112 protein-coding genes and 3 pseudogenes (1 of these 115 only partly in view) are annotated in these 114087 nt (G+C 65.1%); 52 read left to right on the plus strand and 63 right to left on the minus strand.

What is annotated here, in order from left to right; all coding sequences use genetic code 11:
• Positions 1-197 precede the first annotated feature (197 nt).
• The 3 genes from AB0L63_RS23045 to AB0L63_RS23055 form a co-directional block, all read right to left on the minus strand.
• Positions 198-1592, minus strand: a complete 1395-nt coding sequence (locus AB0L63_RS23045; RefSeq protein WP_364504466.1) for an N-acetylmuramoyl-L-alanine amidase — start codon at positions 1590-1592, stop codon at positions 198-200.
• 231 nt (positions 1593-1823) lie between these two features.
• Positions 1824-3617 carry a serine/threonine-protein kinase PknD gene (locus AB0L63_RS23050; RefSeq protein WP_364504468.1) on the minus strand — a complete coding sequence of 598 codons (1794 nt, stop codon included), beginning with the start codon at positions 3615-3617 and terminating at the stop codon, positions 1824-1826.
• A 275-nt stretch (positions 3618-3892) separates the two neighbouring features.
• Positions 3893-4468, minus strand: a complete 576-nt coding sequence (locus AB0L63_RS23055; RefSeq protein WP_364504470.1) for a sigma-70 family RNA polymerase sigma factor — start codon at positions 4466-4468, stop codon at positions 3893-3895.
• 163 nt (positions 4469-4631) lie between these two features.
• On the opposite strand from AB0L63_RS23055, the gene AB0L63_RS23060 reads away from it, so the two are divergent.
• The 4 genes from AB0L63_RS23060 (at position 4632) to AB0L63_RS23075 (ending at position 7734) form a co-directional block, all read left to right on the plus strand.
• The gene (locus AB0L63_RS23060; protein ID WP_364504472.1) at positions 4632-4997 is read left to right on the plus strand and encodes a hypothetical protein; all 366 of its coding nucleotides are present in this window, start codon (positions 4632-4634) and stop codon (positions 4995-4997) included.
• A gap of 52 nt (positions 4998-5049) precedes the next feature.
• Positions 5050-5799 carry an SDR family oxidoreductase gene (locus AB0L63_RS23065; protein WP_364504474.1) on the plus strand — a complete coding sequence of 250 codons (750 nt, stop codon included), beginning with the start codon at positions 5050-5052 and terminating at the stop codon, positions 5797-5799.
• Between the two features lie 326 nt (positions 5800-6125).
• A complete protein-coding gene (locus AB0L63_RS23070) occupies positions 6126-7328 on the plus strand; it encodes an MFS transporter (RefSeq protein ID WP_364504476.1) in 1203 nt (400 codons plus the stop codon).
• Between the two features lie 4 nt (positions 7329-7332).
• Positions 7333-7734, plus strand: coding sequence for a PaaI family thioesterase (locus tag AB0L63_RS23075; RefSeq protein WP_364504478.1), 402 nt, complete (start codon positions 7333-7335; stop codon positions 7732-7734).
• Positions 7735-7759: 25 nt separating this feature from the next.
• Here AB0L63_RS23075 and AB0L63_RS23080 read toward each other — a convergent pair whose 3' ends face one another.
• Positions 7760-8617 carry a cyclopropane mycolic acid synthase family methyltransferase gene (locus tag AB0L63_RS23080; RefSeq protein WP_364504480.1) on the minus strand — a complete coding sequence of 286 codons (858 nt, stop codon included), beginning with the start codon at positions 8615-8617 and terminating at the stop codon, positions 7760-7762.
• A 410-nt stretch (positions 8618-9027) separates the two neighbouring features.
• Here AB0L63_RS23080 and AB0L63_RS23085 point away from each other — a divergent pair.
• Positions 9028-10137, plus strand: a pseudogene (locus AB0L63_RS23085) (transcription termination factor Rho, short form); the annotation flags it as partial.
• A gap of 221 nt (positions 10138-10358) precedes the next feature.
• On the opposite strand, the gene AB0L63_RS23090 reads toward AB0L63_RS23085, so the two are convergent.
• The 3 genes from AB0L63_RS23090 to AB0L63_RS23100 form a co-directional block, all read right to left on the minus strand.
• Positions 10359-11324, minus strand: coding sequence for a DUF1152 domain-containing protein (locus tag AB0L63_RS23090; RefSeq protein WP_364504482.1), 966 nt, complete (start codon positions 11322-11324; stop codon positions 10359-10361).
• Between the two features lie 84 nt (positions 11325-11408).
• Positions 11409-12515, minus strand: a complete 1107-nt coding sequence (locus AB0L63_RS23095) for an MAB_1171c family putative transporter (protein WP_364504484.1) — start codon at positions 12513-12515, stop codon at positions 11409-11411.
• Positions 12516-12659: 144 nt separating this feature from the next.
• Positions 12660-12938: a hypothetical protein gene (locus AB0L63_RS23100; RefSeq protein WP_364504486.1), complete on the minus strand. Its 279-nt coding sequence runs from the start codon at positions 12936-12938 to the stop codon at positions 12660-12662.
• A gap of 12 nt (positions 12939-12950) precedes the next feature.
• Here AB0L63_RS23100 and AB0L63_RS23105 point away from each other — a divergent pair.
• The 3 genes and pseudogenes from AB0L63_RS23105 to AB0L63_RS23115 form a co-directional block, all read left to right on the plus strand.
• Positions 12951-13082, plus strand: a pseudogene (locus tag AB0L63_RS23105) (TetR family transcriptional regulator); the annotation flags it as partial.
• 37 nt (positions 13083-13119) lie between these two features.
• Complete coding sequence (locus tag AB0L63_RS23110) at positions 13120-13485, plus strand: hypothetical protein (protein ID WP_364504488.1); 366 nt, start codon at positions 13120-13122, stop codon at positions 13483-13485.
• A gap of 149 nt (positions 13486-13634) precedes the next feature.
• Complete coding sequence (locus AB0L63_RS23115; RefSeq protein WP_364504490.1) at positions 13635-13874, plus strand: CYTH domain-containing protein; 240 nt, start codon at positions 13635-13637, stop codon at positions 13872-13874.
• Positions 13875-13945: 71 nt separating this feature from the next.
• On the opposite strand, the gene AB0L63_RS23120 is transcribed toward AB0L63_RS23115, so the two are convergent.
• The 5 genes from AB0L63_RS23120 to AB0L63_RS23140 all read right to left on the minus strand — a co-directional run bounded on the left by AB0L63_RS23120 (position 13946) and on the right by AB0L63_RS23140 (position 18897).
• On the minus strand, positions 13946-14296 hold the full coding sequence (locus AB0L63_RS23120; RefSeq protein WP_364504492.1) for an HPF/RaiA family ribosome-associated protein: 351 nt from the start codon (positions 14294-14296) through the stop codon (positions 13946-13948).
• A 132-nt stretch (positions 14297-14428) separates the two neighbouring features.
• The gene (locus tag AB0L63_RS23125; protein WP_364504494.1) at positions 14429-15886 is read right to left on the minus strand and encodes a nitrilase-related carbon-nitrogen hydrolase; all 1458 of its coding nucleotides are present in this window, start codon (positions 15884-15886) and stop codon (positions 14429-14431) included.
• A 369-nt stretch (positions 15887-16255) separates the two neighbouring features.
• Complete coding sequence (locus AB0L63_RS23130; RefSeq protein ID WP_364504496.1) at positions 16256-16912, minus strand: response regulator transcription factor; 657 nt, start codon at positions 16910-16912, stop codon at positions 16256-16258.
• Positions 16913-16914: 2 nt separating this feature from the next.
• Positions 16915-18090 (minus strand): histidine kinase, encoded by a 1176-nt coding sequence (locus AB0L63_RS23135; RefSeq protein ID WP_364504498.1) that lies wholly within the window; start codon positions 18088-18090, stop codon positions 16915-16917.
• 222 nt (positions 18091-18312) lie between these two features.
• Entirely contained in the window at positions 18313-18897 is a 585-nt protein-coding gene (locus tag AB0L63_RS23140) for a TetR/AcrR family transcriptional regulator (RefSeq protein ID WP_364504500.1), read from the minus strand.
• A 91-nt stretch (positions 18898-18988) separates the two neighbouring features.
• Here AB0L63_RS23140 and AB0L63_RS23145 point away from each other — a divergent pair, with 91 nt between their 5' ends.
• Positions 18989-19708 (plus strand): SDR family oxidoreductase, encoded by a 720-nt coding sequence (locus AB0L63_RS23145; protein WP_364504502.1) that lies wholly within the window; start codon positions 18989-18991, stop codon positions 19706-19708.
• A 75-nt stretch (positions 19709-19783) separates the two neighbouring features.
• Here AB0L63_RS23145 and AB0L63_RS23150 read toward each other — a convergent pair whose 3' ends face one another.
• The 7 genes from AB0L63_RS23150 to AB0L63_RS23180 form a co-directional block, all read right to left on the minus strand.
• Positions 19784-19930: a DUF1059 domain-containing protein gene (locus tag AB0L63_RS23150; protein WP_327101371.1), complete on the minus strand. Its 147-nt coding sequence runs from the start codon at positions 19928-19930 to the stop codon at positions 19784-19786.
• A gap of 407 nt (positions 19931-20337) precedes the next feature.
• A complete protein-coding gene (locus tag AB0L63_RS23155; RefSeq protein ID WP_364504505.1) occupies positions 20338-21105 on the minus strand; it encodes a 3-oxoacyl-ACP reductase in 768 nt (255 codons plus the stop codon).
• Positions 21106-21115: 10 nt separating this feature from the next.
• Positions 21116-22474, minus strand: coding sequence for an aldehyde dehydrogenase family protein (locus AB0L63_RS23160; RefSeq protein ID WP_364504507.1), 1359 nt, complete (start codon positions 22472-22474; stop codon positions 21116-21118).
• Entirely contained in the window at positions 22471-23211 is a 741-nt protein-coding gene (locus tag AB0L63_RS23165; RefSeq protein WP_364504509.1) for a gamma-glutamyl-gamma-aminobutyrate hydrolase family protein, read from the minus strand. Before AB0L63_RS23165 ends, AB0L63_RS23160 begins: the two co-directional genes overlap by 4 nt.
• Positions 23192-24556, minus strand: coding sequence for a glutamine synthetase family protein (locus AB0L63_RS23170; RefSeq protein WP_364504511.1), 1365 nt, complete (start codon positions 24554-24556; stop codon positions 23192-23194). The genes AB0L63_RS23165 and AB0L63_RS23170 overlap by 20 nt, the downstream gene beginning before the upstream one ends.
• Before the next feature lie 149 nt (positions 24557-24705).
• A complete protein-coding gene (locus tag AB0L63_RS23175) occupies positions 24706-26181 on the minus strand; it encodes a pyridoxal-dependent decarboxylase (protein WP_364504513.1) in 1476 nt (491 codons plus the stop codon).
• Complete coding sequence (locus AB0L63_RS23180) at positions 26175-27524, minus strand: ATP-grasp domain-containing protein (RefSeq protein ID WP_364504515.1); 1350 nt, start codon at positions 27522-27524, stop codon at positions 26175-26177. The genes AB0L63_RS23175 and AB0L63_RS23180 overlap by 7 nt, the downstream gene beginning before the upstream one ends.
• 94 nt (positions 27525-27618) lie before the next feature.
• Between AB0L63_RS23180 and AB0L63_RS23185 the strand changes: the two genes are divergently transcribed.
• On the plus strand, positions 27619-28467 hold the full coding sequence (locus AB0L63_RS23185) for a hypothetical protein (RefSeq protein WP_364504517.1): 849 nt from the start codon (positions 27619-27621) through the stop codon (positions 28465-28467).
• A 10-nt stretch (positions 28468-28477) separates the two neighbouring features.
• Here AB0L63_RS23185 and AB0L63_RS23190 read toward each other — a convergent pair whose 3' ends face one another.
• Positions 28478-29902 carry an aminotransferase class V-fold PLP-dependent enzyme gene (locus AB0L63_RS23190; RefSeq protein WP_364504519.1) on the minus strand — a complete coding sequence of 475 codons (1425 nt, stop codon included), beginning with the start codon at positions 29900-29902 and terminating at the stop codon, positions 28478-28480.
• Positions 29903-30286: 384 nt separating this feature from the next.
• Between AB0L63_RS23190 and AB0L63_RS23195 the strand changes: the two genes are divergently transcribed.
• From AB0L63_RS23195 to AB0L63_RS23205, 3 genes are all read left to right on the plus strand, one after another.
• Positions 30287-31123, plus strand: coding sequence for an SDR family NAD(P)-dependent oxidoreductase (locus tag AB0L63_RS23195; protein ID WP_364504521.1), 837 nt, complete (start codon positions 30287-30289; stop codon positions 31121-31123).
• 132 nt (positions 31124-31255) lie between these two features.
• Positions 31256-31384, plus strand: coding sequence for a hypothetical protein (locus AB0L63_RS23200; RefSeq protein WP_364504523.1), 129 nt, complete (start codon positions 31256-31258; stop codon positions 31382-31384).
• Positions 31385-31487: 103 nt separating this feature from the next.
• On the plus strand, positions 31488-32018 hold the full coding sequence (locus tag AB0L63_RS23205; protein ID WP_364504525.1) for a phenolic acid decarboxylase: 531 nt from the start codon (positions 31488-31490) through the stop codon (positions 32016-32018).
• 5 nt (positions 32019-32023) lie between these two features.
• Here the strand turns inward: AB0L63_RS23205 and AB0L63_RS23210 are convergent, their stop codons facing one another.
• Positions 32024-32983 carry a hypothetical protein gene (locus AB0L63_RS23210; RefSeq protein ID WP_364504527.1) on the minus strand — a complete coding sequence of 320 codons (960 nt, stop codon included), beginning with the start codon at positions 32981-32983 and terminating at the stop codon, positions 32024-32026.
• 78 nt (positions 32984-33061) lie between these two features.
• Positions 33062-33643, minus strand: coding sequence for an ElyC/SanA/YdcF family protein (locus AB0L63_RS23215; RefSeq protein WP_364504771.1), 582 nt, complete (start codon positions 33641-33643; stop codon positions 33062-33064).
• A 105-nt stretch (positions 33644-33748) separates the two neighbouring features.
• Here AB0L63_RS23215 and AB0L63_RS23220 point away from each other — a divergent pair, with 105 nt between their 5' ends.
• From AB0L63_RS23220 to AB0L63_RS23230, 3 genes are all read left to right on the plus strand, one after another.
• The gene (locus AB0L63_RS23220) at positions 33749-34075 is read left to right on the plus strand and encodes a TetR/AcrR family transcriptional regulator C-terminal domain-containing protein (protein ID WP_364504529.1); all 327 of its coding nucleotides are present in this window, start codon (positions 33749-33751) and stop codon (positions 34073-34075) included.
• Positions 34072-34482, plus strand: coding sequence for a cupredoxin domain-containing protein (locus AB0L63_RS23225; protein ID WP_364504531.1), 411 nt, complete (start codon positions 34072-34074; stop codon positions 34480-34482). The genes AB0L63_RS23220 and AB0L63_RS23225 overlap by 4 nt, the downstream gene beginning before the upstream one ends.
• A gap of 738 nt (positions 34483-35220) precedes the next feature.
• A complete protein-coding gene (locus AB0L63_RS23230; protein ID WP_364504533.1) occupies positions 35221-35664 on the plus strand; it encodes an LppP/LprE family lipoprotein in 444 nt (147 codons plus the stop codon).
• A 6-nt stretch (positions 35665-35670) separates the two neighbouring features.
• Here the strand turns inward: AB0L63_RS23230 and AB0L63_RS23235 are convergent, their stop codons facing one another.
• Positions 35671-36264, minus strand: coding sequence for a hypothetical protein (locus AB0L63_RS23235; protein ID WP_364504535.1), 594 nt, complete (start codon positions 36262-36264; stop codon positions 35671-35673).
• Between the two features lie 155 nt (positions 36265-36419).
• On the opposite strand from AB0L63_RS23235, the gene AB0L63_RS23240 reads away from it, so the two are divergent.
• Genes AB0L63_RS23240 through AB0L63_RS23250 form a run of 3 tightly spaced genes read left to right on the plus strand, consistent with a single transcriptional unit; the run spans position 36420 to position 37795 of the window.
• Positions 36420-36578 (plus strand): CopG family transcriptional regulator, encoded by a 159-nt coding sequence (locus AB0L63_RS23240; protein WP_364393553.1) that lies wholly within the window; start codon positions 36420-36422, stop codon positions 36576-36578.
• A 20-nt stretch (positions 36579-36598) separates the two neighbouring features.
• Positions 36599-36943, plus strand: a complete 345-nt coding sequence (locus tag AB0L63_RS23245; RefSeq protein ID WP_364504537.1) for a VOC family protein — start codon at positions 36599-36601, stop codon at positions 36941-36943.
• A gap of 3 nt (positions 36944-36946) precedes the next feature.
• On the plus strand, positions 36947-37795 hold the full coding sequence (locus AB0L63_RS23250; RefSeq protein ID WP_364504539.1) for a class I SAM-dependent methyltransferase: 849 nt from the start codon (positions 36947-36949) through the stop codon (positions 37793-37795).
• A 33-nt stretch (positions 37796-37828) separates the two neighbouring features.
• Here the strand turns inward: AB0L63_RS23250 and AB0L63_RS23255 are convergent, their stop codons facing one another.
• Positions 37829-39046 carry an MFS transporter gene (locus tag AB0L63_RS23255; protein WP_364504541.1) on the minus strand — a complete coding sequence of 406 codons (1218 nt, stop codon included), beginning with the start codon at positions 39044-39046 and terminating at the stop codon, positions 37829-37831.
• Between the two features lie 86 nt (positions 39047-39132).
• Here AB0L63_RS23255 and AB0L63_RS23260 point away from each other — a divergent pair, with 86 nt between their 5' ends.
• Complete coding sequence (locus tag AB0L63_RS23260) at positions 39133-39996, plus strand: LysR family transcriptional regulator (RefSeq protein WP_364504543.1); 864 nt, start codon at positions 39133-39135, stop codon at positions 39994-39996.
• Positions 39997-40153: 157 nt separating this feature from the next.
• On the opposite strand, the gene AB0L63_RS23265 is transcribed toward AB0L63_RS23260, so the two are convergent.
• Positions 40154-41095: an acyl-ACP desaturase gene (locus AB0L63_RS23265; RefSeq protein WP_364504773.1), complete on the minus strand. Its 942-nt coding sequence runs from the start codon at positions 41093-41095 to the stop codon at positions 40154-40156.
• Between the two features lie 224 nt (positions 41096-41319).
• Entirely contained in the window at positions 41320-41451 is a 132-nt protein-coding gene (locus AB0L63_RS23270; RefSeq protein ID WP_364504545.1) for a hypothetical protein, read from the minus strand.
• A 108-nt stretch (positions 41452-41559) separates the two neighbouring features.
• On the opposite strand from AB0L63_RS23270, the gene AB0L63_RS23275 reads away from it, so the two are divergent.
• Positions 41560-41682 carry a hypothetical protein gene (locus tag AB0L63_RS23275; RefSeq protein WP_364504547.1) on the plus strand — a complete coding sequence of 41 codons (123 nt, stop codon included), beginning with the start codon at positions 41560-41562 and terminating at the stop codon, positions 41680-41682.
• An 18-nt stretch (positions 41683-41700) separates the two neighbouring features.
• Here the strand turns inward: AB0L63_RS23275 and AB0L63_RS23280 are convergent, their stop codons facing one another.
• From AB0L63_RS23280 to AB0L63_RS23290, 3 genes are all read right to left on the minus strand, one after another.
• Entirely contained in the window at positions 41701-42486 is a 786-nt protein-coding gene (locus AB0L63_RS23280; protein WP_364504549.1) for an SDR family oxidoreductase, read from the minus strand.
• 76 nt (positions 42487-42562) lie between these two features.
• Complete coding sequence (locus AB0L63_RS23285; protein ID WP_364504551.1) at positions 42563-43576, minus strand: alcohol dehydrogenase catalytic domain-containing protein; 1014 nt, start codon at positions 43574-43576, stop codon at positions 42563-42565.
• Between the two features lie 766 nt (positions 43577-44342).
• On the minus strand, positions 44343-44942 hold the full coding sequence (locus AB0L63_RS23290; protein ID WP_364504553.1) for a TetR/AcrR family transcriptional regulator: 600 nt from the start codon (positions 44940-44942) through the stop codon (positions 44343-44345).
• Positions 44943-44972: 30 nt separating this feature from the next.
• Between AB0L63_RS23290 and AB0L63_RS23295 the strand changes: the two genes are divergently transcribed.
• The 4 genes from AB0L63_RS23295 (at position 44973) to AB0L63_RS23310 (ending at position 47822) form a co-directional block, all read left to right on the plus strand.
• The gene (locus tag AB0L63_RS23295) at positions 44973-45320 is read left to right on the plus strand and encodes a DUF6463 family protein (protein WP_364504555.1); all 348 of its coding nucleotides are present in this window, start codon (positions 44973-44975) and stop codon (positions 45318-45320) included.
• 447 nt (positions 45321-45767) lie between these two features.
• Positions 45768-46130, plus strand: a complete 363-nt coding sequence (locus AB0L63_RS23300; protein WP_364504557.1) for a hypothetical protein — start codon at positions 45768-45770, stop codon at positions 46128-46130.
• Entirely contained in the window at positions 46127-47053 is a 927-nt protein-coding gene (locus AB0L63_RS23305; RefSeq protein ID WP_364504559.1) for an NAD-dependent epimerase/dehydratase family protein, read from the plus strand. The genes AB0L63_RS23300 and AB0L63_RS23305 overlap by 4 nt, the downstream gene beginning before the upstream one ends.
• A gap of 61 nt (positions 47054-47114) precedes the next feature.
• The gene (locus tag AB0L63_RS23310) at positions 47115-47822 is read left to right on the plus strand and encodes a ubiquinone/menaquinone biosynthesis methyltransferase (RefSeq protein ID WP_364504561.1); all 708 of its coding nucleotides are present in this window, start codon (positions 47115-47117) and stop codon (positions 47820-47822) included.
• 21 nt (positions 47823-47843) lie between these two features.
• Here the strand turns inward: AB0L63_RS23310 and AB0L63_RS23315 are convergent, their stop codons facing one another.
• Positions 47844-48425, minus strand: a complete 582-nt coding sequence (locus AB0L63_RS23315; RefSeq protein WP_364504563.1) for a TetR/AcrR family transcriptional regulator — start codon at positions 48423-48425, stop codon at positions 47844-47846.
• A gap of 227 nt (positions 48426-48652) precedes the next feature.
• Between AB0L63_RS23315 and AB0L63_RS23320 the strand changes: the two genes are divergently transcribed.
• Complete coding sequence (locus AB0L63_RS23320) at positions 48653-48868, plus strand: heavy metal-associated domain-containing protein (RefSeq protein WP_364504565.1); 216 nt, start codon at positions 48653-48655, stop codon at positions 48866-48868.
• 144 nt (positions 48869-49012) lie between these two features.
• Here the strand turns inward: AB0L63_RS23320 and AB0L63_RS23325 are convergent, their stop codons facing one another.
• A complete protein-coding gene (locus AB0L63_RS23325) occupies positions 49013-49552 on the minus strand; it encodes a Fur family transcriptional regulator (protein ID WP_364504567.1) in 540 nt (179 codons plus the stop codon).
• A gap of 436 nt (positions 49553-49988) precedes the next feature.
• On the opposite strand from AB0L63_RS23325, the gene AB0L63_RS23330 reads away from it, so the two are divergent.
• Positions 49989-50189 carry a zinc transporter Slc39a7 gene (locus tag AB0L63_RS23330; protein ID WP_364504569.1) on the plus strand — a complete coding sequence of 67 codons (201 nt, stop codon included), beginning with the start codon at positions 49989-49991 and terminating at the stop codon, positions 50187-50189.
• A 15-nt stretch (positions 50190-50204) separates the two neighbouring features.
• Here the strand turns inward: AB0L63_RS23330 and AB0L63_RS23335 are convergent, their stop codons facing one another.
• The 3 genes from AB0L63_RS23335 to cbiM are packed head-to-tail and all read right to left on the minus strand — an operon-like array spanning position 50205 to position 53060.
• A complete protein-coding gene (locus AB0L63_RS23335; RefSeq protein WP_364504775.1) occupies positions 50205-51131 on the minus strand; it encodes an ABC transporter ATP-binding protein in 927 nt (308 codons plus the stop codon).
• Positions 51019-51966, minus strand: coding sequence for a cobalt ECF transporter T component CbiQ (cbiQ, locus tag AB0L63_RS23340; protein ID WP_364504571.1), 948 nt, complete (start codon positions 51964-51966; stop codon positions 51019-51021). Before cbiQ ends, AB0L63_RS23335 begins: the two co-directional genes overlap by 113 nt.
• On the minus strand, positions 51963-53060 hold the full coding sequence (gene cbiM, locus AB0L63_RS23345) for a cobalt transporter CbiM (protein WP_364504573.1): 1098 nt from the start codon (positions 53058-53060) through the stop codon (positions 51963-51965). Before cbiM ends, cbiQ begins: the two co-directional genes overlap by 4 nt.
• 554 nt (positions 53061-53614) lie before the next feature.
• Here cbiM and AB0L63_RS23350 point away from each other — a divergent pair.
• Together AB0L63_RS23350 and AB0L63_RS23355 are read left to right on the plus strand one after the other, a co-directional pair.
• Complete coding sequence (locus AB0L63_RS23350; protein WP_364504777.1) at positions 53615-54820, plus strand: MFS transporter; 1206 nt, start codon at positions 53615-53617, stop codon at positions 54818-54820.
• Positions 54817-55869 (plus strand): hypothetical protein, encoded by a 1053-nt coding sequence (locus AB0L63_RS23355; protein WP_364504575.1) that lies wholly within the window; start codon positions 54817-54819, stop codon positions 55867-55869. Before AB0L63_RS23350 ends, AB0L63_RS23355 begins: the two co-directional genes overlap by 4 nt.
• 7 nt (positions 55870-55876) lie before the next feature.
• On the opposite strand, the gene AB0L63_RS23360 is transcribed toward AB0L63_RS23355, so the two are convergent.
• Complete coding sequence (locus AB0L63_RS23360; RefSeq protein ID WP_364504577.1) at positions 55877-57079, minus strand: acyl-CoA dehydrogenase family protein; 1203 nt, start codon at positions 57077-57079, stop codon at positions 55877-55879.
• Positions 57080-57202: 123 nt separating this feature from the next.
• On the opposite strand from AB0L63_RS23360, the gene AB0L63_RS23365 reads away from it, so the two are divergent.
• Both AB0L63_RS23365 and AB0L63_RS23370 read left to right on the plus strand, forming a co-directional pair.
• Positions 57203-58984: a CoA transferase gene (locus AB0L63_RS23365; protein WP_364504579.1), complete on the plus strand. Its 1782-nt coding sequence runs from the start codon at positions 57203-57205 to the stop codon at positions 58982-58984.
• Positions 58981-60615: a class I adenylate-forming enzyme family protein gene (locus tag AB0L63_RS23370; protein ID WP_364504581.1), complete on the plus strand. Its 1635-nt coding sequence runs from the start codon at positions 58981-58983 to the stop codon at positions 60613-60615. The genes AB0L63_RS23365 and AB0L63_RS23370 overlap by 4 nt, the downstream gene beginning before the upstream one ends.
• Before the next feature lie 54 nt (positions 60616-60669).
• Here the strand turns inward: AB0L63_RS23370 and AB0L63_RS23375 are convergent, their stop codons facing one another.
• From AB0L63_RS23375 to AB0L63_RS23410, 8 genes are all read right to left on the minus strand, one after another.
• Positions 60670-61476: a zinc ABC transporter substrate-binding protein gene (locus AB0L63_RS23375; RefSeq protein ID WP_364504583.1), complete on the minus strand. Its 807-nt coding sequence runs from the start codon at positions 61474-61476 to the stop codon at positions 60670-60672.
• Positions 61455-62297 (minus strand): metal ABC transporter permease, encoded by an 843-nt coding sequence (locus tag AB0L63_RS23380; RefSeq protein WP_364504585.1) that lies wholly within the window; start codon positions 62295-62297, stop codon positions 61455-61457. The genes AB0L63_RS23375 and AB0L63_RS23380 overlap by 22 nt, the downstream gene beginning before the upstream one ends.
• Positions 62294-62929 carry an ABC transporter ATP-binding protein gene (locus AB0L63_RS23385; protein ID WP_364504587.1) on the minus strand — a complete coding sequence of 212 codons (636 nt, stop codon included), beginning with the start codon at positions 62927-62929 and terminating at the stop codon, positions 62294-62296. The genes AB0L63_RS23380 and AB0L63_RS23385 overlap by 4 nt, the downstream gene beginning before the upstream one ends.
• Positions 62929-63567 (minus strand): sigma-70 family RNA polymerase sigma factor, encoded by a 639-nt coding sequence (locus AB0L63_RS23390; RefSeq protein ID WP_364504589.1) that lies wholly within the window; start codon positions 63565-63567, stop codon positions 62929-62931. The genes AB0L63_RS23385 and AB0L63_RS23390 overlap by 1 nt, the downstream gene beginning before the upstream one ends.
• 297 nt (positions 63568-63864) lie before the next feature.
• A complete protein-coding gene (locus AB0L63_RS23395) occupies positions 63865-64425 on the minus strand; it encodes a hypothetical protein (protein WP_364504591.1) in 561 nt (186 codons plus the stop codon).
• A gap of 134 nt (positions 64426-64559) precedes the next feature.
• A complete protein-coding gene (locus AB0L63_RS23400) occupies positions 64560-65222 on the minus strand; it encodes a YcnI family protein (RefSeq protein WP_364504593.1) in 663 nt (220 codons plus the stop codon).
• Between the two features lie 285 nt (positions 65223-65507).
• Positions 65508-66110 carry an MspA family porin gene (locus AB0L63_RS23405; RefSeq protein ID WP_364504595.1) on the minus strand — a complete coding sequence of 201 codons (603 nt, stop codon included), beginning with the start codon at positions 66108-66110 and terminating at the stop codon, positions 65508-65510.
• Positions 66059-66316: a hypothetical protein gene (locus tag AB0L63_RS23410; protein WP_364504597.1), complete on the minus strand. Its 258-nt coding sequence runs from the start codon at positions 66314-66316 to the stop codon at positions 66059-66061. The genes AB0L63_RS23405 and AB0L63_RS23410 overlap by 52 nt, the downstream gene beginning before the upstream one ends.
• A 106-nt stretch (positions 66317-66422) precedes the next feature.
• Here AB0L63_RS23410 and AB0L63_RS23415 point away from each other — a divergent pair, with 106 nt between their 5' ends.
• The 5 genes from AB0L63_RS23415 to AB0L63_RS23435 all read left to right on the plus strand — a co-directional run bounded on the left by AB0L63_RS23415 (position 66423) and on the right by AB0L63_RS23435 (position 73753).
• Positions 66423-66932 carry a hypothetical protein gene (locus AB0L63_RS23415; RefSeq protein WP_364504599.1) on the plus strand — a complete coding sequence of 170 codons (510 nt, stop codon included), beginning with the start codon at positions 66423-66425 and terminating at the stop codon, positions 66930-66932.
• A complete protein-coding gene (locus tag AB0L63_RS23420; protein WP_364504601.1) occupies positions 66932-68308 on the plus strand; it encodes a hypothetical protein in 1377 nt (458 codons plus the stop codon). The genes AB0L63_RS23415 and AB0L63_RS23420 overlap by 1 nt, the downstream gene beginning before the upstream one ends.
• Before the next feature lie 189 nt (positions 68309-68497).
• The gene (locus AB0L63_RS23425) at positions 68498-69838 is read left to right on the plus strand and encodes a VWA domain-containing protein (RefSeq protein ID WP_364504603.1); all 1341 of its coding nucleotides are present in this window, start codon (positions 68498-68500) and stop codon (positions 69836-69838) included.
• Positions 69839-69851: 13 nt separating this feature from the next.
• The gene (locus tag AB0L63_RS23430; RefSeq protein WP_364504605.1) at positions 69852-70970 is read left to right on the plus strand and encodes an AAA family ATPase; all 1119 of its coding nucleotides are present in this window, start codon (positions 69852-69854) and stop codon (positions 70968-70970) included.
• Entirely contained in the window at positions 70967-73753 is a 2787-nt protein-coding gene (locus AB0L63_RS23435; RefSeq protein WP_364504607.1) for a DUF5682 family protein, read from the plus strand. The genes AB0L63_RS23430 and AB0L63_RS23435 overlap by 4 nt, the downstream gene beginning before the upstream one ends.
• A 111-nt stretch (positions 73754-73864) precedes the next feature.
• Here the strand turns inward: AB0L63_RS23435 and AB0L63_RS23440 are convergent, their stop codons facing one another.
• Positions 73865-75241, minus strand: a complete 1377-nt coding sequence (locus tag AB0L63_RS23440) for a serine hydrolase domain-containing protein (protein ID WP_364504609.1) — start codon at positions 75239-75241, stop codon at positions 73865-73867.
• Entirely contained in the window at positions 75238-75516 is a 279-nt protein-coding gene (locus tag AB0L63_RS23445) for a hypothetical protein (protein ID WP_364504611.1), read from the minus strand. Before AB0L63_RS23445 ends, AB0L63_RS23440 begins: the two co-directional genes overlap by 4 nt.
• A 171-nt stretch (positions 75517-75687) precedes the next feature.
• Here AB0L63_RS23445 and AB0L63_RS23450 point away from each other — a divergent pair, with 171 nt between their 5' ends.
• The 6 genes from AB0L63_RS23450 to AB0L63_RS23475 all read left to right on the plus strand — a co-directional run bounded on the left by AB0L63_RS23450 (position 75688) and on the right by AB0L63_RS23475 (position 82386).
• Positions 75688-76611: a helix-turn-helix domain-containing protein gene (locus AB0L63_RS23450; RefSeq protein ID WP_364504613.1), complete on the plus strand. Its 924-nt coding sequence runs from the start codon at positions 75688-75690 to the stop codon at positions 76609-76611.
• A gap of 137 nt (positions 76612-76748) precedes the next feature.
• Positions 76749-76874: a hypothetical protein gene (locus tag AB0L63_RS23455; RefSeq protein ID WP_364504615.1), complete on the plus strand. Its 126-nt coding sequence runs from the start codon at positions 76749-76751 to the stop codon at positions 76872-76874.
• 115 nt (positions 76875-76989) lie between these two features.
• Positions 76990-77517 (plus strand): SMI1/KNR4 family protein, encoded by a 528-nt coding sequence (locus tag AB0L63_RS23460; RefSeq protein ID WP_364504617.1) that lies wholly within the window; start codon positions 76990-76992, stop codon positions 77515-77517.
• 896 nt (positions 77518-78413) lie between these two features.
• Positions 78414-79778 (plus strand): hypothetical protein, encoded by a 1365-nt coding sequence (locus AB0L63_RS23465; RefSeq protein ID WP_364504619.1) that lies wholly within the window; start codon positions 78414-78416, stop codon positions 79776-79778.
• 131 nt (positions 79779-79909) lie between these two features.
• Positions 79910-81154: a MoxR family ATPase gene (locus AB0L63_RS23470; RefSeq protein ID WP_364504621.1), complete on the plus strand. Its 1245-nt coding sequence runs from the start codon at positions 79910-79912 to the stop codon at positions 81152-81154.
• Positions 81151-82386 carry a VWA-like domain-containing protein gene (locus AB0L63_RS23475; RefSeq protein ID WP_364504623.1) on the plus strand — a complete coding sequence of 412 codons (1236 nt, stop codon included), beginning with the start codon at positions 81151-81153 and terminating at the stop codon, positions 82384-82386. The genes AB0L63_RS23470 and AB0L63_RS23475 overlap by 4 nt, the downstream gene beginning before the upstream one ends.
• A gap of 852 nt (positions 82387-83238) precedes the next feature.
• Here AB0L63_RS23475 and AB0L63_RS23480 read toward each other — a convergent pair.
• From AB0L63_RS23480 to AB0L63_RS23490, 3 genes are all read right to left on the minus strand, one after another.
• Positions 83239-85227 carry a serine/threonine-protein kinase gene (locus AB0L63_RS23480; RefSeq protein WP_364504625.1) on the minus strand — a complete coding sequence of 663 codons (1989 nt, stop codon included), beginning with the start codon at positions 85225-85227 and terminating at the stop codon, positions 83239-83241.
• A gap of 1201 nt (positions 85228-86428) precedes the next feature.
• The gene (locus AB0L63_RS23485) at positions 86429-86983 is read right to left on the minus strand and encodes a nuclear transport factor 2 family protein (RefSeq protein ID WP_364504779.1); all 555 of its coding nucleotides are present in this window, start codon (positions 86981-86983) and stop codon (positions 86429-86431) included.
• Complete coding sequence (locus AB0L63_RS23490) at positions 86886-87692, minus strand: NAD(P)-binding domain-containing protein (protein WP_364504627.1); 807 nt, start codon at positions 87690-87692, stop codon at positions 86886-86888. The genes AB0L63_RS23485 and AB0L63_RS23490 overlap by 98 nt, the downstream gene beginning before the upstream one ends.
• A 49-nt stretch (positions 87693-87741) precedes the next feature.
• Here AB0L63_RS23490 and AB0L63_RS23495 point away from each other — a divergent pair, with 49 nt between their 5' ends.
• Positions 87742-88248, plus strand: a complete 507-nt coding sequence (locus tag AB0L63_RS23495; RefSeq protein ID WP_364504629.1) for a MerR family transcriptional regulator — start codon at positions 87742-87744, stop codon at positions 88246-88248.
• Positions 88249-88414: 166 nt separating this feature from the next.
• Here AB0L63_RS23495 and AB0L63_RS23500 read toward each other — a convergent pair whose 3' ends face one another.
• The 5 genes from AB0L63_RS23500 to AB0L63_RS23520 form a co-directional block, all read right to left on the minus strand.
• Positions 88415-88681 carry a hypothetical protein gene (locus AB0L63_RS23500; RefSeq protein ID WP_364504631.1) on the minus strand — a complete coding sequence of 89 codons (267 nt, stop codon included), beginning with the start codon at positions 88679-88681 and terminating at the stop codon, positions 88415-88417.
• Between the two features lie 204 nt (positions 88682-88885).
• The gene (locus tag AB0L63_RS23505) at positions 88886-89281 is read right to left on the minus strand and encodes a hypothetical protein (RefSeq protein WP_364504633.1); all 396 of its coding nucleotides are present in this window, start codon (positions 89279-89281) and stop codon (positions 88886-88888) included.
• Between the two features lie 15 nt (positions 89282-89296).
• Positions 89297-89950 (minus strand): hypothetical protein, encoded by a 654-nt coding sequence (locus AB0L63_RS23510; protein WP_364504798.1) that lies wholly within the window; start codon positions 89948-89950, stop codon positions 89297-89299.
• A gap of 86 nt (positions 89951-90036) precedes the next feature.
• Positions 90037-90384, minus strand: coding sequence for an SDR family NAD(P)-dependent oxidoreductase (locus tag AB0L63_RS23515; RefSeq protein ID WP_364504635.1), 348 nt, complete (start codon positions 90382-90384; stop codon positions 90037-90039).
• A 145-nt stretch (positions 90385-90529) separates the two neighbouring features.
• On the minus strand, positions 90530-91402 hold the full coding sequence (locus tag AB0L63_RS23520; protein ID WP_364504637.1) for an aldo/keto reductase family oxidoreductase: 873 nt from the start codon (positions 91400-91402) through the stop codon (positions 90530-90532).
• Between the two features lie 132 nt (positions 91403-91534).
• Between AB0L63_RS23520 and AB0L63_RS23525 the strand changes: the two genes are divergently transcribed.
• The gene (locus AB0L63_RS23525) at positions 91535-91972 is read left to right on the plus strand and encodes a helix-turn-helix domain-containing protein (RefSeq protein WP_364504781.1); all 438 of its coding nucleotides are present in this window, start codon (positions 91535-91537) and stop codon (positions 91970-91972) included.
• A 382-nt stretch (positions 91973-92354) separates the two neighbouring features.
• Here the strand turns inward: AB0L63_RS23525 and AB0L63_RS23530 are convergent, their stop codons facing one another.
• From AB0L63_RS23530 to AB0L63_RS23545, 4 genes are all read right to left on the minus strand, one after another.
• Complete coding sequence (locus AB0L63_RS23530) at positions 92355-92714, minus strand: DoxX family protein (RefSeq protein WP_364504639.1); 360 nt, start codon at positions 92712-92714, stop codon at positions 92355-92357.
• 366 nt (positions 92715-93080) lie between these two features.
• Complete coding sequence (locus tag AB0L63_RS23535; protein WP_364504641.1) at positions 93081-95384, minus strand: excinuclease ABC subunit UvrA; 2304 nt, start codon at positions 95382-95384, stop codon at positions 93081-93083.
• Positions 95384-96310: an SDR family oxidoreductase gene (locus AB0L63_RS23540; protein ID WP_364504643.1), complete on the minus strand. Its 927-nt coding sequence runs from the start codon at positions 96308-96310 to the stop codon at positions 95384-95386. The genes AB0L63_RS23535 and AB0L63_RS23540 overlap by 1 nt, the downstream gene beginning before the upstream one ends.
• On the minus strand, positions 96307-96891 hold the full coding sequence (locus AB0L63_RS23545; RefSeq protein WP_364504645.1) for a TetR/AcrR family transcriptional regulator: 585 nt from the start codon (positions 96889-96891) through the stop codon (positions 96307-96309). Before AB0L63_RS23545 ends, AB0L63_RS23540 begins: the two co-directional genes overlap by 4 nt.
• Before the next feature lie 1301 nt (positions 96892-98192).
• Here AB0L63_RS23545 and AB0L63_RS23550 point away from each other — a divergent pair.
• A complete protein-coding gene (locus AB0L63_RS23550; RefSeq protein WP_364504647.1) occupies positions 98193-99401 on the plus strand; it encodes a family 1 glycosylhydrolase in 1209 nt (402 codons plus the stop codon).
• A gap of 50 nt (positions 99402-99451) precedes the next feature.
• Positions 99452-100003, plus strand: coding sequence for a GDSL-type esterase/lipase family protein (locus tag AB0L63_RS23555; protein ID WP_364504650.1), 552 nt, complete (start codon positions 99452-99454; stop codon positions 100001-100003).
• 60 nt (positions 100004-100063) lie between these two features.
• On the opposite strand, the gene AB0L63_RS23560 is transcribed toward AB0L63_RS23555, so the two are convergent.
• The 6 genes from AB0L63_RS23560 to AB0L63_RS23585 form a co-directional block, all read right to left on the minus strand.
• Positions 100064-101560, minus strand: coding sequence for an MFS transporter (locus AB0L63_RS23560; RefSeq protein WP_364504652.1), 1497 nt, complete (start codon positions 101558-101560; stop codon positions 100064-100066).
• A gap of 215 nt (positions 101561-101775) precedes the next feature.
• The gene (locus AB0L63_RS23565; RefSeq protein WP_364504654.1) at positions 101776-102531 is read right to left on the minus strand and encodes a hypothetical protein; all 756 of its coding nucleotides are present in this window, start codon (positions 102529-102531) and stop codon (positions 101776-101778) included.
• Positions 102528-103214, minus strand: a complete 687-nt coding sequence (locus AB0L63_RS23570) for a hypothetical protein (protein ID WP_364504656.1) — start codon at positions 103212-103214, stop codon at positions 102528-102530. The genes AB0L63_RS23565 and AB0L63_RS23570 overlap by 4 nt, the downstream gene beginning before the upstream one ends.
• A gap of 408 nt (positions 103215-103622) precedes the next feature.
• On the minus strand, positions 103623-104843 hold the full coding sequence (locus AB0L63_RS23575; RefSeq protein ID WP_364504658.1) for a lipase family protein: 1221 nt from the start codon (positions 104841-104843) through the stop codon (positions 103623-103625).
• Positions 104844-104880: 37 nt separating this feature from the next.
• Positions 104881-106221, minus strand: a complete 1341-nt coding sequence (locus tag AB0L63_RS23580) for an MFS transporter (protein ID WP_364504660.1) — start codon at positions 106219-106221, stop codon at positions 104881-104883.
• Between the two features lie 9 nt (positions 106222-106230).
• Positions 106231-107103: an SDR family NAD(P)-dependent oxidoreductase gene (locus tag AB0L63_RS23585; protein ID WP_364504662.1), complete on the minus strand. Its 873-nt coding sequence runs from the start codon at positions 107101-107103 to the stop codon at positions 106231-106233.
• A 222-nt stretch (positions 107104-107325) separates the two neighbouring features.
• On the opposite strand from AB0L63_RS23585, the gene AB0L63_RS23590 reads away from it, so the two are divergent.
• The 6 genes and pseudogenes from AB0L63_RS23590 to AB0L63_RS23615 all read left to right on the plus strand — a co-directional run.
• A complete protein-coding gene (locus tag AB0L63_RS23590; RefSeq protein WP_364504664.1) occupies positions 107326-107955 on the plus strand; it encodes a TetR/AcrR family transcriptional regulator in 630 nt (209 codons plus the stop codon).
• A gap of 833 nt (positions 107956-108788) precedes the next feature.
• Positions 108789-109187 carry a hypothetical protein gene (locus AB0L63_RS23595; RefSeq protein WP_364504666.1) on the plus strand — a complete coding sequence of 133 codons (399 nt, stop codon included), beginning with the start codon at positions 108789-108791 and terminating at the stop codon, positions 109185-109187.
• Between the two features lie 5 nt (positions 109188-109192).
• Entirely contained in the window at positions 109193-109864 is a 672-nt protein-coding gene (locus AB0L63_RS23600; protein ID WP_364504668.1) for a TetR family transcriptional regulator, read from the plus strand.
• 241 nt (positions 109865-110105) lie between these two features.
• Positions 110106-111035 (plus strand): ADP-ribosylglycohydrolase family protein, encoded by a 930-nt coding sequence (locus tag AB0L63_RS23605; RefSeq protein ID WP_364504670.1) that lies wholly within the window; start codon positions 110106-110108, stop codon positions 111033-111035.
• A 1077-nt stretch (positions 111036-112112) separates the two neighbouring features.
• Positions 112113-112727 (plus strand): annotated as a pseudogene (locus AB0L63_RS23610) (zinc-ribbon domain-containing protein); the annotation flags it as partial.
• 30 nt (positions 112728-112757) lie between these two features.
• Positions 112758-114087, plus strand: partial view of a zinc-ribbon domain-containing protein gene (locus AB0L63_RS23615; protein WP_364504783.1) — the start only. The gene runs 2909 nt beyond the window's last position; only the first 1330 of its 4239 coding nucleotides appear in the window; it begins with the start codon at positions 112758-112760; its stop codon lies off the right edge, out of view.

Here is a 114087-nt window from a genome sequence, read left to right on the forward strand (position 1 = left end):
CCGGCTTTTTCGGCGGCGGTCCGGTCGGCCAGATCATCGGCGTCCTGCTCGTCCGAGTCATCGAGACTCGCGACTTCGTCGCATGCGCTTCGACGACTCGGACGCGAGACGGGCCGCGAACTCCTCGCTCGTAAGACTCGCTCCGTGGCGGTTTCGAATGCGCGCTACTCACGACTATGTCCGCGGTCGGCCAACTATTACTTGGTCGGGCCAAGCAGGGTGCTGGCCAGGGTATATGCCAGGTTGATCAGCTCGGAGGTGAGCACGTTGTTGTCCATGCCGAGGGACCTGGCCAGCGGCAGCATCATCTGCATGATCGTGCCGACCAGAATTGGCAGGGAACTGGTTGTACTCGGCGCGGTCTGGCCCGGCAATATTTGGGAACCGGGCGTTTGGGCCGTACCGGGTGATTGCGGGGTGTTGGGCGAGAGTGCGTAGCCCGGTGACTGCGATGTACCCGCTTGCGGCGAGCTGGGCGACTGCGCCGACCACGGTGACTGCGTGTCCGGGGAGCTGGGCGCCGGCGTGTATCCCGGTGCCGGTGCGTACCCCTGTGGAGGATTCGATGCTGCGGGCGCGGTCGGGGCTGTCCCCGTCGATGGTGCGGAATTCGGGACTGTCGTCGGTTCGGGCACGGCCTGTGGCAGCGGGACGACCGAAGTCTGCGTTCCGCCGGGAGCCTGCTGTGTGCCGGGAACATGCGGAACCGCTTGTGCCTGCGAGGTATTCGAGAGCGGAGCCGAGGCGGGCTGGTCTGTCGCCGAACCGGTCGGCGCCGGAACCGTCCCTGCCGTCGCCTGCTGCGGGGCGCCGAGCAGGAAGCCGACCAGGCCGGTGGTAATGGCCAGGGCGTGCTTGACCTGCCCTTCCGGACTCTCCAGTAGAGCGGCGTCCTCGGCATTAGCACCATTGCCCATCTCGAGGAAGACATCGGGCACGGTGGTCATTGCCGGACCGGCCACATCCGCGCGCGTCTGCAGTCCGTCCTGTGCGCCTGCATAGTTCGCGGCCGGGAATCCGGCCTCCAGATACGCGTCGCGCACCGCCTTCGTGGCCGCGAGGCCGGGCCCGGACTGGACCTGATCGGCCTTCGGATCCGGGATCGGCAGCTGCGGCACGATCAGATGAAAGCCTCGGTCCTGCGCCGGTGCGCCATCGGCGTGGATGCTCACCGCGACATCGGCGCCGGAGGCATTGGCAGCCTGCGCGCGTTCATCGACGCAGCCGCCCCATCCTGAGTCGTCCTGACGACTGAGCACCACCTTGGCGCCCAGATCCTGCATGGCGGCCCGAACCAACTCGGCCACCTTCCAGTTGATGGTGTGCTCCGGCACGCCGTTGACCGTGGTCATGCCGGTGGTCTGGCAGTCCTTGGTGCCGCCGCGACCGTTGCTGACTTGCTGCGCCATGTTCTCGGCGTGGTTGGGACCCTGATGACCCGGGTCGAGGAATACGGTCTTGCCGACGAGTTTCGTGGACATATCCGGCGTTGTCGGATCGGCGACCGCGGCCGGGGTCAGCCCCGACAGCGTCACCACCACGGCAGCCGTGACGGCGCAGCAGATACCGGTACCGATGATGCTTGGCTTCACGCGAAATGCCTGGTAGATAGACAAAGCAGCTCCCTAGTCCCGTGATGGTCCCGTGAGCGCTTCCAGCGAATCGACCTAGGCGGTAGCGCTCCCGGTGTTACTGCTGGTGCTGTTGTTACGGGAGAGCATAGCGTCTACAGCCTCGCGAGTTCTAGACTCGTGGCCCTCGAACAGATGCACGTACACCCCGATCGCGGCAACGCTGGGATCGGGTAGGCCGGTTCGGGTGGTTCAGCCGACCGGGAGTTTCACCACCGGATTGGGGCCCAAATCGGTGACGTATACGTTGCCCGCCGTGTCGACTGCCACACCCTGCGGCTCTTTGAGCCCGGTGAACGGCAGCGGGGTCGGCACCGACGCGCCCACCGCCAACCTCGCCACCCATTGGTTACCCCAGTCGACGACGTACACGTCGCCCGCCGTGTCGACCGCCACACCCTGGGGATCATTGAGCCCGGTGAACGGCAGCGGGGTCGGCACCGACGCGCCCACCGCCAACCTGATCACCCGATCGGTACCCAATTCGGTGACGTACACGTTGCCTGCCTTGTCGACCGCCACACCCTGGGGATCTTTTAGCCCGGTAAACGGCAGCGGGGTCGGCGCCGACGCGTCCACCGCCAATCTCATCACCCGATCGTTACCCCGGTCGGTGACATATACGTTGCCTGCCGTGTCGACCGCTACACCCTGGGGATTCCTCAGGCCGGTGAACGGCAGCGGGGCCGACGCGCCTGCCGCCAACCTCATCACCCGATTGTTACTCGTGTCGGTGACGTATACGTTGCCTGCCGTGTCGACCGCTACACCCTGGGGATTCTTCAGGCCCGTGAACGGCAGCGGGGTCGGAGCCGACGCGCCCGGCTCCAACCTCACCACCCGATCGTTGCCTATGTCGGCGACGTATACATTGCCCGCCGTGTCGACCGCCACACCGGTGGGTAGGTCGACGCCGGTAAACGGCAGAGCGGTCTGTGACGAGTAGGCCGGGGCGATAGGTGTGGGCGAGATGCCACCGCCGCCTGATTCCCGTTGGACGCCGATAATCACCGCTACGGTGGCGACCACCGCAACCGCGGCCGCGGCGGCGAGCAGCCCGGCGGTCTTGGGCGACAACCTGATTCGCCATCCACGGCGCGCAGCCAGGCCCCCACTGATGCTGACCGTGGAATCGCCCACCGCGGCGCGTGCCGCCGCGGCCAGTTCGCGCGCGGTCTGGTAGCGATCGTCAGGTTTTTTGGCCATTCCTTTGGCGATGACCGCATCGAAGGCAGTCGGTACATCGGGTGTAGTGGTACTGGGTTGCGGCGGCGGGGTGTGCAGGTGATGGGCGATCACACCCTCTATGCCCAATGGGCTCGCAAACGGTGGCCGGCCGGTCAGGCACTCATACAGCACGCACGCCAACGCATAGACGTCCGTTCGGGCGTCGGTCTTGGCCGACGCGCTTATCGCCTCCGGCGCCATGTAGGCGACGGTGCCGATGGTCTCGCCTGCCCTGGTCAGCGTACGGTCGTCGGCGGCGTGGGCGATACCGAAGTCGATCAGGTAGGCGAAATCATCGGCGCATAGCAAGACGTTGGCGGGTTTGACATCGCGGTGCGCCAGCCCGGCGTCATGGGCCGCCTGCAGCGCGCCGGCCACCTGAGTGATGATCGCCACTGCCCGCCGCGGCGACAAGGCCCCTTCTCGCGTGATCACCGTGCGCAGGTCGGTGCCCTCGATCAAACGCATATTCAGATAGAGCCGACCGTCGATGTCGCCGAAGTCGTGGATGGGGATCACATGCGGCTCGGTCAGCTGCGCCACCGTCCGGCACTCCCGGCGGAACCGCTCGCGCAGCTGTTCGTCATTGGCGAAGCTCTCGGGCAACACCTTTAGCGCCACGACCCGGTCGGTCAGCGAATCATGCGCCCGCCATACCTGGCCCATGCCGCCCTGCCCCAGCAGCGACAACAGCCGATAGCGCCCGAACGCCTTCGCTGGCCCCGACCCCTGGGCGGTGCCGCCGCCACCCACTGACATGTCATTCATTGTGCCGTCCCGTGACCACCTGTCTGGCTAACGGCGTACTCGCTTGCATTCCAACCGTGCCGCGAGCGTGTAGCCCCACACTAGTTGATTCAGCCAGGCCAGATGCTCAATGGTCAGGCGCTGACGTCGGTGTACCACCAGTATGGTTCCGACCACCGACACTGCCTGAACACCGACCGGAACTCGTGGGACTGTCGACTCAACGGGTCCGTCTCACTATCGGCACTGTCCCAACTCAACGGTGTAACTGGATGCGGGAGGGGGACTCAGGCTCCCATCGGCAAGCGGCGCAACGACCGCAGTGCGTAGTGCACCCGAGTCTTGACCGTGCCGACCGGAACGCCGAAGTCATCGGCCACCTCCTGATAGGCGCGGTCCCGCAGAATCACCTCCACCACCGCGACGCGCTGCGATTCGGGTAGCCGGGCCAGTAGATCGGCGACGAGTAGACCGTCGATGAGGCGCTCGGTGAAGTCCGGATCGGCGAAGCGGACATCGCTGAGCTCGGTGATCTCGTCCCATCCGGTATCCGCGGGCCGGATTGCGCGGGCACGGGCGATATCGATCATGATGTTGCGTTCGATGGCGAGCAGCCAGGTGCGCACCGTGCCCTTGCGTTCGTCGAACGCCGCACAGGAGCGCCAGGCCCGGAGCAACGTCTCCTGCACCGCCTCTTCGGCGAGGCCCGAATCGCCGAGGCGGCGCATGGCGCGCCAATGTAGCAGCCCCCAGTCCGCGGCGAGCACGGCGGCGAGCCCATCCTCGGTACACAGCCCAGCACATGCCGTCCCGCAGGTCGACCGCCTACCCGCGACGTCGACCACCAGACGAATACCACTCATACAACGGATATCGCGAGAATCCGCGCGAGTGGAATCACGCGGGCGGGAATCCGGTGGTTCCACCGAAATCGATCACCGAGTCTGGTAGAGCTGGAGATTCGGGGAGCTGCGCAATTCAGCCGCCGGTGACGGCAAGAGCACAACAACTCGAGGAGACAGCGGTATGCGTGCAGGCACGCTCGTGATCGCGGGGGCGATGGCAGCTACCGTGACACTGCTGGGCACCGGAACCGCGGCCGCCCAGCCCCGCACCACCATCACCGAGGATGGCGTTTATCTGGTCGGCGTCGATATCTTCCCCGGTGTCTGGGAGGCCCCGGGCACCCCCGATCCGGCCGTTGGTTGCGACTGGCGGCGGCTGCGCAAGGTCGAAGGCGATAACACCGATCAGCACTACATCATCAATAACGAATTCACCAGGAACAGCCCGGTCCGCGCCGAGATCGCGCCAACCGATGTGGCCTTCAAGACCGTGAACTGCGGCGCCTGGCACATGTTGCCACCGAGCACGGGCCCATTCGGCGGCTGAGTCGAACCCACGGATATCGACTCGCGTTCGGTAGCCGTTATGGTTCGCAACCATGACGCGGAGCAAGATCCTGATCACCGGCGCGAGCGCCGGACTCGGCGCGGCCATGGCGCGGGAGTTCGCCGCCAGAGGCCGTGAGCTGGCCCTGTGCGCCCGCCGCCTGGACGCGCTCACGGCCCTACGCGACGAACTCACCGCCGCGCACCCAAGCATTACCGTCGCTGTCCGCGCGCTCGACGTCGATGACCATTCGGCCGTCCCCCGGGTATTCGCGGAACTGCGCGATGAACTCGGCGGACTGGATCGGGTGATCATCAATGCCGGTATCGGCAAGGGCGCGCTGCTCGGCACCGGACGTGCGGAGGCCAATCTCGCCACGGCCACCACCAATTTCGTCAGCGCCATCGCCCAGACCGAGGCGGCATTGGAGATCTTCCGCGCTCAGGAGTCGGGCCACCTGGTGCTGGTGTCCTCGATGAGCGCGGTGCGCGGCTTGCCAGGGAAGAAGGCCGCCTACTCCGCGAGCAAGGCCGGACTTGCCGCGCTCGGTGAGGCGCTCACGGTCGAATTCGCGAACTCACCGATCGCGGTGACCACGCTACTTCCCGGATTCATCGCCACCGATATGGCGGCGAAGGCCGGTGACGCCCGCATGGTCGCGCCCTTAGCGAAGGGCGTCGCGTCGATGGTGCGGGCGATCGAACGGGAGCGGATTCGCGCCTGCGTGCCCGGTTGGCCGTGGCGGCTCATCGATGTGGTGCTGCCACATCTGCCCCGTGCGGTCGTCGCCCGGATGAGCTGAGCCCGTGCACCCTGGTCGGCACCAGCATCGGTGCGATGCTCGGCTGTGTCGCGCGCGGCATGCTCACGCTTTCGGTGGACCGATCGGTGGTGCCGCGCCGGGGCCGCCGCGGGTATCGCGACGCGCGGCGACGCTGCGGCCATGATCGTCGTCGGTGTGCCGGTGGGCGTCGCCAGCGCGATCCAGTTCGTCAGCTCGTAGGACACCGATACCCGTACTGCGACGTCTTCCCGTTCGTGCTCATGTCGAATAATCCAGCACGGCACCGACATTCGCGGCCCAAACCCGCCAGCACTCGGAGTGCCGGAATTGCTGGACTGGAGCGCATGTCCACAGCTCTTGCGCCCTCCCCTGCCGCCGTCGCCCGGCCACCGCTGATCCGGTGGCTCGCGGTCATCGCGGTAATGCTCGGCATCTTCTTGATCGTGACCGCCGAGATACTGCCGATCGGCCTGCTGACCTCGATCGGAGCCGATTTCACGATCTCCGACGGCATGGCGGGGCTGATGCTGACCCTGCCCGGTCTGCTGGCCGCGATCGCCGCGCCCTTGGTGACGGTCGCCGCCGCGCGGATCGATCGCCGACTGCTGCTGTGCGGCTGCACGGTGTTGCTGGTGATCGCCGATGTGGTGGCCGCGAGCGCGCCGCAGTTCTGGGTGGTGCTGGCCTCCCGCGTGCTGATCGGAGTCACCATCGGCGGCTACTGGTCGATCGCGGCCGGACTGGCCCGACGATTGGTACCGCCGGAGTCGGTGCACCGGGCGACGGCGGTAATCTTCTCCGCCGTTCCGCTCGGTTCGGTGCTCGGCGTGCCCGCGGGCACCTTCGTCGGACATGTCGCCGGCTGGCGCGCCGCCTTCGTGGTTTTGGGCGTCCTGTCCGCGGTGGTGCTGACGCTGCTCGCGGTTACGCTGCCGCCCCTGCCCGCCGGACCGGCCCTTCGCCTTACTGCGCTGCGTCTCGGTCTTCGCGGCAGTGTCGTCCGAATCGCCTTGCTGGCGACATTTTTCGTGGTGATCGCGCAGTTCGGCACCTACACCTACGTCACGCCGTTCCTGGAACAGGTCACCGAGGTGAGCGCGGGCACGATCACCGTGTTGCTGCTGATCTACGGTGTGGCGGGCATTGCCGGGAACTTCCTCGGCGGCACCCTGCTCAGCTGTCCCCGGCTCGCGCTCGGCTTCGCGGCGAGTGCGATGGCGGTCGCGATGCTGCTGCTGCCGATGCTCGGCCACTGGGAGATCGGCGCGATCGCACTGCTCATCGTCTGGGGTATCGGATACGGCGGTGTGCCGGTGGTACTGCAGACCTGGTTCGCCGATGCGCTACCCGATGCGCCCGAGGTGGCTTCGGTACTGTTCACCGCCTCGTTCCAGGCCACCTTCTGCATCGGTGCGCTGGTCGGCGGGATGATCGTGGATCGGACCGCGCCCGGGACGGTGCTGCTCTGCGGCGGCGCGACCGCGCTGCTCGTACTCCTGATTACCTCAGGAGTAATCGACGCGCAGCGAATCCATCGGGCAGGCTGACTTCATGATCGATGAGGTGGGCACCAAGCTCTTTCACCAGTCCATGCCGTTCACCGAGCACCTCGGGGTCGAGGTGCTCGAACACGGCGCCGCATTGGTGCGCAGTCGGATAGCCTGGGACGAATCGCTGTGCACGCTGGGCGGGGTGCTACACGGTGGGGTGCTGATGTCGCTGGCCGATGGGACCGCCGCGGTGTGTGCGTTCCTGAATCTGCCCGAGGGCAAGCAGGGCACGACGACGGTCGAGTCCAAGACGAATTTTCTGCGGGCCGTGCGTTCCGGCTATGCGATCGCGACGGCGCGAACGCTGCACGCGGGACGGTCGTTCATCGTGGTGGAGACCGAAATCCATGATGACGCGGACAAACTCGTCGCAAAGGTGACACAGACCCAGGCCGTACTCTGACCTCGAGCCCGGCGTCACGCCGGGCTCACCTCACCATCGTGAACTGCATGACATCGATGTGCCCGCTACGAAAGTACTTGGCACATCCGGTGAGGTATTTCAGATACCTGGCGTAGACCTCCTCCGAAGCGATCCGCACCGCCTCGTTGTGATTGTCGACCAGCGCATCGGCCCAGTGGTCCAGCGTGCGCGCGTAGTGCAGGCGCAGCGGCTGAATCTGCTCGGTGCCTAATCCGGCCTGCCCGGCCAAGCGGGTGATCTCGGCGGGCTGGGGCAGCTGTCCGCCGGGGAAGATCTCGCGCTTGATGAAGATGTGGAAAAGCGCGGCCTCCCTGGTCACTGGAATATTCATGCGACGCAGGTCGTTGAGGCTGTGACCGATGATCGTATGCAACAACATCCGGCCCTCGGGCGGGAGCATGTGGTGGCAGCGCGCGAAGAATGCCGGGTACCGCTCGCGGCGGAAATGTTCGAACGCACCGATGCTGACGATCCGGTCCACACCCCCGTCGAACTCCTCCCAGCCCTGCAGCCGAATCTCAACGCCTGCCACACCGCGCCGATCGATCTCCGAGCGGACATGCTCGGACTGATTGCGGCTCAAGGTGAGACCGACGGCCTTCACGCCATAGCGCTCGACCGCGCGGAACATCGTTGCGCCCCAACCGCATCCGATATCGAGCAGGGTCATCCCGGGCCGCAGATCCAATTTGCCGAGCGCGAGATCGATCTTGGCGAGCTGGGCCTGTTCCAGGGTCATATCGTCGCGCTCGAAGTAGGCGCAGCTGTAGGTCATCGACGGGTCGAGAAACAACCGGTAGAAGTCGTCGGAGATGTCGTAGTGCGATTGAACTTGCTGGTAGAACGGTTCGAGTTCGGCCATTGCAGCTCCTGCCGTCGGTCGGTCTTGGCCGGATACCCACTGATATGAGACTCACCGCCGCGCCGTTTCGCATGATCGGTTACCGATACGGAACTGTGGCCTGCCCCGATCGCCGTGGCTGGGCTGTGACCGTTGCGCGACAGCTGTTCGACGATGTACCCTCGGGCCTGTCCTTGTGGATGTCGATATCCCGGCCGATCAGAGCCTGGGCTTCCCACAAGATCTCCGCTCTCCCATCACCATGATGGTCCGCCTCGTTCCCGGAGCCCACAGGGACATTCACCGCAGCGCGCCCTTCGCCGCTGCCTCACACGGCCGTTCGCCGTACCCCACGCAAAGGAAAAGCCATGAAAGACAACACATTTCCCGTATCACAAGACGGGGATGCGGCGGCCGAGGCCGCTGCGCACCTCGTACGATCCGTCGGTGGCATCCTCGATATCGCCGACAACCGTGCCGCCACCCTCCGTGTCGACGGCTACCTCCCCGGCCCGCTGGACGTGCACGTACCGCCTCGAATCATCCGTGAATTCGGTTTGCGCCGTGGCGATTTCATCATCGGTACCGCCGAACCGGCACGCAGCGGCAAGCTCGACCCGCTGGTCCGCATCGAATCGGTCAACGGACAGGATCCCCGACGCTCCGCCGCCCGTCCCCATTTCGAGGACCTGGTCCCCATCTACCCCAATCAGCGGCTGCGCCTGGAGACCGAACCGCATGCCATGACGACCCGCGTCACCGACCTGGTCATGCCCATCGGCAAGGGGCAGCGCGCACTCGTTGTCGCACCGCCCAAGGCAGGCAAAACCTCTGTGCTGCAAGCGATCGCACACGGCATCGCGAAGAACCACCCGGAATGCGAACTGATGCTCGTACTGGTCGGCGAACGTCCTGAAGAGGTGACCGATCTGGCCAGGTCGGTGCCCGCCGATGTCGCCGCCGCCACCTTCGACCAAACCCCGCGCGAGCAGATCGCACTGGCCGAACTCGCCATCGAGCATGCCAAGCGCCTCGCCGAAATGGGGCGAGACGTCGTCGTACTGCTCGACTCGCTGACCCGCCTCGCCCGCGCCTACAACAATGCGGCCCCATCCTCCGGGCGCGTACTCTCCGGCGGCGTCGATGCCGCCGCGCTCGCGCCGCCCAAGAAATTCCTCGGCGCCGCACGCAATTTCGAGAACGGCGGCTCGCTCACCATTGTCGCCACCGCCCTGGTGGAGACCGGCTCGCTGGCCGATACCGTGATCTTCGAGGAGCACAAGGGCACCGGCAATGCCGAGCTGAAGCTGGATCGCGCGACCGCGAGCCGCCGGATCTTCCCGGCCGTTGATATCGCTCAATCCAGCACCCGCAAGGACGAATTGCTGCTCACCCAGGACGAATTGGCGGCCACCCACCTGCTGCGCCGCACCCTGGCCGCGGTGGACAGTCAACAGACCATCGACCTGCTGCTGGAGGGCCTGCGCCAGGCCCCGACCAATGCCGAGTTCCTGGCCCAACTCGGCGCCAAGCGGCACTGACCCGCTTGACACGTCTCCATTAAGGCGCCTTTAAGGCCCTGTCTAGTCCTCCGAGGCATATTTATTACAGCCCGATCGGGCCTGTCTTCGGAGGGGGAGACAGGGCTGGTCGGGCTATTGGTTATGCCGGTGAATTCGGGTGTCGGTTGTTGACGCGGTCGCTGGTTTGTGACGGTGAAATTTGACGTCGCTTGCTGGGTGTGTCGCGGGCGTCGGTGTTGTCAGACGGGGATGGTTCGCCGGGGACGCAGGGGGGTGTGGTCGCGGAAGGCTTCGATCGCGGCGGCGACTTCGAAGGGTGTGGTGGCATGTGCGATGTCGTGTCGGTAGAGGACTCGGTTGGCGACCGCGTCGAGGTCGAATCCCCAGACCATCGACATGAGAGGGTTGATGAACAGTTCGGCGCCTTTGGCGCGGGTGCGTGCCAGGGAGTGGTGGTCGCCGAACTCGCCGCGGGCGGCGTCAGTGGTGGAGGCGCAGAGGATGCTCTCCCGGCCCGGGGTGTGTCGTTGGACCCAGTCGACGGCGTCCAGCCAGGCATCGACGGCTGTGACGCCGGGGGTGAGCGCGAACACGCCGTGGTAGGCACCGAGTTTGGTGAGGGCGGCGACGTTTTCCAAAAAGTGGGCGTGACACACACCGTGGTAGGTGTCGTTGCCGAACCCGACGCAGGTGGCGAGTTTGACCGGCAGATCGAGGGCGTGGGCAGCCAGCAGGCTGGTGACGTCTTCGACCGGGGTTCCGAGGCCGGCTTCGTCACCGGTCATCAGCAGGTCGGTGCCTCCGTCGACCAGCACCACCGCGTCCAGGCGTAGTTCACGGGCCAGCCACCCGTAGGCTGCCCGGACATCGGCAGGTCCTCCTTTGCGGATGAGGAACACGCGGTCGGGATAGCCGTGTTCTCGTAACCAGACCGCGAGGTGTTTCTCCGGGAAGTAGCCGGTTGGGCCACTGGTGTCGGCGTAGGTTTCGAACAGTCCCGGCGCGACCGGCTGCGCGGTGGTGCGGTGGACCGGGGTGAAGGTGAGGTTTGCCAGGAACACCGTTTTGTGTCGCTCCTGCAACGCGAAGGCGATGGGTAGACCGCTGAGCAGGTCATGCCCACCACCGGCACCAGCGATCAGGATCCGCTCGCAGTCGTGCAGACGGTGCAGTATCGGTGTGTCGAACAGCGTGGGTGCAGACATCTGTCGCAGTATTCAGCACCTCTCGTCTCCGGTGGGGTGCTCGACTTCCCGGGGCTGACGAAGTCTCCGCAACCGGTGCGAACTTCATCCCACCGCGGTCTTCGGCCAGACACGGGCGAGGCCGAGCAGATGCCGGAGTTCGGTGTCGAAATCGTGTGCGGTTACCGGCAACCGCGGAACGGATCCGACCACGGCGGGCAGTTGCCCTGCCTTTCTAGCACGTGCGGCGCGTGCCAGATGGTGCGCGTAATCGGTTATCTCCCAATCTAATTCACCCTTACGTTGCGGTTGCGTGGTCTCGGCGGTGAGGTAGGGGCCGAGGTGCAGCAGTGCGTCGCGGATCTCCACGGTCATGCGGAACAGTCGGGTGACCGGATCCGCACCGTGGCGCGCATCGGCGGGTAGCACGATCTCCGGTACCGCCGCGGTGAGGTCGCGCCACAGCGGTCGCAGTCGGCGATAGATTCGGCCCTCGCGGTCCCAACCAGACAGCGTGAGCAAAGTGCTGAACAAAGGGATGGCGAGCAGGGTCACGTCGAGAGTCAGGCAGAGCACGAAATCGAGTTCGCCACGCGGCAGATGCGGACCGAGGTAGGGGCGCCCAGTCAGCAGCTGGGCGACGGACAGTGTCTGACTGGTCAAGACGAAGCCGCCGCTGATGCCGAGAGTCCAACAGACCGCCTGCATCTTGGCGCTGAGATCGCCGCGGCGAAGCTCGTGGATGCCCGCGAGCAGGAAAACGACCATATCGACCGCCAGCGGTGCGGCATAAGCGATCCCGAAGATCACCGCGGGCCCGTGCGCGCTCAGATCGACCGGCCGTCCGTTGTCCCGCGCCGCCATTCCGGCGAGCAGCATGACGACGGTGGCAACCGCCGCGACGAAACCGCACCGACGCAGCCGCTGCCACACCGCCATCGGCCCGGTCTCGGCGAGAACATATCGCGCCATGACATAGAGGTGCATGGTCGTCATGACCACGCATCCCAATGCGAGGACGTAGACCGGATTGGTAATGCTCGGCGTCGAGGTGCATCGGTAGCAGACCAGGGCGGCGATGCTCCATAGCAGCATCCGGTTGACGAGTTGATCAATGAGCGTGTCCCGCAGCAAGATCAGTCGCCCCGCCGTGATGACGCCGACGTAGCCGAGTACCAACCAGCCGAGTGCTGCGGGAATCAGTGATGACATCTCTATCCCTCTCGGCCCCAGAACTAGAACTCGTTCCATCGGAGGATACCGCCCGCCAACAGCCACGCCTCGGCGCTGCGACACCGACCGAGGACAGCACAGTGTCGGCACACCGATTTGGTGTGCGGGCACTGGTTTCGCGGATCAGCCGAGCAGCACGAGCGTGGCCGCGCCGAGGAAGATGAACTGCACGACGGTGCGCCGCGGCAACGGCATGGTCTTGATGCCGATGTCCGCCCTTGCCGCACGGATATTCGCGGGGAGCATCACGATCAGCAGCAGGATCAGGCCCGCGGCGGCCAGCCTGGTGAACTCCTGCGCGCCGACGACGAGCGCCTGGTCGCCGCCCGTACCGCGCCGAGCGCGGCGCTGCGCTCCGGGGTCTCGGCCATGCAGCCCGACAGTGCCGGTGAGCAGCAACAAGCCACCCGGCTCGCCGCCTGGTCACTGGTCCACGGTTTCGCGGCGCTCTGGCGGGAAGGGGCACTACAGGATTCGATGCTCGGCGACAGCTCGGACCCGGAAACCCTGGCCCGCCGGATGATCGCCACCGTTCACTTCGAATGACCACGGGCCGTCCGCCGTTGGCCGTAAGTTCTCAAACATGGACATCCACGCCTATCCCACCGAGGCGAATACTCCGGTGGATCTCACCGAGGCACAACGCATCGCCGACCACTATCTGTCCACCGATGACAGCATCAGCAACCTGCTCACCGAATTCGACGCGGGCTTCACGGTCGTCGCCATCTTCCCGCCGCCACCTGGTATCGACCCGCACATACCCCCGCTCCCCCCGACCATCGGCGGCTCGGTCTGCGTCATCGACAAACCCACCGGCGCCATCTCCTACTGGCCCACCTACCCCACCGCAGTCGTCGCCGAACAGTACACGCAGGCAATGCAATCCGGCCGCCTGATCATCGAAGACACCTGGCCGGACGAGGACGACGCCCCTGAAGGCGACTGAGATGTAGCCCCGGGCCTGGTCAGGTACTGCACTTTTCCGAAGACCCGACGATCGAGCGGTTCGGCGACCTCGGCCGCTCGCACCATGCAGCCGGACAAGACATCAACGGCCATCCACCGTTGCCGGCGCCGCCTCATCGGGCGGGACAGTTGGCTACTTGGTGTGAACGTAGGTGGTCAAGCCACGAGGCCGGACACCTCACCGAGGTCGACACCTATTACAGCCGTCCCGATGTCGACTACATGAAAACCGTTGAGCGCCTTCGCATTCGACATCGAGACGGGTTCGCCGAAATAACTTACAAGCCACCGCCGAATGCCAGCGGCATAACCGATTACCTGGTCGTCGGCCTGCCCTACCGCGATCTGGTCATGGCCGCAGCTCACTGATAACAATCTCGAGAGATCTTCCCTGCTCCAGCGATTGCGGGAAGGCTGGCTCAGCAATCGACGTGCGCAACTTAATCGACGAGCATGCGCCTGATGGATTCGCCACCCTTCGTCTGATGCAGGCGGCCGAAGCGGCTGTCGAGGAGGCTGACCATAGCGTCGGCAGCGCCGGTGTAAGCGTCTTCGACCGTAGCCGCGCGATGGGTTACGGCAACCGGAGGCTGACCGGATATGCGGGCTTCCAATACGCATTGCTTATCGTCCGGACCGCCTTTTTGGGCGTTCAGATCGGTCAGATGGACTTCCAGCCGGGTGACCTGCTCGGCGAAGCGGTCGAGCATCGAGGAAAGCGTCGATTCCACACGCTCGGCCAGCGATGCGCCGCCGTGGATATTGCTGCCGGTGTTGACCTGAATCTGCATGAGCATCTCCAATCTGATAACTGCGGACAGCACTGTCCGCGTACGGCTACCGACTCATTGAGTGCAAACTCAGCAATCCGTCGGCAATGCCGACCTTACCCGCGCGGATGTGTGCTCAGCAGATTCCCAGGTTCAGGCCGCGGGCTGTTCCGCGCTCGTTGTCAGCCGACGCCGGGGGCCGAAAACTGGGTGTGATCGCCACGGGAACGCACCGACGGCCACCACCGCGAACAGGGCCACGGTCAGCCAGCCGAACCAGTCGCCGAATCGGGTATAGACCGTTTTGCCCGATTCCAGCGGGATGGTGGCGAGCACCGATCGGGTCACCGTGATATCGGTCCGCGCCGATGCCAGGATATGGCCGCGGGAATCGCTGGCCACGAGTTCGCCGAGTTGGGGTGCGCGTGCGATGCCGACACCGGATTCGATGCCGCGCAGGACGGCCATGCGGCTGTGCAGCCAATGGTCGTCGGTGAAGTCGAGGGCCGGGACCAGTAGCAGTAGCGCCCCACGGTTCCGGTTCTCGCGCACCAGATCCGGACCATCCAGGTCGAAACACACTGCCAGCGCCCAGGGTTCGCCCGGAATGCGCTGCCAGCCGGTGCCCGGTTCGAGGTCGTCCTCCAGGCCGGGGACCAAGCGGTGCTTGGCGTATTCGAGTCCCGACGGATAGTCGATGGCGGCGTTGACACTGGTTCCGCCCGCGGTTTTCACTAATCCCGCGACGACGTGGATACCGCGCCGGGTCGCGACCTCGGTGAGCGGCGCGGCCAGCACCGGCAACGTCGATTCATCTGCCGTCCAAGCCTTTTCGGGCAAGACGACCACCTGCGCACCCTGATCGGCCAGCCTGTCGATCTCGCGCACCGCACGGGCGACCATATCGCGACCGTCCACCGAGTCCACCGGAACATATTCCGGCGGTTGGGAAACCGCGAGCAGACCGACGCGCACCGTATCCCGCTCCGGCGCACCGGCAAGGTGCCACCATCCGAACGCACCAACCGCGACGAATAGTAGGGTGGTCGCGCTCGCGATCCTAAACCGTTGTGCGCCAGTAACTTCGGGAGCCACTAATACGGCTACAGTCGCCGGCACCAGCATGATGAGGAATGCGATTCCCCACGGACCGGTCACTGCCGCAGTCTGCATCAGCGGCAGCAGGTCGAATTGGCTGTAAGCGATGCTCCACCACGCACCGAACTGCCCGGCCAGCGATACCGCGAACTCGAACGTCACCCACCCGGTCGGCAGGGCGAGCACCGCAAGCCCGAGACGCCCACGCAGCATCAATGCACGCGTCATCGTCACCAATCCGCCGAATACCGCGGCGGTTGCGCCCAACAGCAGCAGCGTGACGAGTACCGGTTGCTCGATCGTGTCTATGAAGTAAGGCCAATACCGCAATCCGCTCCCACACCATGCCAGCAATCCCGCAAGGAACGATGTGCCCGCACCAACCCGTGGGGCTATCAATAGCACTGGCAGCGGTGCGAGAAATAGCAGGCCGGGCAGCGGATGTAGGCCCGTGCCGAGATACCACAGCAGTGCCGACACCAGAGCCGCGGCCAGGATCAGATAACGCTTCATCGAGAGCTCCACATTCGATCGGATGCTCTGATGGTCCCCGCGCTGACTTCTCCCGCACATCGCCTGCACGAGCGAATCCCACCTCGCCCCTAGGCGCGAGTCGGCCCGGCTTCCACGGCCATGACGAAGTTCGGATGTGCGGACACGATCAGCGGACCCGTCGTACCCGCCGACCAGACATCCGCGAAATAGTGGGATCGCTGTCATACAACCACGGTCAGCTGAAGCCCGATCGGAAAGCTTCCGGGCAGAATGGCGAAGGCCAGCAGCAGAAGTAACGCGGTGCGCTGGTACCGACGGACATCGTGCAGACAGTATTCGCACGCCGGGCAATCGAGGGCGGCGGCGGCGTGATTTGCGCGGGCGGATTCAGGCTGAGCGGCCGGGGATTACGAGGCCCGCTTCGTAGGCGAATACCACGGCCTGAACGCGGTCGCGCAGCCCCAACTTGGTAAGCACCGAGCTGACATGGGATTTCACCGTGTGCTCGCTGACGACGAGAGTGGCGGCGAGTTCGGCGTTGGAGAGGCCGCGGGCCAGGTTGCGGAGGATATCGCGTTCACGTTCGGTCAGTTCGTCGAGTTGGCGCATCAGGTCGGGGCGGGGCTGACCGCGGTGGGCCAGGTCGGCGATGAGGCGGCGCGTCACGGCGGGCGCGAGCAGTGCGTCGCCCGCGGCGATTACGCGCACGGCCTCGATCAGTTGTTCGCGGCGCACGTCCTTCAGCAGGAAGCCGCTGGCCCCGGCGCGCAGCGCGGCGTAGACGTATTCGTCCAGGTCGAACATGGTCAGAACCAACACCTTCGCACTGGTCTGGGCGCAGATGCGGGCGGTCGCGGCGACACCGTCCAGGCGCGGCATCCGCACATCCATGACCACGACGTCGGGTGCCAGTTCCAGCGCCCGCTCGACGGCTTCGAGCCCATCGACAGCCTCACCGACCACAGTGATATCGGGCTGGGTGTCCAGGATCAGCCGGAAGCCGGCGCGGAACAGGTCCTGGTCGTCGACGACGAGCACACGCATGCTCAATTCTCCTGTGCGATAGGAAGTTCGGCAATCACGTCAAAGCCTCGGGTCCGGCCTGCCGACGATGTATGCCCGTACTGCAACCGCCCGCCCGCGCTGGTGACGCGCTCGCGCATCCCGATCAGTCCATGCCCCAGCGCGGATCCGATCCCACCACCGCCACCCGCGGGTCGCCCGTTGATCGAGGCTCTCGGGCCGAGCATAGGTGCCAGACCATCATCGGATACCCGCACCGTCAGCCGATCCTCGGACCATTGCAACGACACGCGCACATCAGTGACCCCGGCATGCTTGCTGGTGTTCGTCAGCGCCTCCTGCACCACCCGATAGGCCGTGACCCCGATATCACCGGAAACCACACGGCGCTCACCGAATTCGTCGAACGATACGACCGCCCCACTGCGCCGCGACATCGCCACCAGATCGGGAATCGCCTCAATCCCGGGCTGATGTGGCAAATCGTCGGTACCGCGCAGAGCCCCGAGACTGCGCCGAAGCTGTTGCACCGCATCGCGCCCCGTATCGGCGATGCCCGCGAAGGCCGCATCCGCGCGATCCGGATCGGTGCGGGTCAGCAGCGGGCCGGTCTCGGCCTGGACGATCATCAGCCCGACCGAATGGCCGACGATATCGTGCATATCCCGAGCAATGCGCAGCCGTTCCCGATCGACGGCGGCGGCCCGCTCTTCCTCGAGCCGCCGCGCCCGCTCCTCCAACATCTCGATCTGCAACCGCCGCGCCCGGACGCCGGTGCCGAGCGCCCACGCGGTCACGAACGACATGGCGGCATACCCATAGGAATCCGGACTCTCGTTCGGAACGATCAGGGAGATCAGGATTCCGATACTCACGGTGATCAGCGTCAGCCGCCGCAATCGTGGCGGACTGTAAGCCGCGATCGTATAGACGCAGACGATGGTTCCGTACGGCAACGCGGGCATGGCGTGCACACAGGCCAGCACCGTGATCGCCGGCCCAACCACGAGCAATACGAGAATCGGCGCGCGCCGCCGCCACCGCACCGGCGCGGATGCGAGCACGCAGCAGCCGACCACCCACCACGGCGCCCGCGTCACGATCGCGGGTCCCACGCTGGCCACCGTAACGGCAACGGCCAGCACGATATCTATCGCACTCGATGGCAACGCGCGCAGCCACTTCGATGCCCGGGACACGGCAGTATCCGTGGTCCGCGCATGCACACTCGGAGAACTCATAGCGAATCCAGTGTCTCCCGCGCCTGGACCACCCCGCCTCCCCCACCCGGATGACGTGGCCCTCATCCGCGCGAGCGAGGTCCTGCACAACGCAGGGTGCACCGATCGTCCGGATCCGGATTCCGGACGGCCCGGCGTTCGCACCGATCCGATCTATGAGCCGGACCAGATGCGTTCCTCTCACGGCGCGAGCATGGTCACGATGCTGCTCGTGACATCCTTCGCCAGCGCGGCGTTCACCGGCGCGTGCTGGCTGAGCAGTCGGTACCACATAGCACCGAAGACGAAATCCACGACGAGATCCAGCGGGACCTCCGGAGTCAGTTTTCCGGCGTCGACACCGCGCTGGAGCAGTGCGCGCAGTGTCGCTCGCCGCGGGCCGATCACGGTGTCCTGCAATCGTTCGGACAGGTCTCGATCGCGCTGCGCATCCCCCATCAGGCCGACCAAGGCCTGACCCGTCACCTGCTGCGCGAGTTCGAAAGTGGTCGTGAGCAGCCGCTCCACCGCGACGAGCACATCCACGGTGTCATCCGGAACTCGCAGTGCCGCATGCTCTTCGGCCAAGCCGATCAGCGCCTCGATCAGGATCGACGCCTTATCCGGCCACCAGCGGTAGACCGTCTGCCGCCCGACGCCCGCCCCCTCCGCGATCGCCTTGATGGTCAGGTCTTGGTAGCCGTCCCGCTCGCAGAGTTCCAGCGCCGTATGCAGGATCGCGCGCCTGGCGTCCTCGCTGCGGGGGCGACCCCGGGTTCCTGTCATGCAACTCACTTTACAAGACACCGTGCCTCGAATATATTAACGAGGCACGGTGATTCGTAAATCGCCGTGATTCGAAGCTCAGGAGGATCTTGTGATCAACAAAGTCGTCATCGTCGGTGGAACCTCCGGCATCGGCCTGGCGACCGCTCGCCGACTCGCCGAGAACGGCGCGGAGGTCGTCATCGCCGGACGCAACGAAGAACGACTCACCGCCGCACTGGCCGAGCTGGGCCCGCAGGTATCCGGCAAGGTCGTCGACGCACGCGTCGAAAATGAACTGGCACAGCTTTTTTCAGAGGTAGGCCCGGTCGACCACGTGGTGGTGACCGTGACCGGGCCATCGGGCACCACGCCGTTCCGCGAACTCGGTTCGGATCAGTTGCAGGCCCACGTCTCGGGCAAACTGCTACCGCACATCGCCACCATTCAGGCGGCGCTGCCCCACCTCGCGCACGACGGATCCATCACACTGATCTCCGCCGCATCCGCAGGCGGCGCCATGCCGACAACCGCCGCACTGGCCGCCGTCAATGCCGGTGTCGAGGCCATCGTCCCGGTGCTCGCGGTCGAACTGGCACCCGTGCGCGTGAACGCCGTATCCCCGGGTGTGATCGACACCGAATGGTGGAACTTCCTCCCCGCGGACGCCCGCGCCGAGGTATTCGCCGGAATCGCGGCGCAGACCCCGGTCGGCCGGGTCGGCAGCGCCGACGATATCGCCAAGGCCATCGAATTCCTCACCGACAACACCTTCACCACCGGCGTGGTGATCCGTGTGGACGGCGGCGCTCGCCTCGGCTCCCCCCAATAACCCCCACCCCACACGGCTTTTCGTCGCAGCACCCGGACAGTCCGGGTACCGGTGACGAAAAGCCGGGGTGGTGAATCAGTAAGCGATGAAAAGAATTTCGTCCCGGGAATAGTCGTGCCCCGGGTGGTTCTCGGCCAGATGCGCCTTGGTCTTCGCGACCAGATCATCCTCATCCGTCCCGACGATCTGTTCGCCGCACGGGCAGTTCAGATTTCGCTTCATCAGAAGAAGGTACCCCGTCCTTCGAGGCGGGAGGAAGTGCGTCGAGTGCGCGCTCGAGGTGACCACACCGCCCCCGCGATCTGGTCTGGCGTTGCAGACGCCTGCTGTGAGCATGCGTAGCGCCGCACCGAATGCGGCGCTACCCGCTCATTTTCCTTGATCCAGCTGCGGATACGATCCCGGTGCGCTGCCGTCACCGCGGCTGAACACGGGGCGGAAATCCGGGCCGCCGCCATTTCCCGCCGATGAAGCAGTGGTCGGGAACGACGGCTCCGTCGACAAGGCATCACTGAACAGCCCGGGCGATCGCCCATCTTCCGTACTCATCTCACGAGCCTCCCTCTGATCGGCGACGTATGGCGAATCCTGGCTTGCCGCTCAGCAATCCGCCCGAACCAACCGTACCTTCACATCGGCGTGACGTACGCGCCGGAGATGCCACCGTCCACCAGGAACTGTGATGCGGTGATGAACGAGGAGTCGTCGCTGGCGAGAAATGCGACGGCCGCGGCGATCTCCTCCGGCTCGGCGAAGCGTCCGATGGGGATGTGTACCAGACGGCGCGCGGCACGTTCCGGATCCTTCGCGAACAGCTCTTGCAGCAGCGGCGTGTTCACCGGTCCCGGACACAGCGCGTTGACCCGAATGCCGTTGCGCGCGAACTGCACTCCGAGCTCGCGGCTCATCGCGAGCACACCGCCCTTGGATGCGGTATAGGAGATCTGCGAGGTCGCCGCACCCATGACCGCGACAAACGACGCGGTATTGATCACCGAACCCTTTCCCCGCTCCAACATATGGTTGATGGCGTACTTGCTGCACAGATACACCGAGGTCAGATTGACCTCCTGCACCCGACGCCAGGCCTCGATGCCGGTGGTGAGAATCGAATCATCTTCCGGCGGTGAGATCCCGGCATTGTTGAAGGCGATATCGAGTCCACCGTAGGTGTCGACGGCGGTCTGGAACATGGCCTCGACCTGCGCCTCGTCGGTGACGTCCACCTTCACGAAGAGGCCACCCACCGCGCTGGCCGCGGCCTCGCCCGCGGCGGCATCGATTTCGGCGACGACGACCTTTGCGCCTTCCGCCGCGAACCGGCGAACGGTGGCGAGGCCGATACCGCTCCCGCCACCGGTGACGACCGCGACTCGATCCTGTAAGCGCTGCAACACATCTCCTTAACTAGGTGGCGATGAAGACGTTCTTGGCCTCGGTAAAGGCAAGTGCCGCATCGGGTCCGAGTTCGCGCCCGAGCCCGGACTGCTTGAATCCACCGAACGGGGTCCAATACCGCACCGAGGAATGCGAATTCACCGACAGATTCCCGGCTTCCACACCGCGCGATACCCGCAGCGCGCGACCGACATCATTGGTCCAGATGGAGCCGGACAGACCGTATTCGGTGTCATTGGCAATGCGGACGGCGTCGGCCTCGTCATCGAACGGAACCACCGCGACCACCGGCCCGAACACTTCCTCGGTAAGCACCCGATCCGAAGGCGTGTCGGGCAGCACAACCGTTGGCGGATACCAGAATCCGGGCCCGTCGGGCTGTGTGCCGGTGAACGCGACCTTGGTCGACGGCTCGACGAACGAGGCCACCCGCGCCCGATGCGCGGCCGAAATCAGCGGCCCCATTTCGGTGGACTCTTCCGCAGGATCGCCGACTCGCACACCGCGCACGGCGGGTTCCAGCAATTCCAGGAATCGGTCGAAAACACTGCGCTGCACCAGAATCCGCGACCTCGCACAGCAATCCTGCCCGGCATTGTCGAAAACTCCGTAGGGCGCGGTCGCCGCCGCACGCTCCAGATCGGCGTCGGCGAAAACGATATTCGCGCTCTTACCACCCAATTCGAGCGTCACCCGCTTCACCTGGCGCGCGCAACCGGCCATGATCTCCTTGCCCACCTCGGTGGACCCGGTGAAGACCACCTTTCGAACGGCGGGATGGGTCACGAACCGCTGCCCCACCACCGAACCCTTGCCGGGCAGCACCTGGAAAACCCCGTCCGGCACGCCGGCTTCGAGCGCGAGCTCACCCAACCGGATCGCGGTGAGCGGTGTCAGCTCGGCGGGCTTGAGCACCACCGTATTCCCGGCGGCCAGTGCGGGCCCGAACCCCCACGCCGCGATCGGCATCGGGAAATTCCACGGCACGATCACCCCGACCACGCCGAGCGGTTCATGGAAGGTGATATCCACCCCGCCCGCGACCGGAATCTGGTTGCCCAGCAGGCGTTCCGGAATCCCTGCGGCGAAATGCAGCACATCGCGGACATTGCCCGCCTCCCAGCGCGCATTGCCGATGGTGTGTCCGGCATTGGCGACCTCGAGCTGGGCCAGCTGCTCGAGATTCGCATCGACGGCCTCGGCAAACCGACGCAAGAGCCGAGCCCGGTCCCCCGGCGCGACCGCGCGCCAATCGGCGGCGGCCCGCTGCGCCCGCTCGATGGCCACATCGGTCTCGGCCGCGCCGACCAGTTCGAGTGTCGTGACGACCTGCTCGGTCGCCGGGTTGACCACCTGCGTTGTTGTCACGAATTCCGTTCCTTTCGATAGGTGCCCGCCGCCTCGACCAGTGCTCGCATCAGCCGCGTGTCGGTCGCTTCAGCCTCAGGGTGCCATTGCACACCCACCAGGAACGGACCGTCCGTCGCCTCTGCCGCCTCGATCGTGCCGTCCGCCGCATGCGCGGTCGCGACCAGGCCCTCCGCCAGGATGGCGACGGCCTGGTGATGGTGGCAATTCACCGGAAACTCCGATCCGGTGATGGTGGCGACCCGGCTGTCCGGGACGGTCGTAACCCGGTTCGGGTGGAAGCCGCCCGGCGTACCGGAATGGTCCTCGTGGCCGAGTAGATCCGGCAGATGCTGGATCAAGGTGCCGCCGAACGCGACATTGACCAGCTGCAACCCGCGACAGATCGCGAGGATCGGCAAACCGGCAGCGCGTGCCAAGGCCAATAGCTCAAATTCGGAATCGTCGCGGTCGGCTCGCAGTGGTCCGAGGGCCGCATCCGGCGGCGCACCGTAACGCGCCGGATCGACATCGGCGCCGCCGGTCAGCACCAGTCCGTCGAGCCGATCCACCAGTTCCGCACGGGCCACGCCGATGGGCGGCAGCAGCACCGGAATGCCGCCCGCGCGCTCCACCATCCGCACGTAATTGTGCGGCAGCACCGCACTCGGTACATCCCAGGCGCCGAATCGGGCCTGTTCCAGGTAGGTCGGCAGGCCGATGACCGGACGGATCTCCTCAGAGCCGTTCGAAACCACGGATTCGCTCCCAATCGGTGACCGCGGCGTCGAAGGCGTCCAGCTCGACCTGTGCCGCATTCCGATAATGGTCCACCACGTCATCGCCGAACGCTGTCCGTGCCACCTTGCTCTCGCCGAACAATTGCGCCGCTTCCCGCAGCGTACGCGGCACCCGCGGACGCTGTGACCGGTAGGCATTGCCGTGGAACTCCGGCTCGAGCGGGAGCCCGTGCTCGATACCGTGCAATCCGGCGGCAATGGTCGCGGCGACGGCCAGATAGGGATTCACATCGCCGCCCGGGATCCGGTTCTCCATGCGCAGGGACATACCCTCGCCCACCACGCGCAGCGCGCAGGTCCGGTTGTCGCGTCCCCAAGCCAGTGCGGTGGGCGCGAAACTGCCTGAGATGAATCGCTTGTAGGAGTTGATATTCGGCGCGAGCAGATAGGTGAACTCGCGCAGGCAGTCCAGTTGCCCGGCGAGAAAGTGCCGCATGAATGCGGAGGTGCCGTCCGGGCCGTCACCCGCGAATACCGCCGCACCCGAGTCGGCGCGGAGACTGATATGAATATGACACGAATTGCCTTCGCGCTCATTGTATTTCGCCATGAAACTAATACTGCGGCCCTCCTGGGCGGCGATCTCCTTGGCACCGTTCTTGTATATGCTGTGGTTGTCGCAGGTCACCAGCGCCTCGTCATAGCGGAACGCGATTTCGTGCTGCCCCGGATTGCATTCACCCTTGGCCGATTCGACATACATTCCCGCACCGGCCATTTCATTGCGAATGCGACGCAGCAGTGGCTCGATGCGCGCGGTCCCCAGCATCGAATAGTCCACGTTGTACTGGTTCGCGGGCCGCAGATCGCGATAGCCGGAGTTCCACGCATCCTCGTAGCTGTCGTCGAAGACCAGGAACTCGAGTTCGGTCCCGACATAGGCGCGCAGTCCACGCTCGGCCAGCCGCGCCAATTGCGCCCGCAGTATCTGCCGCGGCGATACCGTGACCGGCTGACGCGCCGATTCCACATGCTCGACATCACACAGCACCAGCGCGGTTCCCGGCTGCCACGGCACCAGCCGCAGGGTGCTCAGATCCGGCCGCAGGACGAAATCTCCGTAGCCGGTCTCCCAGGACGAGATCGCATACCCGTCGACCGTCGTCATATCGACATCCACCGCGAGCAGATAGTTGCACGCCTCCGTCGCGTGCCCGACCACCTCGTCCAGGAAAAACCTGGCCGCACAACGCTTTCCTTGCAAACGGCCCTGCATATCGGTCATTGCCACCAGCACCGTATCGATCTCCCCCGCCTCGACGAGCGCCCGCAACTGCGCCAGTTCCAGCATCCCCGTACGCATCAACGACCCCTCTCGGCAGCAACGTTGCCAACGCTAGAGCAAAAGGGGCGAGCGTGTGACCCGACACACAAAACCAGATGGCCGTTCGGCGTTGAATGGATGCTGATGCGCGAGATCGAAGGTCTGGTTTCCACATCGAAGGTGTGATGTCAATGCGGCACGTTGTCCGCTGCCGAACGGTCGGTGCGAGCGGCGAGGACTCGGCCGCACTCCACCACGTGATCGAGGGTGTTGTCGATGTGCCGGACGCTCGTTCGTGGGTTGATGGTGCACATGCGCAGGACGGTCTCGTCGTGCACTGCTGTGGTGGTGATCATGGCGAACCCGGCCTCCAACACGGTGCGGGCCAGCTCGGCTTGGAAGGAGTCGAGTCCTTTGCCCGGCGGTATGCCGGGCGGGCGATATCGGAAGGTGACGACCCCCAGCCCCGGCTCGCTGGCCGGTTCGAGTTCGGGATGGTTGCCGATGAATGCGGCCGCGTGCTCGGCCAAGGTGATTCCTTGGTCGACGGCATCCCGGAAGACGTTCGCGCCAAAGGTTTTCAGCGACAACCACAGTTTGAGCGCACGCAGACCGCGCGACTGTTGCGGGCCGTAGTCGGATAGATTCGGTTCTCTGCCATCGGATTCGGCGACCGCGAGGTAGCCACTATCGAGAAAGTGCCGGGCGATCGCGAAAGTTTCCCTCAGCTGCTCGGGTCGTCGAAGCAGGACACATCCGAGTTCGTAGGGCTGGAAAAGCCACTTGTGTGGGTCCAGGGTCAGCGAATCGACACGATCGAGGCCCGCCAGGGTGCGGCGGCCGCGGGCGGTGGCTGCGGCCGCCGCACCCAACGCGCCGTCGGCGTGCAGCCACATCCCTTCTCGACTGCATACGTCGGCGAGGTCCTCGATCGGGTCCACCGCGCCGGTACTGGTGGTGCCGATTGTGGCGACGACCAGGAACGGACGCCATCCACCGTCGCGGTCGGCACGAATACGCTCGGCCAATCGCGTCGGGTCCAGTCGGAGCCGCTCGTCGGGCGGCAGGACCACGAGTTGGTCACGTTTCAGGCCGATGATGTGGAGGGCGCGTGCGATCGAGGGATGGGCCTGGGTCGAGCAGTAGGCACGCGCTGTGCTGAGCTCGCCGCCGAGCAAGCTGTCACGCGCCGCGGTCAATGCCGTGAGGTTGGCGATCGAGCCGCCGGAGACGAACAGTCCGCCGAAACACGTGTCGAGACCGAGGAGTTCGCGCAGCCAGCGAAGCGTGACCAACTCCAGTTGGGTGGGTCCGGAGCCGACCAGCCACGCCCCGGGAACCGACAGAAAGGCTGCCGCCAGCGCGTCCGCGAGTACCGCCGGATAGTTGCCGGAGGTCGGCACGAAGGCGAAGCACCGCGGATGGTCGGAGTGCATACCGGAAGGCAGAGCGTCGCCGGCCAGCCGCTCCAAGAGCCCCACCAGGTCCTGGCCATGTTCGGGGATCGGCTCATCCCAATTCTGTTCGAGGTCATCGCGAGACCGGCGGACGAGCACCGGCCCGAGCTCACCTTCACTCATGCGCTCGATGATCAGCTCGATCGCACGTTGGCCCGCCGCACGCATCTGGTCGGCCGGCAACGTCAGCGGCGGCCGGGTCAGCATGACGCTTCCTCGACGCAGGCAGACACGGCGGTCACCCAGTCGGACCCGGCCGCGGTCAGTCGCGGATGTGCCTGCAGGCCGGCGACAGCTTCGGCGAGTTGCAGCAGGATGAGCTCGTCTCCCTCCGCCACCTCCGCTCCGGGTCGGGCTTGCGCCCACAGCAGTGCGTGACCGGCCGGAAGATCTGTCAGGCAACGGTTTTCCCCGGGGACTGGGGCACCGCGTTCCAGTCGGTAGGTTCCAGATTCCGGCAGTGCGCCCAGCTGCCTGTCTCGGACGGCATGCACAACCAGCTGGCCGAGCGTCGGCACCGGCGCGACAACGGTCTGGACCGGCAGTTCGGGCAGCAAACACGCGAGCACATGCAGACCGAGGCACGGCAACAGGTCTGCGCGCTGTTCAGCTGCCTGCACCAACGACACGACCGTCTGGAACCGGGGATTGATTTCGATGGCCAATGGCCGATTCCGTTCCAGCACCAAGTCCAAGCCGAAGACCCCGCGGTATCCGCGCAGGCGCAGCTGATCGCCCACGCGAGCCGCAGCCGTGCGGATGGCTTCGTAGGCGCCGTCGGGTAGATCGGTGGGTGCGATGAGCTGATTGCCGCAGTGGGCGCCCCAGACGCTGGTCAAGCCAGGGATGCCGACCAGCTGATGCGACACCGCCGTTACGATCGTCGCGTTTCCGGCGACGCACCCGGTGACGGTTACCGAGGGGCCGTCCACGTACCGGCCCACTCGCAATTCCCTTCCGGCCCAGGCATCGAGACACTCCTGCAACTCATCGTGATTCCGTGCGAAACGAGTGCCCCTGCCGATCAGATTGTTCTCGCGGCGTTGGACTACCACCGCCTCCCAGGCATCGGGCCAGTACCGTCTCGCGGTGGCACGGCCGTCCGCCGGCACTCGCACGAATTCCGGTGTTTCGATGCCGGCTTCCAGGAACACGGCCAATGCGTCGAGCTTGTCCGCCGCGAAGGCGGACGCCACCTGGTCGGGCGCAAGCAACGGCAAGGCCCTGGCCGCAGCCCACTCACTGGCCGTCGGACCATGTTCGGGGGCGAATGCCACACACACCGCACGCCTGGCAGTCCCGAGATCATCCTTATCGGTGTTCGAAAATGGTGAAAAGGCATGCAGCTCAGGCCCGCGTCCCGCACGGAAAGAAGGGCGAGCGGACGCGGCCAGAAAGGGCGAGCGGTCCAGCCAATGAATCTCGTCGACGACTGCTTCCAACATGCCAATGCCAGCGTCCAGGCCTACCCCGTCGATCTTCGCGAATCGTTGTGGGGCAAGGCCGGATTCGGCCATCCCCCGCCCACCGGTTGCCTGGCTGATCGTCATGGCCGGTGACTCTATCCGAGCCGTTTGCCGGCTTTGGATCAGCGACGCAAGATGTCACTGAGCGGACATGGTCGCGGCGGCAATTACTGCGACGATGGACGACGAGGATCTGCCGCTACCCGACCTCCGGGATATCCGGCCACCGATCATGGCGAACAGCGACGCCCGTGCCGTACGGCTGGACACCGCACAGGCTCGTTACGACGCATACTTCGGAGTCCGCAGAACACGAGACCGCGACACCCTGGCCTATGGCGTCCTCATCGGCTTCCACGGCGTGCTCGACAATCTACGGTCGGCCCGATCGAATCTCGCACCGGTGCAATGGCATCCATTGGCGGCCGGAATACACAACACGCTGAACTTCCTGCTGCCTGCCGATAGGCGCACCTGTTACCGATATTCTCCGCTGCCACACGCGCACCGCGTTGCTGATCCTGCCCGGCGCTGGCGAGTGGGACACCGAGCGTTTTTCGTCCTCACCCAATGCGTCATCATCGGATTACGCGGTTTTCTGGACGCCACGGAACGTGCAGCGTGGCGTGACGCGGTCACCGCGCTGAACTATGGCACCACGATGCTGGCCGCATCCGAAGCGTGCCTGCGATTCACCGCCGACTTCCCCTCCGACGACTACCGCCGGACGGTGCGTCCCGCCATGCCGGCAGAATTCACCGGCCTCGCGTCCGCTGACCACGCCTACCTTGTCGCACTGCTGCGAGCGGTAGGACCGGCGCTGCAAGCCATGCCGGTGGAGTTCTCCGAACACCGCGAGGCGCTGCATGCCACATTGCGCTCCGTTTACCTTGCCCACCAAGGTATCTGCGCTCGATTCGACGGTGACCATAGCCCGAGTCTGCGGATGGCTGCACACAGCACTACACCCGCGACGACGGTACTGTCCCGCCTTGCCCGTTCGCGATGTCGCCTTCTCGAACTATAGGCAGGGTTGTTCATTCCGTCTGGAGGCGAGTGGCTTCGCGGCAGAGCAGATCCCAGGCGCCGGCTACATGCCGGTCGCGAGTGGAGATCGCGCCGATGGCCATTCGTAACGTATATGCTCCCCGAACTCTGGTGTGGGACAGGTAGATCCGTCCGGTTGCGTTGACGGCTTCGAGGAGTTGCCGGTTCATTTCGTCCGGCCCGCGCAACCGGAAACACACCAGCGATAACGGATGTGGTGCCATCAACTCGAATCGGCTGTCACCGGAAACCCATTCGGCGAACTGCTGCGCGAGCGCGACATGGTGCCGGATGTGCGCGCGAAGCCCTTCCCCGCCATACCAGCGGATGACCGACCAGAGCTTCAGGGCGCGGAACCGGCGGCCCAGCGGCACCCCCCAATCTCGATAATCCACCACCGCGTGCGACTCGCTGGCCTGGTTGCGCAGATATTCCGGCAGAACGGACAAGGCGCCGATCAGCGCGTCACGATCGGCTACATAGCAGGCGTCACAGTCGAACGTGGTGAGCAGCCATTTGTGCGGGTTGGTGGCGTAGGAGTCCGCATAGTCGTTGACGCCGTGATGAATCCAGCGCAGTTCGGGGCAGATGGCCGCCACCCCGGCGTGTGCTGCGTCTACGTGCAGCCAGGCACCGAATTCCTTGCAGGCAGCCCCGATTCCTGGGACGGGATCGATAGCGCCGGTCGAGGTCGTACCGATTGTCGCCATCACCATTGCGGGGATATACCCCGCAGCGATATCGCTATTCATCGCGTTCCGAAGTGCGTCCGGGTCCATCGAGAAGTCTGCGCGGGTGTCGATCGTTCGCAGCGCTGTGGCGCCGAGCCCGGCAACGCGGGCGGCTTTCTCGCATGCCGAATGTCCTTCGGCGGATGTGTAGACGGTGAACCGACCGCTTGCCACACCGTCGCGTGTGACCCGTCCGCTCGAAGCCCGGTGCAGCGCGGCGAGCAGGGCCACCAGTATTGCGCTGGAGGCGGTGTCCTGAATGACGCCACCTCCGCTGCCGGTGGAGAGAAACCGATCGGACAACCCCAACAGTCCGGCCAGCCAATCGAGGACGTGCTGCTCCAGTTCCGTGCATGCCGGGCTGGTCTGCCACATCATCCCCTGCACATTCAGTCCGGCAGTGAGCAATTCGGCCAGCACCGCCGGTCCCGAGGTATTGCTCGGGTAGTAGGCGAAGAAACTTGGATGTTGCCAGTGTGTGAGACCGGGCACCACGATCGTGTCCATGTCCTCGAGCACCGCACGGAAATCTTCACCGAGCTCCGGCGCCCGGGCCGGGAGCTGCTCTCGCACCTGTCCCGGTTCGACCTTTGCGAGGACGGGTAAGGACTCCACTCGGTCCCAGTAGTCCGCAAGCCAATCCACTACCGCACGACCGTATTCCCGAAATTCATCCGCGGTCATATGCCTGGGCGCAGGATCGACGGCTTCCGGAGCCGGCGACCGCTGAGCATCTCGCATATATCGGCCCTTCCTCGGTGTTCCAGATGATGGTCACTGTACGTCCGGTGGTGCACCGAGCGTCACCGAGCTGCGCTTTCCCGACCGCGCCGTGGGTGGCGGCGATGTACGTATCGGGATCGGGGATTGCCGCTCGGATGGAACGACCTACCCCCTATCGCCCCTCATTACGGCGCAGCATCACTGGACCGAATTCGGCACGCGCGCTGAGCTGCGTAATCAATCGATCGCGCGTGACCACCTGGTCGTCCGCACATATCGGGCAACTCGCCGAAACCACCAAGAGAGCCGATTTCGGCAGTGCCATCGATGGCAAGGTGATCGGACATGAAGACGATCCTGATTACCGGGGCCACCTCCGGCATCGGTCTCGAAGCCGCGCAACAACTCGCCGCAAGGGGCGATCGGCTGGTGTTGGTCGGCCGGAATCCGCAGAAGCTCACCGACAGTGCGGAATTGGTGCGGGCCGCGGGGGCAGGGGCGGTCGATACGCTGGAATGCGATATCGGATCGCAGTCGTCGGTGCGCCAGCTCGCCAAGGCGGTCGAAGCCGCCTATGACCGCATTGATGTACTTGCCAATAACGCGGGCGGATATCACCAGATGCGCGCCGAAACCGAGGACGGTATCGAGGCGACCTTCGCCACCAACCACCTCGGCGGATTTCTGCTCACCGAACTGCTCATCGATCTACTGGTCCAGAGCGCTCCGGCGCGCATTCTGTTCACCGCCTCGGTGATGCACTACGGCGCGACCCTGGATTTCGACGATCTCGGGTTCCGCACCGGCTATACCGGCGAAAAGGCATACAGCCGATCCAAATTGGCCAATGTGCTATACGCCCGTGCACTGGCCGATCGGCTGACCGGTACCGGCGTGACGGTCAATGCCTTCCATCCCGGCGCGGTCTCGACCGGCATCTGGAATTCGTTGCCGTGGTTCGGGCAACCGGTCGTCGCACTCGCCAAGCGCCTGTTCTTCATCACCGCGGCCGAGGGCGCCGCCGCGCTCACCTTCCTCGCGACGGATCCGAGCGTCGCCGAGGTGACCGGAGCCTATTTCCGCAAGACCCGCGAGCGCGAACCGTCACGACTGGCCCGCGACGATGCGCGGGCCCGTCAATTGTGCGAAGTGAGCGCGAGTTTGGTCGGCCTGCCCGGATAGGGCGATTATCGCGCTCTCGGCCACCGGCTGGCGGCTCACAATGCCGCCACGAGTGCGTACCGGTCCCACCGGGATTTCGCGTTCGCGACGATTACCGGCGCGAGCAGACCGGCGGCCAGCAGGATCAGCCCCGTGATATATCAACCCGCGACACCGATCCCGATGCACAGCCAGGTGAGCAAGGCCGGGCCGAGCGCATCGGCCAATCAGGAGGCACTACCCGGGCAACGCGAGGTCCTGTACGCGGCCGCGCGGCCATGACCGCACCGTTCCCGGCAAACCGACCGCAATGCTCGGTCAAGTGATTAGGCTGACCATATAGACGCAGGTCCCGACCGTGTTGGTCGACCGAGAGGAGTTACCGATGAGCGCGCGGCAGTCTGCGATCACGGTCTCGGCACTAACCGGCGATCTCTCCGGAATTGTCGGCAAGCACCTCATCTACGCCTACGAGAACGGCTGGAAATTCGAGTTGTATGTGCGGGGTCCGCAGCGGATCGAATCGCGATGTCTGATGGGACCGATGTTCGGGCGATGGTCCAAGAATCAGGCGGCGAAGCTGGTCCAACTCAACGATGATCTGTACAAAATCGCCTGGGTGGAGCCGACCGGAACGACGACGGTGCTCATCATCTGGCTCGGCGATCGCCGGGTGCACACCACGATCTCCTACCCACAATGGATGCTCGACTATCCCGAAAGCACCCTCACCCGATACGAGGACAATCTCGAGGCGGTTATCGCCGACCGGGAGAAGGGACCGACCTACCCGCTGACCCTGGTCGCCTCATCCGGGCGCATCACCTTCCTGGAATCCCGGGATCTCGACGACGACACAGTGATCAACTGCCCACCGGACAAGCTGCCGCTGGGGTACGCCGCGCGAACCAACTGAGCGCGTCAGGCCAGGTGAACCGGGAAGAGGCCAGGTCGTTCTGCGTGCGTACCGGGATTGCGGATCTCCTCGACCGGCACCGTGAATCGTGGCTTCGGCCGAGAGCCGGTGAGCAACCGCCTGGCGGTGGTGTACTCGGTGACGGTCCCGGCGGGCACGCCGAGTATGTCGATTCGCGCGAGTGGACCGACCACGCGCGGCCGACTGGTCTCGCCCGCGAGATCGCCGACCGTGGGTCGATAACGATCGGCAACGCGCTGTGCGGACGAACTTGCTGCACGGGTACCCCTTTCCAGCCCCGTTGGGCCGCGTCGAACCCACAGCCCGTCAACCGGTTTCGATCCTCCGATCGAACGGAGCCGCCAGATTCGGAAGGGCACAGCTCGATATTCGTCGGGCGCGGGGTTGGTCACCGCAGCGCGGATCGAACGCTGTCGGACGTCCCGCTGATTCACCCGCGGTCGAATGGGTACCGCTGCCCTGAGGAGGTACGCGCATGACTCGTCCCGTGCCACCGAATCCGAGCCCCATCCCGCCGATGCCGATTCCAGACCCGGTGCCACCGACACCGATCCCGGATCCGGTGCCACCGAAACCTGGTCCGGAACCGATGCCGCGGCCCGAGCCGCATCCGGAGCCGGAACCGTATCCACCGATACCTGGTCCGGAGCCGCAGCCGATTCCGCCGCAGCCCGGTCCGGAGCCGGTGCCAGGTCCTGACCCGGATCCGATACCGCCGGTGCCCGGTCCCCACCCCGGACCGGCACCACCGCCGTAGCCCGGCCCGAAACCGGAGCCACCGATCCCCGGTACGCGGCCGAGTCCGGATCCGATGCGACCGCCGCCGATTCCGAATCCCGGCGGTCCGGTCGATCCGATGGATCCAGCGCTGCCCCCGGTAGGGCTCGGATCAACGCGGCGACCGCAGCGGGCGCGGCCAACCACTCACGAATAGTGTTGCACACCAGTATCGTTCGCTTTTCGCAATCCGGATGACGCAGCCATGACTCCAGCACTGCCGGGCCTTCGGTACGAAAGGTGGATCAGCGCCAGGTCAGCGCGGCGACCGCCTTGGGCGCGGCCAACCATTCACGAATAGTGTTGCGAACCAAAGTTATTCGCTTGCATTCACAGTATGCGATGACGCCGTAGCCATCGATGCCCGCGCCGCGGCACAATGCGACCGCCCGTGGCAGATGCCGGTGTTGGGTGACGATGACCGCACGGTCGATACCGAACAGATTCTTGGCTCGTTCGCATGTCGCTCGGGTCGACAACCCTTCGCCGTCGGAGCGCACCACTGCCGGATCGATGCCGTGGTCCGCGAGATACTTTGTCATCGAGGCGATTTCGTCGCCAGATGTGCCCGCAGCGTCACCGGACACCAGAATCTCGCGCACCTTTCCGGCCCGCAGCAGTTCGATCGCGACATCGAGTCGTCCACGCATGTAGGCCATCGGCGCACCATCGGGCCCGACTTTCGCGCCCGGTACGATCACCACCGGAACCGTCGGCGCGGCCGCGGCTCCGAACCGATACCCGGCCGATACCAGCCACAATCGGATATTGGCACCCGCGACGACCACCGCCACTCCGGCGACCAGACCGACACCCACCCGGAGCATTACCACGCCGAACTCTTCCCGTCGGTTATGAGCTGCACCTGCCCGACGATACTGGCGCGGCACCAAGCCTCGATCCACCGACGGGCTTGCGCCCGTCAGTGGGGTTTGCACGACTGGCGCATCCGCGCGGTCGACGACCTCGGACTCGACTTCCCCACCATGGTCCGGATCGCGATCATGGTGGGGACCCACGCGCAGAGTTCGGCGTATACGCTTGCCCGAGAACAGTTCGCGAAGCACACCCGTGCGGAGTGGCTAGGCGCGCGCGACGCGCAGATCCGGCAGGCGCTGGCCGTCGGAACCATGCCGATGATCGCCCGCTTCGGTGCGGACGCATTCGAAGCCTCGCAACCGGAGAGCATTTTCGAATTCGGACTGCGGTGCTTGCTCGACGGTGTAGACAAAATGATTGTGGGCAGCCGGTGTAGGTGAACAGCACTCGAACCTCTCGGTGGTGGCATCGGATCGCGATCGGATTGCTCACCGCCGCATGGGCGGCAGGGTGCGGCACCTCGGAGGACAGCGCCACGCCCGCGTGGTCCGGCCCCGCGCCGATACCCTCCGTCACCATCACCATCGAACACCAGAACTACACCGGCACGCCCCCGATCACACCGGGCGCGGTGCTGACAGTGGTCAACCTCGATTCAGTGAAACACAGCATCACCAGCAAGCGCCCCGGCCTCTTCGATCACGAGATCGGCCCGGGCCAGACCATCACCTTCACCGCACCCGACGAGGTCGGCTCGCACCCCTTCTACTGCCGGTATCACGCGAACATGGAGGGTGCGTTGAGTGTCCGGCGTCGAATTCCCGGATTCCGCGCGCCGAGCCGCTAGCGTCGAGACTTCGGCCCAAACGAGAGGGCGTCGACTTCCACCACTCTGATTCGGTCTGTACCTCGAACTGCATCGACCAACCGGGCATTGTGTCCTTCACGGTCAACCCGAGCATCAGCATCCGGAGCTACGACACGCATCCGACCCGCACTTGGAACACCGCCGCCGGCACGCTCACCGGTAACGGTCACATGGATCTCGGCGACCCATCGGCGTCTACTGCAGCAACGTGCCCCGGGCCCCGGCCCGATCCGCCTCGACCTCTCGGTCCCCTGTGCCGGCCCCTGCCTCCGTCCACCTGCTCAGGTGTCGTCGACGTGGGACGATTCCACCGTGGTGGGTCAGCGACCTCATCGACCCACCCGTCGCCGCCCCGACATTTGGGGGCACGTTCCGCGTCCGATTCTCCGTAACGCCGGCCGCGAATCATCCGATGCTCACTATGTCTGCAATTTGTTGCGGCACAGGGAGTTTCGTATTGTCAACCGGTATCGAGGGGAAGCCATGAATATCAAGTCATGCGCGTTTACCGTACTCGCGGCGAGCATTATGGTCGGCACTGTCGGGTGTGGCACGAGTTCGTCGCCATCCGGTGCCACCAGGACGTCCGTTTCGGCACCGGCCGGTGCGTCCGCTCCGGACAACGCGGTGGATCCGAAATCAGCTGCTACGCCGGGTACTTCGGCGTCGAGTCCGAAAGCTACAGCAAGACAGGAGCCCGCAGTCGACCCGCATCCGGTGACCGCGCCCGCGGAATCCGCACCGTATGGCAGCGGACACGGTCTGTGCTTCGATGTGAACTCGGCACTGGCCGCCGAGGCACTCACCAAGTTGGGGCCGCCCCCGGTCGGAGACGCATGGGTTGTTCAAGGCGGCAGCGACGATCTGATCCAGGCAGGCTGCTCGGGTGTTTTGTCGTGGATGCAGGTGGAGTGGCGGGGTATTCACCCCGGCACCCACATCCTGTTCTTCACCAACGGCACCTACCTCGGCACCGCGACATCGAAGCCGTACGGCTACACCGAAATACTCGACAAGACTCGGGACACCGTCTCGGTGCGATACCGCTGGGCAAAGCCCAACGATGCGCTGTGCTGCCCGCAGGGCGGACCGAGCGTGGTGACCTTCACCCTCGACGGATACTTGGTCCACGCGAACGGACAATTCCCGCCGGACAACTGAGCCGCGCTACACGCAGTAATGGCAGGTTCCGCTGGCAGGTAACTCGATGAAGCACTCGACGCACACCGCCGCGCGGGCAGGCTCGGTCTGGGGCTTGGTTGCCTGCTGCGTCGTGCTCGTCGAGCGGCTGCCCGCCACCTTGGGCGTGAGCGGCGGGGCGGTCGGCTCGGCGGGCATGGCGGCGCCATGCTGCTCATAGCACTGCCACCGGGCGTAGGCGGCATGTAACTCGAGGTCCTTCGGAATCGGCAGCCTGGCGAGTTCCAGCACGTACTTGTAGATATCGCCGACGGTGTGGTCCTCCTGCACACAGAGCGAGGTCAGCGGCGGTTCGCCCGCATTGTGGCAGCGCCGCGCGACCTTGCGCAGAATGGCATCCATCCACATCCGCGTCGGCGCACCGGTATGCACCCCGGACGCTTCCTGCACCCGCTCGGCCAGCTCCGCCACAGTGACGAAGTTCCCGTATCCCGTGGCGATCTCGGACAGCTGCGCATGTGCCGCGAAGGCCCATGCCACCGTCGCCTCCCGCAACGTCACCGGGACGTCGTCACCTGCCCGCCATGCCCCCGCTGTTGCGGATACCGAACTCTCGATCACCCGATCAAGTTATCGCGCCGCCCCGCGACCCGCCGAACGCCCCCACACTCCGGCGGCCGATCAGATCACCGTGCACTTGGTTCCGCACGCGATGTTTGCCGCCAGCAGCGCACGGTGATCTTGTTCCTAGCTTACTAGGATGCTAGCATCGACGTGTGGGCGACGAGGACGTGAAGCAGTTCAACGTGTATTTGCCGGTGGGATTGATCAAGCAGGTCAAGTTCCGAGCAATCGAGTCCGGTATGTCGCTGTCGGCATTGGTCGCGGAAGCGCTGCGCGGATACCTCGACGACGCCCACGATCAGCAACCGTGAGCACGAGAAGGAGAGACGAGATGACGACGCAGGGCATCGAAGGCGTATTCGTCGAGACGCACAATTGGGGCAAATCGGCGCGGTTCTTTCAGGCGCTCGGTTTCGAACCCGAATTCACCACCGACCACAACTCCGGACTGTTCCGCAATGGCGATGGTCCGTATGTTTTCATCGCCGAGATCCCGCGCAGCCAGACCCCACAGACCCAGCTCGTGCTGACGGTGACCGAGCCGGATGCGTTCCGGCCGAGCAGTGATGTCGAGGTGGTGACACCGTTCGAGGAAACCCATTACGGGACACAGGAAATGACGGTCCGTGACCCGGACGGCCGGAATTGGAGTCTGCAAGTCGGAAAGGTCGGCTGAACCATGCAACAGGTCATCGGCCCGGAGAGCACGGCGGAGCGCGTTGCGCTGTGGCGCGCCTTGCATGTCGAGATCGATCCGGCACCGCATGTGCTCGAAGACGAGATCGGGTTGCGACTGATCGATCCCGACGACGCATGGCGCGCCCGAGGGGATATGAATCCCGAGACGACCGGCCTCTCGCGTGCATGCGTCGTGGCGCGCGCCCGTTTCGTCGAGGATCTGGTGGTCGAACAGGCGAGGCGTGGCGTCGATCAGTACGTCATCCTCGGCGCCGGGCTCGACACCTTCGCCCAGCGTCGACCCGAAATCGCTTCCGGAATTACGGTATTCGAGGTCGACCAGCCCGACCCGCAGAGATGGAAGCGGCAACGGTTGGTGGAACTCGGCTTCGGAATTCCGCCTTGGCTGCGGCTGGTCCCGGTCGATTTCGAGGCCGAATCCTGGTGGGACCGGCTCGTCTCCGGGGGCTTCGACCCGTCGCGTCCCGCGGTGGTCGCCGAAACCGGCGTCTCCATGTACCTCACTCGCGAAGCGAATATTCAGACCCTGCAACGGATCTCGACCCTCGCACCCGGCTCTACCCTGGCCATGACATTCCAACTGCCGCTGGACTTATTGGATGCCGAGGAACGCCCGATACGCCAGGCCGTCGAGAATGCCGCCCGAGCAAGTGGCGTGCCATTCCTCAGCCTGTTCGGCCCCGACGAACTGATCGAACTGGCCGAGGCAGCGGGTTTCGCATCGACACAACATATTTCGACATCCATCCTGACCCAGCGCTACTTCGCCGACAGACCTGACGGTTTGCGACCTCCGAGCGCGGAACAGTTCCTGGTGGCGACGACTTGACGACGTCGGTGGCGTCTGACCGTCCCGCCTTTTCTAGCTCGGCAAGCCGATGCGGTTCCCGCGCGCGAATGCGCCCCACAGCAGCAGGCCCAGAACTGTTGCGCTGATCCCGATTCCGCATACCAGCGACCAGCCGCCGGTCTGGTATGCGGCTCCGGCAACGACCGAGCCAGCGACGCCACCGAGGAAGAAGCTCACCATGTATGCGGTGGTCAGTCTGCTGCGGGCGGCCGGATCGAGAGCGTAGATCGTGCTCTGATTCGACAGCTGGATGCCCTGGACACCGAGGTCGAATACCAGCAGCGCGGCAATCAAGGCCGCCGCATTGTGCCCACCCCATGCCAACAGGGCCCAGCTCGCAAGTACCGTCACCCAAACCGCCGTGGTGACCTCACGCTGGTATCCGCGGTCGGCCAATCGGCCGACCACCGGCGCGCCCAGCGCACCGGCCACCCCGGCGAGACCGAACAGCCCGATGGTGAACTCCGAGTAGTGGTACGGACTGGAATGCGTGCCAGCGAGCAGAAAGACGATCGCGGTCCACACCAGCGAAAAACAGGCCATTCCGAGGAAACCCAGCACCATCCGCTGCCGAAGCACGGGGTGGATGCGAATGAGCGCGAAGATCGAGGCGAGCACCTCGGGGTAGCGCTGCTCCGCGGCGGCGCGCCCCGTATCGCGCACGACGACAAACACGCTCACCGACATCGCCAGCTGCAGAGCGGCCGCGGCCAGCAGCACCGTACGCCAGCCACCCAATTCCGCTATGACGCCGGACAATACGCGCGACAACAGGATACCGAGCAGCAACCCGCTCATCACCGTGCCCACGATTTCGCCGCGCCGATCCGGATCGGCGAGCGCCGATGCCCACGGCACCACGATCTGCGCAGCCGACGCGGTGACCCCGGTGACGAACACCGCGGTGAGCAGTACCGCGAAGTTCGGTGCCGCCGCCGAAACCGCCAGGGCCACAAAGGAAGCCACCAGCAGGGCTGGAACCATGCGCCTGCGGTCCAGGAAGTCACCCAGTGGCACGAGCAGTGCGATCCCGGATAGATAGCCGACCTGCGCCGCACTCACCAACAGCGCCGCCGTCGCCGTCGAGACGTCCAACTCCCCTGCGACCTGGTGCAGCAGTGGCTGCAGATAGTAGAGGCAGCCCGCGGAAGACCCGGCGGTCAACGCGAAGAGCAGCACTACCAGCCGAGTCAGCTTCACACCGGCGGTATTCGCGATCGAGATAGTCACGCCTCGTATCGTGGGCCAACAAGACATTCAATAAAAGCGATGAATTTTGATAGAGCCATCTATAGATTAGATATAACCTCGTGCACATGGAGATGCGCCAGATCGAATGCTTCCTCGCCTGCCTGGAACACGGTTCCTTCACCGCAGCCGCCCGGTCGCTCAATCTCGTGCAGTCCGCGGTGTCGACGAGTGTGGCGAAGTTGGAGCACGAACTCGGTGCCCGCCTGTTCGACCGGACGCCGCGGGCACTCGAGCTCACCGAGGCCGGGCGCGCGATGGTCGAACCGGCCAGGGCGATGCTGCGGGCCCGCCGCGAGGTCGTCGACGCGATCGATGGGGCACGTGGACAGGTTCGCGGCGAGGTCGTCATAGGCAACCTCATGAACGTCCACACCATCGACCTCGCCGCCATGATCGCCGATATACACCGGCAATTTCCATCGATTACGCTGCAGATGCGTCAGAGCACCTCGGGTGTCGCAGGCAATATCGCCGGACTGCGCGACGGCAGTCTCGATATCGCCCTGCTGGCGGGCATGTTCGCCGATCTATCCGGGATCACCCTGCACCCGGTCCACTCGGAAACCCTCGTGCTGTGCACCGCACCGGGGCATCCCCTCGCGGGCCGCCGATTCCGCGTCGCCGATCTCGACGAAGTCCGATTCATCGACTTCTCGCCGGGCTGGGGCATCCGCGGTATTGCCGACACTCTGTTTCCCGAGCGCCAACCCGTCATCGAGGTCGCCGACCAAATTTTCGCATTGGAGTTGGCCGCCAACGACTTCGGCGTCGCACTCCTGCCGAAGTCGGTAGCAACACGAGCTACCGGAATCGTGTATTCCGAAGCAGCCGAACCGATTCCGTGGAAACTCGCCATCGCCTACAACGCCCGGCGTACCCCGTCCAACGCAGCGCGCACCATCATCGAGGCCCTGCGCCGTCGCGCCTGAACGCGGTCGTTTTTCGGATTTCGGCCGCCGCGCCGTAGAAGTCGGGCATGGATGGATCGCGGCGGTCGAACTGCCTCCGTCGAAGAGCGTTGACGCGCGAGCCTGCACCCCACGGTCGTCTGAAGTTCACGAACGACTGTGCCGCATAGGGTACGCGCTACCCGACGCGCGCCGCCTCGCGCGCGAGAATGCGGGCGCGTTGTTCTTCGAACCGGACGACGTCGCGGCCGAGTTTGTCGAGGTACTCGGCGAGTTCTTCGCGACTGAGTTCACCGCGCGCGGTGAAGTCGGTGCGCTTGAAGACATTCCAGATTCGCAGGACCGGCGTCAACACCTCGTCCAGGTGCTGACGCAGGTCGTAGATCCCGTGCTTGACCATCAATACGCCATTGCGACGCCAGTTCGGCATGCCGTTGCCCGGCATGGCGAACGTCTTCACGATTTTGGTCACCGACTCCATGGTCTGGTCCGGAGCGATATCGAACGCGGCACCGGTGACGTTGCGATAGAACATCATGTGCAGATTCTCATCGGCCGCGATGCGCTGCAGCATCTGGTCGGCGATCGGGTCGTCGCAGACCCGTCCGGTGGCGCGATGGCTGACCCGGGTGGCCAACTCCTGGAACGTCACGTACGCGACCTGATCGAGCACACCGCCGAAGTTCTTCGGCGCGTGTACACCACGGGTCAAATGCACCATGCGGTCGCTCTCCAACGCGACAGGATCGACAGCGCGGGTGCATATGAGGTAGTCGCGCATGGCGATGGAGTGGCGGTTTTCCTCGGCGGTCCAGCGGCCGACCCAGGTGCCCCAAGCACCGTCCTGCGAGAAATTCTCGGAGATCACGCGATGGTAAGAGGGCAGGTTGTCCTCGGTCAGCAGATTCGTGATCATCGCGACCTTGGCGACCTCCGAGAGCTGCGACTGCTCAGGATCCCAGTCAACGCCACCCATTGCCAGGAAGTTGCGGCCCTCGTCCCATGGCACATAATCATGCGGGCACCAGTCCTTGGCGGTTGCCAGATGCCGGTCGATATTGGCCGCGACCACCGGCTCTAGCTCGGTCAGTAGCTCGATTTGCGTCAAATCCATTGCTATGCAGCGCCTTTCGATTCGGTGGAAGCAACCACGGAACGTACCGCTGTTCACGCATTTCTTGACTACGCAGCCCTGCCGTACCCACACCCTAATCGAGCGCGACCGGTTCGGCGCATATCAGGGCAGGCCTGTTTGCTGGCGGCCGACCGGCGAGGGCATGCCTGGCAACGGCAGCTGGCCGCGGCGCTGAGCCGCTGATTCGAATCCCGCGGCAGGACGCTGACCTATCGCCGCGCGAGGATCTCGTCGGGGTCGAGGCCGCGGTCGATAGCGTGCGCCACGACCGCTTGGCCCGGTGCGAGTTCGAGCCGGTTCCCGTCGAGGTAGACCTCGATCTTGTCGGGCTCGAACGACACCAAACCGCAAGTAGGCCACCGGATAGTAACCCGGCTCGTGGAGCAGGACCACATCGTCGCTTTCGGCGATCCATCCGTCACCGAACCGCACCCGCATGCGCCGACGCAGTGGCTCAGCGCTGCTGGCTGGAGCCGACCACCTATCTACCGGACCCGCTGGAAGCCCCCGACAACGGTCAGGTACTGATCTGTTGCGCCCGCCCGGACAGCGACATCGTGCTGGATCTGTGAGAGCGACCGGTCGCTACCTCACATGGTGCCGACGAAGCCGCCGTCGATCCGCAGATCGGATCCGGTGATGTTGGCGGACCGGTCGCTGGCCAGGAACACGACCAGGTCGGCAACCTGCTCCGGCGTGGTGAATCGGCCCATCGAGGCAGCACCGGCGGTCGCGGACCTGACCTCGTCGGGGGTCTGACCGCTGGCGTCGGCGATCGTGTCGGCCACTGCGCCTTCGTCCAGCCACAGCCCGGTCGTCACGGGTCCGGGGCTGATGGAGTTGACGCGAATGTTCTTCGGCCCCAATTCCTTTGACAAGGCCTTACCGAAGTTTGTGACGGCGGCCTTGGTGGCGCAGTAGTCGTAGATCCCGGGGTCCGGGTAGTACGCGTTGACCGATCCGATGATGACGATCGATCCACCGCCACGGCGATACATCTGTGCCAGAGCGGCCCGGGTCGGCCGCACCGTCCCCATCACATTCAGGTCCCAGGATGCCTGCCACTGGTCGTCGGTGACGTGCGCGATTCCGCCCGGTTGCACGGTGACCGCGCCGGCGTTGTTCACCAGTACATCGATGCCACCGCGGTCCGCCGCAGCCGCAACCAGGTCATCCGCACCGCCGGGCTGCGACAGATCGGCGGATACAAAGGTCACCGTCCCGGCCTCCTCTAGCGTCTCGAGACCGGGCCCTCTGCTGCGCGATCCGGCCACGACGTGGGCACCAGCGTGCACCAGTGCCTGCGTGATCGCGAGCCCGATACCTTTGCTGGCGCCGGTCACCACGGCGGTCTTGCCCGACAGATGTAGATCCATGCTGTTGCTCCCGTCGCCAGCTGGTTCCGTTCCATAGCTGTCGGATCAGGATTGCGTTGCAGCCAACCCTGATCGGTCAGACCGTGAGGACCATGCGGTATCGGGCCCGTCCCTGCTCCATAGCGGCATATGCCTCGGCGGCTTGGTCCAGCGGCCGTTCTTGGATTCGCGTGCGCACGCCGGATTGGACCGCGAATTGCATCGTTTCCTCGATATCCCGCGCGGTGCCGGCGGCATGGCCGGTGACGCTCACCCCGAGATTGATCAACTGCATCGGGCTGATCGGCAGTGGGTCGGTGGTGACGCCAATGGCGATGAGCTCACCGCGAGGTAGCAGACCACCGACCGTTTCGGCCATGGCTGTCGCGCTGCCCACAGCACCCAGAACAGCCGACACACCGCCGAGCCGCCGTAGCGCTTCGCTGACGTCGCCAGCGGTCGAGTCGATGTAGTGGTGGGCGCCGAGCGCCCGAGCGTCCTCCGCTTTGCCCGCGCCGCGTGCGATCGAAATCGTTTCAAAGCCCATCGCGCGGGCGAACTGCACGCCGAGGTGGCCCAATCCGCCGACCCCCAGAATGGCGACGCGGTCGCCGGGTACCGCCTTGGTTTCGCGAAGCGCGTGGTAGGTGGTGACTCCGGCACAACCCATCGGCGCGGCCTCGGCCAGGGAAAGCGCGTCCGGGATGCGCGCCAGCGCATTGGCCGGCACGGTTACCGACTCGGCATATCCGCCGGGGTACTGCCAGCTGGGGATCTGCAGGTTCTGGCAGTAGATGAAGTCGCCTTTCCGGCATGGGACGCACCTGTTGCAGTGCCCACCGAACCAGCCGACAGCAACGCGGTCACCGACCGCGTAGTTGTCGACGCCGGCGCCGAGTTCGGCGATGGTGCCGGCGATCTCGTGCCCGGGTGTCAACGGCCACGACATGTCCGGAAATGCTCCGCTGACGAAGGCACGGTCGGTGCCGCAGATCCCGCACGCCGAGACCGCCAGCCGCACATGGTCGCGAGGCGGTGAGGCTGTTTCAACATCGACCAGCTTCAGTGCCGCACCGGCGGACTGCACGTGCACAGCCTGATGAGTAGACATCGGTATCCTCGCTTTCCTGGGGAGCGGCGGCGGCGCGGACCTCAGCGCAGCGGACCGAGGCTGCGGCGCCGGCAATGCTCGAACGGTAATCGGGCACCAGATGAAACATCGGTTCTCACGGTTTATCTTTGTTGCCTTCAGCAACCCCGGATCCCATCGACGCTGTTCTCGCCTGCAACGATGGCACCAGCGGAACCCTGGTCAGCACTACCTGCTCAGGCCACTGTGCAATGGCCAGCCGACGAGTCGTCATTCCATCCCGCGGCGTCGCACGCCCCACTGCAAAGGCACCGACCGAAACGATGCTGCGGGAATCATACGTCCGCCGGTCTCGCCAAAGGTGACAATCGTCGATGCCGCGGCTCACATGAACGCGGGCGTCCCGATCGAAGTACTCGCCGCCGAAGCAACCGCTCCCGACCGGCTGATCCCAGTCAGCCGCATTCCCAGCCGGAGGCGATGGCCCACCGGACTCCGAAAACGGAGAAACCGCCTCGCGGCGGACACATTCCGACTGCTTGGCGGCTCGCCTCGGGTATCGAAGGATTGTTGTTCAACCCCGATACCCAGCATCCGAAGGTCATCGCGGCATGGAAGGACATCGAGGCGCCACGCGTCTGGCCTGGTCGTTCTGGGCCGTCTGCGCATTCGCCGATGCTGTGTGATCGCGTTCGTCCTCGAGCGGCCACTCGCCCCCAGACACCCACGGCAACAACGGAATTCGGCTGAGACTCACGCTGTTCGCCCCACGGTCCGCGGTCCCCGTCTAGCAGCCGGCGCGGGTCGGGCGTAAGGTGCCGACGACGGCGGCCGTCGCGGTGGCGGTGACGTCGTCGACCCAGTGCGGAATGGGCTCCGCACTCGCGATGTATTGGCGTACAAGTCCGTAGGCGATGGCCTTGACCGCAGCCATCGCGATCGACGCATGGTGCTCGTCGGCGGTGCCGAACTCCGCGACGATGGCGCCGCGCAGCGCGTCGTTCATTCCGTCGTTGACCGCGGCGATATCGGCGCGCAGCTCATCAGGGCCGACTCCGAGAAGCTCCTCGCGCCGGAACATCTGCATCGCACGAGCTTCGGTGGGATGTTCGCGGCAGTACTGCGGCAGGTACACCGCCGCAGCGAGCAGTGGGTCGGCTCCGGACAGGGCGGCGATGAACCCGATATGGAAGCGCCGGATCGAACGCAGCCACAGTCGAGCGAGCAGCTCCTCGCGGGAGGCGAAGCGCACGTAGATCGACCCGGTGTGCACACCGGAGGCAGCGCTGATCGCGCCGATGGTCGGCCGGGCGATCGCCGGGTCGGCGAGCAGATCGCGCGCCGCGTCGAGGATCTGGTCATCGGTGAATCGCCGGGGTCTTGCCACACGGGACAGCTTAGGGCAAGGTTTCGGAATGTGGATTCAAAAACTAGATTCCCGTTGGCGGGCAGCCTGTTCACCTTCATCGGATCGGCGCACACCGTGCTCGGCGGTGTCATGTGGGCGATCGGCGACGAGAAGGCCGAGCTCTACTTCTGGTTCACCGCGTTCGGCGTCGCCGCCGTCTGCCTCGGTATCGCCGTGATCGAGGCAGAGCGAACCCGAGGCTATGTGCCGGCGCCGGTCCTCGCCGCAACCGCCACTCTCACCGTGTTCGGCCTCGTCTGCGAGCCCGTGTCAGGGTTTCTCACCGTCCTGGCACCGCTGGCCGTCGGCGTCCGCGGATGGATGCGCCATCGCCGCAACGCCGCAGTCCCAGCCTGATAACCGAGCGCAGCCCGATCCGACACCGCCCGACAGGCCTAGTCGTGGCGCCACCAAGCTCCATACGACCACCGACCGGTGTGCCGCAGCGCCACCGAACACCGAGCTACCAAGATCGCCCGCATAGTTCAGTCGTCCCAAGGGATCTGATCGGCCATAGCCCGACACCAATCGGCACCGGCACATCATCAGACCCGCGCACCGCGATCCGTCCAACCACGGTCGCACAAAGGCGTTCGAGAGGCATCGAACGCGGTGTCGCAAATCATATTTCGCCGCTCTCCACACTTATTGGAGGAAGTGCTCTAATTGGTTTTAGAGAACGATGACTAAAACGGAAGGGTGAGCAACGATGTCGGTAGCCGTCATTCAGGTGCCAATAGGTCCGAGGTCACCGGAGGCGGCGCGATGACAAGTGCTCGGCACGTTCCCACGAACACTCTCGTTGTGACCGCGACGGTGTTGGCATCGACGATGATGATGGGGTTCGGGGTCTGGATGCGGGTTGATCCCGCTGGATTCGCCGACTGGGCGAACTGGCCCAACCATGTGCACTTTCTGCACGACGCGGGCGTCTTTCAGCTCGGCATCGGACTGATGCTGCTGTGCGCGCTGTGGTGGCGCGACGCACTCGCGGTCACGCTGGCGGGGTTTGTGTTCGCCAATTCCTTCCACGCGATCAACCATGCGCTGGACCACGATCTCGGTGGCAACGACTCCGACTTCTGGACGCTCGGGCTGGTGTCGGTAATCGCCGCTGCCGCACTCGTCGTCCGGCTGCGGGCACAACGGATGGAGGCCGCCCGATGAAAATTTTGCTAGCAGGCGCTACCGGAACGCTGGGCAGTGAACTGGTGTCGCAACTGATCGACGCCGGGCACACCGTAATCGGATTGTGCCGGACCGAGGCCGGAGCCGGACGGCTGGCCGCGGCCGGAGCCGAATCAGTGCTCGCCGACATCATGGACCAGCGTGGACTGCTGACGGCTCTCGAAGGCCGTGTGGCCGACGCGGTGATTCACGAAGCCACCGCGCTCACCCAGACCCCGACGGCGCATCGCCATCTCTATGCAACCAACGCCTTGCGCGATGTGGGCACCACGCATCTACTGCGGGCGGCTGAAGCCGTCGGTGCGCACCGTTTCATCACCCAGTCCTTCTTTCTCGGCTACGGCTACCGCGACCACGGTGACGATCCGGTCACCGAAGACGCGCCCTTCGGCGTACCCGCGGGCGACTCGTTCGACCGCCACCTGCGTTCGATGCTGTCCAACGAGAACCAGGTGCTCTCCGCGCCGGGGATGGATGGCATAGCCCTACGCTACGGCCTGTTCTACGGTCCAGAGGTCAGCACCTACACCCTCGCGGACATGGCGCGCAAGCGTCGACTGCCGGTCTCGCGACCAGCGGGCGTCACCTCACCCATCCATATCGTCGATGCCGCGGCGGCGACCGTCGCGGCCCTCGAGAGGGGGCGCGGCGGAGAGCCGTACAACATTGCCGATGACCACCCGGTCGGCTTCGACGAATACGTCCGAGCCATCGCCCGAGCGGCCGCAGCCCCAGAACCGCGCCGAATACCGTCGTGGCTGTTGCGAGCCACCCCGTATATGCATGCGCTGATGGTGCGCACCCGTATTCGCCTGTCCAATGAAAAGGCCAAACGCGAGCTGAATTGGTCGCCTCGATTCCCGTCCTGTCACGAGGGGCTTTCTGCTATCGACTGGGGCTGAACGCCGAGTCGGAAAGTATCGATGATCCAGGCGAAATTCGCCGAGCAGAGAGGTTCGCAAGATGACTGCTGACGACATACGTCGGGACAGCGGCTCCGACGTACGCAGGATATTCGAGAAGATCGCCGGATACTACGATCGGATGAACTTCGTCATGACCCTCGGCCGCCATGAACAATGGTGCCGAGAGGTGGCCGCACGAGTCGCACCGCCGGTGGGTGGGAAACTCTTGGATTTGGCCACAGGGACAGGTGTGATCGCCTTGGCAGCGGCACGCAAGTACCCTGCCGCGACTGTGACAGGCATCGACTTCTCGGAGGAAATGCTGAGTCGGGCCAGGACCAAGCCCGGGGCGGGCGCGGTTCGATGGCAGGTTGCCGATGCGGCACGGCTACCGTTCGAGGACGAATCTTTCGACGGGATTACCGAAGGCTATCTACTCCGAAATGTCGATGACCTCGGCGAAGTTCTTCGCGAACAGCATCGAGTTCTCAAACCCGGCGGCCGACTCGCAGTACTCGAAACCTGCCCACCGAGTGGCCCGGTGAAATCGGCTGTGGAATGGGCGCTTCGAAAAATGGTTCCGCTTTTGGGGCAGATCGTGGCGCGCGACCGAGCATCCTACGCCTATCTCGGATCCACCACGCTCGCCTTCGTGTCACCACAACAGATAGCCGACATTCTGCACGAACTCAATTTTCGGGAAATCGGGTGGCACAAGAAATTCTTCGGTACGAACGTCATATTGTGGGCCACCAAATCGAGGTGATCAGCCTCCGGATTGCCCTACTCAGCTCATCAACAGCGCGGCTGCCGCCCGTTCGGCCAGGTCGGCCGCATCACTCGGAATCGGGCGACCCGACCGTAGATAGCGCCGGATCATCGCGGCGGGCACGTCCACCACTGCCAGTATCACCCGATCGGCGACGCGGTCATCGCCCCCGCCGAGTCGACGGGTGACATCGGCGATCGCCTCCTGCACGGCGGCATTGCCCCGTCGGGTCGATTCCCGTGCCGCGTCGTCCCATTCGCGCGCTCCGAGCTCCTCCGCCCCGGCCGCTACGACGGCCGCATCCCCTGGATGCCGGCGCGCCCAGTCGACGGCATGCCGGGCGGTCCGCCGCACAGCCAACTCCGGCGGATCGATGGCGAGGGTCGTGAGAACTCCTTCTTGGAAACGGGTCAGGGTGCGCAACCACAGCGCGGACAGCAGGGCGGACCGGTCCGGAAACCGGTGGTACACCGACCCGCTGGGCGCGCCGGCCGCCCGCGCTACCGCAGACATGGTGACCGCCGCCGGACCCGACTCGGCCAGCAGGGTCGCGGCGGCGTCGAGCAAGCGGTCCGTACTGTGCTTGGCCGGTCTTCCCATGGCGTGGAGACTATGCTCGAATTCGTTTTAGAGACAATTCTCTAAAAGTGAGGTGCGTCGGGCCGTGGCCGTCCTGAATGTGCAGTCACGGCGCCTATCAGCACCGGCCAGCTCCATGTCCTGGTATACGCCTGGCAACCGCAGTACCATCGCCCTCAGATCCCGTCTGCTGAATCACTGCCGCCCATGCGCCGGAATTACCCATCATCGCAGATGACAGGAGTGCCATGTCTCGAGTCACGTTCTCGGTGGATGGTCTGCACTGTCAGGGATGCGTCGGAACGGTCGAGAAGGCGATCTCGGCGATTCCCGATGTCCATCGTGTCAGTGTCGACCTCGATATCGAAGGACTGTCAACGGTGACAGTCGATGCCGATCACAAACTGCGCGCCGACGAAATCCAGCGCGCACTTCGCAGCGGCGGAAACTTCACGTTGGTCTGAGTCGCAGCTGTGCGCAGCAGGCCACGATCAAAGACTTTGTATCCCAAGCGATCTGCGAATACTTCACCGATCAGGAACATGGTCTGCTGCGAGATGTTTCGCTCGACGAAAGGTTTGCGCTGGGATGAGCGCGGGGCAGTTCGGCTAACACGCCACCTTTTGGCAGGCAGGACACAGCCCATGCAGGGTCAGACCTGCGGTGTCGGCGAGTTCGAACCGGCTGCCGCGGCTGGCGTGGTCCAGCGCGGTTGTCAACTGTTCGGCGGGGACTTCGATCACCACCGAGCAGCGAGTGCAGACGGCATGGTGGTGGGGACGCACGGTCAGACCGTAGCTCGCGGCCCGTTCCCCAACGGTGAGCACGTGCAGGGCACCCATCTCGACCATCCGTGCGAGGGTGCGATAAACCGTGGTCAAGTCGACGGGTTCCCGACGTTCGGTGAGTCGCGCAACGATCTCCTGCACCGTGAGGTGTCCCGCTGCCGGGTTGCTGGTCAGCACCGACATCACCGCCAAACGCGGTGCGGTGCAACGTAACCCGCAACTGCGCAGGATCGATCGTGCGCGCTCGACCGCTGGGTCGCCGGATGCACCCGCAGTAGGCTTCGGCCTGGTGTCGTTGTCGATCACGGTCTGGCCCACGAACGGTGAAGCGGTTGTCGCCGAATCGTCGACCTCGTTCATGGTGTACCTCGTTCGCCACGGAACCGCTTTCCTCTTCTAACGCTACTATCTGCGTATGAATGCAGATTATCTGGTAATGCGGTTACCACATGATCAGCTGCGTTGGTCGTCGACCTGTTGAGGATGTTCGCTGATTCGACCCGTGTTCACACACTGCGGGCTCCGATCGATGCCGTACTGTCTGTGAACGATCTGGCTGGCCATGTCGGTAACCAAAACACCGCAGGTGCCCCCTAACACCTGACGAAACTGCGGATGGCGCGATCAGTGCGCACCCGCGATGAAGGCAATTGGTGCTCTATCGGCTCACAACAACCATGTGCGTCAACTGTTTCTCGGCACAGCCCATATCGCCGCACAGGGGTCCAGGCAGCACCGCGGCGGTGTCGATATCAGTGCCCGGCGAACCCGCTCGAGACGGAAAGGAAATCCAGAGATGACCGACCAACACACCCATCACGAGCCGCATTCTCACGCGCACAGTCACGGCACACTGACCCATACCCACGCCCACACCACACACGAGCATGACCACGTCGAACACGAACACACCCATACCCATGACGGCGTGGAACATTCGCATCGCCATGTGCATCAAAGCGATCTGCTCGACGATCACTCGCACACCCACGACTGAGCTGTACCGGGTGGGTCATTCGGGCTGCTGGACCGGCAATCGAGTGCGCGCATGGATGAGGTTGGCTGCAAGCAGTAGTTCGCGGTCGGCAAGGACGGCGGCCGGTGTTGCCTCAGCGAGGATCGTGTGGTCCTCGCCGAAGACGATGCAGCGGTCCGCGAATCGATCCAGGCTGTCGAGGTCGTGGGTGGCCAGCACGATCGTTTTGCCCGCGTCGGCGAGATCCTCGATCAGTTCGGTCAGCCACTCGCTGGTGCGTGGATCGAGTGCGGCGGTCGGTTCGTCGAACAGCAGTACTTCCGGGTTCATCACCAAGACGGTGCCGATCGCGACGCGCTTCTTCTGCCCACCCGAGAGCTGAAACGGCGCACGGTCGGCGATATCGGCGATGCCGAGCAGGGCAAGGATGTCCTCGATCCGGGCCGCAACGCGGTGGCGGTCCAGGCCGAGTTGCAGTGGGCCGAAAGCGAGTTCGTCGCGCACCGTCGGCGAGAACACCTGCGCATCGCTGTTCTGGAACACGAAGCCGATCCGTGATCGGAAGCCCATGTTCATCTGCTCGTCTTCCAGGGCGTCCTCGGTGACCTTTTCGCCGAACGCGGCGTAGGTCCCGCTGTCGGGAAACATCAAGCCGTCCAATATTTTCAGCAGCGTGGATTTGCCACAGCCGTTCGCCCCGATCAGCGCGACCTTCTCCCCCGCTGACACCTCGAGCGATACCCCGCAGAGGGCATCGAACCTTCCGAGATACTGGTATCGGAGGTCTGCACACTTCAGGATCAGCTCGTCGTTCGAAGGCAGAAGACAGCTCTGACCGGATGTGGACTCCTCATCCGGCGATGGCATGCTCACCCACCAACAGTGCTGCCCCGAATACCGCAACAGCGAAGGCGAAATGCAGGTCACTGCTCGACGGTCGCGGCTGGGCAAGGACTTTCGCATCACCACGATATCCACGCGCGACCATCGCTTGATGCACCTCCTCCGACATCGCCATCGCTTTCCCGAACATCGCGCCAGCGGTGGCGAACACGAACCGACGCGCGTACTTGTCCTGCTTCTCGGCGCCGACCGTGCGGGCTTTGCGCGCCTGGTACATATCGGTGACTGTCGCCAGCAGTAAGAACAAGTAGCGATAGGCCATCCCGATGATCAGGATGAACATGCGCGGTACGCCGAGAGTGCGCAGTGCCGCCAGCAGCCGCGTCCAAGGCGTGGTCAGCGTCAGTAGCACGACCACACTGATCGAGGACGCGACGCGGGCCACGACCAGCAATGCCGCCATGAGACCTTGCCGGGTGATCCCCTCGGCTCGACCGTGCCAATGCCACAGAGTCACGATCACGTCGCCGTCGGTGACCACACTCAATGTCGCGGGGATCAGCACGATCCCGGTGAAAATCGGGACGAACAGCCACACCCGCTTGACGAAGAATCCGACCGGCAGCGCACTACCCGCTGCCAGGACCAGCGTCGCGGCATACAGCACAATCAGTGCTGCGATGGTGTGCAGGAACGCCCCGACCAGCAATAGCCCGAACAGGGTGACGATCTTGACGCGGGGGTCGATTCGTTGCAGCAACCCATGGTGGACGGAGGTGTCGTCGCTGAACATCACCCGCCGCATTAGGTCCGCACCGCCGGCCAGCGTCTTCTCGACATAGGACCCCTTGCGGCGCTTGCCGATACACCCACACGGGCACAATGCGACATCACGAGTGAGCAACCAGTTCGGGGCCGACACCGGACGCGGATCGGTGGCCGCTGGGGTGGTCATGCGCCGGTATCGGCCGGGCTGCGGGTGGGTTCGGTCCGGGCCCCGGTCGAACGGCGCGAGCCGAGCATGCGCAAGCCGATGGCGACGAGGTAGACCGCCGCGCCGACCACGACGATCCCAACCGCCGCCGACACCAGGTAGCCGATATTGGGATGGGAACCATCGGAGAATCCGTAGTCGCCGAGCAATGTGTGGTTCCAGAACCCGGCATACTTCGCAAGCCCCGTCGGTACCGTGCTGAGCCCGAGATCGCTGAGATCAAGCTCCGCTGGCGAATCTTCACCGAAGGCACCGCCCGGCGCCAACAAACCCAGCGGCGTCAACAGCACCAGCGCCGCCATCACCGACAGTGCGACCACGACCGGGCGCGGTTTCGGTTTCGGCGCCGCGTTGTCCGCCGCATCGACGGGCACTCCCGCATTGTTGACCTGCAGCAGCGGAACATTGGCTCGCTGCAGGTACGCGACGACACCACCGGTAAGCGCGGCTTCGGCGATCCCCGCGATGAGCAGGTGGGCAAACAGCATCGCTGGCAACGCTTGCGACAGATGGTAGGGCGAATACAGCGGCGTGCCCGAGGCATCGTGGAACAGATCAGGCTGGATGCCGAGCTCTATGCCCACACAGACGGCGGCGGCATTGAGGCCGACGTAGCCACCGACCGCGGCAGCCGCGCCCCGGCGCCATGAGGTCAGGGTGCTCCCGCTGGCAAGCAGTCGATAGATCCCATAGGCGCAGAACGGCAGCGCGACGCCCATGTTGAACATGTTGACACCGAACGCTAGTACGCCGCCGTCACCGAACAACAGTGCTTGGAAGGCCAACGCGACGGCCACGGCTATCAGCGCCGCCCACGGCCCCAAGAGCACCGCGATCAACGCGCCACCCACCGCGTGCGCCGTCGTACCGTCCGGGATCGGAATGTTGAACATCATCACCAGAAACGACGCCGCTGACAGCATCGCCAGCGTGGGGACCTGTCTGGTCTTGACGACATTCTCGACCCGACGCGCCGCCACCGCGACCATCGGAACAGCCACTGCGTAACCCACCGCGCAGGTCGCCGGCGATAGATACCCGTCCGGAATGTGCATCGAAACTCCTCGGGATCTATCTGCAAGTTACTGGCATCAACGGTAACCCTCGGTCACGGCACAGACCAGCGCATCGCACGAATCGTCGCCGAGCAGAGATGGCCGTCGGACGCAGCGAAGTCGACATCGTCGGCCCCGGCAACCAACTCGAAAACCCCTCAGCCCCGGCCTGATCGACAGTTCACCTCGACCGCCAGCCACCGCCTGTCCACGCCGCAATGCCTCGGCAAGCGCGGAGTGCTGTTCTCCTTTGCCAGTACCGACCGCGCAGGAAACATCTCGAAATGCCAGTCCTTCAACACATTTCGAAAAGTTGAGGCTGATGAAGTGCAGGCAGGAACGCACCTTTGTCGATGAGCCGCTGGTCATCTCGACACCGACTTGACGCACCGCGAAGACGCAAGGCGCGGTCGCCGGTCCGAGGAGGGGCGTAGCCGTTCCAGAACCACCGCGGGTAGTGCGTGGATGTCTGGAACCGGGAAGGTGCTTGGTCCGACTATTTCAGCTCGGGGCTGTCTACGCGGCGATGCGGTTGGAAGGAGTGGGGCGTGCAGATGGGTCCGCAGGTCCGTTCGGATCCGGTGGCGATGGCGTCGGTGACCGGGATGCTCACTGCGGCAATGGGGTTTTCGATGTTGCAGTTGTTCCTGCTCGGTGCGCTGGGTCCGCGGATCGTGCCGGATCTCGGTTTGTCACCGGCGATGCTGGGCCTTACGACAACCGTCGGGTTCGGGATGGCGGCGTTGCTGTCACCGATGGCCGGGCGGATGGTGGATGTGCTCGGCCCGCGCCGATGTCTAGCTGCGCTGTTGGGGCTGGTTACTGTGGCGCTGACGCTGATCGCTGCCGCGCCGGAGTATTGGGTGCTGTTGTTGGCGGTGGGGCTCGGTGGTGCGCCACAGGCGTTGGCGAATCCTGCGACGAACAAGGCGATTTTGGCGGTGGTCCCTGCCGTGCGTCGGGCCGGTGTGACCGGCACCAAGCAGTCCGGTGTCCAGTTCGGTGCGATCGCGGCTGGACTGCCGCTGACCGCACTCGCTTCGGTGGCGGGGTGGCGGGCATCGGTGTGGGTCGCGGCGGGAACCGCGGCCATGGCGGCGCTGTGGGTGTGGCGGACATTGCCCGCTGATCCGAACCGAGACGAACAAGCCAGCGCCGCTTCGCGATTCGCAGCCAGGCCGACCGGGACGGTGACCGTGGGTGTGGTGCCGTGGCTGACCGTGTTTTCGGTGTTCCTTGGTGCTGGGATGGCGTCGATCAATACGTATCTCGCGTTGTTCGGGGAGCGTCGGTTGGGGTTGAGCGCTGCTGCGGCCGGCATGTTGGTCGCGGTGCTCGGCGTTGCCGGTATCGCGGGTCGGATCGGCTGGGCGCGGGTCGCGGGGCGGGCGGGTGTGGCGGTGGTGTTGCCTGCGGGGCTGGGGTTCGGGTCGGCGGTGTCGGCGCTGTTGTTGGCTGTGGCTCCGATGGTGAGCGGCCTGGTGTGGGTTGCGGTGGTTTCGGTGGGTGTGTTCGGGATGGCGGGCAATGCGGTGTCGATGGTGCTGGTGATCCAGCGGGCCGCACCGGGGCGGGCCGGACGGGACTCCGCGCTGGTCTCGGCGGGCTTCTTCGCGGGATTCGCTGTGGGGCCACCGCTTTTCGGTTCTCTGGTGCCAAGGATCGGTTACAGCTCCAGTTGGCTGATGGTTGCCGCGGAATTCGCCACCGCGGCCGGCGTGGCGGCGATGTGGGCGATGCGCGATCGAGTGCACGCGTGAGCGCAAGGACCGCAGCCGCGTTGGACACCGTGCTTGGCCGTGTCGCTGACACCCACGAGCAGGTCGGCGACCGGTTTCCGCTGTACGCCGACAGCAGGTCCGGTGAATGGGTGAGCACGGCGCGGGGGGCATGGACCGGTGGCTTCTGGGCGGGACTGCTGTGGCTGCGGGCGCTGCGCAGCGGCTCGGAGATCGACAGGGCCACAGCGGCGGAGGTCTCCAGTCGACTGGCCTCGTGGGTTGCGGCCGATACCTCGACGCGAGGGTTGATCTTCTGGTATGCAACGGCTCTGGCGGCTGGTCGCGGAGCTGACGCAGCCGCCGCCGAACTGCGTGACGCAGCCGCGCGCGCCTGCGCTGCCGACTTCGACCACGAATTGGGCGTACTGCCTTGGGGTTCGGCATTCGGTGGCCCCAGATTGCTGGCGCGAATGGACGGGGTTGCGGGTCTGCTACCGCTACTGGCCGCATCGAAGGCCCCCTCCGGCCTCGCGGCGGCGCGTAGGCATATCGATACCCACCTCGCCCGATGGCGTGCTGAGCCCATGGGTACACCGGCCTGGGAATGGACCAACAGCTCCTGGGTGCCGTGTCCGCAGCCGCGGCCGGGATGGAGTCGGGGCCGGGCATGGCTGCTGCTCGGACTCGCCGACGCCACCTGGCATGTCGATCCCGATTACCGTTACGTCGCCGAGGAATTGATCGATTACGAGTCGCCCCTGATCCCGGCCGCCGAGACGGTGCGGTCCGCGCCGCCGGACACCTCCGCGGCCGCGATCGAGGCCGTAGCATTACTGAAACTTGCTGCTGTGCAACGTGATTCGTACAGCACCGCGCGGTTGCGGAGTCGAGCGACAGACATGATCGAAAATCTGGTGACGATCCACCTGAGCGACGTAACCAGCGCGCGGCCCGCAGGAATGTTGCTGGATGGCTGCTACGATCTCGATCGCGGATCGGCCACCGAACACGAACTCGTCTGGGGCGACTACTTTCTCGCGCTGGCCTTGGCAATCCACATCGGTCTCGTTGGGCCATTCGATACCTGAACCGCCCTCACCGCAGCACACGGCGGGCCACCGCCTCGATGTGCAGTTCGTCCGGTCCGTCGAGGATGCGTGCCATCCGACCCGTCCTGAGCAGTCCGGGCAATGCGGTGTCGGGGCCCAGCCCGGCGGCTCCGTAGACCTGGACCGCGGAGTCGGCGACTCGCTGCAGTGTTCGGGCCGCCGCGACCTTTGCCAGTCCGGCTTCGATCCGGGCATCGTGACCAGCGTCGATGAGCGCGACGGCCTTGTGTACCAGGGGACGAGTACTGCTGATGGCGAGCAGCGACTCGAAGACGTGCTGCTGCACCAGTTGTCGATCGGCTAGTCGGCCCGTCGCCTGGGTCCTGATGCGGGCACGGTCGCACATCAGTCGGAAGGCTCGCTCTGCTTGGCCGAGCCAGCGCAGGCAGCGCAGGGTGCGACCGAGTTGCAGGCGTTCGCCCGCGATGCGCAGAGCGCCGCCGCGTTCGCCGATCAGGTGGGTGCCGGGCACGTGGACTTCGTCCAGGGCGATCTCCCACTGTCCGCCGACGCCCAGTATCGGCACTTCCCGGACGATACGGACGCCAGGAGCGTCGGTGGGAATCAGCAGCAGGGACAGTCCGGCACGGTTCGGCACGATGCCGTCGGTGCGGACCAGCACCGTGATCAGGTCGGCGTCCGCGCCGCCGCTGACGAACCATTTGCGGCCGGTCACAGTCCATGAGCCGTCGGGTCCGGTGGTCGCGCGGGTGGTTGTCATGGCGGGATCGGTGCCCGGGGCGTCGGGTTCGGTCATCGCGTAGGCGGCGCGCAGTTCTCCGGATACCAGCCGTGTCAGGTAGGTCTCGCGGATCGGGTCGGTGGCGTGTTGTTGCAGCATCCGCACATCCAGCAGCGACGCCGACCCGAGCACCGCGGGCCCGTGGTCGCTCGCGCCCTCTGCCTCGGCCAGTCGCGCATAGTCGGCGAAAGGCAGCCCTTGCCCGCCCAGCGCAGCGGGCAGTGGCAATGCCCACAGTCCCGCTGCCCGTGCGGCCGCCTTCAGCTCGGCCGATACCGCGGCGGCCGCGGACCCGCCCGCGTCGAGCTGTGTCTCTCTCGGCACCACCTGGTGGTCGATGAAGGTCGTGACCCTTTCACGCAGTGCCTCTGGATCTGAATTCGGCTGTACCGCAGGGGTTGGGACGCCCATGGTCGGCACCGAACTCCCAGATGTGAACGACTCCATGATTTCTCCTCCGCACTGGCCGGGAACCCGGGGACTCGACGGTCCGACTCCTGTGTTCGTGGAACTGGTCGGTGGCGACCGCCGCCGAGTTCCCGACGGCGCACGTCGTTCAAGAGGAGAGCCATGACACCCGGCACCATGCGAACATCGGATATAAGCCCACCTTCGATACCGCTGCGCGGCATGCGATTTCACGCGGGTAGCGGGCCTGCGACGGCTCTCGAGCATCTGCGCCTGCTCGGCGCCGAACCGGTCACCGGACGCGGTAATGCGGTACTGCTGACCGCCCCGGATGATGCGGTGGTCGAGGCGCGAGTGACCTGGGGCAGTGCGGACAATCAGGTATATGACGAAGCGACCGCGCAGGCCGCCGCGGGACTGATGCTGGTGCACGGCCGCCGCGACGGGTCACCGCGCGGTCTCGCGGTCGACTACATCGCTACCGCCACCGGAATCAGCACCATGCAGGGGCTGCTCGCTGCCCTCATCGGCAGGGTGCGCGGCGGATCCGCGACCGCCGTGGACATTTCGGCCGATCGCGTCGCGCTGCTGACCATCTCCCAGTATCTGGCCGCCGCGTGTGCCGATGACGACGAAGCCATCGCGCTCGCACCCGGCGGGCCGCCGTTTACCACGGCCGATGGTGTCCGATTCGAGGTGGAAGCGCTCGATGTCAGCGTGTGGGCCGAGTTCTGGCGGGCCATGGACGCACCGCAGGCCGCGTTGCGAAAGGGTTGGCGGCCGTTCCAATTCCGTTATGCAACGGCCTGCGCACCTTTCCCCGAAGACCTGCATCACACTGCCTCGGCGCGCACCTGGATCCAGGTGCGGGCGGCGGCGAATGCGTCCGGAGCGGACGTGTGCCGACTACACACCTTGACCGAGCGGGCCACGGAGATTCAGACCGAGCCGGTGCTGCCGTGGGAATTGATTGCGGGAGCCGAAAGGCGCACCGCTGGCAGCGGTTCCACCGGATCGACCGATCTTCCGCTGACGGGTTTCACCGTACTCGAGGCGGGTCGCCGCGTGCAGGCGCCGCTTGCGGCGCACCTACTCGGGCTGCTCGGCGCGAATGTCGTGCGGATCGAACCCCCGGGCGGTGACCCGCTGCGCGGTATGCCGCCCGCCTGTTCGGATATCTCGGCCCGCTGGCTGGCACTGAACCGCGGCAAAGACGCAGTGGAGATCGACATCAAATCGCCCACTGATCGAAAGCGACTGTCCGAGTTGGCCGCTGACGCCGATGTGTTCTTACACAACTGGGCGCCCGGCAAGGCCGAGCAGCTCGGACTCGGCGCCGAGGACTTGTCGGCCGTCAACCCCGGCCTGGTCTACGCCTACACCAGCGGCTGGGCGGATCGGCTGGCCGACGCCCCGATGGGCACCGATTTCATGGTGCAGGCCCGCACCGGAGTCGGCGAGGCTGCTCGACCGGCCGACGAACCACCGATGCCGTCGCTGATGACGCTGCTGGATGTGCTCGGCGGCATGCTCGGCACCGAGGCGATCCTGGCCGGTCTACTCGCCCGCGAGCACACCGGCCGAGGTATGCGGGTCGAATCCTCGCTGCTGGCCGCGGCAAACCTGCTGACCGCACCTGCGCTGGACCGGATCAGGGCCGGAGGTCAACCGCGCCGCCCGGCCGGATTCCGCCGCCCGCTGCCCACCGGCGACGGTCTGGTGGCCGCAACCGATGAGCACGCGAACGCGGCCGCCGATTATACAAACAGGATTCGCGAGCTGTCCACCGATGACGCCATTGCGCTATTGCGCGACAACGGCATTCAAGCCACGGCCGTAACCACCGACCTGGCCGACCTGCCCGCCGATCCCCGCTTCGCCGACGCCCTGACCACCGACGGGCACGGAGCTGTCGCTGTTTCGTCTGCTTGGAGGTTCCGATGACCGTCCTGATGCGCGACCTGGTCCCGCACCGGCTACGCCGTTCTTGGGCCGCCGATGGCGCCTGCCCCGACCTCGATCTGTATTCGCTGTTCCGCGCGCACCGGTGCCTGGACCCACACCGCACCGCCGTCCTCGATGCCAAGGGCAAACTCTGCTACACCCGGCTCGACGTACTGGTACGGCGGCTGGCGACCGGGCTCGCCGCCGAAGGCATCGGCCCCGGCGACGTCGTTGGCGTGCAACTGCCGAATTGCCGCGAGGCCGTCATCATCGACCTCGCGCTCGCCGCACTCGGAGCCGTGGCATTGCCGTTCCCCGCAGGACGGGGCATACGCGAGGCCGAATCGCTGCTGCGCCGTGCCGAAGCCGTCGCCGTCGTGGCCACCTCCGAGTTCCGTGGCCGCGACCACGCCACCGAGCTGTCCGAACTGCGCACCCGGCTGCCCACGCTGCGGTTCGTCGTCTCCGTTGGAACCGACACCCCAGACCGATGTCTCGCCTTCGCCAGGCTGCTGCGCGCCGATGACGAGGCGTTCATCCCGAATCGCCCCGATCCGGACGCCGCGGTCCGGATCCTGGTCTCCTCGGGGTCGGAAACGGAACCGAAAATGGTGGCCTACACCCACAATGCGCTCATGGGCGGGCGCGGGAACTTCATGGCTTCCCTGCTGCGCGACGGCGCACCGCCGCGCAGTCTGTTCTTGGTCCCGCTGGCCTCGGCGTTCGGCAGCAACGGCACCGCGGTCACCCTGGCCCGCCACGGCGGCGCACTGATCCTGCTCGACCACTTCACCCCGCAAGCCGCGATCGCCGCGATCGAACGCCATCGGCCGACACATGTGTTCGGCGTCCCCACGATGGTGCGAATGATGCTCGACCACAATGCTGCCGCCGCCGACACTTCCGCGCTGACAGCGCTGGTGCTCGGCGGGTCGCCACTGGATCGGGCAACTGCCGAGGAGGCACAGCGGGCTTTCGGATGCCCGGTCGTCAACCTCTACGGTTCGGCAGACGGTGTGAACTGTCATACCGGACTGGTCGAGGACGCAGCGGCTACCGCGAGTCCCGGTGTCCTGGTGGGGCGGCCCGATCCGCGCGTCGCCGATATCCGGATCACCCGGACCGAGACCGGCGAGATGGCAGCGGTCGGCGAGACCGGGGAGATTGTGGCGCGCGGCCCCATGACACCGCTGTGCTACGTCGGTGCTCCCGAACTCGACGCCCGTTACCGCACCGACGACGGCTGGGTCCGCACCGGCGATCTCGGCGTCCTCGACCCCGAGGGACGGCTGCACGTCGTCGGGAGGCTCAAAGACGTTGTCATCCGGGGCGGGGCGAATATCAGCACCGCCGAAGTAGAGCAGCTGCTGGCCGCCCATCCGGACGTGCGCGATGTCGTGTGTGTCGGTGTGCCACACCGGGTTCTGGGCGAACAACTGGCCGCGGTGGTGGTCGCGCGCGCGAATCGCCGCCCCGACCTCGCCGGATTGTGCGCTCACCTGCGGTCCCAAGGACTCGAACGCGGAAAACACCCCGAGTCCCTGCTGCTGCTCGACGCTCTACCACTGACCCCGGCGGGCAAACCGGACCGCGCCGCGCTGCAGTCCCGACTCATCGCAGCGACAGGCTGAAACCAGCTGCGGGGCAGGCACTTTCAACACCTGCTTGGCAACTGATCGCCACGATCAGGAGCCCGACATGGCCTTCTTCAGCGTGGTCGCGGCGTCGCGGTAGACGGTCAACAGATCCAGGTCCTGACCCGGGTAGTTGACGATCGAGACCTGCTTGGCGCCCGAATCCGGCAACACCGCTCCGGTGGACATGTGCGCATTGTCGAACACGAAGTCCGGCTTCTCGGCCGCCAAACCGGCCAACTGCCCGGGAGTGACGGCTTCGGGTCCATAGGTGCCGACGATATCCGCACCGGCCAGCTGCGCGGCCCAGGTCGAAAAGACCTGTGCGACAACGGTCGGCTGCTTGCTGCCGGGCCATGCCGCCCGAATGTCCTTGCCCAGCTTGTCGTATTCGGCGGCGAACGCGGTCACCCACGGATCAGCATGGTCGGAGGTGCCGAATTCGGTGCCGAGCGACTTCACCTGTGCGGTCACCTTATCGGCGGAATTATCGAGATTCACCTCGATCAGCTTCGCCTTCGAACCCGCCGCCTCCTTGATCTTTCCCGCGAACGGTTCGAACGACGCGTACAGCACGAAGTCGGCCTCGGCGACCGCGGTCAGATCCGACGGTTTGGGGTCGTAGTCCGGCGCGTGGTGCACCGACGCGGGCACGATGACCTTGACGCTCTCGACACCCGCCGCCTTGGCGAACGCCGCCTCCCACGCGGTGGTGGCGACGACCTTCGGTTGGTGCTGCCCATCGTGGTGATCATGCTCGTCATCGGTGCTCGAACAGCCGCCGAGCAGCACACCCGCAGCGACCGCGAGGCCGGTTGTCCAGGACAGGCCCGCGATCAATGAGCGGAAACGTGCCATGACTGTGTTCTCCGTTCAGGAATGAAGTGAGCCGCGAGGGCGACCGCCCCAGCGGTGAGCACCAGGACCGGCCCCGGAGGCAGGTCGAAGGTGAGGGCAAGGAGGAATCCGATGAGGTTGACGGTGACACCGATGCCCATGGCCCAGAAGATGATCGAGGCCAGCGAATGCCCGAGCCGACGCGCGGCCAGGGCTGGCAGCAAGGTGAGCGCGTCGACGAGCAACGCCCCGGTGAGCCGGATCGCACCGGCAACCGCGACGGCCACCAACACCAGCAGCACCAGAGTGAGCCACCCCACCGCAACGCCGGATACCAGCGCCAATTCCCGATCGTGCAGCAGCAGCGCCAGATCGCGGCGCCGCCACCACAACAGCGCGGGCACCAGCACGGCCAGTACCGCGAGCACCACCACGTCCTGGGTCCGCACCGAGAGAATGGAACCCCACAGCAGCGCGAATGCCGCTGAGGCGTTCACCCCGGCCACCGAAAGCACCAGCAGCGCCGCCGCGATCGCCAGGCTCATCAGCAAACCCATTGCCCCGGACAGACTTTCCGGTGTGCGAGCCAGCGGGCTGATCCCGGCTCCGGCGACCGCGCAAGCCACCAGTCCACACAGCGCCGGATCGAGACCGGTCAGCATTCCGACCGCGGCGCCGAGCAGGGCGACGTGCATCATCGCGAACCGCACCGGAATGATGTCGAGCCCGACGATAACCACCCCGATGACCGGTAGCCCGATCGAACCGAGTACCAGCGCCACCCCGGCCCGCCGCACCGGCATCAGCCCGAGCAAATCGCCCAGCTGAGCAGGTCCGTTCACGCCACCTCCCGCAACCGGCCCGCCGCCATTTCCAGCACCCGGTCGCAGCGTCGTGCCACGGCCCGGTCGTGGGTGACGACGACGAGGGTGACCGGCAACTCCGTGAGCACGTCGGCCGCCTCCTCCTGGCCCGCGAAATCCAGTGCCGCCGTTGGTTCGTCGGCCAGCACGATGCCCGCACCGGCCGCGACACAGCCGACCGCGCGCGACAGGTGCATCCGCTGCAACTGCCCACCCGAGAGCGTGTCGAGCGGCCGGTTGACCAGCGCGCCGACGCCGAGCCGGTGCGCCATCGCCGCCGCCTGCTCGCGGTTGCCGCTGCTGGCCAGCAGTTCACCGGCCAGCAATGGAAACCGGCCTGCGGCAGGGCGTTGCGGAATCCACGCGCACACGCGACGGCGGCGGGAAATCTCGGCGGCCCCGCGCCCGGTGCGGCCACCGACAACGATCTCACCCCGCACCGCGGTATGCAGGCCGAGCACCGCACGCAGCAGGGTCGTCTTGCCGGATCCGTTGGTGCCCGTCAACGCGACCCGCTGCCCGGCGCGCACGTCCAGGTCGATATCACTGACCACCTCGACGCCACCGTGGCGACACGACACCCCCACCAGGCGTAGATCCAACCCGCCCATCACACCACCTCCGCGAAACCCGCCGCGGCCGAACCGCGCGCACCTGGCAGTAATCGCACCGAAGCGACTATCGGTTCCGCGTCCGCCTGCCGGTGTCCATCGGCCGCCCGCAACTCGATGATCAGGGTTTCGCGTGCCCGCGCGACCCTGGAGCGGATCGTGCCGACCGGGCACCCGACCGTTTGCGCGGCCTCGGCGTAGGACAGGCCGAGGACCTGGGTGAGCACAAATGCCTCGCGCCGATCATCGGGCAGGGCGCGCAGCAGCTCGGCGATGGCCACCTCCTCCGGGAAATCCGGCACGTCGTGATCGCGGCGGTGCTGCTCCAGGGTTTGCTGCCAGTCCTCCACGTTCGCCTTCTTCGGTCGCGCCGCCGCGCTGCGGAACCGGTCGACAACCACCCGGCGGGCGATCGACAGCAGCCAGGTCCGCGCGGTGGATCGGCCGGCGAAGCGCGGCAGGCTACCCATCGCCCGCAAGAACGTCTCCTGGGTGAGATCGTCGGCGGACTGGACATCGGTCAGATGCGCGACGAACCGCCAGACGTCACGTTGAGTCGACCTGATGAATTCCGCCAGCGCAGCCCGGTCGCCATCCCCAGCGGCGATCGCGAGCGCGGTCAGTTGTTCGTCGGACATGATCTATTTCCGGATAGACAAACCCGATCGTCGGCGGAGCAGGAACCGCGCGAAAGAGCTCGCGGGATCAAGAAAATACCGCTGCCAGCGCGCAGCGGTGAAATAATCGCATGCATTGTCAACAAATTTCGATTCAGCGATGCCACATGGCATCGAAAAGTCCAGCCGTCATGTCGATTCCCCACACGGGCAGCGATCAACAGCCGTGGAAAAGGTCGAGATTCGCCGTCGCAGCGCACAACAGGCAGAAACCAGCACGGCACGCCGAAAGGATTCCGGCAGCCCGCGACGCGGCAATCAGGCGACAAGCCCGATCGGCGGCCCACGCCGGGCCATCACATAACGCAACAAGGCCCCGCGCAACACCGGCACCCCGGGATCGACGCCGACCACCGAACCAGGCACCCCATTGGTCACGCTCGAATGCACGAGCACCAACAGCAGCGGCACCACCATCCGCGCGTACAGCGCACGCAGCAGGGCGAACAGCGCCACTTCCCCGCACCAGAGCCAGACCGCGCACACCACCGCGGCCACGCTGTGCACGGCCATCATGCCCAGCGCGCGAGGATCCCCCGCAGCACCCGACATATCGTGGCCCCCGTGGGCACCGGCCGCCGCCACCCCGAACCACAGGTGCAGCACCACCTGCAGTCCCAGCAGCCCACTACCGATGGCGAGGATCCCGCGCTGACGGTCGGCCACCGCCCAAGACACCGCCGACGTCGCGGCGAAAGCCAGCAGCAACGCGGACGGCGCCACCGAATGGCGCGACACTTCCCCATGCCCGATGGCCGAAAGCAGAACACATATTGCCGCGAAAATCGTCGCACGTGTGACCCGCATTGCTGGGGACACGGGCGAACCATTCATAGCACTGTTCATCGTCGCACCCACGCGGCAACCGATGCCCGGAGGGTGCCCGCGCACCGGACCGATTCATCCCATGAACCCATGATTGTAGACAGGAGGATCAAGAGCGTTTTACCGGGTCAGGCCTTGCGGCGCGTGATCAGCGACCCGGCTCCGGCGATCAAGCCGACCGCACCGAGCACGATTCCGATAACGCCGAGCCACCGGGCCATTGTGTCACTCGACGACCCGCCCGCCGAAGCCGTCGTACGGATGTCGCCGTGATTATGCGTGCCACCGGCTTGCTTGGCGCCCAACGCCAGTGACGGGGCGGGATGCTCGGGCTCGCTGGCACCGGCCGTGGTTTCCTGATCCCACGTCACGACCTGCCCGTCGGAGTAGGTCTGAACCGCGGGCATGGTGAGAGTGTCGGTGTCGGGCAAGCCGTTGGCGAGCACCGAGAACTGACCGAACTGACCGGGGCCGATCCCACCGCCGGGATCGGCGGTCCAGGTGATCGCGGTGACATTGCGGGCGCTGTCCTTGCTCGCCACGGCCCGCCAACCCGGCATCATCTGGGTATCGGCAGCTGTCAACCCTGGAATCTGCACCACCAGCTCGACAGTCGCGCTGCTGGTGGCCGATTCGTTGGGCACCCGGAAAGTCAACACCGCCGAGCCGCCCCGCGCGGCATCCGGTGACGATACCGTGACATGTGCCGACGCGGGCGCGGCCAGCAGAACCACCGCGAACGCCGCGGCGGCGCCGGTGAATGCGATACGCGAAATCCAAGAACTGTTCATCGACGAGATCGCTCCTTCACAGTAAGGAATCGAACGCAACCGATAGTCGACTGACGACGTTAATCCTCTTTCGACTTCTGGTCACCGAAAATCCGGATATGTCGTGCAGGACGGATTTCCGTCGCTGTCGAACAGGACGATTGAATTCGCGGCGCAATGGATATAGAGCAATAATTCCCTACACCGCGCAACGAATGTAAGCCGACCGGCGTGAACGTGATGAAGTTACGCCTTGCCCCGGGAGCGGCTGAGTCTGCGATCAATTGTGCCGCAACAGTTTCAACCTCAGCCGATGCTGAACGGCGCACCCCACAGAACGGTCCAGGTAACGACCCCCTCGGTCTCCACCTCGACGTTCACAAAGGCACGCGCCTGCGCGTAGCCCGCACATCCGCTCAGACCGATGGTCTCATCGGCCCAGGAGACACCCCCGCTGCCGCCGCTGAACTGGTGGCGCCAGCGGTGCACCTCCTGGCCGAAGTCATCGGCCTGCTCGAGGTCGAGCAGATGAAACGCCGTCGCCTGACCGGGACCGAGGGTCAGATTGCCGCCGGAGGTGGCACCGACGCCGGGCCTGATGTTCTTCCCATCGCGCCAATCCAAGGTCCCCTGCACGCCGCCGGATGCACCGCCACCAGCGATATCGACCTGGCAGCCGACGACATAGCCCGGGTCGATTCGGCCGCCCCGCACGCCGGGACCGGACAACTCGACCCTGGCCGTGCCCGACACCCACGCATTGCGATGCACTGGCGTCGCCCCCATCGACGGACTGATATTCGCCGACTCATCGGTCAAGGTGATATCGACGACCGTGCCATCCGACAACGTCTTGGTCAGATGCGCACCGGGCAGCGGCACAAAGGTGTCGGCGTTCGCGGCGCCCACGGCGAAGAACCCGAGACCGGTAGCGATCGCGGCACTGTGGCGATGGCGCCGAGCCAGGCGGGCATGGTGGCGATGGCGACGAAGGGGTGGCCGAGGAAACCGATCGGGAATTCGATAGTGCGTACCGCGGTAACGGCTTCGGGGTTGGCATGGGTCAGCAGCCCGAGGTAGACGCCGATCCACAGGAATGCGAAACGCAGAAGCACCAGCCGACGCGGAAGTGTTCTTCACCAGCCGATTCGGGGTTGAGACGGCACTTGTCGGTGCTCTCACCTATCTTGGGCGCATCATGATCGACCGGGAGGGAGAACGATGGCCTCGAATCCGAGTGCCGCGCCGGATGAACCGGCTTGGGAAAGCGCTTCTGTCGTGCGGGTTTTGCCCGCTGTCGCACCGCGCAAACTGAACAAGGTGCCGTTCGTGGAACTGGCCGACGGACGCCTGCAGGGCGTGGTGTCGAGTGGCTCCGATATCTCACGCGTGTACGTGGCATCGGTGACCGCGGGGACCCATGGGCTGAGCTGTAGCACCAATAACAACCGGCCGTGCGGTGGGTTGAACCAGGGATGGGCCTGCAAGCATCTGGACGCACTCATCGATGAAGCGGTGCTCCAGTACGGGCAGGACCGGGTGGCGCGCTTCCTTCGTGTCGAGGTCCCGGAGGGCTCCCGACTCACGAACTGCCTCAATGGAACTCGTGACCCGGCTCCGGCCGCCGCGGTGTTCAGCCGGTTCCTGCGGCATCTGACCTATCTGGAGCTGCCGCGTAGCGCGACGCCGATCCCGGAGTTGCACTGGTTTCCGGCGGGGGTGGGTCGCTGATGCAGGCTGTACAACTGGCCGCGCTGGCGGATGCGCCCACCGGCGTCGCGGCGGCCCTGGACGCGGTGAGCGGCTTCGATATCGCGCTGGTCAACGGCTTCGCCCGGGTTTCCGAACCGCAGAGCGCGGCACTGGTGGCGCTGGCCGCGGCCGTGGCGGGTTCGCCACTGGCCGAGGCGGTGGCGGCGGCGGTGTCGAAGGTGAGCAAGGGGGCGATCGGCACGGATGAGCTGTCGGCACTGGCAGCCGCCCGTGCCGCCCTACTGGGCGCGGTGCACGACGCACTGGTCGACCAAGCCGATACGGCCCTGGGCCGCAATCGATCCGAGTGGACGGCCACACCGGATGCCGCCGCCCCGAGCCCGCTCGCGGCGGGTTCTCGCGCCTGGCTGGGCGAATTGGCCATCGCCGGATGGCGCGGCGTGGACCACGACCTGGTGGCGGCCGCGGATCAGACCGTGCAGTCGCTGCTGGCCGAACCCGCGCTGCGGCGGCTGGCGATGCTGCTGGACGGCTTCACCGCCGAACTGGGCGCGTCCGCACCGATCGCCACCATGGACCGGGTACCCGCGCGACGCTGGGCCGATCTGTGGACGCGCGCCCTGCTGCTGTCCTGGCGTGGCGCGGAATCCATTGTGAGCGAGTCTGTTTCGGGTCGCCTGCTGCCGCTGGGCGTGGACCTGCACGAGCACGGGACCGCGGTGCAGGTACAGGTGCACGGCGTGCTGGAGGTTGCGGGCGCACCAGCCCGCCGAGTACAGGCGTCGGTGGCGGCGACCAAGGTGGACACCATTGTGGGACCGGCGGTTTGGCAGTTGCTGAGCACGCACCGGCAGTTGCTCACCGCGCTGGCCGAGCATCGCGCGCTGGAGCTCACCGGCATGCCGCTGACGGCGACCGGTGACCTGCTGTGGGATGACGATCGGGCGAAGGCCGGGGAGGCCGCCGATCCGTTCGTCACCGCCACCGTGCAGTTGCCGCAGGCACAGGCCCCGGCCGTCGCGCCGCTGGATCGCGATCCGGTGCACATCGCCGAACCAGTTGTGCTCGAGGGATACCGGTTCCGTGACGGTGTGCTGGAAATGGGTGAGCAGCGGATCCGGGTGGAGCTGGACGCGCTGCCGTCCGCCAGTCCGCTCACTCCGGCCGGGGTGACCGGTTCCGGCGCCATGATCGGATTGCTGCGCTGGGATGCGGGCGTCTGGTCGGTGCGGCCGCTGGCCGTGCAGCGCAAGGTCAAGGGCGCGCTCACCACCTTCCACAACGGTGATTGGGCGCTCGGCCCGACGGATCCGAAAGTCGCCAAGGCACAGGCTCGGTCGGGCGATGCCGTGGCAGTGCTGCGCGAGCGCGCGGGACGGTTGCTGCGCAATTGACATCTTCCCCGCCCTAAAGGACAGGGATTCCTGGCTTCGCAGTCAGGGGTTCCTGCTTCGTCGCCGACCGCCCGAAAGGAGTACTCCTTTGAGGTCTTACACCAGCTCCACAGGCTGCCACCGCCAGCCCGGCGGCCGGCTTGCGTTTCCTCCCGGCCTGAAGGCCGGGGTTCCCACGGAAGAATCTCGATGACGAATCATGAAACGCGACGCCAGATCCTGTACTGGCGTCTCCTGGCCGGTGTCTTCACCGGAGATCAGCAACCGACGCTGGAGCAGGCCAGCGCGGGCATCGTCGACGATCTGGGTTTGCCGCTGGCCGTGCTCGATCCGAGCATCTCCATCGACAATGTGGTGCAACGCTATCCGGAGATGCAGGCGGAGTTCGAAAGCCTCGACTTCTCCGAAACCGGTGACTCCGCGACCGAGGAAGCGGCAACCGATGACGGCGGGAACGAGACCGAAGCCGCCGCGCCCCAATCCATCGGCGCGGCCGATGTCCGCACCGCCGCACTGGTTTCCAAGCTGCTGCTGAACGTCTTCGCCACCGGCTCCGGCCAGGTCAGCGCCACTCAGCTGGCGGGCTGGCAGTCCGACGCCAACTGGCTGCGCCGCAGCCTGGGCGAGGAGCAGGCCGGCACCGTGCAAGGCGTGCTCACCGGGCTGGAAGGCGAACTGGTGTCCCGCATGCGGCTGCGCGAAGTGCTGGCCGATCCGCACCTGGCCGCCCAGCTCACCCCGAGCATGTCGCTCATCGAACAACTGTTGCGCGACAAGCACAATCTGTCCGGCGTGGCCCTGGCCAATGCCAAGCGCCTCATCCGTCGCTACATCGACGAGGTCGCCGAGGTCCTGCGCGCCCAGGTGCACCAGACCAGCGTCGGCACCGTTGACCGCTCGGTCCCGCCCAAGCGGATCCTGCGCAACCTGGATGTGGACCGGACCATCTGGAAGAACCTGCCCAACTGGAACCCCGAGGACGAGCGCCTCTACGTCGACCGGCTCTACTATCGCCAGACCGCCAAGCGCACCGTCCCCGCTCGCATGATCGTGGTGGTGGACCAGTCCGGTTCCATGGTCGACTCCATGGTGAACTGCACCATTCTGGCGTCGATCTTCGCGGGCCTGCCCAAGGTGGATGTGCATCTCATCGCCTACGACACCCGCGCCCTGGATCTCACCCCGTGGGTGCACGACCCGTTCGAGGTGCTGTTGCGGACCAATCTCGGTGGCGGCAACGACGGCCCGGTCGCCATGGCCATGGCCCAACCCAAGATCACCGACCCGAAGAACACCGTGCTGGTGTGGATTTCGGACTTCTACGAGTTCGACCGCTCCCAGCCGTTGTTCGAGGCCATGGAGGCGGTGCACCGCTCCGGGGTGAAGCTCATCCCGGTCGGCTCGGTGAACAGCTCCGGCCACCAGAGCGTCAACCCATGGTTCCGTGAACGGTTCAAAAACCTTGGCACCCCGGTGATTTCCGGACGCATCCAGAAGCTCGTGCACGAACTCAAGAACTTTCTCGACTAGGAGACCAGCCATCATGAACGACGTTTTGCGCGCCCCCGCCGAGGTCAAGTACGCCGAGGAACTGGATTGGCTGGAGTCCGTCGACGACGGCCCCAAGCCGTTCGCGTGGCGGCTGAGCCCGAAGATGGTGCGGCTGTTCATTCTCGGCTCCGAACGCGCCGACGGACTGGACCGCCAGGTGGAGCAGAAGTGGTTCGGTGACCGCAGTTTCGTCGAGCGCAGCATCGTCACCCTGGCCTCGGACCGGGGTCTGCTGCTCATCGGTGATCCGGGTACCGGCAAGAGCTGGCTGGCCGAGCTGCTGTCCGCGGCCATCAGCCGCAACTCCACGCTGGTGGTGCAGGGCACCGCCGGCACCACCGAGGACCACATCAAGTACTCGTGGAACATCTCCATGGTCATCGCCAAGGGCCAGTCGCGGGAGTCGATGATTCCATCCCCGATCATGGCCGCCATGGAGCAGGGCGTGATCGGCCGCTTCGAGGAGCTCACCCGCTCCACCAGCGACGTGCAGGACGCACTGATCTCCATCCTGTCGGAGAAGTACGTCTCCATCCCCGAGCTCGACGACGACAATGTGGTGTTCGCGCAGCCGGGCTTCTCCATCATCGCCACCGCCAACAGCCGCGACCGGGGTGTGAACGACCTGTCCTCGGCGCTCAAGCGGCGCTTCAACTTCGTGCGCATTCCGGTGGTGTCCAACAAGAAAAGCGAGGCGGAGATCGTGCGCTTCCGCACTGCGGAACTGCTGCGCCGCCATTCCATCGAACTGGAACTGCCGCCCACGCTGCTGGACATCCTGCTGGAGAGTTTCGCCGATCTGCGCGCCGCCGCGGCCGCCGCCACCAGCGACGACGACAAGCTGGAATCGGCGCTGTCCACCGCTGAGCAGATCGGCGTGCTCGAGGACGCCATCCTGCACAGCCAGTTCTTCGGTGCGAAGGAATTGGGCGCCGAGACCCTCGCCGGTTCGCTGATCGGATCCCTGGCCCGGCGCACACCCGAGGACTTAGCCATTCTGAACAAGTACCTGCACGGGGTGGTCGAGCCACGCGCCAAGGACAAGAAGGGCAATGCCGCCTGGGGCGAATTCCTGGAGGGCGGCCAGGCGGCGATCGCGAGGCTGTCGTGATCGCCTCCGATACCCGGCCCACGCCGAATACCTTTGCCGCGCTGCGGGATCAACTGGCGAACGCGGCCGTCGCGTTCGCCGGGACGGCGGGCGACATCCTGGCGGGCATGGTCGACGATGTCGACCGGGCGCTGTCCGAGCGGCTGGAGATCTTCCCGGTCTGTCACCACTCGCCCGCCTCCGGTCTGGCAATGGTGCGGCGGCTGCGCGAAAAGCAGCCGAGCGTCATCTACCTGGAACTGTGCGAAGACATGCGGCCACTGCTGGACGAACTGCGCAACTGCCGGTTGCCGGTTGCCTTGCAGGCCTTCGCCACTGATATCGAGGGTTTCCCGGCGGAGTGGGCGCCGCTGTCGGTGGTCGCGCCGATCACCGAATCGTCGGCCGAATACCAGGCCATCGCCTACGCGCTCGATACGCCGGACGTCGAACTGGTGCTGGTGGATCGGTCCACCGATCACGTCTTCCAGTGGGCTCCTAAAGAGGCGAAGTCGGAAACGTCCGCTGACGGCGAGCAGCCCGAGGACGACGGCCTGCACGGCGAAGCGGTCGGCATCGAAATCGGTGATCTGCGACCACGTTTCGCCGAGCTGGAAGAACACCTGCTCCACCACGGCAAGGTCCGGCACTGGTCGGAATGGTGGGACCAGTACGTCGAGCAGCCGCTCGTGGACGCCGACTACGACACCTACCGCCAGGTCATGGTGATGATCGGCAGCCTGTTCCGGCGGCTGCGGCACGGCAGCACCGTCGAGGACGAGGACCGCGAACGGCACATGTGGACCCGTATGCGGGAACACTTGTCCGCCAACGACATCGATCCGGCACAGGCGTTGTACGTGTGCGGCGCAGCCCATGCGGCCAGCCCGGTCGACCAGTTCGGGCTGACTGCGTCGGAGCCGTTCGAGATCTCGCCGCGCTCGGCCACGAAATGGCACTACGGGCTGATCCCATCCAGCCACTCCGCCATCGAGGCGCAGTTCGGGCTGGCCGGCGGCGCGGTGTCGATCGCAACGGCCACCTGGGCGAAGGGATTGCGGCGCGGCAGATTGCAGTCGTTCCAGCTGGAAGGCCAGCAGGGGACGAAGAAGCGCGCCAAAAAACTGCCGCTGCTCCCGGCAGCAGCGCAAGCCGAAGTAGCGGACCGGCTTTCGGGCTTCCTGTCCCGGCCGCCCGTACTCGACCCACTCGATGAGGCCGAACTCCTGGAGTGGTCGGTGGATATCGTCCGGCTGGCCCGGCGCAATGGCTACTTGGCCAGCACCGCCGACGCCATCGCCATCTTCGAGACCTCGATCCTGCTGGCGGGCTTGCGTAATCGCGCCCGTCCGACGCCATACGACTTCCAGGACGCGGCCGTCACCTGCCTCGAGAAGGACCGGGTGCCGGGGCGGCGCGATGTGCGGCGGCTGTGCGAAATCCTGCTCGGCGGCGACCGCATCGGCCAGGTCGGATACGCGGCACTGCCGCCGCTGGCCCGCGATGTGCTCGACCGGCTGCAACCGCTGGGACTGGACCTGTCCAAGCGGACGCTGCAGCGCGCGCTGCTGGACCTGAAGGTGAATCCGGACTTGCGGCCATGCTCGGATCTGCTGTGGCTGCTGCGCAGGTTGCTGCCGCAGGATGCGCTGCGGCCCATTATGGGTTCGCGCGGACTGGGTGAGACCTCGATCCAGGAGAGCTGGGATATCAGGCTCGGCACATACCAGCGGTCGCTGGTGGAGCTCGGCTACGAGGGCGTGTCGGTCGAGCAGGTGCTGGAGCAGCGCCTGCGACGTACGGTCGACGCACCGGACACGACAGCGGCGGTGGCGCTGGGCGCGGTCGAGGACGCGCTGGTCTATCTGGGATCGGTCCGGCTCGCCGCCGAGCTGGGGAATCGCGCGGTCGAACTCCTCGCCGCCGAACGAACGGTGGACGACGCACCCATCGTGCTGCGGCGCATCCGGGTACTGCTCAACTACTTCCGCTCCACCGAAGCCGGCCTGCCGACGTGGTGCGAACGGTTCGTGACGGCCGGGTACGCGCACTACTGCACCCTGCTGCCCACCGCTTTCGCCGCCGAGGAGACCGGACCGGCGCAGGTGGCGGCCATGCTGGGTTTCCTGTTCGGGATGGAGAACCTGGCGCTGACGCTGGGCTGCGATCACACCCAGCTGGAACTGGCGGTGCTGCAATCGCATCCGGAGGCACCTTCCAAGATGGCCCTGTTGTGGGCGGCGAGGTTCCAGCTCGGCATGCTGACCATGGCCGAGCTGCGCGAGCGGTGCGACGGGATGCTGGCGAATCCACTGGTGCTGCCGACGGTTCCGCAGTACGTGAGCGGTTTCGTGCAGGCCATCGACCCTGCTCCGGCGCTGAAACCCTTTGTGGTGGAGCTGTTGTCGAAGGCCTTCGGCACGCTGCCGGACGCGGTGCTACTGCCATGGCTGCCGAAACTCATCACCACCCTGAAGGACCAGGCGGGCGACCTGATCCCGGGGCTGGTCCGGGAAGCGGGCCGCACCTTTCCTGGCGCACTGCCCGCCGTGGACACCTTCGTGCCGCCCTGGTCGATCGAATTCACCACGGCCGCAACGCCGGTGGCGGCGGCACCACGCGGGCCGGTCACCGAACTACTGGCCGCCCACCCCGCCGCCTGCGACGCGCTCGCCGGACTGCTCGGCGTCGAGGGCGGCTGGCAGGAGGCCGGAAACCGCGAGGTAACCGATTTGCTCGACCGGTTTCCCACAACCGCCGCCGCGCTGGCGGCGCAGCTCGGAGTATCAGCCGCGCGGAGCTGACGCGGGCCTGGTCGGTCCGTCCCCGAAATGGGCGGACGGGTGGCCGCCGAACTGGCCCGGCCGATTGAGGTCGCGGCTTATCGATAACGGATCCGCACGGTTATTCATAGGTCAGCTCAGTCGTGGGTTCACCCGGCAGTTGGTGTGGAGGTATTGGGCGGTGCCGTTGGCGAAGTCGTAGATCGCGACTGTCTGGGCGTCCTCCAGCGGATCCGCCGGTGGCATCAGGAAATGTGTCTCGCTCACCGGGAGCAGTTCGTATCTGATGTGGTCTGGTTTCTGCAGCAACTCTGCCTGCATCGGGTCGAGGACCAAGGTCAGGTACAGCTTTCCGCCCTTGGCTGACACCTCGTACCGCGCGCCGGGTCGCCCGTAGACGCCTTCATACCTGGCCAGGTCGAGGTTCAGCGTCGGATCCGGTGCGGGCAGATCCGGGATGGCGGCCGTGCCGAGGTCAATGAGGATCTCGTTGAACACCTTGCGGTAGAAGCTTTCCCGCGGTCCGCCATTGGTCAGCATCGCGATGGCGGTGCCGGAGTCCGGCAGGAGCCGGAGCCGGGCGTTCTGACCGATCGTGCTGCCGTCGGTGGCGTAGACGGTTTCGCCGCGCCAGTCACAAACGATGAGTCCGAGCGCCCATTCCGGCCCGAACATGTACGGATCCGGTACCGGCACCCGCGAACTCGCCATCTCTCTGATGCTGTCGGCCGAGACGATGCGCTTCCCGTTCGGCGCCGTGCCGCTGTTGAGGAGAACGTGCGCCATCGCGAGCACCTCCCTGGTCGTCGAGGTGATGCCGCCGCCGGCCCCGAAGGCGCGCGGCAAGTGGTCCACCGGTGTGATGATGGGGCCTTCGTCCAGGGAACGGATCAGGTGCCCGGTCGCGGCCCGGGTGTGGTCCACCTGTTCACGCCAACTGTTCGTGCTGGTCAGTCCCATGGGGTCGAAGAGGCGATCCTGCATGACGTCGTCCCAGCGTTTGCCGTCGATTACCTCCAGGATCCGAGCGAGGATGGCGTAGCCAAGCGCCGCGCTGTAACCGTGGGTGTAGCCCAGCGGGAAGACCTGGGGCGCGGTGGTGATGTTGTCCACGATGCGCTCGTAGACGTCGTCGCCTTCGCCGGGATCATCGAAGACTTCCTCGATGCCGTTGGCGTGGTACAGCAGGTGACGAGGGGTGACCTTGGCGCTTGCCTCGGGATCGGCCACTGTGAAACCGGGCAGGTAGGTCCGCACCGGCGCGTCCAGGTCGACCTTGCCTTCGTCGACGAGCTGCATGAAGGCCAGCGCGGTCCAGGTCTTGGTCATGGAGCCGCACTGGTAAATGGTGTCCGTTGTCGCGGGTTCCCGCGTTTCCACGTTCTTGACGCCGATCGCGAATTCGGCGATCTCTCCATCGTGGAGCACACCGATCGCCGCGCTCGGAATGGCGTACTCCGCCAGGAGTTCGGCGACTCGGGCCTGAAGGCGCGGCGTGTCGATCGTCATCGCGGGAGACCGACCGCGTTCGCGGCATCCGCTTCGAAATACTCGGTCGTGGCGTACGTGCCGGCGTGCGCCTCGACGAAGTCCTGAACATCCTCCACGGAGTCGTGGGTGATGATGTTCACCGCCTTGGCCCCGTCCTTGCTCGCGACCGCCACCTTCCACTTGGCGCCCTTGGGGAGCTTGGCGTGCGCCTTCTTCAGGCCATCCCAGAACTTTTCGATGTCCGAGACGGTCGACACGGCTATCACATGCATCATGGTGTCCTCGCTGTTCAATCTTTCCGAATATGGAAAAGCTACGTTGCATTTTGTGATCCATCAACATACAAACTGAATAAAGGCAGGTAAAAACGAAATTCGTTGCAACAGGATTGCGAATGAATGCAATTACCCACTGCGGTTCGTTGCAATGTACTGTGGGTGAACGCAAGGAGAGGAGGTGCGCCGGTGCCGGGAGGCAGACTGACCCATCGAGACCGTCGCCGAATCGCGGCCTGGCTGGCCGACGGGCTCGGGTACGCCGAGATCGGCCGTCGGCTCGGTCGGCCGACGTCCACGATCAGTCGCGAGGTCGCACGCAACACTGCGCCCGGTGACTACCTGGCCGACCACGCGCAGCAAGCCGCCAGCCACCGCGCCCGCCGACGCAAGCCAACCCGACCCAGCGAGTCCGCGACCGACGCGCAGCCGACCGAGATGGTGCGCGGCTTCGTGGACCAGTTCGCGACCCTGCTGGCAGCGACCGGACTGCCCCGGATGACCGCACGGGTGTTCGCCTGCCTGCTCACCGCCGACGCCGGCGGCCTGACGTCAGCCGACCTGGTGGGGCGGCTACACGTCAGCCCGGCGTCGGTATCCAAGTCCATCGGCTACCTCGAAGGCATGAAACTGGTACTGCGCCAACCGGACTCCGGTGGGCGCCGCGAGCGGTACGTTATCGACGACGACGTCTGGCTCCAGGCATGGCAGGCCGATACCGGCGCGCACCGCGAGATCGCGACCGCCGCGCAGCAGGGCATCGAGATCTTCGGTGCCGACACGACCGCCGGCGCCCGGCTCGACACGATGGGCCAGTTCTTCGGTCGGCTCAGCGAGCAGATGAGCGGCAGCTCCCTCGCCGAGACCGTCGTGTACGACGCGCTGACCGTCATCGCCGCCCTCGTACACGCCGGCCGACCGCTCACCCTGGACACGCTGGCCACCGCGCTCGACTGGCCCCGAGACCGCGCCGTCGCCGCCCTGGACGCGATCCAACATCAACCAGTCATCGCCGATCCCCTTGTCCTGCAGGCCATCGAGCCCTCGACGTACACCCTCATCGCGAGACCGGACCGCCTGAGCCCGGCACAACGCGAAGCACTGGAGAAATGAATCACGCGAGTGCGCCAGCGCCTTCCATGCCGATCGCGTGATGTCGGCTGTTGGCCGAGCACCGATGCATCTGGTTGGTCGGTGAGCGGATGGTCAGTCCGCGGTGAGTCGGGCACTGCGCCGTCGTCGAAATCGACATGGAGTTCGTCTATCTCGACGGTGAATTCGACTCCTGTGTCGAGTTGTTACGGCTGCTCGCCGACGCCCGTGCCATGTTCGACGACATGATCCCAGCGTGCTACCGCAATCCATCGCACCGGTGAGCCATAACCGTCGACCACCATTCGATGTTCCATGCCGAAGCTCCCGAACTGACCGGCTATCAGATCATGTCGGGTTCGACGATTTTGTCTTACCTATCTGACATAGTGCAGCGCCATGGACTGGAAACCGTGGTTGTCACGCTGGAGCGAAGAGTGGATCCGCAGCACGGACCCCACCGAACTGGATGTGGAGGTCCTGCGAGATCGCTGGCTCGGTTTCGCCCCCGCGACCCTGGCGGCCGTAGCTGCGGCCGAGGCACGGATCGGCAGGTCGCTTCCGCCGTCGTACCGGGACTTCCTGCTGACCACAGACGGCTGGCGTGAGACCGGCGGCTTTGTCTGGCGCATGCGCGACACCTCCAACCTCGGCTGGCTACGCGACATAGAACCCCACTGGGAGTGGTGGAACGATCTCGATGAACCTGACCCGGATGCAAGCGATGACAACCCGTTCCGCCGGGGATTGCTGATCTCGTTGGAGGCCGACTCCGGGATTCTGTTCCTCGACCCCGGCGACGTCGACGATACGGGAGAGTGGGCCGCCTACAGCCTGTTCTCGTGGCGGGCCGAACCACCCACTCGCTACGAGTCGTTCACCGCTCTGATGGAGAGCTTGTACGACGAGTTCCACCAGCTACGCTAGCCCGAGGGCGAGACCCGTGATCATTGGAACGCCTCGGTCGAACAGGCCCGGCTCGACGCACTCGTCGGCGATATCGACGGCGCCGCAGCGGTTTTAGAGCAAGCTGAGGAATTTGGTCTAGTGCGCGCCACCGTCCTGCACGTCCATAGCCGCCGCATTCCGGGCGTCCGGTCGGTCATGATCAGCAACTGGGTGAACCGCCCCGACGACGTCCGGTAGTGCGACGATCCGCGCGCTCGGTCGCGCAACGTCATTGGCCAGCAATCGATCTCGCGAACGTCCGCATCTGCCGATTTGCATGCGTGACCGTGCGTGGAGTTTCCAGGCAGTGCCGAGTGCTCGACTGCGTTTTGCCGGCAGACGGTCACTGCGCGGTCGAGTGCGCCGGTCGAGTCGTCTGGTCACCGGGTCCGGCAGCCGAATCTCCGACGCCGTGCGACGACGACCGGCCTGAGCATCCACCAGCGTCGACAACAGTTTGCACCACATCGGCGACAAGATCGCCGCACTGACCCGGATGGCGTCTGGCTCACCACCGAAGGACAGCCCGTCGCCGACTTCGACGCCTCCTCGATCCGGTGGGCCGACGGCTCACCGATCGGTAGGCCATTCACTACCACGCTGCGTCGCAACGGATTCCACTACGACGCCGGCAACCACCGACTCACTCGCACCGGACACGGCCTACCCACTGGGAGTTCCGCTAGCTCGGCGCCGACACCCCACGCATGACCAACATCGTTCGCACACGGTACGAAGTCTGTCCGACAGCGGCCGTCGCGAGCCTGTTCCCCGGCCCATGTTCGGCGAGGTTCGGCAACACGCTCTATGATCGACGCGATGATGATTCCTTCTGATCGCAGATTGGGGGTCCCATTCGTCCAAGGTGAGTGCTGATGCTCACTGCGAAGACGAATGCGGACGATTCCCGCCCTTCTTTCTGGCTGCGCGTGCGTGAGTTCGCCGTGCCGCCCTCCATGATCGAGACCGCTACCGCTCGGCGTTGCGCCGGGGATTGGGGCGGGGCCTGTGCGGCCGCCGGTTTCGATGTCGATGTCGATTTACGTTCTATGACAAGGGCTTACGGCCGGGAGTTGGTGGCCCAGGTCCGGTCCGATCTCCGGCATTTGGCCCCGGACCTGCTGCGCTGGCACCTGCCGAGGGTTGCTCCGGATGGTTTGCTCCGGCCGGGATTGACGATCACGCTAGCTCGTTACCCTGGTGGCAGAGCCGGTTTCGTGCATCTAGTGGTCCGCACCGCACCGGCTTGGGCGGATGCCGGGCAGCGGATCGGCCTCGCGCTGTGGGATGGACCCGGTACCGCAACCGGCTTGCATCCGCATCCCCGGCCGGACCGGCGTTTCCGGATGGACCTACACCGTCACCTCTGGGATGCGCGCAGGGCCGATGAGCTGGGGATACGGTGCGGAGCCGAACCGGGTGCCGACCGGTCGGCGTTGGACCCGGCTCTGCTGGAGATTGTGCCGCGGGATCGCGGCTACGCCGTTGATCGCTGGCGCGCCGAGGCACGAATTCTGCTCGATTCCGAAGGGCTGCAGGAGAATACGTTTCTGGTGCGGCTAGGTGCCCGGCAACGGGTGATTGCCGAACTGGGGCCTGCTGGCTTGCGGATCGCGGCGGCATATCCGGCCGGAGCCGTCTCCGCGCTTCCGGTGCTGCCCGACGCCGCGACCTGGCAACCACCCGACCTGGAACTCCTTCGCACCGGCATGATCTCGCACGATCGACTGCATCCGCTGGTCGCCGCGGCACTGGTGCCGGACTACTCGCCGAGCGAATCCGTCTGGGGGCCAATCCAAGCGGAGCGAACACACCTGGTGGAATGCGGCGGCGAGCAACATCGAATCGGCTTGGTCGATGGTGCGCTGTCCGCGCTGGACCACGACCCGGGCGAGATCCGGCGCGAGGAACTGCTGGCCGCCCTGACCGGCACCCCGCTGCCCTGCTTGCAAGCCATCGATCAGGCACATCGCCAACCGGACTGCCTGACAGGCGTTCGCGAACGTCTCGCACACGGTGATACCGCCGGCGCACTCGCCGTTGTCGAAGGCATGCTCGGTCCCGAGGCGATCCTGCGTGACGGCGCTCTCCGGGACGAACTGGCAGCCACCGCGCAACAGCGAATCATGTATGGGCTCTATCGATCCGGCCTATCCGAACCGCAACTCGCCCCCGAATACCCCGGCGCTCGCCGTCCACGAGATCGCCGCGCGCACCCGCGCAACGCGACGAGCTACTAACCCTGCCAGAGCACTGCGCTCCGGCGCGAGGCAACTGCTTCTCGATCTTACGACTACCGCGCACAGCCGCGCGGCACGACCACTTCCCACCGTCGTATCCGTTGATCCCCCTACAACACAAGGTGATTCATATGTCTGCTGCTGTCACGTCCTCCGCTGCTCACACCTCTGCGGATCACGCTTCCCAGCTCGATATCGCCGCTGATCTGCTGACACTGCTCGGCGAGGCAACCACCGAACCGCGCCCCAACACCCAACTGGAGGCCCTCACCCTGGCGGTGGCCGCTGACCTGCCGGTGCTGCTGTGGGGCGAGCCGGGGATCGGTAAGACTGCGGCCCTGACGCAGCTCGCCGAAGCCCTGGATCTTCCGCTGACCATGGTGATCGCGAGCGTGCATGAGCCGTCGGACTTTTCGGGTCTGCCGATCGTCGGCGACGACCCGTCGGAGCACGGTATTCCGATGGCGCCACCGGACTGGGCGGTGCGATTGGTCCGGGCAGGCCGGGGGCTGCTGTTCCTCGACGAGCTTTCCACCGCGCCGCCCGCCGTGCAGGCTGCCCTGCTGCGGCTCGTGTTGGAGCGGCGGATCGGTTCACTGACGCTGCCGCCCGGCGTCCGGATCGTGGCGGCAGCCAATCCGCGCTCGTCGGCGGCCGATGGCTGGGAGCTGAGCCCGCCGCTGGCTAATCGGTTCGTGCACCTGCAATGGGTGCACGATCACGATGTGGTCGTGCGGGGTCTCGGCGGCACTTGGCCGCGCGCAACACTGCCGCAGCTCGACCCGGAAAGGCTCACGGAGGCAGTGGCGTTCGCGCGTCGCGCGGTGTGCGAGCTGCTCGCGGCGCGCCCGAAGCTCGTGCATCAGATGCCGAGCAGTGAAGCGCGCCGAGGTGGCGCCTGGGCTTCGCCTCGCAGTTGGGAGATGACGCTGCGGCTGATCGCATTCGCCACCGCCGCGGGGTCTTCCAGGGATGTGCTGTCGCTGTTGATCCGGGGCGCAGTCGGGGATGGCCCGGGTTTCGAGCTGCTGACCAGCCTGGACCGGATGGACCTCCCGGACCCCGAGACGCTGCTGGCCGATCCGGCGGGCGCTGAGCTACCCGAGCGCGGGGATCTGCGCCAAGCCGCGCTCGACGGTGTGGTCGCGGCGGTGCGTAAGCGCCCGGAGCGATCCCGCTGGGATGCGGCGTGGGTGCTGCTGGTCCGGGCGATCGAAACCGGCGCGCCGGATCTGGTGGTCGTCCCCGCGACCACACTCGCCACACTGCGCCAGGGGAATTGGGAGGTGCCGGCGTCGATCGAGAAGCTGGCGGGCGTGGTGTCGGTGTCGCAGCGCGCGGATCGCGCCGCCAATCTCGTGCGGGCCGGCCGATGACGGTGCCGGCAGCGGTTCAGAAACTGGATCTGGAAAAGCTCTTCGCCGCCCGGCTGTACGCCGTCCGAGTTCGGCCTTACCTGGCGACCGCCCTTTTTGCTCTGCACATCGTCGAATCGCGCCGCGTCCCGACGATGAGTGTGGACCGGTACTGGCGCTGCTACGTTTCGCCCGCGTTCGTGGACAGCCTGCCCGTCGAGGAATTGGCCGGGGTCTTTGTGCACGAGGTCTCGCACCTGCTGCGCGACCATCACGGCCGTGGTGAGCGCTTCGCCCGCGAGCACGAGTTGAGCGGCCCTGGGGAACGGCTGCGCATAAATATCGCCGCAGATTTCGAGATCAACGACGACATCTTCGGGGATGGACTGGTCCGCCCGGAGGGCGCGATCCTGCCCGCCGACATCGACTTGCCCGCAGGCAAACTCATGGAGGAGTACCTGCGGGAGTTCCGGTTCGCAACGTACACGCCGGGCATGGCGTGGCTCGATTGTGGCAGCGGCGCCGACGGTCTGGAACGCGAGTGGGAGCTCGGGCCGCTCGGCGCGGACGGCCTCAGCGAACAGGAACGCGACGGCGTGCGCTTCCGGGTGGCGCAGGGCATTATCGGCCGCCCGGGCAACGTGCCCGAAGGATGGCGGCGCTGGGCACAGGACGCATTCCATCCACCGCAGCCGTGGCGCGACCTGCTCGGCGCGGCACTTCGCGCGGCCGTCTCCGCGCCCGGGGTTGGCGAGGGCTACACCTATGGCCGGCCAGCGCGACGCTCGGCTAGTGTGCCCGGCGTCATCCTGCCGAGCCTGCGGCGCACGCCACCTCGCGTCAGCGTGATCATCGATACCTCCGGTTCGGTCAGCGACGCCGAACTCGGCAGCGCCCTACTCGAAGTGACCGCCATCTGCCGCGCTGCGGGCGGCCGCCGCGACCTGGTCACCGTGTTGTCCTGCGACGCGGCCGCCCGGATCGCGCACCCGCTGTGCGCGGCCGAGGGCATACCGCTGGTAGGCGGTGGCGGAACCGACCTACGCACAGGCTTCGCCAAAGCCCTTCGCGCCCAACCCCGCCCGGACGTTGTCGTGGTCCTCACCGACGGTCAGACGCCCTGGCCCGAGGCCAAGCCGTGTTGCCGCACCGTCGTGGGCCTGTTCCGCCGGGCCGCTTCGTGGAGCGAACGCGATCCCGGTTACGTTCCGGACAGACCGCCGGCGTGGGCGCGAGTCGTCGAAATCGGCTAGCTGATCACACGGTGTGGAGGTTGCGCACGTCTTCTTCGACATCGAAATGCGATCGGCCAGCCGGTCAGGGAGGGTGCGAGTTTTCACCCTGGGGTGGGTGTTGCGCGATCCGTTCACAGACGAGGATTGATCCTGTGCACATCGTGATCGATATCGCGCCCAGGGAAGTGATGCAGATGCCTCTTGCTGTTCAGTCTCTGTCTTCTCGTCCCGGGACCGAGTCGCGGGCAGCGAGGCCGACCTCTGCCCCGCAGAGCTCGGCCTCGAGCTACGAATCGATCCCCCGGACGCCCGGCAGGCGAATGTGCTCGCGTGCCCGGCGCCGCATCCTGTTGTCGATGACCATTACCGGTGGACTCATGCTGTTCGGCCCCAGCGTCTTGGGGATGTCGGGGTCGCTGCCGCTACCGGCATTACCGGCGGCCTCCGCGTCGTCGTTCGATATCGCCTCGCAAAGCCACGGGCACCCGCCGATGCTTCGGTGTCCTCGCTTCGACTGCTAACTCAGTTCCTTACCGGGCGGCGGGGGTAGTTCTTCAGGTCGCGGAGGGGCGGGGGCTCCTGCGAGATCGATCCGGGGTGTCCCGGCCCCAGCCCCGGACCAGGGCGGACTGGCTGTGCCACCCCCCAGCGAGCGACCGAAGCCCAAGGACCCATGGCCAGAGCCACAGCCCTGCCTCAGTTGGTGATGGTGTTGGTGTTGGATAGCAACGGACAGCAGCCACCGCTCGGACTGACCGAGTTCGCACGTCGCATCGGCATCGAAGACCAATTGACTTCGTCAGTCCGCATGACGCGAGTAATCGACGTATGGTCGACGCTGGTTTGCCGACGCGGCGGAGACATCGGCGTCTACAGCGGGTTATTTTTGAACCAATCGAACAATCCCTGATCGGTCTTGGGCCGGTTGGAGGGGGAATCGGGACGGACAGATACGGCTCGAATGGCGATGTCGCTGCTCTGATCCAATGCGACGAGCGTCGGCAAGGGATCGGTGATGCAGGTGAACCGGCCGACGGTCGTACCATTTCGAATCGACGGTTGCTCGGGAACCGTTGCACCGTTGCACGCACGCCCGCCGGACTTCCTCATGACACCATCGAAAAACTGGGTCGCGATCGGATGGTTGGGAAATTGGAAAAACCTTGCTGTCGGCGCACCAGACTCGTTGCCCAAGCATAGAACGACGGCGGTCGCATCGCTCTCGGGTGCCTCGTGTCGACAGTATCGTGGGTCGTAGGCTTTGGGCACTTTGGTGAGCAGATCGCGGTCGGCCTGAGTGTAGAAGTCCGGGTCCCTCGGAGTGGTCTGGAATTGCGAATTCCCGTCTCCCGTGTCGTGCAGTGTCCAGTAGGACAAGCCAGCGCTACCGCCCACCGACTCGGTGAAGGAGAAAACAGCCATGCTCATGGCCGCGTCGTCGGTTTGGATCACCCCCGACGTCGGTGGTGTGGTCGTGGTATTCGTGAAGCAGGCCATTCGCCCGACCTGCCTGCCGGCCCTCGTCGCGGGGCCGTCGGGGCCGGGTGGATAGCCCGGACAGTTGCTGGTCTGTAACACCATCCCGTGATAGGCCTTGCCTAGTGCATCGGCGTTGGGAAACAGGTAGAACTCCGCGCTGGGCACGCGGATTTCGGGGATCTCGTCGCAGGTGAGATGGGCTTTCTCCCCCAGAATCGCCTCTGGGTTCAGGTGGTGACAGATGCTGCGGTTATACGGGTCTTGCAGGATCTTCAGCAGGGTGACATCGTCGGCGGTGAATTCGGATTTCGCCGACCCTGGGGTCGGTGGTGCGGGCTTGTGGAGCAGCGGCCAGGCTCCGACGGCCGCGATGGCCACGGCAGCAGCAGCGGCGATCCAGAGGCGCCGTGGCCGGCGCCTGGGCGCCGGGACGGATCTCGCCTCGGGTGTGGAGGTCGCCCGGGGTGTGGGATGCGCCGCCACGGTGGGATCGTATTCGGATATGGCGAGGGGACTATCGTCTTCGGCGTCGTCGGTAGGCGATGCGAGTGCGGCGTGGGCGGCGGCGGCCAGTTCGCCTGCGCTGGCGTAGCGTTCATCGGCCGACTTCGCCATGCCGCGCGCGACGACAGCGTCGATCGAGACCGGGATTCCCGGTGCATAGCTGCTCGTTCGGGGTGGAAGCTCGATCATGTGGGCCCGCATGATGGCGGCGTCGCCGCCGTCGGTCGCGTAAGGGCGGGTACCGGTCAGACATTCGTGCAACACGCACGCCAGGGCATACACGTCGACAGCCGGGGTGGTCGGGCCGGCTCGGAAACGTTCAGGTGCCATGTAGTTGAACGAGCCGATCGCCGATCCAGTCTGGGTCAGGCGTTCGTCGGTGTCCGTGTTGGCCAGGCCGAAGTCGACCAGATAGGCGAACCCGTCGTCGGTGAGCAGGATATTGTCCGGCTTGACGTCACGATGGATCAGGCCGTCGTGGTGTGCGGCGTCGAGTCCGGCTGCGATCTGGCTGATCACCGAAACAGCTTGCTCGGGCGGCAGCGGGCCGCGGGTTCTCACCACGGTGCGCAGGCTTTCGCCGTGCACAAGTCGCATGTCGATGTAGAGCAGCCCGTCGATCTCGCCGTAATCGTGGATCGGGATGACGTGGGGCTCCTGCAGCAGCGCGGCGATGTGGGATTCGCGCCGGAACCGGGCCCGATAGACCGGGTCATCGGCCAGCTGTTCGGGCAGCACTTTCACCGCGACCACCCGGCCCTTGGTGGTGTCGAGCGCCTCGAATACCCTGCCCATCCCACCGGAACCGATCAGCCGCCGCAGGCGATATTTCCCGAACGCCGACCCTGGCATCAGTGGCGGCCGTAGGTTGTTCACGACTGCCTTGCCTGCGTTGCGGGTAATCCGCGCAGGCTGGTCGAAATCGAGAATCGGTGCTTGAACATTGTCGACTTACCAATTGGTCGACGACACGGCTTCGGCCCCTTCGGCGAAAGCGCGACCCCACTGCCACACGATCTATACCCCTCCGGATTGTAGTCCAATGGTGCTGGCTGGCGTGCTACGACTGCTCGGGTATCGACAGGCTCTCGCGCCGACACATCCGGCGAATGCTGGTGACTCACCGCTGACGGCGGCACCATCTCGTTCCACGGACTCGCCTGGAGGATTTGGTTCGCTGCATGCTGCGCGCAGCGTGCGGCGCGCAGCCGGTACTGCGATCGCTCCGGCGTACGGGCAACCGAAGAACACCCGCAGGAACTCGCGTCCGGGCGGATACGGCACCGGCACCGCCCGATCGGCCTCCAAACCGTCCGGTGGCCAGACCGCCACCGCCCGTGCGTCGGGTCGAGTGGGTAGCTCACCGCCTCCGCGACCAGTTCGCGGCCCTCCTCGCTGAGAAAGGTGTAGCGCGGTAGGCATCGGCTCGGTCGCGAACATCCGCGACAAAGGTGGACGGCATTCGTGAACTCCTGGGAAGCTGGTTCGTGTATCGGCGCGCGGTGGGTGAGGTCTGCCGCTTCATTGGTCGCAGCCCTTGACGAGAATCTTCGGCGCTGGCGCTCGTCGTGAATAGCCACCACAGGTGGCGATCGTTTTCACCCTGGGGCAACATCTCCCGCCCTGGGTGGCACAGCACGGCTGGTCGGCGCCGATTCCACCACGGTTGTACAACCGGCGGGTCCGCTGCCCGACGCGATTCCGCGCGCTTCCCAGTTCCTTGTCAACGCCGACCCGTCCGCCATGAATGAGATCGACATGTCTGTCCACCGGTTGGCACAGTCTTGGCACACTGACCTTGAAATAAAGAAAGACCCGGTACGAATACCGGGTCTGAATTGCTCGAATAAGTGGACCTTGGGGACCTTTAGCCCGGGTCCGGCCAGTTATCGGTGCGAGGCCCGAAGCGCCGCGGTCGGCGACGGGATCGGATCGGCAGATGCAGCAAGAGCGGCGGCAGGTCGTTGCGCCGACAACGGAGCACCGCGTTGGTCCACGGGAGATACCGGGGAGACAGACCTTGTACTACCCGCACCGACCGAGCGTCGGTGCGGGTACCTACCCCTTCCTCGGCGGCCTATCCCGCAGTGCGGGAAGCGAAGAATCCGAAGACCCTGCGAATCCGGCCGTGTTCGAGCTCGACTGTGTCCCAGCCTCGCCCGATAGGCGATTCACCTGATAGCCCGAAACTCCAGTCGAAGTAGACAGAGTTGTGGTGACCGTGTACCTCGCCGAACTGGAACGTTGCTTCGGTGAATTGCGTCTGCCAGCGGGCGATATGGTCGTCGATAGCTCGAAGGCCCACGGCCTGGACACTGGGGTCGACATACTCCGCATGGGCGGTGAATACCTCGGCGGCGAGAGCACGTCGCCGGCGCGGGTCACGCTCGTTCCAAGTGGAGATGTATTTCGCCACCAGTCGGGCCCCAGCGTCGGCGTCGGTACCTTCGCCGGTACCGGTCGCCGGCCCCGCTCTGAATTGATGAACCATGGCGGGATAGCCCTCGCTGCCGTGCCCAGCGGCGACCGCGCGGTCAGCCATGGCCTGGAACAGTCTGGGCAACTCGGCATCGACACCCGCCGCCTCGCTCTCCTCCACAAGGTGCCGCATGCTCCGGGCATGAGTCTCCAGAGCCGCATCGTCGGCGGGGTAGGACGCGCTGTCGACCTGCTGGGCATAGGCGTTGAGCCATCCGACTAGTTCCTCGGGCCGCCTGCTGCACGAATGGTGTGAACGTGGCTGCGTCGACATCTACGGTCTCGACCAGGGCCACGCCTTGGAGCCAGGCATTCAGAATGCTCCACATCATGACGAGCCCGGCCGCGTCGTAGACCGATGCCGTCCCGTGGTCCGCACCGAGGTACGTCGCGGTACCGACTGCGGCGAGTGCAGCCTCGTACCTCTCGAAGTACGGCTTCGGGCCGCTGTAGAGGATCACAGCTTCGGGCGTACCGATCGCGGCGGGAACGGCCATGATCGCTCCGTCCATGTAGTGTGCACCGCGCGCCTCGACCCAGTCGGCGGTCTCCCGAGCCTCGGCCGAGTCACCTGAGGTCAGGTTGACCAGCACGGTGCCGTCGAGCTCGACATCGTCCACATCCAGCAGATCACGCACGGCCTGGTAGTCGGTGACGCAGACAACTGTCAAGGATCCCGCCCGGACCGCAGCGCCGACCGACGGTGCCAGCTCTGCCCCATCGGCGACCAGTTGGTCGGCCTTGGCCGTCGTGCGGTTCCACACGGTGGTGGGATGCCCGGCATTCAGGAACGCGTTGGCGAGAGCGCAGCCCATCAGGCCGAGTCCGATGACTGTTACGGGTTCCAAGGGTTTGTCGTTCATGTCGGTATGATCAACGTTGATACCGGTATGAAGGTCAAGGGAGGGCACTGTGCAGATCGGCGAGCTCAGCCGGCGTACCGGGGTCAGAAACCACCAGCTGCGCTACTACGAAGCCCAGGGCCTGTTGGAAGCACACCGGACCGGCAACGGTTACCGCGAGTACGACGAGACCGCCGTGCTGCGGGTGAAGCAGATCCGGCACCTACTCGGTGCCGGCTTGTCTTCGGAGGACATCGCCTACCTGCTCCCGTGCGCGAACGGAGAAGCCCCTGAATTCGTCGGGTGCCCCGAATTGTTGGCGGCGATGCGGTCCCGGTTGCGGCGGCTGGACGAGCAGATGCACACCCTTGCACAGTCTCGCGATGCTCTCTCCGGTTATATCGATGCTGCCGAACAGATGGGCCGAGACCACTATCCGCCGTTCGAAGGCGACGACCTGGACCGGCTGCGCGACCGCGGCGTCCGTACACGCGCCCCGCACGGAAGGACCCGGTCGCGCAGCGACCCGAACCCCGGCGGGTACGGCAACTCGATGCCGACGGAGTCGCGGCGCTGATCACCGGCGACCAGGCTGGAGCCACCGTGTATGAACTGGCCGCCCAATTCGGCATCGAACGACGCACAGTCAGCAATTTCCTCCACAAGCACGAGATACCCATGCGCCGCCGCGGCCTGTCGCCCGACCAGGTCGACACCGCCATCCATCTCCTATGCGACCGCGGCTAGTCACTCGCCCGAGCAGCCCGACAGTGGCTCGCCGTAGCGGGCTTTCTCATCTTGCGGGACGGTCGCAGCATGGTGATCCCGTACTCGCCCAGCAGCGTCTCGAATTCGCGGCCCGCGAAACCTTTGTCGCAGATCAGCGGGATACCGTGGTGCTCACCCGCCACGTCCGCATCGACCTCGAGCATGGCCGAAAGTACTTCACGTTCATCGATTTTCGGGTCGGCCAGCGCCCACAAGGTCGGCATCCCGACCGGGGTGCACACCAACCCCGTTGGAGATTGCGTGGCAGTGGCGTCTTGAAGCCATGTTCCGGCTCGACCAATGTGATGCTGAGCCAAGTCGGTGACCTGCGGTGCATCAGATTGATTGAGATTGATTGAGCTGGAACAGGATCAGCGTCTCAATCAATCTGATGCCAGGAAACGGATACGCGCAGGCACGCCCGCCGCCGAGCAGCGGCCGGAGGATCAGTATTCGAAATAGTCTTCAGTACTGATGTGCGGATTCGGTTCTGATTGAAGGGGACCTTGAACAGGCCGATCGCGCACAGGCTCTGTCCTGGTTTTGAACAATGTGGCGAGCAGTACCAAGGTTGTCGCGATCACGATGTGCGCGGTAAGCATCACCAACATGGGGAGGGCGAAGCCCTCGTTGGTGAGAATGCCGTGGTCTCCTACACAGTAGAGGGTGTAGTTGGTGGAGGTGCCTTCGGAGTCGTGGAAGGTGTCGGAGACGACCATGGGTTCGGTGGCCTGGGATGAACAGAACAGGGGCGCGGTGAGTTTCGCTTCGCCAGGCCAGATGGCGACGGGCACGACGAAGCTGAAGGCGCCGACGAGGAGGCCGGTCGAGAGGGTTGTCACTGCACGGGGCATCGGCTATACCTGCTGGGCTCGGAGGAAGACGCCGGTGCGGTCGAATTCGGCGACCACCTCCGAGCGGGCGGAGACCACGTTGGCGACGATGCGGACGTCGCGGCCGAAGCGGCTCACCACGATGGCGGTGACCTGCCCGTCGGGGATTTCGCTGCGCGTGCGGGCGGTGTCGACTATGTCTTCGATACGCGAGAGGCCGGGCACCTCGCTAATCGTGAAGTTCTCGCCGTCCAGGTCGTCGAAGGAGGAAACCCGCACGGGGCGTGGGGCACTCAGGTCGCCGAGGGTGAAGGAATAGTCGTCCATCACGCGGGACAGACCGGGCGGCCGGACGCGCAGGCGGACAGTGGGTTCGCGGGCGGCGAAATCGCTTCCGGCGAGGAAGTTGGTCACCTGGGCAGGCTGGTTGTTCAGGACGAGCCGGAACTGGGTGGAGTTCGGTGCCGTGAGGAGGATAACGTTCACATCCGGGTCGCTGGCGTTGATGCGCTGGGCCAGCGCGGCGATCGCGGCCTGCGGCAGGGCGCTCACCAATCCGCCGCCGCGTGTTCGAATCTGGTCCTCGAAATCCGCGCGGTCCACCGCCCCGATACATCCGCTGGTACTGCCGAGCACGGCCAGGCACAGCAGGACACGGAACCAGTTGCCACGGTGCATGTCCCGAATGCTATGCGTTGCAAACCGATTGCGCTGGATCGCTCCTCGAACGAAATTGCTCGTCGGTGTGCTGTCCTGCTGATGCATCAACGGGGTATGGAGCAGTTTCTGGCCCGGCGCAGCGAGTCGCTGACCGCCTCGAGGGCGAATTTCGTGCCCGCGTAAGGGCCGTAGGTGGGCATGGCGATCCGCCCGCCGACCGAGCTGATGTTGACGACGCGGCCCGAGTCGCGCAGCAGCGCGGGCAGCAGCGCCTGGGTGACGGCGATGTGGCCGAAGAGGTTGACCTCGAACTGTTTTCGCCACTGGTCCAGCGGCAGGGTCTCGACGGGTGCGTTGATTTGGATGGCGGCATTGTTGACCAGCGCGCGCAGCGCACCCGCCTGCGAGTCGTCGAAGCGTGAGGCCAGCCGCGCGGCATGCGAGGACCGCACGGTCGGGATCGAGCCACTGGCCGGTGATTTCGAGCCCGAGCTCGTCCAGTCGACAGAAGGTGGTCAGGTCAGCGCGGGAGAGACCTGGACCAGGATTAGCGTCGTTCACGTCGGACGCTGCTTGCCGACGCCTCCCGTTGGCTGGTCAGCGGCCGATGCTGTCCAGCTCGGCCACGTCTTCGTCGGAGAGGGAGAGCCCGGCGTCGGCGATGTTCTCGCGCAGATGCGCCGTCGATGATGTGCCGGGGATGAGCAGGATGTTCGGGGAGCGCTGCAGTAGCCAGGCCAGTGCCACGGACATCGGTGCTACCCCCAGTCGGTTCGCGACTCCCGAGAGCGCCGCGGACTGTAGCGGCGTGAAGCCCCCGAGGGGGAAGAACGGTACGTAGGCGATGTCGTCGTCGGCGAGTCGGTCGATGAGGTCGTCGTCGTAGCGGTGGGCGAGGTTGTACATGTTCTGCACGCACACGATCTGGGCGATGCTCTGGGCCTCGGCGACCTGCTCGGTGGTGACGTTGCTGACCCCGAGGTGGCGGATCAGACCCTTCTGCTGCAGGTCGACGAGCGTCCCGAGCGCCTCGGCGAGCGAGCCGGGCTGGGGGCCTTCGGCATCGCCCATACGCATGTTGACCAGGTCGAGTACCTCGACGCCAAGGGACTGGAGGTTCTCGTGGACCTGCTTGCGCAGGTCTTCGGGTCGCCGGGCTGTGGGCCAGCCGCCCTGCGCGTCGCGGTTCGCCCCCACCTTGGTGGCAATGAACAACGACCCCGGATAGGGGTGCAGGGCTTCGCGGATCAGCTCGTTGGTGACCTGCGGGCCGTAAGCGACACTGGTGTCGATGTGGGTGATCCCGGCCTCGACTGCCTCGCGCAGCACCGCGAGGGCACCGTTGTGGTCGGCGGGCGGCCCCATGACCCACGGGCCCGCGAGCTGCATCGCGCCGTAGCCGAAGCGGGTGACGGTCGAGTCGCCCAGAGTCCAGGTGCCGCCGGGAAGTGAAGTGGAGGATGCATTCATCGTGCTTCGTTCTGCTCCCTGATCAGGGGTAGCGCGTGTCGCCACCACGGATCATCATTGGGGAGTTACTTCCCATCCGGAAGTAGGCACTCCAAGGTGCGCAACTCACTCTCAGGAACAGGTGTGATCAGGTTGGGGACGACAAGCGCCGCGCAGAGACGAGCGCAGGCCAAGGTGGAGTACAACGCGTTCTTGGCGGCGTGTCCTAGTCGCCAGCTGCTCGACCGGATCTCGGACAAGTGGGTTGTGCTCGTTCTGTGCGCCCTCGCTGGCGACGCTTCCGACCAGCCCGGTGCGGCGGGCGATGCGGCGGCGATGCGCTACTCCGAGATTTCGCGCCTGCTGGCGGGAGTCAGCCAGAAGATGTTGACCCAGACATTGCGGTCGCTGGAACGTGATGGCCTGATCACCCGCACCGTGACGCCAACCGTCCCCGTCACCGTCTCCTACAAGATGACCGACCTCGGCCTCTCCCTCCACCACCTGACCCGCGGCCTCAGATCGTGGGCGCAGAGCCACATGGACGAGGTCCTCACACACCGCGCGACCTACGATGCTCGCCTCTCGTAACCAACACCTCGAACCGTCAGACACCGCCACACCTCGATTGTGAAGAGCCAGAAAACCTACCACCGCACCCGACGACAACGCCGACTCGGCCGACTCACCCCGATCGAGTTTGAGACAATAAACCAGCCCGCGCTCGCGGCCTGAAACACCACACCCGCGAGTCAACCAAACTCGGGACAGTCCCATGCCCCTTGGGCTCTGCCAGAGGCCCTCCCTCGGGAGGCACCCGTGTCGACATCACATCGACGACGAAAGCGCGGGGTAACCGTGGGGCCAGCTCGAGTCTGCGCCTACACCCCAACAGGGCATCAGTGGGGCCTGCCAGGCCTCACCCAACCCGGAACGCACACGGGCACATATCCCGGAGCCGAGAAGTGTGTAGTCACGTCGGGAACGCCAGCACCGCAGCGCCCACACAGATCACAAACATAGCTGCCGCATTCAAAAACAGATTGCGGCCGAAATCCTGTGCTGCGACGTGCATCCCGATGGCTATGAGAAAATAGAGCACGAGCGCCGCACATGTCACCGCGGTCAGATACGGCACCCAGAGCCCGAGAATCAATCCTGCGCCGGCTGCGAACTTGATAGGTGACATAACCCACCAAAATCTCCTGGGCCAATTCACCCTTTCGAAACAGTCAGCGATGAACTGAAACGGCTTTATGCACATAATCGCGTCACCGAACTGAATGAACGCTAGGACCAAAACAGGCCATAACAGGTCAGGGAACTCAAACATTCAACCCACTCCGTCGTTGTCGCAGGACTTATATGGATGAGACGAGATGCCACCACATAACGTGACTGTGATGCCTATCACAATCCACTGTGCGGGCAGCGCGGCCTCAGGAGGCTGTGGGTCGAAGGGTTCCAGCCTGATTCCCCACAGATGGGCTGCGGGAAGGTGCCGTGACGACCCTTGCCGCCGGGTGAAGTTCACGATCCTGGCACAGTCTTCGTGCTGCCGAGGCTCGGCATGTCGTCGGCGGAGTACCCGACTCGGTAATGATGCCGAGCCTTTTCGGGTGATCCTGTCCGGAAGCCGTCGCCGCATTTGGGCGACCGATGATCGAAACAGTCGACAGCGAGGGTACTCGACGCCCATTCACAGCCCGACATAACTCCGCAAGTGTTGCGCAGTTACCGTCTGCGACGCACCTACCAACTCGGTTGGTGTGCCTTCGAACACGATCCGGCCGCCATCCTGCCCCGCGCCCGGTCCCAGATCGATGATCCAGTCGGCGCGAGCCATCAGGGCTCGATGGTGATCTGCGGCAACAACCGTCAGCCCAGAGTCGACGAGGCGGTCGAGAAGCACGGTCAGCCGCTGTACGTCATCGAGATGTAGCCCGGTTGTGGGTTCGTCGAGAACATAGATGCGTCCAGGTCCGGCCAGCTGGATCGCCAGCTTGAGGCGTTGTCGTTCCCCTCCGGAGAGCGTCGTCAGCGGCTGGCCGAGGGTGACGTAGCCGAGGCCCACGTCGATCAGGCGGTCGAGGATGGTCGAGTCGACGTCCGAGTCGAGAAAATCCCTCGCGTTTGCGATGGACATCGCCAGCACAGCACTGATGCTTTCCCCACGAAGGTGATACTCCAGTACCTTCGACCGGAACCTTCTGCCGGCGCACGCATCGCAGGGCGTGGCCACGGTCGCCATCATCGCGAGGTCGGTATATACAACGCCATTTCCGTTGCAACTCGGGCAAGCGCCTTCGGAGTTCGAACTGAACAGTGAAGGCTTCACTCCGTTCGCTTTAGCAAACGCCTGACGGATGGCGTCCATAATTCCTGTGTAGGTAGCGGGATTGCTTCTTCTCGATCCGCGGATGGTCGCTTGATCGAGAAATACAACATTCTCACCGCGCGGGATCAAGTCGCGAAGTAGCGAACTCTTGCCGGACCCGGCGACTCCCGTGACCACGGTCAGCACGGCCAGCGGAATATCGACGCTGACGTTCCGTAGATTGTTCGTGTTCGCAGAGTCGATGCTCAGTACGCCTGTCCACCGTCGCGGCGACGCTTTGATGGCGATCGCATCGTCAAGCCGTCGGCCGGTGATGGTCTCGCTACTCCGCAGCCCGGCCAGGGAACCTTCGTATGTGACGCGGCCACCGTCGATACCTGCACCCGGTCCGAGGTCGACGATGTGATCCGCTATGGCGATGGTCTCCGGCCTGTGTTCGACGACGAGAACCGTGTTTCCGCCGTTCCGAAGGCGTATGAGCAGGTCGTTCATCCGACAGATGTCGTGAGGGTGCAGTCCCGCGGTGGGCTCGTCGAACACGTAGACAAGATCTGTCAGACCGGCCCCGAGATGGCGAACCATCTTGATCCGTTGCGCCTCTCCTCCCGAGAGCGAGCCGGATGTGCGGTCGAGCGAAAGGTATCCCAGGCCGATTTCTATCAACGAGTCGAGCGACTGGATGACGCTCCGGATCAGCGGCGCTACTTTCGGCTCGCGAATGGATTCTACGAAGTCGCGCAGTTCGCGTGCCGGCATCGATGAGCACTCTGCAATGTTCTTCCCCTTGATGCGGGACAAGAGTGCAGTGCTGTTGAGTCTGGTCCCATCGCACTGCGGGCAGACTTCATCGGTGAGGGCCCGCTCCATGAATGCACGGAGATTGGGTTTCACCAAGTGCTTGTCCTTGGAGAGTATTGTTCTCTGCACTCTCGGTAAGAGACCCTCGTGTCGGGCATTTATGCCGTTCATAGGCACCGTCACTGCTTCTCTGTGGAGGAGCTCGTGCCACTCGGGCTCGCTGTAGTCGGCGAGTTTCTTGTCGCCGTCCAGACCGCCGGCCTCGACGAAGAGGCGAACCAGCCATCCACCCGGCCGGTAGCCCGGAACGGTGATTGCGCCCTCGTTCAGACTCTTTGTTCGGTCGACGAACTCCTCGAGGCTGATGTCGCTCACAACACCCACCCCTTGGCATCCAAGGCACATGCCGTCTGCCGCATTGAACCCGAACGACGACGCCGGCCCTGCCTGCGGCCGGCCGAGCCGACTGAACAGGATCCGCAACATGGAGTTGATATCCGTCGAGGTGCCGACGGTCGACCGGGCATTGGCGACCGGGGGCTTCTGATCGATGACGATGGTCGCCGCGAGGTTCTCCAGCGCGTCGACATCCGGACGAGATAGACGCGGCAGATGGCTCTGTGCGTACGACGAATACGTCTCATTGACGAGACGCTGCGACTCTCTGGCGATGGTATCGAAGACCAGCGATGATTTGCCGGAGCCCGAGACTCCGGTGAAGACAGTGATACATCTCTTGGGGATGTCCAGAGACAGGCTCGCGAGGTTGTTTTCCCTGGCGCCACGTACTCGGATCACCTCGTGCGAACGCAATCCGGGCGCGTCACGAATCGTCGTCGTCCGGGGAACCTCGTCGTAGGCCGTCATCAACGAAATCCCGAATCGTCGGCAGGCAGGCCCCGATCTTGTACTTCGACGATGTAACGCCAGGCATCTGGGCGTGTGCCGTCGACATCGTCGAAATTGTAGCGAGATGCGAGTTCGAAGCTGGAAACGACAGAACCCCCGAAACGATCGCGATCGAGGTCCTCAGCCAGCGCCGCGATTCCCCGTGCAACGAACGTGGGCGACTCCGAAATCACGAAATGCGGCTCAGCCGCGAGCGCCTCGCGCCAATTGTCCGCCCTGACGCCGAAGAGGTCCAGCATCGCTTCAGAGCGAAGCCAACCCGGCGTGACTGCGATAGCCGTACCGCCGTGCTGGGCCATCTCGTATTGGAGGGCGCCGGTCATCCGCTCGGTCGATGCTTTGACCAGATCATAGAAAAATCCCTGATCCTTGCGATAGGACCGGTTGTACTCGGTTGTCCCGTCGGTGAGTTCGATCAAGAGCGATCCGGGCCGACGTAACATCAGTGGAAGCACCTGGTGCGCGGTGATGACATGGCCGTCGATACCCAGTCGCAGCATCCGGAGACCTCGCTCCAGGTTGTGCTCCCAGAGTTTGTCGCCGAATTGCGCATAGATGTCGCCGCCGAACAGACCGTTCACCAAGATGTCCAGTCGGCCCTTTTCCGACTCGATCTGCTCGACCAGATTCGACACCGCCGATATGTCGAGGTGGTCGACGACGAGTGCGCGCCCGTCTCCGACTGCGGCGATGAGGTCGCCCGTCTCCTCGATCGTTTCGGGCCGATCGATCTCCGACCGCCCCGCGGATGCACTGCTTCGGCCAGTTGCATACACGAACGCTCCCGCTCGCGCGAGCTCCACGGCGATCGCGCGACTTGCACCACGGGTAGCGCCGGCCACAAGAGCGACGCGTCCGGTAAGGGGGCGGGCGGGTGCAGTCATCGGATGACCTTCCAGGAGTAGACAAGGGTGGTGAGCTGGTCACGTGCGTCATCGACCAGACTGCCGACGGGGGCAAGCGACCAGGAAAGATGGATCCCGGCCACCAAGGCGCGCAACATACGCGCTGCTTTGCGGTGATCGGGAGCGGACGGAAGTTGCGCACGAGCCTCTTCGACCGCGGACTGAAGGATTCGAGTCTCCCGCTCCCACCCTTCCGCAAGCAGAGTCCGCAAGGTTGAGTCCCGCAGATCGTCAGCAAAAGCGGCCAGCTGACTGCTCGCCCTGAAAGCGTGGTCGAACGTGGAGGTGTCCCACAGCGCGCCGGCGATGAGTCGTTCCACAGGGTCGTCGTGCGGACGCATAGCGGACGCCATCCCCGGCGCTATCGAGGCCAGCCACCGTTCCGAAACGGCAACGACCATTTGAGACTTGGACCCGAATCGCTTGATGAGGGTTGCAGGAGAGACACCCGCACGGGCGGCCACATCACCGAGCGTGAATCCGGCCGCTCCACTCTCGAGGAGTAGTTCGTGTGCGTGAGCGAGCAGCTCTTCGCTTGTCGTTTCCAGAGGACGAACCATAGAGTTAGTAAACCACAATTTACTAACTCTGCAGTCCGGGGGTGCCTCGTCGCGGGAGCGCGGTATGGACACCCTCGCCACCGCTGAGCGAACCGGGCGCATGCAACGTTCGCCCGCATCAACGTGGCTTATTTCACATAATTATTTGTTTCCACAATGAGGGTCTTGCGATATATGCGCGACAATTTTCGATGGCACCATCGACCGCCACGATTCCGGACCTGATCAGTCCTACCAGCGATCAATGCAGGTCATCCCCTACGAGGAGATTCCGTGGACGTTTCGATCCCCCGCCGGCGTCATCGAACAAATGGCCCTCGGTGCGGATGACATTCGGGCTGCAGCCCATGGGCATGATGATGCCGCCGCGGTCGACAGCCGGACGGCCGAACCATGCCATGGAGGGCACCGGCCATGACAGTCTCTGTAGACGAGAACAGCCCGACGACGGTCAGCTCCCTGGCCGCGAAGAGGAACCCGCTCTCTGATGTTCAAATCGAGCGATCAATATGTTCTCGATCGATTCGAACGAGATGGCGATAGGCAGGCGCTGATCGACCACCTCGAAAGGACTGACTGGAACAAGGATCCCGGATCCCGAAACCGTGGGGTTTCCGTGGGGTTGGACCAAATAAAACAGGCCAGTACGGTACAATACCGATCCTGACCTGCGGTTCCTGGTGGAGCTAAGGGGACTCGAACTTCCGGTTCCCCGTGCTCGCACGTCAATTTCGGTGCAATATCCTGCGATTCACGTGATTTCGGCACGCTAACGGTCGCTACCGTAACCCTCACGTGTTGACCCGGTCAACAATCCGCTACCCGGGGTCCGCGGGCCCGTACAGGTTGGGAGCGTCCAGCAAAATCGGTCACGTCGTATAAGTCATGCTCGGCATCCCGAGAGACCACGAATATCGGCGCACCCCGCGAACAGACGCCAACTGATCCCGATGCGCCGCAACGGACTCGGGCGCTTGCCCGCTAGCCGATCCACCACAACGGTGCCCTGATCGTCGACCTCGACCAGCTCACGCAGGCGGGCAGGAACGCTTCTTGATAGAAGTAGGCCGCACGGATCGGAGTTGATTCGCACGGCGCCGGTGTCCCGGCTGCTATCCCCGACGGTCAGGGCAGCGACTTCGCTGGGTCGGGACGTCGACGCCAGACAGAAACATCGTCGGCGCATGCCACCGTTGCGGCATCACCAGTTGTCTTCTCTGGACCGACGAAAGCGACTAAGCTAACCGACTGACGAGTCAGTATGTTAGGTCCGTAGGCCGAAGTTACGAGGTGTTCGAGCAATGAGTTCTGTGCTGCCAGCCAATTTTCTGTGGGGTGCCTCGACATCGCCGCATCAGACCGAGGGAGACAACCTCAACAGCGACTGGTGGGTGCTGGAGAACAGCGGAATCCCACTGATCCCCGAGCGCAGCGGTGATGCTCTGGACAGCTATCACCGTTACAGCGAGGAGATGGCGCTGCTGGCCGAGGCGGGATTGAACGCATACCGCTTCGGTGTGGAGTGGGCGCGAATCGAGCCTGAACGCGGGGAACTGTCACGCGCGGCGCTGGCCCACTACCGGCGCATGGTCGATACCGCGCTCGGCTGCGGTCTCACACCGGTGGTGACGCTGCACCACTTCACCAACCCGCGGTGGTTCACCGAACTGGGCGGCTGGACCAACCCGGAGGCGGTCGGCCATTTCGCCGGATTCGTGCGCGCCGTTGCGCCCATCCTGTCGGACGTTCCGTGGATCTGCACCATCAACGAGCCGAATATGGTCGCGTCCATGGCGGCGGTGCAACGCCACATCACAGACCCGAACGCATTGCGCAACATAGCCTTCGGCCTGCCGCCGGAGCCGGACCTCGACAGTGGCCGCATCCTGATCGACGCGCATCACGCCGCGACGGCGATCCTGCGGGCCGAGACCGATGCTGCGGTCGGATGGAGCGTCGCGCAGCAGGCATTCGTCGCGTCCCCCGGCTGCCAGGAGCAGCTCGCCGAGGCCAATCGGGTCTGGGAAGACCCGTATCTGGCCGCCGCGCGAGACGATGACTTCCTCGGCACGCAGGCCTACACCAGTCGGACGGTCGGCCCCGATGGCCCTATCCCGCATCCCGATAGTCCGGACAACACGCTCACCAACTGGGCCTACCGGCCTGATGCATTGGGCCTCGCGGTTCGTCACGCCTGGGAGGTCACCGACGGCACGCCGGTGTTGGTGACCGAAAACGGCATCGCCACAGCCGATGACGCGCGGCGGATCGCCTACACCACCGAAGCACTCACCAGTCTGGGGCAGGCAATGGCCGATGGCATCGATGTCCGGGGGTACCTGCATTGGTCGGCGCTGGACAACTACGAATGGGGACATTGGCTTCCGACCTTCGGACTGATCGCCGTCGACCGCCAGACCTTCACTCGCACAGCCAAACCCAGCCTGTCCTGGCTGGGCGGTCTTGCCCGCGCCAACGCACTGCCGCCGGTCGATACGGAGAATGCATAGTGCTGCTGTACAAACTCGGACACAGGTACATGCTCAGAACGTCCATCGCGATGCGGACATCGCAGTTCGAGCAGCTCCCGCCGCCCACCGGCCGGGTGGTCTTCCTCGGCGACAGCATCACCGAAGGCGGCCTGTGGCAGGAATGGTTCCCCGAGGTCGAATCCGTCAACCGGGGCATCGGCGGTGACACCATCGATAATCTGCTCACCCGTTTGGACACCGCGATCGACGCTCCGGCGGCAGTGTTCATGCTTATCGGCACGAACGATCTCGGTCTGGGGCGGTCGACCGACCGAGTCGCTGCGGATATGCGCCGCCTGGTCGGCGGGGTGCGCGACCGAGCCGCCGAAGCGCCGTTATTCGTGCAGAGCGTGATGCCCAGGCGCGGGAGATTCGCCGGGCGGATCCGCGAACTCAACCATGTCTACCGGGAGATCGCCGAACAAGCCGAGGCCGTCTACATCGACCTGTGGCCCGCGCTCGCCGACGAGAACGGCTGCCTGCGTGGCGAATTCACACGCGACCGTCTTCACCTGAGCGGCGCGGGCTACGCCGCATGGGTCGAGTTGCTCCGGCCGTATATCCGCACGCTGCCGGTCTAGAAACGCCCCACTGTCCGGAGCGGAAATGCTCCGGACAGTGCGGTCCATTCGCCAGGGACGTCAGCTCTCCGTCTCCGCATCGATGGATCCGCTGGTAACTGCCTCGATGGTGATCTCCTCGATGGTCCGGGGCAGCAGCAGAGCGGCGACGAAGCCGAGCAGAGCGATCGCCGCCACGATCAGGAATCCGGCCTTGAACCCGGCGTCGGTGTAGATGATTGCGCCGCCGAGCATCTGGGTGATCATCGGCGGCAGCGCAGCTGTGTACGAATTGTTCAGCACAGCGAAAACGACGACCGGCAGGATCGCCGGGATCACCGTCTGGAATACACCGATCAACGAGGCCGTCGAGGCTTGCAACTTCGGCGACACCGCTTCGATGAGCAAGTTCGGGGTCGACGCATACGCAAGGCCGAGGCCGAATCCGACCAGGCCGGCGAAGATCAGCACCATGCCCTTGTCGTCGTGGGAGTAGGCGGTGAGCACACTCCCGGCTCCGGCCGCAATCATACCGAGCACACTGGTCAGCCGCGGTCCGGCGATACGGTGACCGACCAGCACACCCACGATGAGGCCACCGATCTCACTCAGCACACCGATCGGGACCAGGAACACCGCGAAACCCTGTGCGTCGACACCGAATCCGTATCCCAGGCCGAGCATGGTCGGCGTCATGGCGAGCATCGGCAGCAACATTGTGTACAAACCCGATACGCCATAGGCACAGCCGGCGGCGATTGCCGTCAGCAGCACCGAACGGCGACGCCACACCTCGATATCGATCAACGCGTCCTTGGTCGCCCGGGCCGTCGCCACCCATATCGCGATCAGCGCTACACCACCGACCAGTAACGACAGCGTGGAAACGGCGGCCCAGCCCCAAATCGGTCCGGACGAAACACCTAGCAGTGCAGCGGCCAGACCCGCACCGAGCAGCACCGCGCCCACCACACCGACGCGCAGCGGCAGCCGAACCCGCGACTCATCGGTGGTCAGAGCGACCGCGGCAGCCGAAATACCGAGCAAGATCAGCAGAAGCCAGAAAACACTCCGGAAATCGTAGCTGTCCAGCAGCCATTCGGTCAGGAACGGCGCGGGGATGGCGATCAGAGCGGAACTCGCCGCCGCGACCGACACCGCCACGGCAACTGTCTTGGGCGGGAATACATCTCGGATCAGCGAGTAGCTCAGGAACACAGTCGCCACCAGCAGACCGAACAGGCATCGACCGGCGAGCAGGATCACGAAAGTGCTTGCGATCGCGGAGATCAACGCACCGCACGACGACAGGGCGAGGCAGATCAGCAGCATTCGACGCTTGCCGTAAAGATCGGCCAGCTTGCCGATCAATGGGGCGGTGGTCGCCCCGACCAGCAGAAACGATGTCATCAGCCAGCCACCGTGTGCGGTGTGGAATCGAGTGATGATGGCGGGCGAGGCCGTTGCCATCATCGGATAGCTGAGCGCCAAGGTCTCGAGGACCACAACGATCGCGGCGAGTGAGCAGACCTGACGCCAGCCCCATCCTGGGAGATCGCGACCCGCGTCTGGCGTCATGAGTGAGTCGGGCTGTGGCTCCACACCACTAGCAGATGTATTGGAGGCCATAGGGGGTCCTTTCGGGATGGTGCATGTGTGACGCCGAACCCATCGCTCCGCACAGAGTTTCGGAGTCCACGGGCCGGTGGGATGGTGCGGTGGCGGGAGGGGCCACCGGATGAGCCGGTCGGTCCGACCGTTGATCAGGGTCGGACCGACCGGCGTCTTCGGCTTCAGTTCGTTGCGCCGCTTCCGGAACTCGAGCCGGACGGCAGTTGCGGTACTCGCAGATGAGCGTCGGGCGCACCGGCGCCGTTGGTGCCGAGACCTTCCTTGGCGTACTGGCTTTCCCCGGGCGCCGCGGCGAGGGTGCCGAGGTAGTTCCACGCGCCGTAACCTGCGGCGGCCAGGCCCGCCAGAATCGTTCCGGCCAGCCCGCCGCCACCGGCGAAGACACCTATGATCGGCAGCCCGGTCAGCAAACAGCCCACCGTCAGTACCGCACAGGATGCCACCGCAACGACAACGCCGAGAATCGCGCCTGCCGCAGCACCTGCCAGGGGTCCTACGGCGGCCGCCTGCGCCATCTTCGAGAGCGCATCGTCGGCCGCGAGCTGGTTCTCCAGGGGAGAGGCGATCGGCTGCGCCATGGGCTGCGCGCTGGTCAAGTCCGGCAACAGCTCGAGGGTGCGGTTGTCGGCCGAGATATGCTGCCGGACTTCGTATTTCCGGTTTGCGATCACTATGGCCAGCGGGAGCTGCCCGATCGGCCGGCCGTCGTCGGCGATAACGAGGATCGACCGGCCATCGGGCACGACCGCGAAACTGCCCGCATCGATGGTCGTCGCAACCGTGCCGCCCGATACCTCGGTCCGATAGTGCACCTCCGGTGCAATCTGCTCGGCCGACGCGGGATGCGCACTCATGGCCGCGGCAAGGGCGATCGCCGACGCGGTCACCATGATTGTGGTGTTGTGCCGGAGCGTCATTTACCGTCCTCAGTACTCGGCGCGGGCCGACTGAATCCCGGAAGCTGGCTGGCGTACCGGCTTTCCCCGGGTGCGGCATTCATCGTGGTGAAGTAGTTCCAGAGCCCGCTGACCAGGCCGGGCGCTCCGCCCAGCGCCATACCGGCCAGCCCGCCGACGCCACCCAGCAATGTCACGATCGGGACCACGGCCAGCACACAGCCGATGCTGATAGCCACACATGCCGCGCCGGAGACCGCCAGCCCGGCGCCGATACCCACGACAGCGCCAACGATGGTGCCTACCAGAGTGCCCGCCGACAGCCCGAAGCTGACCGCATTGATCAGGTCGTTCATCGCGAGCTGGTTCTCGAGCGGAGATGCGATCGGCTGTGCGGCCGGTCGCGCGGCGGGCAGCTGCGGCGTCAGGCGCAGGCTGCGACCGCCGTCGGAGACCAGCGCGTCGATTCGATGACGCTGACCGTCGAGCGCGTAGGACAGCGGAACCGTATCCAGCACTGCACCATCGGCGTCGCGCAAGGCCGCCACAGCGGCGTCGTTGTCCACAGTGAATGTGCCGCTGTCGATCGTCGCCAGCACGCTGGCATCCTGGACAACCGCTTGGTAGTGGGCGGCGGCAGCCGCCTCGGCCGGAGTCGCAGTCGCACTCGCGGTACCCGTCCCGTTCATCGTCACGGCAGCCACGCCGACCGCCGTTGCGGCGATTCCAGTGCACAGGCTTTTTCGCAGATTCAATTCGATACCTCAACTGTTACGAGAAACTGTCGCCCGAAACGCATGGCGTCTACCGTTTCGACAGTCTTGAACGAGTTGCGGAGCATTTTCGTCCGCAACCAGCGCGCGCTGTGATGCACACTACGTCAGGTATACGAATGTTTTGAAGTTTTTCGATTAATTATTTTCCGAGTTCAATTCTTTCGAGCAGCAACTGTCGCCGGACACAAAGAAGTCGCCGACCAGGCGTTTCTGGTCAACGAAAGGTGACGCGGACCGCCATGGTCCGCGCATGCAGAATCAAATCGGCACATTTACGAGAAAGTCTGAATAAATGGCTCCGACCCGGATTTATTCAATTGCGTGTCAGCGGCTCTTTCAGAATGATCCCGTCACAGGTCGTGTGATATCCAGGTTTTCCACCGGTCGTTCACCGGTGAATCGGTCTCGCAGAAAGGCCTGGGCGTCGGATTGTCGCGCGGTCGCCTCCAGGGCGTGTTCACCGATCGGGTCGCGCAGGGTAATGATGGGCGTGCCGCCGCGCCGCCAAGTATCCACCAGCTCGTCGTCCATCCCGACCGGCACGATTTCGTCGGAATCGGAGTGATAGTCGTAGATCGGAATCGTCGGTGCGACTGCGCCGAGCGAGTTGGCGCGCAAGGTGTCGCCGAAGGCGGTGTCCCGGTAGGACGCGTGACCGATGATGTCGGCCAAGGCGCGGAAGGGGAAGCGGGCCAACAGTTCCAGCACGCAGGAGTCTGCGGCCGCGGCCAGGTCCGCGTGGCCCCGATCGTCGAGCAGGGCGTCGATATCCGCTTCGGGAAATTCCCGCCGGTAGGCGACCAGCGCGCCGAAGAGGAAGCCGGAGAACGGGCCGCCGTCGATGTGATCGACGAGAGCGGGCAGGTCGGCAGGCGCGCCACCCATCGCCGCGCCGACGATGTTCAACTCCGGAGCGTAGGACGGCTGCAGTTGCGCCGCCCAACCCGTGGCGGCCGAGCCCCCCGAGTAGCCGTCCAGCGCCCAGGCCGCGTCGGGCCCGATATCGGCCGGTGCGAATTGCCCGGCCGCGCGCATTCCGTCGAGCACGGCGTGACCGGACCGCGGCCCCGCGAGGAAGGCCGATTTCGGTCCCTCGAAATCGGGCACGGCCACGATCCAGCCCGCGGCCAGCATCGGGTCGATCTGCTGTCCGGATTGCAGTGTGTTCGTGGCAATTCCGTATGACGGTGCGCATCGGGTTCCGGTGGCATCCTCCGGGATCTGTTCGGAGATGACCGGGCGCGGTCCGCCACCGGTCCACGGCACCAGCGGCACGATGACGGTGGTGACCGCCAGTTCCGGCACGCCGTGTGAGTCGGTGGTCCGGTACGACAGCTGCCAGGCGCGCACCGGGGTCGGGAATCGGGCGGTGAATTCGCGGCCGGATATGGGTTGGCCGTTTCGATACCCGCTCAGGTCGGCGGGTGTGGTGTAGAACGGATCATGGTCGGGCACAACGGCTCCCGCGGGAAACAGCGTGGGATCGGCCGACGCCGATGCTGCCGGCGCGGCCGCGGCGGCCACCAGCGCGGTTGCGACCGCGAATCGTATGAGCATCAATTGCTTTACTCCGAAACTTCTTTCGATGTGATGGTCAGCGGACGCCCTTGATCGGCAACACGGCCAGGGCGCCGAGCAACGCCACCACCGCCGCGGTCGGATACAGGGCGCCGTAACTGCCGAAGAGGTGCACGATAGTGGCGGCGATGATCGGGGCCACCCCACCGGGCAGGGTGGCGGCGATATTGAGGATCCCAAGATCCTTGGCGGAATTCTCCTGTGCGGGTAGGACTTCCGAGACCAGCGCTTGGTCGACCGCGGTGAACGCCCCGAAACCGATGGTCGCGACGACGCCCTGAGCGAACAGGCTCGCGGTGGCCGGCACCAGCCAGGGAATCAATGCCGAGGCGGCAATGGTCAGGCCGCCGAACAGCACTAGCGGCTTGCGACGGCCGACGCGATCCGAATACGGCCCCGCTACCAGAATCGCGATGAGGAATCCGGGCAATGCGACCGCGCCGATCAGCGGAATGATCTTCGCGGCTTCGGCCGTACTCAGCCCGATATAGCCCTGCGCCAGATATAGCTGATAGCTGAGCAACATGAAATAGCCGCCGAAGATGAGGATTCGCCCGAGAAACGACCACCCGAAATCGGGATAACGACGCGGGTTGATCCAGAACGACGTCGCGAATGTTCGCGCCGCGAACGCCTCCCGTGGCACACCGCGATTGTCCGATTCCGGGTTCCACACGATAAACGCCGTGACTATCACCAGGATGATCGCGGCCACCACGCCGTATCCAAGGAAGATCCGGTCGATGAAGGCCGAGGCAAGAAAGGGCCCGAGAATAGCGGCGGTGATCGAGCCCAACCCGGCAAGCGTGGAGTATCGGCCGCGCAGCCGATTCGGAATCCGGTCGGGCAGGATCGCCGAGAGCGGGCCCGACAGCGCATTGAATCCGAACTGAACGATCATCGCCGCGACCACGAGCACGGCGATGCTCCTCGACAGGCCCGCGGTGATCATGCCCGCCGATCCGATCAACGCGCCGATGAGCATCCACGGGGCTCGCGCACCCATACGAGTGCGGGTGCGGTCCGATACGACGCCGATCAACGGCTGCGTGACCACCGCAGCCATCGCGCCGGCCACGTTCACGATGGCCAGATTTGCGACCTTGGCGGCGTCGTCTATCGCCTGCACCTGCAGTGCCATGAAGTAGGCGGTCACCGCGAAGCCCAGTTGCGGTGCGGCGCTGGCGAACGGCACCGAGGTCAGCAGCCGCCGCAGTCGGCGATCGATCCGCACGCTGACCTCCGGGCCGGGCAGCGCGGCGCAGTCGGCCGGGTCCGGTGAGTTCATATCCGGCCCGATCGGGACCGCCCGACCGGCAGCACTCGGCTCGCGGGTCGGGGTCTGTGACTCGTCCATCGCAATGGCCTACGCACCGGCGGCAGGCCGCGATCCGGCACTCTCCGGGTAGGGGTCACCGGGATGGCCGAGGGCATCATCGGCCAGACGCCACAGCTGCTCGACCTGATCGCGGAACTGGTCGCGTGTGTATTCGGGCAGGGCGAAAACGATCGGTTCTGCGGTCAGAATGCCCTCGACCGCGAGGCGGGCGACCTCCTCGGGCGCGATTGCCATCGGGATGACACCGGTACCGAACGGCTCGGCGCCACGGCGGCCGAACGTCTCGGGCCGGTTGCGCTGCGAGTCGAGAATGCCGGTCGCCGCCTGACCTGGGCACAGCACGGTGACACCGATACCGTCGTCGGCCAGCTCAGGGCGCAAGCCGAGCGAGATGCCGAGCACCGCATGCTTGGTGGCGCTGTAGAGAGCGGTGTGTGCCGTATCCGGCAGGAAGGCATGGGTGGACGCGGTATTCATCACATGCCGCCAACCGCTCGCCGCGCGCATCGCGGGCAGGAAGGCGTGCAGGCAGTTCAGCATGCCTTCGACATTCACCGACGCCAGCCACCGCCAGTCACCGATCGATGCGTCAGCGACCGCGCCGAACAGCAGCACCCCCGCGTTGTTACACAGCAGCTCGATCGAGCCGAACTCGGCAAGGCTGGTGTCGGCAAGGGCCGCGACCGAATCCGGATCGGACACATCGACTTCGACGCCGATCACACGCATGCCGCGCGCCCGCAATTCGACTGCCGTGCGCTGCACTCCTTCGGCGTCGATATCGGCAAGCACCACCGACATACCGCGGGCGCCGAGTTCGGTCGCGAGCGCCGCACCGATGCCACCGGCAGCGCCGGTGACCACGGCCGTTCGACCGGCCAATAGTTGAGATTCGGGCATAGCGGTCCTTCCGACTTCGCTCACCGCACGGTGGCATACTGACTCGTCAGTCGGTGAGCTTAGCGCTGCAACCCCGCCTAGTCGAGAGTGCGAATACGGCTCATTTCAGCGCACACTCACAGGGCGTGGATGCGCCGTCGTTGAGCTGAGTGACTGACCAGTAGGCTGGCCAAAAGGTGTGTAACAGTGAAAGGCCGATGGGCCGGGCGGGAAGGTTGGTGGATGGCCAGGACGCGAGATGCCGAGCAATCCGGGGCTGCTCGGCGCGCCAAGATCATCGCCGCGGCCGGGACGCTGTTCGCCGACCGCGGCTACCGCGGCACATCGCTCGAGGCGGTGGCGACTGCCGCCGGAATCACTCGCCCCGGCCTCCTGCACCACTTCTCCAGCAAGGAGACACTGCTGACGGCGGTCCTCGCCGAGTTGGACCTGCAGGCGTTCGAAGAGGTCGACGTCGATCGCGACTACCAGGGTCCGGCCGTCCACCGTGCACTGGACATCGTCGACGAGCTGGCCGTGCGCAGCCAGAAGCACCGGGAGCTGACTCGACTCGGCCAGTTCGTGCTGTCCGGTTCCGGCGATACACCGCAGCTGGCACGCGACTGGTCGGTACAGCGGGTGCAGACGTTCCGAGACCACCTTGGCCAAGTCGTCGACCAGGGCATCGAGGCCGGTGAGGTTCGAGCCGATGCGGACAGCACCGCGATCGCATTGGTCGTCATCGGGGCGATGACGGGTCTCGCGGAGCTGTGGTTGCAAGACGAATCCATCGACATGGCGGGCGCAATGCGAGCACTGACCGACATGCTCCGACGCGACCTCGTCGGCCCGGCAGAGCACACGCACAGTTAACTGACGATCACCGCAGCCACGCATGATCGAGCCACCCGAAACCCGCGCCGCGCAGGTCGCTCCCCGCTGCCCCCGAATCGACATCGCGACACCCTGCAGACTGGCTCGACCCGCTCCTCCGAGGCACGGGGTCGGGAGTGTTACGAACCCCCTTCACCCAATACCCCAGTCCCGCTTCACCCTCCGATCTGACCACATCGGTGGGACTCCCAAAAAGCACTGGCACACAGGGGAACCACGCATGCCCAATCGAAGGGGCCCACCCCCAGGGAAGAACACCGACACCACCATCAACACCAGGACAGGTCAACCCACGTCCCCGTTGACATGCCAGTCAACATAATCCTTTGACGAAGAAAGCCGCAGATCCGCGCGAACAAGCGCTGACCTGCGGCTCTACTGCACTACCTCTGTGGGCGAAGGGGGACTCGAACCCCTGACCCCCCACAAAGAGGTTCATGAGACTCATCGGTCCGGCGAGGCGCCGACATTTGGCAGCGCCCCCAACGAACACCCCGCGAAGGTAACGAAGTCAGCCACGCCGGCAGGCCATGTTCCCCTACGAATTATGTTCAGCCACAACAGAATACAACGCATCATCAGAAACGTGGGTCAGAACAGAATTGCCCGCGCTACGCGGTCCCGATGCCGAGTCGGCGAAAGCGACGGTGCCGCCGAGCTGACCGGTGACGGTCAAGTATCGGATGCCGATGCCATGGTGAGTGGGTGCAGACTTTGGCGCTCAACGTGTTGCGCTGCTCATACTTGAACACGTTCAAGAAATGACTTAGTCTCGCAGTTGAACACGTTCAAATCTGCAGGGAGCTGGGATAATGGATCTTGTCGTCGTCACATATGCGACCTACACGACCGTCAGTTTGGTGGTCACGTTCTGGGTGGCGCGGGTCTTGCATCGCACCGGCGCACGGTTCCTGGTGGATGTCATGAATGGAGACAGCGACCTCGCCGAAGCCGTGAATCATCTGCTGGTCGTCGGGTTCTGGCTCGTCAACGCAGGCTTCGTGGCACTGGCCTTGCGCATCAGCGTCCCAGTCGGCGACGCGCGCGTCGCAATCGAGGAACTCGCCATGAAACTCGGCAAGGTCCTGCTCGTACTCGGCGCCATGCACTTCGCAAACCTGGTCGCTCTGAACAAGATCCGCCGCAGCCGGCACAAGGAGCAGCAGGCCGGTGTCCCCCCGGCTCCGGTCGACGCCGCGCAGCTAGCCTGAGCCCCATGCCCCGCCCCGAGCCCGCGACCGCGCGCGGCGAGGAAACTCGCCAGCAGATCATCGACGCCGCCCTGCGCCTGTTCGAGCAGAACGGCTTTACGAAGACCACCATGCGCGCGATCGCGGGCGAAGCCGGTGTCAGCGTCGGCAACGCCTACTACTACTTCGCATCCAAGGAACACCTGGTTCAGGGTTTCTACCAGCACATCCAGGCCCTGCACCAACAGCGGGTCGAGCAGGGTCCCCGCAGCGACTCCCTCGCCGCCCGATGGCAGGCGATGGAACTGGCCTTCGTCGACGTAGCCGCGTCCTACCACGAGTTCGGCGGCAAATTCTTCGCCATCGCCGCCGAACCCACCAGCCCGCTCAGCCCATTCAGCGACGAAAGCCGACCCGCCCGACAGACATCCACCGCCATCATGAGCGACCTGGTCATCGGCACGGATGTCAACGGTGACAAGCGGCTGATGGCCGAGCTACCGAATCTGTTGTGGCTGGCCCACATGGGCATCGTCCTGTTCTGGGTCCACGACCGCAGCCCCGACCAGGAACGCACCCGACTGTTGATCCGCCGAACCGCCCCACTGGTCGAACGCATCGTGGCACTGTCGAGACTCCGTCCACTGCGCCCGGTCCTATACCCGGCGCTGGATCTCATCCAGGACCTCAGCAACTAATCAGGCACACCGCCGACGAAGGCATCAACCCCATCGCTGAAGCAACGGCCATCCCATACCGAAACCCAAGCACACAAACGTATCTGCGGACCACAGATTATCCGGCCAGCGCCGGGAGATGGAAGATCAAGTCGCCGTGCCGATCCGACGCCCGGCGGGACGTCCGCTACTGCCGAATATGGGATGGTCATCGTCCCTGAATGTTGCGGTAGATGTCTTTTGTTGGCAGGATCGTCTGAGCATGCCGAACACCGACACCGCGTATGACAGCCTCGAGGGTTTGTCCGTTGGTGATGCGCTGGGTGCACAGTTCTTTGTTCCCGGTCGCTCCGTACCTGACCTTCGCGCCGGGCGACCGCCAGCGCCCCCGTGGCAATGGACCGACGACACCGAGATGGCCTGTTCGGTGTATTCGGAAGTCCGCGACCGTGGCCATATCGACCGCGACGTGCTCGCGGCCGTGTTCGCTGATCGATGTGAGCCCTATCGTGGCTACGGCGCGGGCACAGTCGTTGTGCTGCACGAGATTCGCGACGGCCGCCCCTGGGTCGACGCGGCAGGTGCTGTTTTCGGCGGCCGCGGATCGTGGGGAAACGGTGCTGCGATGCGGGTCGCCCCGCTCGGGGCGTATTTCGCCGGAGATCTGGATCGAGCAGCGGCGCAGGCTGCGCTTTCCGCCGAGGTTACCCACCGGCACCCGGAAGCGATCGTTGGCGCCATGGCGGTTGCCGTCGCCGCCAGCTACGCGGCAGCGGCCCGTGGAAAAGATTGTGCGCCCGATGAATTACTGGATGCGGTGGAGCCGTATCTGGTCGATGGTCGGACCGCGGAAGGTGTCCGTCGCGCTCGAAAATTATTCCGCCGATCCGCGGCCGAAGCTGCCTACGAACTCGGCAACGGCGCCCAAGTCAGCGCGCAGGATACGGTGCCGTTCACGCTGTGGGCGGCTGCGAGCTTCCTCGGCGACTATCCGGCTGCCGTCACCGCGTGTGTCGAAGCGGGCGGGGATGCGGACACCACGGCCGCGATTGTCGGTGGAATCGTGGCAGCGCATACGGGGGTCGGCTGCCGAGGCTCGACACGCGGAATACCGGAGGAGTGGCTGGCGGCGCGCGAGTCTCTTCCCGCATGGGCGACGGATCGACACCGATCATCAGCGAACTCACTGTAAGCCGATTACAGGATGTGTCGAGCCATCCCTGGCTGATTACCGCCGTGTGCGGTTGGGCTGAGGCCCAGGTGCGGATCGCTGCCACCCACTCCCGCCTCGGGGCGAGGATTTCCGGGCCCCGAACCAATGTGTCAGGCGAGTGGGTCCGGTTCGGTCTCCTCGGGGCTAGCGACCATCGCCGTGATCATCCCGCGGGCGTTGACCTTCCCCCCGTGGGCTATAGCCCAGGCTCTGATCGCGGCGCTCTGTTCCGGATTGATGCGCTGCGTCCAGCAGCCACGCCGCACGCTTTCAGCGCCCATTCTGTGTGCGGTGAGAAGCCGGGAGAGCTCTTGAAACTGGGTCGGTGTCACGAAGACCAGGTAGAGTCGACAGCACCGTAACCCAGCGGCACAGGCTGGAAAACCTGCCCGAATACGGCCCGCGCATCGCTCACCGCACCGCCGACGCCCAGCCTTACAACGAAGCCTCGTTCGACCCCTGCGACCCGAATATCACCCGGATCCTCACGCTGGACCGCAACCGGCGAAAACCGGCCATAACCAACATCATTGGATCCGGAGCAGCACCCCATGACCTGCCACTCGGCAAAGATGATGAGATCGAGATCCTCCTAACCGATAGCGACTGATCTCGATCAACTCGCCTACTTAGAGCAGTCGATTTCGTTTGTCGCGACCATCTCTGTGGTCGTGATGCAGATCCGCAGGGCCGCAGTGCTACTCGGTTCCATCGAGACGATCACGATGCCCAATCCGAGAGAGCCTTAGGCAGAATCCGTCCCAGAATCGCCGTCGCTCGAATCTGTCACACCAGAGCAATATGGTTCCGCGTGTGGCACACAGTGGTGAGCTTCTGGCACTCAACAGCTGATCTTCCGCAACTGCTGGCGACCTTCGGCCAAGGGGCGGGTGGTCGCCACGCACGCGTGGGGGTGTGTTCACTGGCCTGTGCCCGCTTTTCGAGATGTGTTACCAATATCGTTCAGCTCCAATAGATCTCATTCCCTAGGCGTCACGCAGTGCCCACATGCGATCTGTTATCGCCTGCGGATCTGCGGGCAAGAAACGGACAACGATGGCAGCACGAGGTTCACTCTTGGCGGATTTTCCCGAGGTAGCCGCTGAGTGGGACTACGACAAGAACGAGCAGAGTCCAGGCGAGGTCTCGTCCGGAAGCAACCTAAACGCGCATTGGAAGTGTCAAGTGCGCGGACACGAGTGGCAGGCGACGGTAGTGAACCGTACGCGCAAGGGCTATGGCTGCCCGATTTGCAGTGGCAGGAAGATCTTGGCTGGCGACAACGATCTCGCAACCCGGTACCCGCAGCTCGGTTCTGAGTGGGATCACGAGGCAAACGGCGATCTCACACCCGATCAGGTAGCTCCTGGCTCGGGCAAGAAGGTGCACTGGAAGTGTCGCGCCCATGGGCATCGGTGGGTGGCGAGCCCCAACAGTCGTACCACCAGCGGCACCGGATGCCCTGTGTGCGCAGGTAATGTGGCGAGCCCGGGATTCAACGACCTTGCTTCGCGTTCTCCGGAGATCGCTGCGGAGTGGGATCCCGACGCCAACGGAGAGCTCACGCCTGAGCAGGTCACGCCCTCGTCAGGCAAGAAAGTGTGGTGGCGGTGCACTCCGCGGGGCCACTCATGGATAGCGACGATCGCAAGCCGAACCAGCGGCACCGGGTGCCCTGTATGCGCGGGCAAGGCGCTGGGAGTGGGGTTCAATGATCTGTCTTCGCAGGCTCCACTGATCGCTGCGGAATGGGATTACGACAAGAACCAGGGACGAACCCCCGATCAGGTCACCATTGGGAGCCGATCGACCGCTCACTGGAAATGCTCAGCGCATGGGCACGAGTGGGAGGCGCCTATCGCAAACCGAACTCGCAAAAAGGCCCCGACCGGGTGTCCAATCTGTAGCGGCAAGGTCGTCTTAGCAGGGTTCAACGATCTCGCTTCTCTGTTCCCGGCGGTCGCTGCCGAGTGGGATCCTGACCGCAACGAGGATCTGACACCCGGTCAAGTCACGCCGGGAAGCAGCAGGAAGGTGCATTGGCGGTGTCATCAAGGACACCGGTGGGAGGCTGTGATCTCCAAGCGCACTCAGAAGAACGCGCACGGATGCCCCTTTTGTTCGAACCAGCAGGTCAAAGCCGAATACAACGATTTGGAATCTCAGGATCCAGCTGTCGCTGCGGAGTGGGATTACGAGCGCAACGGCGACCTGACACCGGACCAGGTGGGGGTAGGAAGTAACAAGAAGGTTCACTGGTTGTGTGCGGCGTATGGACACGAGTGGGAGGCAAAGATCTCCGAGCGAACTCGTGGGGGAACGGGCTGTCCGGTCTGCTCGAACAACAAGGTGCTGGCCGGATTCAACGACTTGCTCTCGCAGTCACCGGAGCTGGCACGGGAGTGGGACTTCGACCGCAACGGTGACCTGACACCGGATCACATCACCGCGGGAAGCAACAAGAAGGTTTTTTGGGTCTGCCGCAACAGTGGTCATTCGTGGTCCGCTGAAGTAGCGAAGCGGGCTAACGGCAATGGCTGTCCGGTGTGTTCAGGCAGAACGGTCCGCGCGGGAGTCAACGACCTTGCCACAACCGATCCCAATGTCGCCTCGCAATGGGATCACGCGGCGAACTATCCTCTGCGCCCCGATGAAGTTACCGCCAACAGCAACAAGAAGGTGTCTTGGATCGGGACGTGCGGGCATCGGTGGAAGGCAATCGTCGCAGGTCGAACCGCAGGCAGCGGCTGCGCGATCTGCGCCAACCAGCAGGTCGAGGCCGGCTTCAACGACTTGGGTACCCGTCGTCCTGACATCGCTGTGGAGTGGGATCACGACCGTAACGGTGACCTGACGCCTGAACAGGTTGTTCCCGGCAGCAACAAGAGTGTGCATTGGTGGTGCAGTAAAGCCGGACATCAGTGGGAGGCGTCGATCGTCAGTCGAACCAGCATGGGCACCGGGTGCCCGTTCTGTTCGGGTCGTCGTGCGATTGCTGGTGTCAACGATCTGGCATCGCAGTGTCCCGAGA

Source organism: Nocardia sp. NPDC051990, assembly GCF_040680755.1.
Taxonomy (GTDB): Bacteria; Actinomycetota; Actinomycetes; order Mycobacteriales; family Mycobacteriaceae; genus Nocardia.

Bases quoted from the DNA above. Each gene is read 5' to 3' on its own strand.
- AB0L63_RS23385 (WP_364504587.1), bottom strand. From the start codon at position 62,929: ATGGGCGGGTTGGATCTACGCCTGGTGGGGGTGTCGTGTCGCCACGGT.
- AB0L63_RS23065 (WP_364504474.1), top strand. From the start codon at position 5,050: ATGACGCGGAGCAAGATCCTGATCACCGGCGCGAGCGCCGGACTCGGC.
- AB0L63_RS23600 (WP_364504668.1), top strand. From the start codon at position 109,193: ATGCCCCGCCCCGAGCCCGCGACCGCGCGCGGCGAGGAAACTCGCCAG.
- AB0L63_RS23140 (WP_364504500.1), bottom strand. From the start codon at position 18,897: ATGACAGGAACCCGGGGTCGCCCCCGCAGCGAGGACGCCAGGCGCGCG.
- AB0L63_RS23420 (WP_364504601.1), top strand. From the start codon at position 66,932: ATGCAGGCTGTACAACTGGCCGCGCTGGCGGATGCGCCCACCGGCGTC.
- AB0L63_RS23260 (WP_364504543.1), top strand. From the start codon at position 39,133: ATGGAGATGCGCCAGATCGAATGCTTCCTCGCCTGCCTGGAACACGGT.
- AB0L63_RS23520 (WP_364504637.1), bottom strand. From the start codon at position 91,402: ATGAATGCATCCTCCACTTCACTTCCCGGCGGCACCTGGACTCTGGGC.
- AB0L63_RS23400 (WP_364504593.1), bottom strand. From the start codon at position 65,222: ATGAACAGTTCTTGGATTTCGCGTATCGCATTCACCGGCGCCGCCGCG.
- AB0L63_RS23440 (WP_364504609.1), bottom strand. From the start codon at position 75,241: ATGACGATCGACACGCCGCGCCTTCAGGCCCGAGTCGCCGAACTCCTG.
- AB0L63_RS23550 (WP_364504647.1), top strand. From the start codon at position 98,193: ATGAGTTCTGTGCTGCCAGCCAATTTTCTGTGGGGTGCCTCGACATCG.
- AB0L63_RS23530 (WP_364504639.1), bottom strand. From the start codon at position 92,714: ATGTTTGAGTTCCCTGACCTGTTATGGCCTGTTTTGGTCCTAGCGTTC.
- AB0L63_RS23415 (WP_364504599.1), top strand. From the start codon at position 66,423: ATGGCCTCGAATCCGAGTGCCGCGCCGGATGAACCGGCTTGGGAAAGC.
- AB0L63_RS23565 (WP_364504654.1), bottom strand. From the start codon at position 102,531: ATGACGCTCCGGCACAACACCACAATCATGGTGACCGCGTCGGCGATC.
- AB0L63_RS23050 (WP_364504468.1), bottom strand. From the start codon at position 3,617: ATGTCAGTGGGTGGCGGCGGCACCGCCCAGGGGTCGGGGCCAGCGAAG.
- AB0L63_RS23430 (WP_364504605.1), top strand. From the start codon at position 69,852: ATGAACGACGTTTTGCGCGCCCCCGCCGAGGTCAAGTACGCCGAGGAA.
- AB0L63_RS23350 (WP_364504777.1), top strand. From the start codon at position 53,615: ATGGGTCCGCAGGTCCGTTCGGATCCGGTGGCGATGGCGTCGGTGACC.
- AB0L63_RS23335 (WP_364504775.1), bottom strand. From the start codon at position 51,131: ATGCGAAAGTCCTTGCCCAGCCGCGACCGTCGAGCAGTGACCTGCATT.
- AB0L63_RS23120 (WP_364504492.1), bottom strand. From the start codon at position 14,296: ATGCAGATTCAGGTCAACACCGGCAGCAATATCCACGGCGGCGCATCG.
- AB0L63_RS23375 (WP_364504583.1), bottom strand. From the start codon at position 61,476: ATGGCACGTTTCCGCTCATTGATCGCGGGCCTGTCCTGGACAACCGGC.
- AB0L63_RS23250 (WP_364504539.1), top strand. From the start codon at position 36,947: ATGCAACAGGTCATCGGCCCGGAGAGCACGGCGGAGCGCGTTGCGCTG.
- AB0L63_RS23585 (WP_364504662.1), bottom strand. From the start codon at position 107,103: ATGCCCGAATCTCAACTATTGGCCGGTCGAACGGCCGTGGTCACCGGC.
- AB0L63_RS23325 (WP_364504567.1), bottom strand. From the start codon at position 49,552: ATGAACGAGGTCGACGATTCGGCGACAACCGCTTCACCGTTCGTGGGC.
- AB0L63_RS23475 (WP_364504623.1), top strand. From the start codon at position 81,151: ATGACGGTGCCGGCAGCGGTTCAGAAACTGGATCTGGAAAAGCTCTTC.
- AB0L63_RS23580 (WP_364504660.1), bottom strand. From the start codon at position 106,221: ATGGACGAGTCACAGACCCCGACCCGCGAGCCGAGTGCTGCCGGTCGG.
- AB0L63_RS23460 (WP_364504617.1), top strand. From the start codon at position 76,990: ATGGACTGGAAACCGTGGTTGTCACGCTGGAGCGAAGAGTGGATCCGC.
- AB0L63_RS23075 (WP_364504478.1), top strand. From the start codon at position 7,333: ATGATCGATGAGGTGGGCACCAAGCTCTTTCACCAGTCCATGCCGTTC.
- AB0L63_RS23465 (WP_364504619.1), top strand. From the start codon at position 78,414: ATGCTCACTGCGAAGACGAATGCGGACGATTCCCGCCCTTCTTTCTGG.
- AB0L63_RS23605 (WP_364504670.1), top strand. From the start codon at position 110,106: ATGCCGAACACCGACACCGCGTATGACAGCCTCGAGGGTTTGTCCGTT.
- AB0L63_RS23090 (WP_364504482.1), bottom strand. From the start codon at position 11,324: ATGTCTGCACCCACGCTGTTCGACACACCGATACTGCACCGTCTGCAC.
- AB0L63_RS23455 (WP_364504615.1), top strand. From the start codon at position 76,749: ATGGAGTTCGTCTATCTCGACGGTGAATTCGACTCCTGTGTCGAGTTG.
- AB0L63_RS23320 (WP_364504565.1), top strand. From the start codon at position 48,653: ATGTCTCGAGTCACGTTCTCGGTGGATGGTCTGCACTGTCAGGGATGC.
- AB0L63_RS23560 (WP_364504652.1), bottom strand. From the start codon at position 101,560: ATGACGCCAGACGCGGGTCGCGATCTCCCAGGATGGGGCTGGCGTCAG.
- AB0L63_RS23180 (WP_364504515.1), bottom strand. From the start codon at position 27,524: ATGACGATCAGCCAGGCAACCGGTGGGCGGGGGATGGCCGAATCCGGC.
- AB0L63_RS23110 (WP_364504488.1), top strand. From the start codon at position 13,120: ATGGACATCCACGCCTATCCCACCGAGGCGAATACTCCGGTGGATCTC.
- AB0L63_RS23055 (WP_364504470.1), bottom strand. From the start codon at position 4,468: ATGAGTGGTATTCGTCTGGTGGTCGACGTCGCGGGTAGGCGGTCGACC.
- AB0L63_RS23095 (WP_364504484.1), bottom strand. From the start codon at position 12,515: ATGTCATCACTGATTCCCGCAGCACTCGGCTGGTTGGTACTCGGCTAC.
- AB0L63_RS23080 (WP_364504480.1), bottom strand. From the start codon at position 8,617: ATGGCCGAACTCGAACCGTTCTACCAGCAAGTTCAATCGCACTACGAC.
- AB0L63_RS23245 (WP_364504537.1), top strand. From the start codon at position 36,599: ATGACGACGCAGGGCATCGAAGGCGTATTCGTCGAGACGCACAATTGG.
- AB0L63_RS23150 (WP_327101371.1), bottom strand. From the start codon at position 19,930: ATGAAGCGAAATCTGAACTGCCCGTGCGGCGAACAGATCGTCGGGACG.
- AB0L63_RS23280 (WP_364504549.1), bottom strand. From the start codon at position 42,486: ATGGATCTACATCTGTCGGGCAAGACCGCCGTGGTGACCGGCGCCAGC.
- AB0L63_RS23360 (WP_364504577.1), bottom strand. From the start codon at position 57,079: ATGGAGTCGTTCACATCTGGGAGTTCGGTGCCGACCATGGGCGTCCCA.
- AB0L63_RS23060 (WP_364504472.1), top strand. From the start codon at position 4,632: ATGCGTGCAGGCACGCTCGTGATCGCGGGGGCGATGGCAGCTACCGTG.
- AB0L63_RS23545 (WP_364504645.1), bottom strand. From the start codon at position 96,891: ATGGTTCGTCCTCTGGAAACGACAAGCGAAGAGCTGCTCGCTCACGCA.
- AB0L63_RS23535 (WP_364504641.1), bottom strand. From the start codon at position 95,384: ATGACGGCCTACGACGAGGTTCCCCGGACGACGACGATTCGTGACGCG.
- AB0L63_RS23125 (WP_364504494.1), bottom strand. From the start codon at position 15,886: ATGAAGCGTTATCTGATCCTGGCCGCGGCTCTGGTGTCGGCACTGCTG.
- AB0L63_RS23130 (WP_364504496.1), bottom strand. From the start codon at position 16,912: ATGCGTGTGCTCGTCGTCGACGACCAGGACCTGTTCCGCGCCGGCTTC.
- cbiQ (WP_364504571.1), bottom strand. From the start codon at position 51,966: ATGACCACCCCAGCGGCCACCGATCCGCGTCCGGTGTCGGCCCCGAAC.
- AB0L63_RS23170 (WP_364504511.1), bottom strand. From the start codon at position 24,556: ATGCGTACGGGGATGCTGGAACTGGCGCAGTTGCGGGCGCTCGTCGAG.
- AB0L63_RS23425 (WP_364504603.1), top strand. From the start codon at position 68,498: ATGACGAATCATGAAACGCGACGCCAGATCCTGTACTGGCGTCTCCTG.
- AB0L63_RS23175 (WP_364504513.1), bottom strand. From the start codon at position 26,181: ATGCTGACCCGGCCGCCGCTGACGTTGCCGGCCGACCAGATGCGTGCG.
- AB0L63_RS23540 (WP_364504643.1), bottom strand. From the start codon at position 96,310: ATGACTGCACCCGCCCGCCCCCTTACCGGACGCGTCGCTCTTGTGGCC.
- AB0L63_RS23330 (WP_364504569.1), top strand. From the start codon at position 49,989: ATGACCGACCAACACACCCATCACGAGCCGCATTCTCACGCGCACAGT.
- AB0L63_RS23285 (WP_364504551.1), bottom strand. From the start codon at position 43,576: ATGTCTACTCATCAGGCTGTGCACGTGCAGTCCGCCGGTGCGGCACTG.
- AB0L63_RS23575 (WP_364504658.1), bottom strand. From the start codon at position 104,843: ATGCTCATACGATTCGCGGTCGCAACCGCGCTGGTGGCCGCCGCGGCC.
- AB0L63_RS23470 (WP_364504621.1), top strand. From the start codon at position 79,910: ATGTCTGCTGCTGTCACGTCCTCCGCTGCTCACACCTCTGCGGATCAC.
- AB0L63_RS23205 (WP_364504525.1), top strand. From the start codon at position 31,488: ATGAGCGCGCGGCAGTCTGCGATCACGGTCTCGGCACTAACCGGCGAT.
- AB0L63_RS23190 (WP_364504519.1), bottom strand. From the start codon at position 29,902: ATGACCGCGGATGAATTTCGGGAATACGGTCGTGCGGTAGTGGATTGG.
- AB0L63_RS23315 (WP_364504563.1), bottom strand. From the start codon at position 48,425: ATGGGAAGACCGGCCAAGCACAGTACGGACCGCTTGCTCGACGCCGCC.
- AB0L63_RS23595 (WP_364504666.1), top strand. From the start codon at position 108,789: ATGGATCTTGTCGTCGTCACATATGCGACCTACACGACCGTCAGTTTG.
- AB0L63_RS23590 (WP_364504664.1), top strand. From the start codon at position 107,326: ATGGCCAGGACGCGAGATGCCGAGCAATCCGGGGCTGCTCGGCGCGCC.
- AB0L63_RS23310 (WP_364504561.1), top strand. From the start codon at position 47,115: ATGACTGCTGACGACATACGTCGGGACAGCGGCTCCGACGTACGCAGG.
- AB0L63_RS23305 (WP_364504559.1), top strand. From the start codon at position 46,127: ATGAAAATTTTGCTAGCAGGCGCTACCGGAACGCTGGGCAGTGAACTG.
- AB0L63_RS23215 (WP_364504771.1), bottom strand. From the start codon at position 33,643: ATGCTCCGGGTGGGTGTCGGTCTGGTCGCCGGAGTGGCGGTGGTCGTC.
- AB0L63_RS23555 (WP_364504650.1), top strand. From the start codon at position 99,452: ATGCGGACATCGCAGTTCGAGCAGCTCCCGCCGCCCACCGGCCGGGTG.
- AB0L63_RS23365 (WP_364504579.1), top strand. From the start codon at position 57,203: ATGACACCCGGCACCATGCGAACATCGGATATAAGCCCACCTTCGATA.
- AB0L63_RS23510 (WP_364504798.1), bottom strand. From the start codon at position 89,950: ATGCACCGTGGCAACTGGTTCCGTGTCCTGCTGTGCCTGGCCGTGCTC.
- cbiM (WP_364504573.1), bottom strand. From the start codon at position 53,060: ATGCACATTCCGGACGGGTATCTATCGCCGGCGACCTGCGCGGTGGGT.
- AB0L63_RS23390 (WP_364504589.1), bottom strand. From the start codon at position 63,567: ATGTCCGACGAACAACTGACCGCGCTCGCGATCGCCGCTGGGGATGGC.
- AB0L63_RS23185 (WP_364504517.1), top strand. From the start codon at position 27,619: ATGGACGACGAGGATCTGCCGCTACCCGACCTCCGGGATATCCGGCCA.
- AB0L63_RS23370 (WP_364504581.1), top strand. From the start codon at position 58,981: ATGACCGTCCTGATGCGCGACCTGGTCCCGCACCGGCTACGCCGTTCT.
- AB0L63_RS23195 (WP_364504521.1), top strand. From the start codon at position 30,287: ATGAAGACGATCCTGATTACCGGGGCCACCTCCGGCATCGGTCTCGAA.
- AB0L63_RS23070 (WP_364504476.1), top strand. From the start codon at position 6,126: ATGTCCACAGCTCTTGCGCCCTCCCCTGCCGCCGTCGCCCGGCCACCG.
- AB0L63_RS23490 (WP_364504627.1), bottom strand. From the start codon at position 87,692: ATGAACGACAAACCCTTGGAACCCGTAACAGTCATCGGACTCGGCCTG.